Origin of the sequence: Chelativorans multitrophicus (assembly GCF_011317445.1) — a bacterium.
Classification (GTDB): Bacteria; Pseudomonadota; Alphaproteobacteria; order Rhizobiales; family Rhizobiaceae; genus Chelativorans; species Chelativorans multitrophicus.
In genome coordinates this window covers 1,404,397-1,519,739 of sequence record NZ_JAAAPL010000001.1, presented here as the reverse complement: position 1 = coordinate 1,519,739, position 115,343 = coordinate 1,404,397, and the positions used below count along the sequence as shown (strand labels likewise).

Sequence of the window (115,343 nt, the reverse complement as noted above, 5' to 3'; positions counted from 1 at the left end):
ACGGTGGGGCCCGCTTGGGCACGAGCCTCTTCCGTGGTGCCGAACGCAACCCAAGCCGCTAAAAACAAGAAACCGGTAAGGGAACTCCTGAGAAGACCAGGGGGATATCGGCGCACGGCCCCCGGCCGCCGTGTTGCCGCCCCACCTATGTTTTGGCGACGACTAAGAAAGCTGCTTGCGACAGCGGAGTGAAAGACCGGCTTCTGCATGGACGACTCCCTCGTATGTGAATCGTCCGTTGCGGTTTTCCGAGCGACAACCTCGGACCGCCCTGGCATGGCATGGGATCCCCCTCGATCCCGGACGCCGCATCAAATGCCAGGCAAACCCCCGCACCGGACAATTCCAGTCCGCGGAGTTAGGCACGTGATCTATGGTCTTGTATTTCGGGATATTGCTCTGAGTATTAGAATGCTGCTTATCAGGGTTTTATTTGCCAGCTTCCGGTCACGTCACGAGGATAATCACGCCGATCATGGGCTAGTCCTCGGATTTACGAGAAGCCGCCCCGATGCCTGGAGACGACTGCTCGCATGAGGTGAAGATATAATGTTGCTGCCGGCACAGTACGTGCAATTCTTGAGGCGGCAAAAGACCGATGAGGCTGCAGAGGTTGCGCCGCAGGCAACTCCACAGAAGCGGCCGAGTTTTGGTGTTCCAAGCGGTTTCAGTCTCAAGGCTCACCACGCGCTTCAAGACGCGTCTCGATCTCCAAGGAGTAGGCCCGTGGCCGCTCTCGCCAGCGTTCGGAGATCAGCTTTTTCATGAGGCGCATGCGCTCTTTTGCCAGCGCTAGATCGCTGCCCGCGTCGATATAGAAGAGCTGCAGCGCCGAGCGTTCCTCGGAAAGCACCTCGATTAGCTCGTCAATGCCGGCCACCCAGATGGACCGGAGATCTACCCTGCCGGGTTCGAACGCCTCGCCCGTGAGATCGAGCCGCACCACCCTGCCGATCGACGCCCCGAAATCGAGCTTTGTCATCTTGCCCGCCGTCAGCCGCACCACGCGCGGATTTTCCGTCGTCACGCGATAGCCCGAAGGCAGCGTGCGCGTATCGAGCTTCATGATGAAGTTCGACCCGATGCGCTGGTCCGGCAGGTCGGCGCAGGCGACATGGAAGCGGCCATGGGCGTCCGTCGTCACCAGCCACCCCTTCACCGTGGCGAGCCGCACGCCCGGCAGCCCCGGCTCGCCCTGATCCTGGTAGCCGTTGCCGTTCCGGTCATCGAACACCCTGCCGACGATGTCTCCGCAGTCGAACACCGGCTCGGCCAGGATCTCGACCGCTGCGCGTGCCTGATTGCTCATGTGGCCGGACCGGTCCTCGGCATGGGCTAGATTGACGTGCTCGCCCGGCCCGGCCGAGGAGAGCGCCAGCAGCCTGAGCCGGATCTGCACCTCGCCATTGCCGGGTACGGTGATACCGGTGAAGCGGATTTGCCGTCCGGCGATCTCCGGCGACACTTCCACCCCATCCACCGTTGCCGAATCCTCCACATAGCGGAAGCCCGGCGGCACAGTGTCGATCACGGTGATTCCGGATGCGGGGGAGCCGGCATCGTTGACGACTTGTATAATGAACGGGGCCTGTTCGCCGCGACGGACAGCGCGCACCAGCGCCTGCTTCACCACCGTAAGCGGTTTTGGCGCCGGCAGTGCCAGCGACCAGACGCTCTCCTTAGATTCAACCGGTGTGCCGGTAACACGCGTGCCGTTGGCGTAGCCCATTGCAATGGCCATGTTCCGCACGCCATCCTCGATTCCAGCGCCATTGTCGATGTCGGTCTGACTGAGTGTGTAGGTCGCTTGGAAAACCTGGCTTCGGCCGGGATTGAGCGTCAGCGGAGCGGGCGTGAAGGGCGAGAGGGCACCCGTCCCCTTCATGCCATTGAAGGTGGGCCCTTCATCCACGGGTGTGACCTCGGCCAGCGGCACATTGCCCGTGTTGGTCACCGTGAAAGTGTAGAGGATCTTGTCGCCCGCAATCGCCGCCGCATTGCCGTCGTGGTCGTATGCGCCCTTCTTGACCAATTCGAGCCCGGTCCTTTGCGCCGGGGTAGGCACGCAGTTGGGCGGCGTTGGCATCACGTCGCACTTCGGCTCCGGATCGCCCTCGTCATAGGCAACATTGCCAATCGACGTCACACCCTCCGGGAGTAGATCGGCAACCCGCACCTGATAAACCACGTTGACGGCGCCATTGGCCGGAATGATCAAGTCGCTCCACAGCAGGGGATCGCTTCCCGTGGGCTCCCGTGCTGCACCGTCGACGGTCGCCGAACCTGCCACATATGCCGTGTTGTCGTCGATGTTGTCGACAAGGTCATAGGGTGCTGCCTGGGAGTGCCCGTTCGTCAGCGTAATTGTATAGGTCAAGGTTTCGCCGGGCTCGGCAACGTCCGGCGCTACCCCGCTCTCGCCTGTCAGAGCCTTTGACGGTTCCGCCTTTCCGGCGGCGGGGGTCGTGACGCACGCATCCGGATTTGCGTCGCAATCGTCGGTCGCGGCATTGCGGATCTCCGTGACCCCGTCGGGAAGGGGATCGGCCACTTTCACCGAATAGACCGCAGTCAGAGTGCCGTTGGCAGGAACGACCAAATTGTCCCAGGTTAGAGGATCTGCGCCCACCGGCTCGCGTGGTGTCCCATCGATCGATGCGGAGCCGGTCACATAGATGGTTGCGTCGTCGATATCGTCTTTCAAATCATAGGGCGCGGGATTGCCGTCATTATTGGTCAGGATTACCGTGTAGGTCAGTGTTTCGCCCGGCTCGGCGGCATCGGGGATAATACCGTCCTCCCCGGTTAATGCTTTCGAAGGTACCGCCTTGCCTGCCGCCGGTATGGTGACGCAGGCATCGGGGTTTAGGGCGCAGTCGTCGGTTGCAGCGTTGCCGATGGTCGTCACCCCGTCCGGAAGAGGATCCGCGACCTTAACCGAATAAACGACCCTTGCCGTACTTCCGGCGGGGACAGGAAGATCGTCCCAAAGGAGCGGGTCCGGTCCGGTAGGCTCGTGCGCTATGCCGTTCACAGTCGCCGAACCCGCCACATATGTCGTGTTGTCGTCGATGTTGTCTTTGAGATCGTATGTTGCGGTGCTGGCCCCGTTATTGGTCAGGGTCAAGGTGTAGGTGAGTGTCTCGCCCGGCTCCGCGACACCGGAAATGATTCCGTCCTCGCCGGTCAGCGCCTTGACCGGGGCAAAGTCGTCGTTGGTGATTTCGCAGACGGCGCTCTGCCCGCTGCCGAGGTTCAGCGTGTTGCTGTCGACAGCCGTCCCGCCGTCGATCGAGCAACTGTAAAGCGTGGGAGCGTAGCCCGAAGGTCCGGTCTCGGAAAGCGTATAGGTGCCTGCGTCTATCGGCGCATTCGTCACCGCCGGATCACCCGATGCGCCGGAGATCGGAATCGGCCCGCTCGCCGAAAGGGTGAAATCCGCAACCGTCGCCGTGCCGCCATCATCATTCACGACGGTCTTTCGCAGTGTCAGGGTCGCGGACTGGTCGTTATTGGTGATGGTACAAACCGCATTCTGCCCGCTACCAAGCGTCAGATCGTTACCATCAACAGCCGCGCCGCCATCAATCGAGCAGCTGTAGAGCGAGGCCGCATAGCCCGCCGGCCCGGTCTCCGAAAGCGTGTAGCTGCCCGCATCCACAGGCGCGTTCGTCACCGCCGCATCGCCGGACGTGCCGGAGATCGGAGTGGGGCCATCGGCCAGAAGCGTGAAATCCGCAGCCGCCGCCGTTCCGCCATTGTCGTTTACGACGACTTTCTCCAGCGTCAGGATCGCCTGCTCATCGTCGTTGGTGATCGTGCAGACGGCGTTCTGACCGCTGTCCAATATCAGATTGGCGCCATCAACGGCCGCGCCGCCGTCGACCGAGCAACTGTAGAGTGCCCCATAGCCGGCTGGGCCGGTTTCCGACAACGTGTAGGCGCCGGCGTCCACTGGCGCATTCGTCACCGCCGGATCACCGGACGTGCCGGAGATCGGTGTCGGGCCGCTCGCCGAAAGCGTGAAGTCCGCAACCGTCGCCGTGCCACCGTTGTCGTTGACCACCGTTTTCTGCAGCGTCAGCGTCGCCTGCTCGTCATCATTGGTGATCGTGCAAACCGCGCTCTGCCCGCTGCCCAGGGTCAGGTTGTTGCCATCAACGGCCGCCCCGCCATCGACCGAGCAACTGTAAAGCGAGTCCGCATAGCCGGTCGGCCCGGTCTCCGACAGCGTATAGCTGCCCGCATCCACCGGTGCGTTCGTCACCGCCGCATCGCCGGACGTGCCGGAGATCGGAGTGGGGCCACTGGCCAAAAGCGTGAAGTCAGCAACCGCTGCCGTGCCGCCATTGTCGTTCACGACTGTTTTCTGCAATGTCAGCGTGGCCGGTTGGTCGTCATTGGTGATGGTGCAGACGGCGCTCTGACCGCTGTCCAATGTCAGATTGATGCCATCAACGGCCGCGCCGCCATCAATCGAGCAACTGTAGAGTGCCGCATAACCGGCTGGACCGGTTTCCGACAGCGTGTAGGCGCCGGCGTCCACCGGCGCATTTGTCACAGCCGGATCACCGGACGTGCCGGAGATCGGTGTCGGGCCGCTCGCCGAAAGCATGAAGTCCGCCACCACGGCCGTGCCGCCATCATCATTCACCACGGCTTTCTGCAGCGTCAGAGTCGCCTGCTCGTCATTATTGGTGATCGTGCAAACCGCGTTCTGCCCGCTTCCCAGGGTCAGGTTGTTGCCATCAACGGCCGCCCCGCCATCGATCGAGCAACTGTAAAGCGAGGCCGCATAGCCGGCGGGCCCGGACTCCGACAGCGTGTAGCTGCCCGCATCCACCAGTGCATTCGTCACCGCCGCATCGCCGGAGGTGCCGGAGATCGGAGTCGGGCCACTGGCCGAAAGCGTGAAGTCCGCAACCGCTGCCGTGCCGCCATTGTCGTTTACTACTGTTTTCTGCAACGTCAGCGTGGCCGGCTGGTCGTCATTGGTGATCGTGCAGACGGCGACGTCGCCCACCGCCAGGCTCAGTGTGTTCCCATCCACTGCGGCGGCACCATTCACGGAGCAGCTATAGGGCCCCACCGCCTGATAGCCGGAAGGCGCGCTCTCCGACAGGGTGTAGTCGCCCGCCAGGATAGTCGCATTCGTCACCGCCGGATCGCCGGATGTGCCTGAGATTGGTGTCGGGCCGCTGGCTGAAAGGGTGAAGTTCGCCTCCGTTGCCGTGCCGCCGTCATCGTTAATTACCGTTTTCTGCAGCGTCAGCCTTGTAGAGGTGTCGGTATCGGTGGCCGAATTGTTGTCCGGGTCGGGGTCCGGCACATCCGGGCCCGGATTTACCACTGTCGTCGTGTTGACGAGATCGCCTGTGTAATCCGCCGGCACATCGATCGTAAACGTAATGGTGACTGACGAGTTGGCCGGCAGGTTTACCGGGAAGTCCACGATGGCGCCGGATTGAGTGGCTGTGCTGCTGCATGAGGCACCGCCGGTCGGCGAGCCGCAGCTCCAACTCGCCTGGCTGATCCCGCTAGGCAGCGGGTCGTTGACCAGTGCGTTCTGAACACCGAAAGGACCCTTGTTGGAAACAACGATCATGTACTGCACTTGCTGGCCCGCCAGATATTCTTGGGCGGAGTCCGTCTTGGTGATCTGCGTGTCGGCGGGCAGAGTGACGGCCGTCGTAGGGCACTTGGCGCCGTCGCCACCGCCCGTCGGCGAGCTGGAGATCAGCACCGCTCGCCCCGTCGTGGTGTCGAACCGGTAAAATCCGCCGTTATTGTCGCGGCCGAAAACACCGTTGGTGGCGCTGATCATCGAGCCGAAGGCGCCGCCGGTGCCCGAGATCTGCGGCAGGAGAGTTATCGCGCCGCTGCTGGGGTCGACCGTATAGAGACGATCGTTGACGTGATCATGGGCGTAGATCAGGCCATTGTGCCAGGCCGAGTCTGCAGAAGCGATGGCGGTTGAAACGCCGTTAAGGGTGAGCGGAATGGCGGTGGCGCTGCGGTCTCCCACGGTGTCGCCGCCAAGGTCGATCCTGAACATCGTGTCCGAGCCAGCGCCGCCATTGTGCTTGACGTAGAGAAAGCCGTCTGCGCCGACCACGCCGGTCGCGAAGCTAGCTTGGAAATCGGTCGTATTTATCCCGCCGCCGACGACGCGCCCCATGTCCCGCACGGAGCCGTCGCTGCCGATTCGCAGGAGGCGGTGCGTGGTGCCGTCCCAGCGGGTGGCATAGATGTATCCGCTGAACGGGTCGAAGCCGGCCCCGTTGTAGCCGGGGGAATCGCCCGGGCCTACGGTATCGGAGAAATCGAACGGATTGGTGCTCGTGTCGACCCTGACAAGCTGCGTCGGGTTGGCGCCCATCGTAAGATATATGCTCGAGTCGCATGCGAAGGTGGGCTGGGCCTGCGCCTGCGCCTCGGAACCCCACCCGGACATAGCTAAAATGGCGAATGCTCCCGCCAATCCCCCGCCGAGATGACGCGTTGCAAAGTTCATCGACAGTAGCACCGCATGAATAGCCCCCCGGCCAATCGCAGCCGGTTTTCGCCATGCCGGCTGCGCTACCACCACGGTTTGAAGCGAGCCACGACCCAAACCGGGTAATCAGTTTTGTTGTAGGTGAGCACAATCCGGGAATGCGGTATTTCAGAATGCTGCTTTATTATCAGGAAAATGCGCGTTGTGCCGTTCCGGCCAATTGTAGTAGTAGCTTTCTAAGTTCCTGTTATCGCTTGATAAAACGAACCGTCAGCGGACTTAAATCTTCGATCCTGCAGTCTATTGCGGCCTCAGTCATATATAATACAGAAGCGGCCGGGGACGGTTGCGCGAAACGAAGCTCGCCAATTACTCCTGGCGCGACGTCTGCCGAAGCCTGCCATTTTTAACGGAAGGCTCCATGGACATCACTGACCTCCAAACGGCCTAGCCTATCGCGCTCGGCAACCAAAGGGCGATGGAAGGTATGGCGAGCAGCAGTGCCAGCCGCACCAGATCCGCGCAGACGAAAGGCCAGATCCCGCGATAGATGTCCTGCAGCCGGATCTCGCCGCCAAGCACCCCCCGCAGAACGAAAACATTCATCCCGATCGGTGGCGTGATCATTCCCGTCTCGATCATGCTGAGCGTCACGATGCCCCACCAGACGAGGTCGAGGCCGTACCCCTCGATTACGGGAATGACGATTGGCGCGGTAACTAGAAGGGCTGCAACGGAATCAAAGATCGCCCCAAGAATGAGGTAAACCGCGACGAAGGCCAGCAGCACCACGATCTGCGGGGTGGTCGCGGGATCTGCCCATGTGAGGACGACGCGGGCAAGCCCGGTTAGGTTTAGAAGAGCCGCGAACAGGCTGGCGCCAAGTATAACCATGTAGAGCTTGGCACTGGAGGTCATGGCATCCAAAAGCGAGGCGCTGAGAGCACCGAATGTAAACGACCCGCCGACAACCCAGAATATGAGCGCAAGGATGCACCCCACGGCTGCCGCTTCGCTCGAAGTGAAAAGGCCTCCGTAAAGACCGGCCAGGACAATGATGAAGAGCAGCGCGGGTGGCCAGGCCCCAAGAACATCGCGCAGGATCTCGCGCAGCGGTTTCTGTGCCATCTGTGGCGCTACGTCCGGGCGCAGCCGCACCATGACGGCGATGGTGGCGGCATAGAGCAAGATCGCCAGTAATCCCGGAAACAGCGCTGCCGCGAAGGCCCGCTCGATGGATTGCTCCGCCACCACGCAGTAGATGATGAGAATGACCGAAGGCGGGATCAGCGCGCCCAGAGTTCCCCCTGCCGCAATCGTACCGCAAGCAAAGCTTTGGCGGTAACCGTTCACCCTCATCTCGTCGAAGGCCACACGTCCGAGTGTCGCCGTCGTGGCCACGGATGACCCGCTGACTGCCCCAAACCCGCCGCAGCCGACGACTGTCGCGATGGCCAGGCCGCCGCGCACCGGACCGAATATCGCACGGGCTGCCGTGAAGATCCGCGCCGCCAGCCCGGCCCGGATGGCGAAACTGCCCATCATTAGGAACAGAGGGATCGCTATTAGTTCATTGCTCGACAACACGTCGCGGACTTCGTTCTGCAACACCCGTTCTGCTGCACGCGTGCTGAGCAGGGCCCAAACACCCGTAACGCCGACGATGCCCATTGAAATCCCGATGGGGACTTGCGCCATGGCAAGCGCATAGACCGCCCCGAAAAGAAGTCCGCCCTTGGCAACCGGGCCAAGCTGGTCCTGATAGACAAAGATCGCCACCAAAATCCCGATCGCAAGCAGGAGGAAGAATGGCACGATCAAGGCGCCTCGATCCCATGCCGGCAGTTTCTCCCGCACGGCGCCGAAATTCACGGCCATGGTGAGAAGAGCCGGGAAAAGTAGGAAAAGCGCGGCAAACCAGAATGGCCATGTGGGCCACCGGACCACCAGCGTCGTCTCCGCGCTGGCAAAGGCATGCATTGCCATGCGGAACAACGCCCACGTGGCGAGCCCGATGAAGATGGAGGTCACGGCTGCGGGGATCAGCCGCGAGAGAAAATCCCCGCGTTCCGCCAGGAGGTCCATTCCAATGTGATCGGATAGAAGTGTCGGGCGAACGAAGGAAGCCGCCATTGCCATCGCAGCAACAAGAGCTGAAATCTCGTATAGACCCGCCATTGGCAGATCAGCGCCAAGGCGAAGCACGACATCCGCGCAGACCACAACCGCCAGCCCGAGAAGAAGAAAACCCGCCCAAAGCGCGAACTGGTCGAGAACCACTGCTCGAATCGGGGACCAGAGGTTTATGTTGGCGCCACACGCCTGATTGGCGGTGTCCGTCACGGCTGAGCTCCGCCAGCCAGAAGTTCACGGAAACGGTCGATGACAGCCTGCCCGTTCGGCGTGCTTTCGATCCAGCTAGCTTCGACGGAAGCAAGCATTTCGCGCAGCCTTCCGATTTCTGCGTCATCGGGCACGATGATGGTATCGCCTCGCGCCTCGAGTTTCGCGCGGGTTTCAGCACTTCGAGCGGTCAACCCATTCCCCCACCGCTTGGCAAAAGCCAGTCCGGAAACGTCATTGATCCCGTTCTGGCAGTCTGGCGATAGGCCCGCCCACGTATCCGAATTCATGATCAAGTAGATCCCCGCGGCGCCGAGCGGGATGTCAATATGCGCGCTGACAAGGTCAATGATGCCCCAGCCCTCCAGAGCGTACCAATCGGTGGCCACCGCATCGACCGTCTTTCTGGCAAGGTTTTCGGCCACTGCCGGGATCGGAAGGCCAAGGGGTGTCGCGCCCAAGGCTGTCATCGTGTCCGAGGCCGTCGCGCCAGATACGCGGGTCCTCATCCCCTTTAAGCCATCAAGGTCAGATAGATCGCTGGCCGCATGGAAGCTGAACACTGCACTCGAAGCGACGCTCAGAACCTGAACGCCATCGAACCCGGACAGCATCCCTTCTTCCCAGAGATGCCACATCGCAGGAGACGCCTCAGCCGTGGTGCGGGCCAGAAGCGGCAATTCCAACACCGAGCCTTCTGGGAACCGGCCCGGACTGAAAGGCATGACACCCCAGGCAAAGTCGACCAGCCCGTCCTGAACTGATTCGAAGACGTCTTCAGGCCGCGCCGCGGACCCGGCCGAGAGAAGCTCGACCGAAATCTCTCCGTTGCACGCTTTCACGATGTCCTCAAACCACGGTTCAAGTATTCCTGTGTTGATGTATGCCGTCGGTCCGGCGATGCTGGCAAACCGTAGGCTTTTCTCGGCGGCTGCACTGGCCGTGACACCTGCAAACAAGGCCACGCCACCACAAATTCCCAAAACGTAACGATGCACGGCTCTCCTCCCTTGCCCGTTCAATTTGGCAAGGATTTAACGTTTCGAACCGCGCGCTGCCAGAAGCAAAACCAAGAACGTGCACTTAGTGCACATTCAATGATTGGATTGACCTGGCACGAATTCGCGGTCTACCCCCATCTCGATCAGACCATTTCGGATGCGATCCACCGCGTGAGAAAGGTGCGAGAGAAACCGGTTCTCCGCCTCCCTGAGAGACAGGCTCTTGATAAGAAAGACCACGCTCAGGCAGGCGAGCACCCGTCCGTCGACGATCACGGGTAACGCTATTCCCCCAAAGCGTTGTTGTCGGCTCCACCCGCCATAGTTCCATCCATAACCGACGGCAGCTGTCTCGCGGGCAGCGTGTTCCACTGCCTGACGGAGGGCATGTCGCGTTGCCCTGTCGGTAACGCCTCGTTGCAGGTGGCGAATCAAGGCCTCTCGTTGGTTCTCGGCGCAGAATCCCAGAAAGGCGCGCCCCGCTGAGGATTGCAGCATTGGGAGGCGCTGCCCCACCATCGCACGATGAAACGAAAAGGGGCTAAAACGACGGGTGGTTTCCCGGATCACCATCTGGTCAGCTTGGGGCGTCGTGAAATCGGAAGGCCAGACCACGCGCTCGACCAGTTCTCCCAGGGCAGGGCCCGCTATTTGAGTGATCCAGGCTTCGTCGGTGAAGCCCTCGCTTAGTTCCCGTACCGCCAAGGCAAGCGTATATCCCCGCCGGTCTTCAGCCGGTTGGACATATCCGGCGAAGTGCAGGGTCTCAAGAAGGCGTTTAACCGTGGTGCGATGCAGGCCGGTTCGATCGGCCAGCGTTGTCACGGTGGCGAAGCCTCCTTCCTCCTCATTCATCGCCCTGAGCAGCGACAATCCCCGCAATAGTCCTTCGACGTGTTTGTACCTCTCCATGCTTCAATCCCATTCACCTTCTGATGTGCACTTAGTGCACGTCTGAAAACCGACTTCTAGACTCCACCCGCCGATTTTCCAATGGTGTGTCCTCTACGCCAGAGGGAAGCCGAGGGAGGGCAAACTTGCCATCGACATCAGACAGCGAAATCCTAGTCGTGGGCGGCGGAATTGGTGGCCTTGCTACGGCACTGGCATGCGCCCGGTCAGGCCGCGAAGTACGCGTTGTTGAGCGTGCCAGCAAGTTCTCTGAAGTTGGCGCGGGGCTACAGCTTGCCCCCAACGGCGCCGAGGCGTTGCGCATTCTCGGGGTTCTCGACACCCTTGACGAAATGGCCGTCTTCCCCGCGCAGATGGCCATGCATGACATCAATTCCGGCACGGCGCTGTCGCGTATAGACCTGGGTAGCAATCTCTCAAAACGTTTTGGACATCGCTATCGGGTTATGCATCGATCCGATCTGCTCGACGCTTTGCTGTCGGCCGTTCGTGCTCTTCCGAATGTCGTGCTGGAAACCGGACAGCATGTGACCCAAGCGCGAATTGAAGCCGACGGAAGTACCGTGACCTGCGCCAACGGCAATTCATTCCACGGTCGGGTCTTAATAGCGGCGGACGGCGTCAATTCCGTCCTCAGGCGCCAGATCCATGGCCCCGATTCCGTGCGCTGTGAAGGGTATGTTGCCTATCGCGGAACGGTCCCTTTTGCTGAACTGCCCGAGCATTCAGGCGAGGATACGGTTGTGCTCTACACCGGGGATGGCAACCACCTGGTGCAGTACCCTGTGCGACGTGGTGAACTCTACAATCAGGTCGCGGTGTTCCGCAGTTCTCAGTACCGACCGGACCTTGACGACGCCAGCTGGGCTACGCCGGATGAGCTTGACGCGGCCTTCGCGAAGACCGTTCCATACGTCAGAGCATCAATTTCGCGGATCGACAGGCAGTTCCGCTGGCCTCTGAGGGATCGAGATCCAATTCGCAACTGGGTACGCGACAGTGCGGCGTTGATGGGCGATGCCGCCCACCCGATGTACCAGTACCTCGCGCAGGGAGCATGTCAGGCTCTGGAAGATGCCGTGACGCTCGGTGCTTGTCTGGGGGTGGAAGTTTCCGGCAAAGCGTTGGCCCGTTACGCCCGCCTTCGGCAGACCAGGACGGCCCAAGTCCAGCTGACCGCACGCAAATTCGGGGAATTCATTCACTTGGGTGGCATGGCCGCCAGCCTGCGCGACACAATCCTGCAATCACACGATCCTGCGGACTATTCGCAAATGGAGTGGCTTTGGGGCTGGCGAGGTTCGTTAGACGGAGCTGATCCAGATGCTGGAATTTGCACAGAAGAATTGATGGAGGAGACGCGATGAGCGACGCACTTTCGAAGACGCCGCAGAGTTACATCGATGCTGTTGAGGCACAGGCGCTTGCGCCACTCTGGGGTCGGCTTCGCGGGCTGGTTCCAACAGAACCCAAACCTCAGGCTGAAGCGCATTTATGGGATTTCGACGCCCTGAAACCTCACATCCTTGAAGCTGGCCGGCTGGTGACTGCCAAGGAGGCCGAGCGGCGGGTGCTGATCCTCGAAAACCCGGCACTAAAAGGAACGAGCCGGATAGCGGATTCTGTCTTTGCGGGTTTCCAGATCATCCTGCCGGGCGAGGTCGCGCCTTCGCACCGCCATAGCCAGGCCGCACTGCGCTTTGTCCTCGATGGCTCGGGCGCCTATACCGCCGTGGGCGGTGAGAGAACCACGATGGAGTTCGGTGACTTCATTGTGACTCCGCCGTGGCGCTGGCACGATCACGGCAATCCCTCTGACGCACCGATGATCTGGCTCGACGGGCTCGATATCCCGATGGTGCGGATGTTCAATGCGGGTTTCGAAGAGGACATGGAGACAGAGGCGCAGGAGATCGTCAAGGAGGAGGGCGACAGCCTCGCCCGTTACGGTTCAGGGCTGATGCCCGTGGATCAGAAATGGGAGCGGCTCTCTTCGCCAGTTTTCAACTATTCCTACGAAAAGAGTCGCGCGGCAGTCGAACAGGCCGCGAGAACCGGTAAGCCCGACCCCTGCCATGGCTGGCGGCTGCGCTATACCAATCCCGTCGATGGCGGATGGGCGATGCCAACACTCGCGACCTACCTGCGCAAACTGCCGGCGGGCTTCGTCTCAACCCCTTACCGTTCGACCGAAAGCACGGTCTTCGTTGTCACCGAGGGACGCGGGCACGTAGAGGTCGCGGGCAAGCGCATGGCCTTTAAGAAGAAGGATATCTTCGTCGTGCCCGCCTGGACCTCTTTCACGCTGGAGGCGGAGCCCGACACCTTCCTTTTCAACTACTCGGATCGTGCCGCGCAAGAAAAACTCGGCTTCTTCATGGAAGCGCGCGGCAACGAGGCACCGTCTTTCCCACCCTCGCATTGACGAGATCTGAGCCCCACCAGTCGGCAGGCTGGTGCTGGCTCCAAAGGATACAGATATGACCAACTATATCTTCACACCGCCTGAGCGGCCCAGCCTTCCCGTGCGTGGCCTTTCGGCGCGCTTCCCCGTCCGCCGCATCTTTTGTGTCGGACGGAACTACGCCGAACATGTGCGCGAGATGGGCCGCGACCCGGACCGCAACCCGCCATTCTTCTTCACCAAGCCATCCGATGCGCTGGTGCAAAACGGGAGCACGATTCCTTATCCTGCCGCGACAGGCAACTTGCAGCACGAAATCGCACTGGTCGCTGCCATCGGAACGGCAGGCGCCAACATCTCCGAGCAAGATGCCCTTTCTCATGTCATGGGCTACGCCGTGGGTAATGACCTGACCCGGCGAGATCTACAGACGCAGGCGCGCGACGATGGCCGTCCCTGGGACACCGGCAAGGCCTTTGACGCATCCGCTCCAATGACGGAGATCCTCCGCAGCGAAGAAATCGGCCACCCTCAAAGCGGGGAAATCTGGCTCGACGTCGACGGCGAGCGGAAGCAGGAGGGAGATTTGGCGCAATTGATCTGGAAGCTCGACGAGATCGTTGCCGCCTGCTCACGCCTCTGGCGACTGGAGCCGGGCGATCTCATTATGACGGGTACACCAGCCGGGATCGGGCCGGTCACTGCCGGGCAGACCATGACCGGCGGAATCGCAGGGTTCCCCGTCCTCACCACGACGATCGGGCCCGCGATATGAAACCCGTTCTCTACGACTTCTTCCGTTCGACCGCGGCTTGGCGGGTGCGGATCGCGTTCAATTTGAAGGGCGTAGCCTATGACCGCCACGGTGTTTGGATTCGCGGTGAGGAGCACAAGAGCGCGACCTACCGTGCCGCCAATCCGCAAGGCCTTGTTCCTGCTCTTGGCGTGGGGGAGACCATCCTTCCGCAATCCATCGCGATCATCGACTGGCTGGACGAGACGTATCCCACCCCGCCGCTGCTGCCCGCCGACCCGCTCGACCGGGCTCTGGTTCGCTCGGTTGCACTACTGGTCGCCTGCGATATCCACCCTTTGAACAACCGCCGGGTGCTGGAATATTTAAAGGGAGAGCTCGGCCTCGACGAAGCTGCCGTGAAGGCTTGGGAGAGGACCTGGGTCGCCGAGGGCTTCCGTGGGATCGAAGCGCAATGCGCCGGTGGCCAGGGGCCGTTCCTCTTCGGCGCCACGCCGACTATGGCCGACATATGCCTCGTCCCGCAAGTCGGCAACGCGGCTCGTGCGGGTGTCGATGTGAATAACTATCCGACACTCGCCCGCGCCCATGCGGCGATGACGGCCCTGCCGGAGGTGCAGGCTGCCCATCCGGACCGCCAGCCTGACGCAGCCAAAGCATGACCCGTATTTCCAACGCAGCGATCGTCACTAACATCGCCGCCGCGCTGCAGTACATCTCGGTCTTCCATCCGCCCGAGTACATCCGCCACCTTGCGGCTGCCCACGCACAAGAGGAGAGCTTGCCCGCCCGCGCCGCAATCGAGCAGATCCTGATCAGTTCGCGCATGGCCGCGCTCGGGCAACGTGCCATTTGTCAGGACACCGGCACTGTCAACGCGCATATGAAAGTGGGCATGGGGGTGCGGCTTGATGGTGATTCCAGCCTTCAGAACCTGCTCGACGAAGCGATCCGGCTAGCCTGGGCCGATGACCGCAACCCGCTGAGGGCCTCCATCGTCGCCGACCCGCTGTTCGCGCGCCGCAATACCCGCGACAACACCCCGGGCATGCTGACCGTGGAAATCGTGCCCGGAGACGGTATCGAAATTGCCCTCATGTCGAAGGGCGGCGGCTCGGAGAACAAGAGCCGCTTCACCACACTCAGGCCTTCAGACAGCGTCGAGGACTGGGTAATCGATCAGCTTCCCGGCTTGGGCGCCGGCTGGTGCCCTCCGGGCATGCTGGGCATCGGGGTCGGCGGCAGCGCCGACATGGCCATGCGGCTTGCCAAGGAGAGCCTTTACGATGCGCCCAACATGGCATGGTTACGACAGAAGGCGAACCACACCGAAGAGGAGGCCTTCCGCGTCCGCGTCTGTGACCGGGCCAACGCACTCGGCATTGGTGCCCAGGGGTTGGGTGGGCTGACCGCGGTGCTCGACGTAAAGCTACGGACCGCGCCAACGCATGCCTCTGCGCTGCCGGTCGCGCTGATCCCGCAATGCGTGGCAACGCGAATGGTCCGCTTCCGCATCTCGGCAACCGAGGGCTTCGATCTCTCGCCGCCCGATCCTGCGCTTTGGCCGGAGATCACCGCCCCCGCCGTTGACGGAGTCCAGCGGATCAATCTCGACACCTTGACCGAGTCCGCGAAGCAGAGTTGGAAAGCAGGCGACACCCTGCTTCTGTCGGGCCGCATCCTGACTGGCCGTGATGCAGCCCACAAGCGCCTCGACGAAATGCTGGATCGCGGCGATCCCCTGCCCGTCGATTTGCGCGGCCGCGCGATCTATTATGTCGGTCCGGTCGATCCCGCTCCGGGCGAGATCATCGGCCCGGCGGGACCCACCACTTCCACCCGAATGGACAAATTCACTCCCCGTCTTCTTGCCCAAACCGGTCTCGGACTGATGATTGGGAAGGCCGAGCGTGGACCAGACGTTATTGAAGCGATCGCTCGCCACAAGGCCCCGTACCTCATCGCCGTCGGCGGCGCAGCCGTTCTCATCTCCCGCGCGATCCGCAACGCCCGCGTCGTCGCCTTCGAGGACCTCGGCATGGAAGCCATCCACGAATTCGAAGTCCAGGACCTGCCCGTCATCGTCGCAGTCGACACCGCGGGTACATCGATACACGACACAGGACCCGCGCAGTGGCGTAGAACGTCAACCAGCCGGTCTTCTTAACCGATAAGTGTGCGAGAAGCTGTCGCCAGCTTTGTGTGCCCAAAGCTGCATGGCAGCGGTTGCGTTGAAAGCGGGCATGCTGATCCGTGCTACGCCGCCCAGCGCGCCGCCGCTGCCCGGATATGCTGAAAAGGAGGATGCCGCCCCAGGGCCGGCAAGCGTGGTCTGTGGGCAAGTAGTTTGAATCGCCTAGTATGTTTCCATGCCATCCTCCTTCTAAAAAACAAAAGGGGATGACATCCGTCTGATCATGCAGATTTCAACTAATTCGTGATTTTTACTGTAGTTTAGCCATAGAGCTACATGGCGTTGCATCGACTATAACAATGGCACGTCGTGCTCTTATAAATTTTTTGGGAGAAATGCTGCAAGGCAGGTCTGCCGCCAGTATGGCTACTGGTGGTTAGGTGGTGCCGCATGCCGGACTCGAACCAGCGACCCCATCATTACGAATGACGTGCTCTACCAACTGAGCTAATGCGGCCCGGGCCAACCGGCCATCGGTGCCCGGCTGATACAGGCATTGTGCCCGATAATCAAGAGCCCGATAAGAGCAGAGCCAAGTTCCGGACCCATGTGAGCTTTTCACTTTTCCAATGGCCTTGTGCCGCGCGTCCGTCCAGGGGGCACCTGGTGCATGATGATGGCATCTTGCGATTGTTCCTATCCTTCCAAACCGGGAGGCGATCGCGCCCGGCAGCCCCCGAACATGCATTATTTGCGCATAAAACAGGCGGATCACTAGAACCGGCATATCGCGCTGACGGGTTCCTGAAGTTCCGGATCTGCCGCACAGCATGGATCGAAGGAGGATTCATGAGAAAGCATTTAATGCTTCACACGGGCATCTTGGGCTTGTGCATCCTCCCGTTCATCGGAACTGCGCATGCTGCGGACCCTGTGACTTTTTCGGGCTTGTTTCTCGCGCAGAACGAACAGTTCCGTTTCTCTGTTGAGGCTGGCTACCTCACAGCCAGGGCGAACGAATACGTCTATGAGGAAGGCAGAACAGTAAGCAGGCTGATATGGGACATCAATGCCGCGGCAACCATAACTGCCCGCGCGGAAATGAACATGACACCGCGATGGCGGCTGTCGGGCTCCGCAACGGTCGGGATCGACCACAGCAATTTCATGGCCGATTATGACTGGTTGACGCCAAGTCCTGACTGGTCCCACCGTTCCGTCCATTGGGACACGCAGCTTGACCATTATGTGGCGCTGGACCTGGGGGCCAGCTATGCCGCCTGGCAGATCAATAGGACGACCCTGAACATTCTCGGCGGGCTGCGATATACTGATTTTCAGTTAAGCTCCTACGGCGGCTCCTTCGTTTATACGACCGAAGACGGTGAGTTTCGCGGGGATAGTTTGAGTTTTCCTGACGGCCAGGCCGTAATCACCTATCGCCAGCGGCTGCCGGCGCTCTATGGAGGGTTAGGCGCATCCCGCCAGATCGGCAGCGTGCATTTCGATGCAGGCATACTGGGCGGCGTGACCCTGTGGCCGCGCGATAAGGATCACCACTGGCTGCGGTCGCTCAAATTCAAGGACGAGTTCAAGCGAAGTCCTTATCTGGCCCTGCAGCTGCGGGCGAGCGTGCCTGTTTCCGACAAGGGCGAGGCATTCCTGTCGGCACGCTTCGAAAAATATTTCCGCATGGAAGGCAACACGCACATTTTGGACACGCGCACCGGCCAAAGCTCTCTCTTTCAAGATAGCGCAGGCGCTTCGCTGCAGGCGTTGAATATAGGCGTCGGCCTGCGCTTCAGGTTTTAGCGCGTTCCCTGCCGCGTGCTCTCTCCGACTTAGAGGTTATGGACTCCTGCAACTTGTGAGGTAAGCTCGGCGCTATTACGCGCCTTTGAGTGCCGGTCGCGAATTAGGAGGGAAGCCATGGCTGATATATCGATGGTGATCAATGGCCGCGAGGTGCGGGGCAGTGTGGAGGACAGGATGCTGCTCGTCCATTTCCTGCGGGAGAGCCAAGGCCTTACAGGCACTCATGTCGGCTGCGACACGTCGCAGTGCGGCGCCTGCGTCGTGCATGTGGATGGCAAGGCGGTAAAATCCTGCACCATGCTGGCCGCCCAGGCTTCCGGCTGCGAGGTTGTCACCATCGAGGGCCTTGCGAAAGACGGGCAGTTGCACCCGGTGCAGGCCGCTTTCAAGGAGCATCACGGGCTGCAGTGCGGCTTCTGCACGCCAGGCATGGTCATGAGCGCGGTCGATATGATTCGCCGTCATCCCGCAGGGCTCGATGAGAAGACCGTGCGGGCGGAACTGGAGGGCAATATCTGCCGCTGCACCGGCTATCACAACATTGTAAAGGCGATCATGGCCGCATCCGAAGAGATGAGCGGCAAGGCGCAAGCGGCGTAGGAAAGCGAGTAGCTAGGAGGGGATTTAGAATAGGGACTGCAAATGTGCTGAGGATGCAACTCTCCTGAGTGCCGGCGCAGGCGTGGCGATGCCATTCTTACGCGTTCCCTATTCGCTCATTTCGACGGAGGAGCAACATGGGCATCGAAGGCATCGGCGCGCGGGTCACGCGCAAGGAGGACCAGCGGTTCGTCACCGGTCTCGGCCGTTACGTGGACGACATGGTCGTCCCCGGCATGAAATATGCGGTTTTTGTGCGCAGCCCGCACGCACACGCGACGATAAAGGCAATCGATACGGCCTCGGCAAAAGCTATGCCCGGCGTGATTGGCGTGCTCACCGGGCCGGAGCTCAAGAGCGACGGGATCGGCAATATCATTTGCGGCTGGATGATCCACTCCAAGGATGGCAGTCCCATGAAGATGGGAGCCTGGTCGCCGCTCGCCACCGATAAAGTGCGCTATGTGGGCGATGCTGTCGCGATCGTCGTGGCCGAAACGCGAGGACAGGCCCGCGACGCGGCGGAGGCGGTAGCGGTCGATTATGACGAGCTTCCCGCCGTCACCGATGCGCAAAAGGCGCTGGAAGCAGGCGCGCCGCAAATCCATCCGGAAGCCCCGAACAATCTCATCTTCGATTGGGAGCTCGGCGATTCCGCGGATGCTGAGCGGGCGCTTGCGGGCGCGGCCCACGTCACCCGCATGCGGATCGTCAACAACCGCCTCATTCCTAACGCAATCGAGCCTCGCGCGGCTCTCGGGCATTATGACAAGGCGGAGGACCATTTCACGCTCTGGACAACGAGTCAGAACCCGCATTTGGCCCGCCTCGTCATGAGCGCCTTCTACAATGTCGCGCCGGAAAACAAGCTGCGCGTCATCGCGCCGGATGTGGGCGGCGGTTTCGGCTCCAAGATCTACATCTATCCGGAGGAGATCGTCTGCCTCTGGGCTTCGAAACGCACCGGCGTACCGGTGAAATGGGTGGCGGACCGCACGGAGAGCTTCCTCTGTGATGCCCATGGACGCGATCATGTTACGGAAGTCTCGATGGGCTTCGACGCGGACAACCGAATCGTGGGCCTGAAGGTCGACACCATTGCCAATCTCGGCGCCTATATGTCGCTCTTCTCCTCCTGCGTGCCTACCTATCTCTACGCCACCTTGCTTTCCGGCCAGTACGAAATCCCGCATATTCACTGCAACGTGCGCACCGTCTACACCAACACCGCACCTGTTGACGCCTATCGCGGCGCGGGACGGCCGGAGGCAACTTACCTTTTGGAGCGGGTGATGGAGACCGCCGCGCGCGAGCTTGGCGTCTCGCCGGCGGAATTGCGCCGCAAGAATTTCATCCGCGAATTCCCGCATCAAACGCCGGTGATCATGAATTATGACGCCGGGGATTATGAGGCGTCGCTCGAAGCTGCCATGCGAGCTGCCGATTATGCAGGCTTCCCCGCCCGCCGCGAGGAGGCGAAGCGGCGCGGCAAGCTGCGCGGCATCGGCATGAGCTGCTACATCGAGGCCTGCGGTCTTGCGCCCTCGCAGGCGGTGGGCAGCCTTGGCGCTGGCATCGGGCTTTGGGAATCGGCTGAGGTGCGCGTGAACGCCGCCGGCACGATCGAGGTGCTCACTGGCTCGCACAGCCACGGCCAGGGCCACGAGACCACCTTTGCCCAGGTGGTGGCGGACAGGCTGGGCGTGCCGCTTGATTCGGTGTCCGTCGTCCATGGCGATACCGACAAGGTGCAGATGGGCATGGGCACCTATGGCTCGCGCTCCGGGGCTGTTGGCATATCGGCCATCGTGAAGGCTCTGGACAAGGTGGAGGCAAAGGCGAAGAAGATCGCCGCCCACCTGCTCGAGGCGGACGAGGGCGACATCGTCATCGAGAACGGCGAGGTGAAGGTGGCCGGCACGGACCGCAGCCTGCCCTGGTTACAGGTGGCGCTCGCCGCCTATACGGCGCACAACCTGCCGGCTGGCATGGAGCCGGGCCTGAAGGAGACCTCCTTCTATGATCCGACCAATTTCACCTTCCCCGCGGGCTGCTATATCTGCGAGGTGGAGGTCGATCCCGAGACGGGCGTGACGGAGATCGTGCAGTTCGTTGCGGCGGACGATTTCGGCACCATCATCAATCCCCTTATCGTTGAGGGGCAGGTCCATGGCGGCATCACGCAGGGCGTGGGACAGGCACTGCTCGAAGGCTGCGTTTACGAACCGTCTTCCGGCCAGCTCGTCACGGCGTCCTATATGGACTACACCATGCCGCGTGCGAGTGACGTGCCCTCCTTCCTCGTTTCGACAACCGTCACGCCAAGCCCGAGCAATCCACTGGGCATCAAGGGCTGTGGAGAGGCGGGCGCTATCGGCTCCCCGCCTGCCGTGATCAATGCGATAACGGATGCCATCGGCAACAACGACCTGACCATGCCGGCCACGCCGCAAAGGGTGTGGACGGCGCTCCGGAAGCACTGACCGGCGCAAAGAGGAGAAGCCAATGTACCAAACCACTTACCATCGCCCCTCCTCGGTCACCGAGGCCGTAAAGATGCTGGGCGAGGCCGAGGACGGAAAGTTCCTCGCCGGCGGCCAGACCCTCATCCCCACCATGAAACAGCGGTTGGCTGCGCCTTCCGATGTCATCGATCTGAGGCACATCGCCGAAATGAAGGGCATCACAGTGAACGGCCGGGATGTACGTATCGGCGCCGGCACCACCCATGCGGAGGTGGCTGAACATACCGGCCTTGCCTCTGTCTGCCCTGCCATCTGTCATCTTGCCTCTCATATCGGCGACCCGCATGTGCGGCACATGGGGACGATTGGCGGGTCGATTGCCAACAACGACCCCGCCGCCGACTATCCGGCCGCAATGCTGGCCCTCAACGCCATGATCCACACCAGCAAGCGCGCCCTTGCTGCGGACGAGTTCTTCACCGGCCTCTTTGGCACGGCCCTGGACGAGGATGAGATCGTGACGGCGGTGTCGTTCACGGCGCCGGAGAAGGCGGGCTATGCCAAATTCCCGAACCCGGCCTCGCGCTATGCGCTTACCGGCGTTTTCGTGGCGAACCGTCCGGAAGGCGTGCGCGTTGCGGTAACGGGGGCGGGCGAGGACGGCGTCTTCCGCGCCACCGCCATGGAGGATGCGCTTTCCCGTTCTTTCGATCCTTCCGCCCTCGACGGCATCACGATATCCGCGGATGGGCTGATGTCCGACATCCACGCCTCAGCCGAGTATCGCGCCAACCTCATCGTCGTGATGGCGAAACGCGCCGTACAGGCGGCGAACGGCTGAGCCATTCTGAAACCGATTGAGAAAGGGACCTTCCCAGGCCCCTTTTGCTCGTCCGAAAATAGTGCCGACAGCGATGTTGGCAGTACCTGCCGCTGCAATTGACTGCGCTCGGCGGCAGGATATGGTGCACTTCCGAAAACGCCGGCCTCCGCCGGCATTCACCCGAACCGCTAAGGTAAAATCACATGCCCGTGTCGCTTTATGACGTCAGCATCCCGGTCTTCATCAAAACCTTCGGTCATTTTTCAAAATTCCTCGACAAGGGGCGGGCCTTTGCCGACGAGAAAGGCATTCCGCATTCGGAATTGCTCAATGCCAGGCTTTTTCCAGACATGGCGCCGCTAACCGCCCAGATTCAACGGGCGAGCGACACGGCAAAATTCGCCGCGGTCCGGGTCGCTCAGGTGGAGGCCGTTTCGATGCCGGATACCGAGGCGAGCTTTGATGAACTGCAGGCGCGCATCGCCAAGACCGTGGATTTCCTGAAGCAGGTGCCGGCACATTCAGTGGATGCGGGCGAGAACATCGAGGTAACGCTGAAGACGCCAAATGCTTCGATAACCTATACGGGGAAGGATTATGTGCTCAGCTTTGCGTTGCCCAACTTCTATTTCCACGTGACCACCGCCTACGGGATTCTTCGGCACAAGGGCGTGCCGCTGGGCAAGCTCGATTTCTTCGGGCGAGGCTAACTAGGAGTCTTTGGCGCCGCCTTCGGTTGTGGCTGCTAAAAAAGACCCGGCGCGAAGCGCCGGGCCAGGGCAGGGGAGGAGAAGGGGCTACTCCTTGGTATTTAGATTGGTGCCTAGCGTGTCCCGTATGAACAAGGTGCCGATAATGAGCGACATCGCGGCCACGGCGACCGGATACCAGAGGCCGAAGTAGATATCGCCCCGATAGGCACTCATGGCGAAAACCGTTGCCGGCAGCAGCCCGCCAAACCAGCCATTGCCGATGTGGTATGGCAATGACATGCCGGTGTAGCGGATGCGGGTCGGGAACATTTCCACCAGGATCGCGGCGATCGGGCCGTAGACCATGGTCACATAGACGACCAGTATGAACAGGATGCCGATGACCAGCGGCCAGTTCACCGCCTCCGGATTTGCCACCATTTTGAACGCACCTGCACCGGGAATGGTGTAAACGGCCACCTCATTGCCGGCTGCCGCGGCTTCCGCGGCCGTCAGCAACCCATCTTCCACCGCCTGCTCCGCCGGCACCGTAGCGCCCTGGCTGCCTCGGATGGCCGCTGCATCGAGGTTAAGCTCCGGATTGGCAGCAATGAAGGCGTCGAGCTTCGGCTCTGCTACCCTGGCGGGATCGCGAACCAACGGGTACCCTGCCTGTTGCAGCGCAAGGTTGACGGAATGTGCGAAGGCAGACTCCCTTGCCCGCGCGTCGGCGCCTGCCGCGACGGCGTCATAGGACTCGATGGTTGTTGCATTGCCGATCTGCACCGTTGCTGGTGTGCCCGCTGGCGCGGTCAGCGCCACGTCATACGGCACGGAAGTACGTGTCAGGAACGAAGTGGCGATGTCGCAGGAGGTCGTGAATTTCGCCGTGCCAGTCGGGTTGAACTGGAACTTGCAGTCGCCCGGAGCGGCGGTGACAGTAGCCCGCACCTGCGCCTGAGCTTGGGCAAGAGCGGGATTAGCGGCCCAGGTGAGCGCCTTGAACAGCGGAAAATAGGTGACGATGGCGAGCGCCAGCCCGGCCATGATGATCACCTTGCGGCCCACTTTGTCCGACAGCCAGCCGAAGAAAATGAAGAAGGGCGTGGCGAGCGCCAGCGAAAGGGCGATCATGATGTTGACGGACTGGGCGTCGACCTTGAGCACGTTCTGCAGGAAGAAGAGCGCGTAGAACTGGCCATTGTACCAAACCACTGCCTGGCCCGCCGTCAGGCCGAGCAGCGCCAGGAGCGCTATCTTGGCGTTCTTCCACTGGCCGAAGGCCTCCGACAGGGGCGCTTTGGAGCCTTTGCCTTCTTCCTTCATGCGCTGGAAAGTCGGCGATTCGTTGAGTGAGAGCCGGATCCAGACTGATATCGCGAGCAGGATGAAGGAGAGCAGGAAAGGTATGCGCCAGCCCCAGGCGGTGAAAGCTTCTCGACCCATGGAGGCTTGCACCAGCAGGATTATGATGAGCGAAAGAAAGAGGCCGAGTGTCGCCGTGGTCTGGATCCACGACGTGTAATAGCCGCGCCTGTTATCCGGCGCGTGCTCGGCGACATAGGTGGCTGCGCCGCCATATTCGCCGCCGAGAGCCAGGCCTTGCAGCATGCGTAGCGCAATAAGGATGATTGGCGCGGCAATGCCGATCGAGGCGGAGCCGGGCAGCAGGCCCACGAGAAAGGTTGAAAGACCCATGATCACAATAGTGATCAGGAACGTGTATTTTCGTCCCACGAGATCGCCGATGCGGCCGAAAACCAGGGCCCCGAAGGGCCGCACCAGGAAGCCCGCTGCAAAGGCCAGCAGCGCAAAGATGTTCCGCGTAGCCTCGGGATATTGGCTGAAGAAGGTAGCGCCGATGAAGACGGCGAGCGACCCATAGAGATAAAAATCATACCACTCGAATACCGTGCCGAGCGAGGAGGCGAAGATGACCTTCTTTTCCTCGCGCGTCATGCCGCGCTGGCCGGTATCGACCGTCGATGCAACTGTCATAGTGTCCTCCCAGGTATGAAAACGACGCGGGCATCTCCTCAGCGCGCACCGTTCACCTTAAGAAATGCCAGAATCGGAGCCGCAAATGCAGCGAGACTTTGGAACTATGACTTTGGTCTAAGGCGAGAATCCTAAACTTCGACGGTTGTCCTTTGCTTCGCACGCCGCGCAAGCCTGGCGCGGATTGCTTCGGGGTCGGCACGCGGCGTAGCGGCGAAGAGGGTCCTCGTATATTCGTGCTTCGGGTTGGAGAACACCTCATCCCTCCGGCCGTATTCGACTGCCTCGCCCAGATACATCACCATCACCTCGTCCGCTATATAGCGCACCACCGAGAGATCATGGCTGATGAACACGTAGGTAAGGCCAAATTCGTCCTGCAGGTCGGCGAGCAGGTTCAAAACCTGCGCCTGCACCGAAAGGTCGAGCGCGGAGACAGGCTCGTCGAGCACCAGAAGTCGCGGATTGAGCATCAGCGCGCGCGCGATCGCGATACGTTGGCGCTGGCCGCCTGAAAACATATGCGGATAACGGTTGAAATGCTCCGTCCCGAGCCCGACCTTCTTCAGCATGGTCATTGCCCGGTCGCGCCGCTCGGAAGCCGGGATCTTCGCGTTGATGATGAGCGGTTCCATTAAAACGTCGCCGATCTTCTGGCGGGGGTTGAGTGAGCCGTAGGGGTTCTGGAATACGATCTGCACCTTGCGGCGCAGCTCTGGGGTCAACCCCTTCCTGAGAATGTCCACCTCTTCGCCATCGATGAATATCTGGCCCGCGGTCGGCGCATCGATCATGGTTATCATGCGTGCGAGTGTGGACTTGCCGGAACCGCTTTCCCCTACGATGGCGAGCGTCTTGCCCTTCTCCAGCGTCAAATTCACGTTTTTGACCGCATGAACCGCATGGCTCTTGCGAAAGAGGCCGCCGCCGATCTGATAGTCACGCACGAGATTGCGCGTTTCGAGCACGACCTGGCTCATGAGGCAGCTCCCGTGTACGGCGCTTCTTCCAGCGCGAAATCGGAGACGGTCGGCAGGCGGTCTCCTACTGCATTCTCGGGCAGGGCGGAGAGCAGCGCCTTTGTGTAGGGATGGTTCGGCGCCTCGAACAGGGAAAGCACGTCGGCTTCCTCCATCTTCTTGCCTTTGTACTGCACGATCACCCGGTCGGCCGTCTCCGCCACAACGCCCATGTCGTGCGTGATCAGGATCATCGCCATGCCTGTCCTGGCCTGCAGATCCATCAGGAGATCCAGAATCTGCTTTTGGATCGTCACGTCGAGCGCCGTCGTTGGTTCGTCGGCAATCAACAGCTTCGGGTTGCAGGCGAGCGCCATTGCGATCATCACCCTCTGCGACTGGCCGCCGGACATCTGGTGCGGGAAGGAGTTCAGTCGCTCCTCCGGATCGGGAATGCCGACGGATTTTAGCAACTCGATTGTCCGCTTCTTCCGGTCCGCCCGGCCAAGGTCCGTGTGCGCCTTCAGCGTTTCCTCGATCTGGAAGCCGACGGTGAAGCACGGATTGAGGCTGGCGATCGGCTCCTGAAAGATCATGGCAATTTCGTTGCCGGCGATGCGCCTGCGCTCTCTGAAAGGGAGACTGAGGATATCGCGCCCCTGGAATGTCATGCGGTCCGCCTTCACCGTCGCCGTCCAGGGCAGGAGGCCCATAACGGCCAGCATTGAGACGGATTTGCCGGACCCGGACTCGCCGACGATGGCAAGCACCTCGCCCTCATCCACGGAAAGCGAGATGCCGTCCACCGCCCGCAGCTTGCCGGTTGCGGTTTCGAACTCGACGGAAAGGTTCTCGATCTCGAGCAGAGCCATGCTCACGACCTCTTCAGTTTCGGATCGAGGGCGTCGCGCAGGCCGTCGCCCATAAGATTGATGGCCAAAACCGTGATGAGAATGGCAAGGCCGGGGAAGGTCACTACCCACCAGGCGCGCAGGATGAATTCGCGCGCTTCCGCCAGCATCGTACCCCATTCGGGCGTAGGCGGCTGCGCGCCCATGCCCAGAAAGCCGAGCGCGGCGGCATCGAGGATGGCGTTGGAGAACGAGAGCGTCGCCTGCACGATTAACGGCGCCGTGCAGTTCGGCAGGATGGTCTTGAACATCAGCCGGATATTGCCCGCGCCCGCCACCTTCGCGGCGGTCACATAATCCCTGTTCTTTTCCGCCATCACGGCGGCGCGCGTAAGCCGCACGAAATGCGGTTGCAGCACCAGTGCGATAGCGATCATGGCGTTCATCAACCCCGGTCCCAGGACTGCCACCAGCACCAGGGCCAGCAACAGCGACGGGAAGGCCAGGATGATATCCATGAGCCGCATGATCACAGTGTCCACGGCCCCGCGGAAATAGCCGGCGATTACGCCCACCACGACGCCGACCACCACCGCCAGCGTGACCACCACCACACCGATGAAAAGCGAGAAGCGTGCGCCGTAGATCAGGCGTGAGAGGATGTCGCGGCCCACGGCATCCGTGCCAAGGATGTAGTCCCAGCTTCCACCCTCTTCCCACGCGGGCGGCACCAGGAAGGCGCCGCGCACCTGCGCGGTTGGATTATGAGGCGCGATTACCGGAGCCAGGATCGCCACCGCGACGATCAGCAGGAAAACCCACAAGCCCAGTACAGCGCCGCGGTTCTGGCGGAAATAGTACCAGAACTCGGCCAGCATGGCGCGGCGGCTCGCGTCCACCACTGGTCCGCCTTCGAGCCCGATGGCTGCATCGGCTTCTTTGAGATTCGTCGTAGCCATCAGTGCCTGATCCTCGGGTTGATGAGACCGTAGAGCACATCCACGATCAGGTTCACGACCATGATGATGCCGGCGATGAGCAGCAGCCCGCCCTGCACCACTGCGTAATCGCGCCGGAAGACGCTATCGACCATCCACTTGCCGATGCCCGGCCAGGAGAAAATCGTTTCGGTAAGTATAGCGCCCGCCATCAACACGCCCACCTGCAGGCCAATCGTGGTGACGACTGGTATCAGCGCATTGCGCAGCGCATGCAGTCCGATCACCCGCCTTGGCGGCAGGCCCTTTGCGCGCGCCGTGCGCACATAGTCCTCGCCCAGCACCTCCAGCATCGCCGAGCGCGTCTGCCGCGCGATGACGGCAAGCGGGATCGTGGCAAGCACGACCGTCGGCAGGATCAAATGCGAGAGGGCGGACTTGAAGGCTCCCGCCTGTCCCGAAAGCAGGCTGTCGATAAGCATGAAGCCGGTTACGGGCGGGAAGAAGTAGAGGAGCGAGATGCGGCCTGATACCGGAGTCCACTGCAGCACGCCGGAGAAGAGGATGATGAGCAGCAGGCCCCACCAAAAGATCGGCATGGAATAGCCGACGAGCGCAAAGCCCATAACCGACTGATCGAGCCAAGAGCCGCGCTTTACCGCCGCCAACACCCCGAACGGCACGCCGATGGCGACTGCGAGGATGATGGCGCAGATCGAAAGCTCGAGCGTGGCAGGGAAGAGCGCGAGAAAATCATCCATCACCGGCCGCTTGGTGACGATGGAACTGCCAAAATCGCCTTGGACGACACCGCCGATGTAATCGAGATATTGAATCCAGATCGGCCGGTCGAAGCCGAGTTCGCGGGTGAGCGCGGCATGGCGCTCCGGGGACATCACGCGCTCGCCGGACATCAGCATCACCGGATCGCCCGGCAGGACACGAATGAAAGCGAAGGCGATTATGGACACGCCGAGGAAAGTCGGGATGAGGACCGCGAGCCGCCGGATCAGAAACCGGAACATAATGCTTCAAATCTCCTGGTCAGAACCATAGGCCCGAAAAGGGCTGCTTCTCAGTCATAATCGAAAAGAAGCGCGCCGGTTTCCCGACGCGCCTCACATTTGCCTCGCAAAGCAATTTATTCGGCCAGGTCGACGCCTTCGAAGGCGAAATCGCCGAGCGGACTCTGCACGAAACCTTCAACCTCCTTGCGCATCGGCACGATCGACAGCGAGTGGTCGAGCGTCGCCCACGGTGCCTCGCGCTTGAAGACCACCTGAGCCTCTTCGTAGAGTCTGGTGCGTTCCGCCTGATCGGAAGCCTGCTTTGCCTGCATCACGAGGTTGTTGAACTCCTCGTTGCACCATTGTGCGCGGTTGTTTCCGCCCACGGCATCGCAGCCGAGCAGGGTGTGCAGGAAGTTGTCGGGATCGCCGTTGTCGCCCGTCCAGCCGAGGATCACCGCTCCGTCGCGGTCCTTCTCCTTCGAGCGGTCGAGATATTCGGCCCACTCATAGGAAACGATCTCGACATTCACGCCGACTTTCTGGAAGTCGGACTGGATAAGCTCGGCCGCCCGGCGCGCGTTCAGCATGTAGGGCCGGCTCACCGGCATCGCCCACACCTTCATGGAAAGATTGCTGACGCCCGCCTCTTCGAGCATCTTCTTGGCTGCTTCCGGATCGTAGGGATCGTCCTCGATGGAGTCGTTATAGGACCACATCGTCGGCGGAATTGGGTTCTTTGCAGGCGTCGCCATGCCCTGGAACACCGCATGGACGATCGCCTGCTTGTTGATCGCCATGTTCAACGCCTTGCGCACTTCCGGCTTATCGAAGGGCGCCTGTGTGGTGTTGTAGGCGAGATAGGCGATGTTCAGCCCCTCCTGCTCCATCACCTTCAGGTTGGAATCCGCCTTCATGTCCTCCACGTCGGCCGCGTTCGGATAGGGCATGAGGTGGCATTCGCCGGCTGTCAGTTTCTGATAGCGCACCGAAGCGTCCGGCGTGATTGCGAAAACCAGGTCGTCGATCTTCTGCTGGCCATTCCAATAGTCTTCATGCGCCCGGTATCGGATCACAGCATCTTGCTGGTAGGCGACAAACTCGTAGGGGCCGGTGCCAAGCGGCTGCTGGTTCAGCATCTGCATCTTGCCGTCGGCTTCGAGCTTGTCGGCGTATTCCTTGGACATGATCGAAGCGAAGGGCATCGCCACATTGGCGAGGAACGGCGCTTCCGGTTGCTTGAGCGTGAAGCGAACCGTCATGTCATCGATCTTCTCGATCGACTCGATAAGGTCCGGAAAGCCCATGCCGTTGAAATATTCCCAGGAGGCGCCAGTCACGTATTGATGCCAGGGGTTATCGCTTTTCCACTGACGCTCGTAGGAGAAGATCACGTCATCGGCATTGAGGTCGCGCGTAGGGGTGAAGAAATCTGTCGTCTGGAACTTCACTCCCGGCCGCAGCTTGAAGGTATATTGCAGGCCGTCGTCCGAAATTTCCCAGCTCTCGGCAAGCCCGGGCACGGTTTCAGTCGTGCCCGGCTTAAATTCAAGCAGCCGGTTATAGACGGTGTGAGCCGCGGCATCGAAAGTGGTACCAGCCGTGTAGAGACCTGGATCGAATCCTTCGGGCGAGCCCTCCGAACAGTAGACAAAGGTCTTCGCGCCGGCCATGCCGCTCAATGTCGTGGCGGCAAGAAGTACAGCAGCGAACGTCATTTTCGGTTTCATGCGGATTACCTCCCGAACTTTATTTGGAGCCATTTCCCACGCGGCCCCCTGAAGCAATATAAGCAAGATTTTTCCGGTAGGAAAACTCCCTCTAGAATAGCAGCCTACAAAATCATTCTGCGGCGTAAATTTTCGTCGCCAGCGAAATTAAGGTGGACATCCGCCGCTCCTCGCCGCCACACTCATTCGAGAGGAAGAAAACACTAGGTGCAGTCCATGGCCGATCGCTGGGTTGAGGAGATTCTTACCTTCTGGTTCGAAGAGGTCGGGCCGGAAGGCTGGTTCAAACCTACACCTGAACTTGACGAGACGGTGCGCAAGCGTTTCGGAGCGCTGCATAAGCGGCTCGCTGCAAATCCGCCTGAAGCAGCGGGCAAGAGCCAGCGAGCGGCGCTTGCCTCCATCATCCTTTTCGACCAGTTTCCCCGCAACATGTTTCGCGGCAGCGCTGCCGCGTTCGCCACGGATGATCTGGCGCTACGGATTGCCCGCGAAGCACTGGACAAGGGATTTGACGACGGTCTTACGCCTGCGGAGAGGCAATTTCTCTACATGCCGTTTATGCATTCCGAGATTTCCGCCGACCAAGAGCATTGCGTCATGCTTTTCAAGGCACTCGGCAACGAGGAAGCGCTGCGCTACGCGATCGAGCACCGGGACATCATCGAGCGCTTTGGACGGTTCCCCCATCGCAACCGCACGCTCGGCCGCGAAAGCACTGGGGAAGAACTGGCCTTTCTTGAAGCGCATAAGGGTTACGGCCAGTAAGGGGCCTTGCTCGAAGGGAACGCGGCACCATAATGTGAACGGGTATGGGAGCCAACTGCTTCGGTTCGGTTGCGGGTTCTGGGGAGGCATTTGAGGGAGGGTAGATTGGCAAAGATCGGCAATAGCCAAAAGGGCCGTGGTACTGAAGCTACAAGCGCCGCTGTGGAGTCACCCGTAAAAGCTGCCGCCAAAACGGCGCGAAAGGCGGGAGCATCTAAAGGTTCGAAGTCCGGAAAGGGGTCTTCTGAGAAAGTGCGCTCCAAGGAGCCAGCAGCCGCAGGGAAGGCTAAGTCGACACCCGCGAAAACGGACAAGGCCGAAAAGCCGGCCCGGAAGAAATCTCCCCCCGTCAAGGCCGCGTCCACTGACGAAACTCCCGCGAAGGTGAAACGGAGCAAGGCTACCGGCTCTAGAGGCTCAACCGCCAAAGACGGTGCTAAAAGGGAAGCCGCAGAGGCGGCGCCAGTAGTCCCAAAGAAATCGACGCCCAAGAAGCCAACAGGTAAAGCGGCTTCATCTGCACAGCCGGTAAGGGCAGCAACGGAAAAGAGCGCTCCCAAGCCCAAAACCACGCGTAAGGCTGAAGCAAAGACCGCTCCCGCTAAAGGGTCCGCTGCGAAGACACGGGCAACGAAAGCAAGGCCTGCTTCGGCAGGCGGTGAAGCCGCCAAACCGTGGCTGAAAAGCTATCCTGAGGGCATTCCCGCCGAGATCGGCCCGTTCCGACACAGTTCGCTTGCAGACATGCTGCTTGAGGCTTGCCGCAGCTTCGGCAACCGGGCCGCCTTCACCTCGATGGGCAAGACGATCAGCTTCGCCGATTTGGAGAAGGCTTCGCGCGACTTCGCTGCCTATCTGCAATCGAAAGGATTGAAGAAGGGCGCTCGCGTCGCCGTCATGATGCCCAACCTGCTGCAATATCCGGTGGTCATGATGGGCGTTCTGCGTGCCGGCTATGTGGTCGTCAACGTGAACCCGCTCTACACCGCCCGGGACCTTGAGCATCAGCTTAAGGATTCAGGCGCGGAAGCAATCGTGATCCTGGAAAATTTCGCCGGCACGTTGCAGGCTGCCATCGGCAAGACCGACGTGAAGCATGTGATCGTGACCGCCATGGGCGACATGCTCGGCCTCAAGGGGCATGTCGTGAACCTGGTCGTTCGCCGGGTGAAGAAGCTGGTGCCAAGCTGGGATATCCCGGGCCATGCATCTTTCCGGCAGGCAATGCGGGAGGGCGCCGCCGCCCGCTTCTCTCCGCCCGAGGTCTCGCTGGATGATATTGCCTTCCTGCAATATACGGGCGGCACGACCGGGGTGGCCAAGGGTGCAAAGCTTCTCCACCGCAACGTGCTCGCCAATGTGTTGCAGAGCGAGATCTGGCTACGGACTGCCTATCTCGACGGCCGAAAGCAGCCGGAACGGCCCGTGTTCATCTGCGTGCTGCCGCTTTACCACATCTATGCGATGACGGTGAACGCGATGACGGGTATCAAGCTCGGCGCGCAAAACATCCTGATCGCCAACCCGCGCGACATTCCAGCGCTGGTGAAAGAACTCGGCAGGCACGAGTTCAATGTCTTCGTGGGCCTCAACACCTTGTTCAACGCTCTGCTCAACAATCCGGATTTCCAGAAGCTGAATTTCAAGTATCTTGATTTCACGTTGGGCGGCGGTATGGCCGTGCAGCGCTCCGTGGCCGAACGTTGGAAAAAACTGACCGGTCACACGATTTCCGAAGGCTACGGCCTGTCGGAAACGTCACCGGTGGCGACGATCAACCGCCTCGACCGGAATGAATTCACCGGCACGATCGGCCTGCCTCTCCCGTCCACAGAGGTCAGAATTCGGGATGAAAGGGGGCGCGACCAAAAATTCGGCGAGGTGGGCGAGATCTGCATCCGCGGGCCTCAGGTGATGCCGGGCTATTGGAATCAGCCGGGGGAGACCGCCAAAGTTATGATGTCGGACGGCTTTCTCAAGACCGGCGACATGGGCATCATGGACGAGAGCGGCCATGTCACGATTGTTGACCGAAAGAAGGACATGATCCTGGTTTCAGGCTTCAACGTCTATCCGAACGAGATCGAGAGCGTTCTGGCCCACCATACGGGCGTGTTGGAAGTTGCGGCTGTCGGCGTGAAGGATGAGCATTCCGGCGAGGTTCCGAAGGTGTTCGTGGTGAAGAAAGACCCCGCCCTCACCGAGGAGGATATCCTCAACTATTGCCACGAGAACCTCACCGGCTACAAGCGGCCGAAATATGTGGAATTCCGCACCGAGCTACCCAAGACCAATGTAGGCAAGATTCTACGGCGGGAGTTGAGGTAGAAGAGCAGTAAGCCCCCTTCACTCGCGATCCAACCCTTAGCTTAGTTTCACTTTAAGCTAACATGTTGAACGGCTTTTTTCTGCCAAGGGGCCGGCTGACCTCCAGACTATGAATCACGTAATGCCGCGATCTGGGCGACGAGCCCCGCCGTCGAGGAATCACGCCCGGACGCATCCTTCTTTCCTTCCACGACGGGCAGAAGCTCGGTCGCAAGCTCCTTGCCCAGCTCCACGCCCCATTGATCGAAGGCATTGATGCGGAAGAGCGCCGCTTCGACGAACACCCTGTGCTCGTAGAGCGCGATCAGGCGGCCGAGTGTAAAGGGGTCGAGCTTCTCATAGATGATGGTGACAGAGGGCCGGTTGCCGGGGAAGACGCGGTGCGGGGCTAGCTTGTCTGCCTCCGCCTCGCTCATGCCTTTCGCCAGGAGCTGCGCCTTGGCCTCCTGCAGCGTCCGGCCCTTCATCAATGCTTCCGATTGCGCCAGGCAGTTGGCGATAAGCAGGTCGTGGTGATGCTTCAGTTCCGGCTCATGCCCCCTTGCGGCAATCATGAACTCCACGGGAATGATGTCCGTGCCTTGATGCAGGAGCTGGAAAAAGGCGTGCTGGCCGTTGGTGCCGGGCTCGCCCCAGACAAGCGGCCCAGTCGGAACAGTCACCGACTCACCCTCGAAGGTGACGCGTTTGCCGTTCGATTCCATATCGAGTTGCTGCAGATAGGCCGGCAGCCGCGCGAGCCGCTGATCGTATGGGATGACCGCGCGTGCCGGATAGCCGCAGATCACCCGATGCCAAAAGCCGATCAGGCCCAGCATCATCGGCAAGTTCTCGCGCGACGGCGCCTCGCGGAAATGCCGGTCCATCAGCTCCGCGCCGTCCAGGAACCGCCGGAAGTTTTCCGGCCCTATGGCGATCATGATGGGCAGGCCGATCGCCGACCAGAGCGAATAACGGCCGCCCACCCAATCCCAGAAGCCAAAGACGCGGCTCTCGTCGATGCCGAAGGCCGCCACCTTGTCGAGTGCGGTCGAAACGGCCGCAAAATGCGAGCCTACCGCATCCTGCCCCAGCTTCTCCGCGATCCACGAGCGCGCGGTGCCGGCATTCGTCATTGTCTCGATGGTCGTGAAGGTCTTCGACGCGATGATGAATAGCGTCGTATCCGGGTCGAGCGCTTTCAGGGTGTCGTGGATATGCGCCCCGTCCACATTGGAGACGTAATGGAGCCGCGGCCCGTCATGATAAGGGGCGAGCGCCAGCGTTGCCATGGCCGGCCCAAGATCGGACCCGCCGATGCCGATATTCACCACGTCGGTGAAGGACTTGCCGGTTGCAGCCTTGATCGTCCCGCTGCGGATGCCCTCGGAAAAAGTGCTCATCGCAGCAAGCACGGCCTCCACATCCGGCATCACGTCCTTGCCGTCGAGCATTACTGGCCGGGTTGAATCATTGCGAAGCGCCGTGTGCAGCACGGCCCGGTTCTCGGTGACGTTGATTCGCTTGGCCGAAAACATCTCCTCGCGCCGCTCGATCACGCCCGCCGCCTCCGCGATCTTGTCGAGCAATGCCAGCGTTTCGTCGCTCACCGCGCATTTGGAATAATCGAGAAGCATGTCGTCGAGCGCAGCCGAGCAGCGGGAGAAGCGGTCGGGGTCGGCACCAAATGCCTGCCGCAGATCGAAGTCCTCGGTCTCGCGACGATGTTGCCGCAGCGCGTCCAGGGCTCGGGCGTAGGCGCTCATGAACGTCGATCTCCTCTTCTGGGTGGAGCCGAAACTTAGGGGGCCGAACGGCAAAAGTGAAGCAGCCCTCTGGCTTAATCGCTTGGACCAGGGTTGCGGTGCAGCCGCCATCATCGTAGGCTCCCCATCGCCGGAGGACATGATGCCGACCAGAAACGATGCCGCTCTTTGGGCGGGCCTAATAAAGATTTCCAGTGATTCCACGCAGACATTGCAGGCGCAGATTCGCCAGGCGATCGTCTCGGCGATTCTCGACCGGCAAATTTCGCCCACCATGCCGTTGCCGTCCTGCCGCATTCTGGCCGACAAGCTGGGTGTGGCGCGCGGAACGGTGGTGCTCGCCTTCCAGCAGCTCGTTGATCAGGGTTTTCTCATCGCCCGGGAGCGGCGCGGCCATTTCGTCAATCCGGAAGTGCTCGCCGCTCCGCCACGTCCGCCGCGCAAGACCCGCACTACGGCAAAGATCGACTGGAAGGCGCGCCGCCAGGTAATGGCGAGCGAGCTCCCTGGTCCGCCGAAGAACGAGAACTGGATGCAGTCCTCCTATCCCTTCGTCTACGGGCAGTTCGATCCCACACTGTTCCCCACCGCCGAGTGGCGCGAGTGCAACCGCATGGCGCTCGCGGTGCTCGAGATCCGCAACTGGGCGGCCGACATGGTCGATAGGGATGACCCGCTGCTGATCGAGCAAATCCAGGCGCGGCTTCTGCCGCGCCGCGGTATCTTCGCGAATCCGGATGAGATCATCGTGACGCTTGGCGCGCAGCACGCGCTCTACATGCTTGCCACGCTGCTCATGGGCCGCGGCGCTCGTGTGGCGATGGAAAATCCCGGCTATCCGGACGCCCGCTCCATCTTCCGGTTGTCTGGTGCCGAGACGCTGTCGGTTCCCGTGGACAAAGACGGCATGGAGGTGGATGCGATCCCGGCGGACTCTAGTTTCGTTTTCGTTACCCCCAGCCACCATTGCCCGACCATGGTCCCGCTCAGCCGCGAGCGTCGGCAGGCGCTCCTGTCCGGCGCTGAGAAGAACGACTGGATCATCATTGAGGACGATTACGACAGCCAGCTCGCGGACGAGACGCCCCAAGCGGCGCTGAAAGGGCTCGACCATACCGGCCGTGTCATTTATCTCGGCTCCATGTCGAAGACGCTGGCGCCGGGTCTGCGGCTTGGCTATCTCGTCGGGCCGGCCGAACTGGTGGCTGAATTGAGGGCGCTTCGCCGCTTCATGCTGCGTCATCCGCCGGCCAACAATCAGCGGGCGGTGGCGCTTTTCCTCTCGCTCGGTCATCACGATTCGCTAATAAGGCGGCTCTCCGCCGCCTTCGAGGAGCGTCGCAGCAAGCTGGTCGAAGTGATCGGCCGTTTAATGCCCGAATGGGAAGCGGCGGATGTGCCCGGTGGCACGTCCATTTGGCTCCAGGGGCCTGAGGGGATCGACACGGGCGCGCTTTCACGCGCTGCCAGGGCGCGCGGCGTGATTATCGAACCGGGAGCCCGCTTCTTCGATGGGCCTGAGCGCCCTTCGCGCCATATGCGGCTTGGTATTTCATCCATCGCGGTTCAGCATATCGAGCCGGGCATCCGCGAGCTTGCCGCTGTCGTCTCCCGCCGCGCCATCGCGGCATAGAGGCGCCGCCAGCGGCAAGGCCCGTGCCTCTTAGGGTGTTCCGTGAAAGGGCCTAATTCAGCAATACGCTGTTGCCGGGAAAATCGAGCGAGAAGGCAGGGATGTCCACCTCCAGCATGTCGCCTCGTTCAGTCTGCATGGTGTATCGGCCAACCATGATCCCGGAGGAGGTGGTAAGGGGGCAGCCCGATGTATAGCGATAGGTGTCGCCCGGTTCGATTTCGGGTTGTTCGCCCACAACGCCTTCTCCGCGCACTTCCTGCACCCGGCCCATCCCGTCCGTGATATGCCAGTAACGCGAGAGCAGCTTCACCGCCTGCGGAGAATAATTGGCGATCGTTACCTGATAAGCCCAGACATATTTGCTTTCCTCCGGATCGGAGTGCTCCGGCAGGAAGAAGGGTTCGACACAAACCTCTATGCCTTGGGTGATCGCTCGATACATGGTCCGCTCTTTAAGGCCGTTATGCCGGCACGAAGGGAGCATGACGACATTGTTACGAGTGATATGTAACGCGCGGGGCTATAGATCAATGCAGATACGGGATCTGGGAGCGCGGCCTTGATTGACGGCTGGGGACGAAGAAAACTGGAGCTTCCGATATCGATGCTTGCGGAGCGGTTGGTCAAGGCTGGCATCTCGTCTGATACGGTCACTATCGCTGGTTTCCTCCTCGGACTTATGGCAGGTGCCGCCATCATTGCAGGCTGGTTCCTAGCGGCAATTATCTTGATCCTCTTGAGCCGCCTTGCGGACGGCCTGGACGGGGCCGTGGCGCGCCTCACCAACAGTTCCGATTTTGGCGGCTATCTTGATATCGTGCTCGACTTCGCCTTCTACGGAGTAATCCCGCTCGCTTTCGTGCTTCACAATCCGGTCGACAATGGCCTTGCCGGCGCCGTGCTGCTTTTTTCGTTCTACGTGAATGGCGCGAGTTTTCTGGCCTATGCCGTGATCGCGGAAAAGCGCCGTCTGGCGACGACGATTCGTGGAGAAAAGAGCTTCTTCTTCACGACGGGGCTGGCGGAAGCAGGCGAAACCTTGATCATATTCCTGCTCTTCTGCCTTTTCCCTGACTGGTTTGCGACGCTCGCCTATCTGTTTGCCGCGCTCACGCTCTACACCGCTATCTCGCGGATTGTTCTGGCGGCAGGAGTCTTCCGCTGAAGCTGCGGCATTGTAATGACTATCCCCTGAAATTCTGAGCTTTTCGCGGACCTGGAAATCCACCAAAATCCGCAGCGATGGCGCCGCTGAAGGCCGCCCGCCAAACTTCCTTTATGCCGCCTAAAGAATTTTAAATTTGCCGGTGGGCTGATCGCGTCCGAAAATCTCCGACGAACATGCAAGGCAAAAAAGCCAGCAAATTGGAGGAGATAACTTATGTCGAGGCTTCACGCTCTCACGATGTCCCGCCGTGCTTTCCTCGCCGCCGCAGGCGCCGGAATCGCAGCCGTCCAGTTGCCCGGTTCGGCTTCCGCCCAGGCCGATGCCGGTGTTTTGCGCTACGCTCTCTCCGCCTTTCCGCCAAGCCTTAGCCCTTGGCTCAACGCCGGGGCAGCGGCATCCACGGTTAAGACGCTGATCATGCGCGGCCTGCTGGGTTACGATACCGAAGGACAGCTGATCGGCGAGATCGCTGAAAGCTGGGCTGCGGTGGATCCGACCACCTATGATTTCAAGCTCCGCGCCAATGCCGTTTTCAGCAATGGCAAACCCGTGCGGGCTCAGGACGTCATCTGGACCGTCAATCAGATCAGCGCTCCCGAATCGACCGCTCACCTCAGGACAACGCTCAACCAGGTGGAGTCCATGGAGGCGCTTGACGACCACACCGTGCGGTTGATCTTGACCAAGCCCAATGCGGCATTGCCATTTGCCCTCGCCAGCCCGAACGCTGCCATTCTTGCCGAGGGCAGCACAGAGGATGCACCCATTGCCTGCGGCCCCTTCCGTCTGGCCCAGCAGGAGCGTGGTGTCTTCATCGAGGTCGAGCGCAATCCCGACTACTATAAGAACGGTTCGCCCCAGGTCGACAAAATCCGGCTCACGGCCTATGCCGATGAAAACCTTCGCATGGCTGCGCTGGAATCGGGCGATGTCGACATCATCGAGTATGTGCCCTGGTCTGCCTATTCCCGCTTCGACAATAACGACCGCATGAAACTGTCGGGTTCGCTCGGCCCCTTCCATGTGGTGCTTTTCAACACGAGCAAGCCGCCCTTCGACAATCCGCTGGTGCGCCAGGCGATCGGCTATGCCATCAACCGCGAGGACATCGTGGCAGCAGCCTTCGCCGGCCAAGGCGAACCGCTTTATGGCTTCCCCAATCCTCCTGGTTCGGCCTACCAGGCCTCCACGCCGGAAAACAGCTATACTTACGATCCGGAAAGGGCCAAAGCGCTGCTGGCCGAGGCTGGCTATGCCGATGGCTTCAACTGTACGCTTCTGGCAACCTCAACCTATGGCATGCTCCAGGACACGGCCGTGGTCGTTGCTGCCTATCTCCAGGCTATCGGCATCAATGCCGAACTCAAGCTCCCCGAATGGGCCAGTCGCATCACCGCCGGCAATGAAGGCCAGTATGACATTGCCATCCATGGCACGGTGGGCGAGTACAACGACCCGGACTCGCTCTACCCGCTGCTCCACTCCTCGGTGAAGACGTTCCAGAACTCTTTCGGCTTCGCCAGCGAGCGTATCGATACCCTGCTCGAAAAGGGACGAGGCGAACTGGATCCGGCCAAGCGCGAGGAGATCTACAAACAGCTGGCCCAGGCCTATTTCGAGGAGGTGCCGCAAGCGCCCCTGGTCTGGCGTGTTCAATCCTTCGGCCTTGCCCGCAATGTGGAAGGATTCCAATGCCTGCCAGGTTTCCTCGGGGTGACGAGCACCGCGATCCTGCTCGATCAGGCCAGGTTCGTCTGACAAATGTTGCACTCTGCGATCTCCCGGCTGGCGTCGGCCCTGAGCATGCTCTTTGTGGTCGCGACATTGGTCTTCGCCATCCAAGTCGTCATCCCCGGCGACCCCGCCGAACTCTTGTTGAGCTCCGCGGGAAGTACTCCAACGCCTGAGAACATCGCGGCCCTGCGCGTCGAAATGGGCCTCGATCGCCCCCTGTTGCAGCAATATGTCGAATTCCTCTGGGGCGCTGTTCGCCTCGATTTTGGAAACTCGCTCATCGACAATTCGTCGATCGGCCAAACCATTGCGACCAGGCTGCCCAGAACTCTGGAACTGATCGCCGTGGCCATGAGCATTGCCGTCGCCGTCGCAGTGCCGTTCGGCACGCATGCGGCATTGCGGGCAGGCGGACGCCTCGACACAGCCGGCTCGGGCGTGTCGGCGCTGTTCGCGGCCGTACCGGTTTTCGTCATCGGCACGCTGCTGATCCTGTTGTTTGCCCAAACGCTAAAGCTGACTCCAGCCGGCGGCTACGCCGACTTTGGCTCGGCGCCGATCCAGCATCTGTCCAATTTGGTCCTGCCCGCCATCACCGTGGCAATGAGCATTTTCCCAATCATCTTTCGTATGACGCGCTCATCGGTCCTCGACAGCCTTTCCAATGAATGGGTGAGAACCGCCCTGGCCAAGGGCCTGCCCCGCCGCGCCGTTGTTCGCCGTCATGTCCTGCGCAATGCGCTCGGACCGGTCGTCACCGTCATCGGCCTGCAACTCGGGATCCTGCTTGGTTCCACAGTGCTGGTCGAGTTCGTTTTCAACTGGCCCGGATTGAGTGGCTATCTCGTCACCGCGGTCGAACAGCGCGACTATCCCACCGTCCGTGCCATCATTCTCGTCGTGGCCGCTATCTTCATCTTCATCAACCTGCTCATCGAACTCCTGCAGATGAAGCTCGATCCCCGGGTGCAGCTATGACCATAACCTCAGCATCCGCTAACCCCAGCTCGGCTTTCCGCTTCCCGTTGCCGCGCATCCATCCGCGGCTACGTCTGCCGCTCGCTATCGTTGCCATCGTCCTGGTCGCTCCCTTTGCAGTGCCGCCTCTGCTTGGCATCGATCCCAATGCCATGTCGGTCTTGGAGCGGTTCGCAGGTCCGTCCCTTGCGCATCCCTTGGGCCTTGACGAATTTGGCCGCGACCGCCTGGCGCGCGTGCTCATCGGCGCCCAGGCGTCGCTGCGGGTCGCCGTCATTTCCGCGCTTATATCCTGCACCATTGGCAGCCTCATTGGTCTGTTTGGTGCGTATTTCCGTGGGCTTGCCGGATTCCTGTCAACAAAGACTGCCGATGTTGTCCTGTGCTTCCCGCCAATCCTTCTGGCGTTGCTGGTCGTCACACTCATGGGGCCAGGAACCACGACCCTGATCTGGGTGCTCTCGATCATCTATTTCCCCGCCTTTGCGCGGATCGTCTATCTCGAGGCATCCCGCGTCAGCCAGCTAGACTATGTCGTTGCCGCCAAAGCATTAGGGGCGCGGCCGCGCCGCGTGATGTTCCGCACGATGCTGCCCAACATTTCAGGGCCGATCATCGTGCAGCTCTCTCTCACAGCCGCCGCTGCGATCGTCACCGAAAGCGGCCTGTCCTATCTTGGCCTGGGGGTTGTTCCTCCCGATCCTTCATGGGGCCAGATGATCCGCGGCGCACGCGCCTATATGGAGCGCGACCCTCTGGGCATTATCATTCCCTGCGTCGCCATCTCGCTTACGATCTATAGCGTGAACCTGCTGACGGACCGACTACGGGACGTGCTCGATCCCAAGGGTTTGAGTGGCGGGATCCCGATCCTGTCGCCGCGACGCCCCAAGGTGCAGGCCGCGCCCCAATCCGCTACGCTCGAAGCCGATACCGTCCTGCGGATTGACCATCTCGATGTTGCCACCAACACGAATGGCACCCCGATCAAATTGATTGAGGACGTCAATCTGCGGGTCCGGCGTGGTCGCTGCACTGCTTTGGTGGGCGAGAGTGGCTCCGGCAAGTCACTGACCGCGTCGTCGGTCATGGGCCTGCTGCCACGTGGGGTTAATGTGACCGCGGGCGACATCATGCTGCGATCGCATAACGGTGAAACCATCCAGGTGACCACGCTTTCCGGCGAGGATCTGGAAGCCATCCGCGGCCGCGACGCCGCGATGATCTTTCAGGAGCCAATGACGGCGCTCAACCCCGTCTATCGGGTCGGGGATCAGCTTATCGAAGCTGCAAAGATACATCGTTCGGTCTCTTCCGCCCAGGCGCGCGAGGAGGGTATCGAGTTCCTCAAGCGGGTTGGGGTCAACGATCCGGTTCGCCGCTTCGACAGCTTTCCTCACATGCTCTCGGGCGGCCTCAGGCAGCGTGTCATGATCGCCATGGCGCTCTCGATGCAGCCGGGCCTGCTGCTGGCAGACGAGCCTACTACGGCTCTCGATGTAACGGTTCAGGCGGAAATAATCGACCTGCTCATCGCGCTCAAAAATTCGGCGGGGGCGCCGGGCATTCTGTTCATCAGTCACGATCTGGGCGTCGTCGCTCAGCTCGCCGATGAAATCGCCGTTATGTATGCCGGCCGTGTTGTCGAGCAGGGGCCTGCCGCCACAGTGCTGGGCAATGCACGCCATCCTTATACCAGGGCCCTGCTGCAGAGCATGCCAGCCGCGCATGAGGAGCTGCATGCCAGCCGCAGCGATACGCTGCCCTCCATCGGCGGAACGCCGCCCCTGCCTCACGAACGTCCGGCCGGCTGCGCCTTCCGCGACCGCTGCCCCCACGCCGTTTCGGTTTGCGCGGAAGTGCGGCCGGACCTGACCTCCGTCGATGGCCCCGACCATCTAGCGGCCTGCCACCTCACTAGGGGAAGCGCCGTATGATCGAGCAATACAATCTCCTTGAAGTCGAAAAACTCAGCCTTGGCTTCGGTGGCGGCAACGGCCTGCTCCGCAGCCAGCCGGCGATGATCTTGCGTGATGTCAGCTTCACCATCGGCCAGGGCGAAATCATTGGGCTGGTCGGGGAAAGCGGGTCTGGCAAGAGCACGATCGGTAAGGCCGTGCTCAAGCTGCTGAAGGCGCAGGAGGGCCGAATCCGCTTCGATGGGGTCGACATCAGCGATCTCAGCGAACACGACATGCGGCCGTTGCGTCGCGAGATGCAAATTGTTTTTCAGGACCCCTATTCAAGCCTCGATCCACGCCAGACCGTGCGCGGCATCCTCTCCGACGCGCTCGACATACATCGCTTGCATACCGGCACAGCGCGCGAACCCCGGCTGGTGGAACTGCTCGACATGGTCGGACTGCGCCGGGAATTCCTCGATCGCTATCCGCATGAATTTTCGGGCGGCCAGCGTCAACGCATTGGTATTGCCCGCGCCATGTCGGTAGAGCCGCGCCTGATCGTGGCGGACGAGCCCGTTTCCGCGCTCGACGTCTCAATCCAGGCCCAGGTCATCAATCTTATCGCCCGCCTGCGCGACCAGACCGGCGTGTCGGTGCTGTTCATCAGCCATGACCTGTCGGTCGTGCGGTTCATATCGGACCGCATCATCGTGCTCTACCTGGGTAAAATCATGGAAGTGGGACCTGCCGACCTGGTCCATCACGCACCGCTTCATCCCTATTCCAAGGCACTGGTCTCTGCCGAGCCGCGCCTTGACCAGAAATCCTCACGGATACGCCTGACGGGAGACATCCCTTCTCCCCTCAAGCCGCCGTCTGGTTGCGTCTTCCGCACGCGCTGTCCTTTCGCCCTCCCGGCTTGTGCCGAAGGCGTGCCGGAGCTGCGGGAAGTCGCCCCCGGACGAAGCAAAGCCTGCATCAGGGACGACATAGATATGGAAACCGCCGCATGAAAACCGAACTTGCCCAACTCACCAGCCAGGAAGGGCGCGAGCTCCTAACTGATGACGCCGTTATCCTCATTCCCATGGGATCGCTCGAGGATCAGGGTGTGCATGCCCCGATGGGTGACTATCTGGCCGCCAAGCTGATCGCGGACCGAATTGCCCAGGCCGCGACCGCTGCCGGCACGCCGACCTTTACTGCTCCGGTTATTCCGTTCGGCGCCGAAGACTATTTCGGTTTGACCCATGGCGGCATTGCCCTGCGCTCCAGCACACTGCGCGCCCTCTTGGACGACATGGTGGGCTCGCTTTACCGTCGAGGTCTTAAGCGCATCGTGCTGATCAATGGCCACGGGGGCAACGTGCCCGTCATCACCGAGCTGGCGCTCAAGTGGCGGCGCGACAAGGGCATGTTTATCACCTCGCTCTATCTATGGCAGATGGCTTACGGCATTCTGCGCAAGGAACTCGGCGATGCCGAAGCGGCGCGGGTCAGCGGCCACGGTGCCGACCCGCTGACCTCCGTGGGGCTCCATCTCTATCCCGAAATTCTCCGGATGGACCTTGCCAAAGGGCCTCCCACCAACCCCATGCTAAAGGGCCTCAAAATCCAGCAGTACGGCTATCTGGAATACGAAGGATCCCCCGTTCAAGCGCCTATAGAAGCTGCCGAATGCGGGCCGGATGGCATCTGGGGTGGCAACCCCAAATACAGCTCGCCCGAACGCGGCAAAATGCTGGTCGAGCGGCTCACGGCGCTCGGGGCCGGCTACATCCGAGACCACGTCAGTAAGAACTTCGCCGCGTGACCCGGCGCCAGACAGGAAGAGAGAAATGAAGAAAATTACCGTCGTCCAGATCAATACGCGCGACGACAAGGCCGCCAACCTTGCAAAGCTGGAATCCCTGGTCCGTGCCGCCCACGAGGCGGATCACTCCGACTATATCCTCACTCCAGAGCACAGCTTCTGCCTGACCGCCAATAAGGCCACGATGCATGCCGCGGCCGAAACCCTGGAAGACGGCGAGGGCTTGCGACGCATGGCCAGCCTGGCCCGCGAACTGGGCACCACCATCCACATCGGCAGCATCCTGACCACGCGGAACGGCCGCTATTATAACACATCGGTGGTGATCGGCCCGGATGGGAAGCAGCTTGCTACCTATGACAAGATACACCGCTATGATGTCGACCTTCCCAGCGGGCTTTCCTATCGCGAATCCGACACGAATGATGCCGGCAACGTTGCTGTGACTTACGACCATAACGGCACCAATGTAGGCCTGTCGGTATGCTACGATGTCCGCTTCGGGTCCCTTTACCTCGAACTCGCAGCGCGCGGCGCCCAGGTCATCACTATCCCCGCCGCCTTTACCTTCGAAACCGGCGCGGCCCACTGGGATACCTTGGTTCGCGCCCGCGCCATCGAAACCCAATGTTACGTCGCTGCGGCCGGGCAGGTCGGCAGCTTCCCCGCCTCGGGCGGCGACCGCGCCAGTTTCGGCAATTCACAGATTGTCGACCCCTGGGGCAAGGTGCTGGCCCGCTGTAGCGACGTGGAAGGCTGGGCCTCGGCGGCCATCGACCCGTCCTATCAAAATCGCGTGCGTCAGAATCTGCCGGTGGCTCGTCACCGGCGCGCGATCGCCTGAGCCAAAGCCTCCCTAGGCTGGCAGGAATGTGGCGTAGGTCGGGTGCTTCTCGCACCAGTCCTGCGCCACTTCCTCGGCAATGGCATAGATGTCGCGTGCCATCCTGCGACGCGGCGCGTTCATGTAGTAGCAGCGTATTTCCATCAGCGGCAGCGGAACGGACGTATTCAGCGGCCGCACGTCGCCCTCGGCAATGGCCCTGGTGAATGGCGTGAGAACGAGGGGCGCTACCCCAAAACCACGATAGACCATCTGCGCGGCGGTCGACAGGGCCGAAGCCGTATCCTCAAGATGATCCAGCGCTCTGACTTCGGCCACCGCCTCGAGTCGAGGCGCGGCCTGCGAGGCATCACGCGGATAAAAAATCAGCGGCAGGCGAGCTAGCGCCTGGGCGTCGAGCGGCTCGCTGTCATCGATTTCGAGCTTCGTACTGGCTACCCATCCCATGACCGCGCGCATGGCAAAACTCTGCGGTACAGGATCGCTGCTGACCGTTGCGGTGGCGAATACAAGGTCAACAGCCTGCTCGGCGACCAGATTGCGCATCGCCGCATTCCCGGTCACCCGAAACTCCACGTTGGGATAAGCCTTTCTCACCTGCCGGGCGAATTCTTGCCCCCAGCTATAGAGGATCGGCTCGATAATGCCGATGACGAAGGCGCCGCGCTCGCGCCTCACAAGAGACTTCTGCATTCGCTCGTAGAGCTGCATGAACTCGCTCGCAAATTCGGCGACCTCATGGCCTCTTTCCGTAAGCACGATGCCTGGCTGGTCGCGCTGCAGCAGAGGCGCGCTGAGTTCGGACTCAAGGCTGCCGACCCGAATCGATACAGCTGGCTGAGTGAGGTTTATCTGCTTGGCCACCTTTTGGTAACTGCCCAGCTTAGCCAGCCAATAGAATGCTTCCAGCTGCTTGAAGTTCAATACGGTCCTCCCAGATCTCAGTCCGCGGCCCTTGCTGTCGACAAGTGTGCGCTCGACGGCAAACCGGGTCGCGCAACTTTCGCCGGCACCCCCAGAATGTCGACACAGAGGATTCGCGCATTAGGTCAATCTAGCTCGTTGTCGGTACCCAGCCTAGAAGTAGGCTCCATTGAGGCGTCGTTCTTCCATTGCCGTATGCCTCGGTCGCAGCCAGCCGAGTAAGATCAGCTCGTTGAGGGCACCTGCCGACAATGTGTCTGGGTGCGGTCGAGCCGCTGCACCTTATTCTTGGATTCCGTTGAAGAAAAATGGTGCCAGGGGCGGAATCGAACCACCGACACGCGGATTTTCAATCTTAGGTCAATTACTTGGTTCTACTAACCTTTACGCCTATCCGACATTACTTTCATTCCATCAAAAAAGACGCGATGTTCAAACGTTCGCATCGTGCAGGAGTACGAAGGTTATAACGCCAACGATGGTGGCGGCACGATGAAGATGTGGGATGGCGTGATCACTCACCTGGCCGATATGACCGGCGTGACCGTCACCAACTCCATTGAGCTCACAAATGGGATAGCTGTAAGTGCCGGCTACATCGCCATGCTGTCGGCCGATTACCCCCACGTACAGAGCCTAGTTCTTGATTCCCGCTGAGCGCTCCTGCTGATGGAAACGACACGATACAACACACATTAATTTGCCCGCTCGAAGCGCTGCGTTGCTTAATTCTCTAGGCAACTCAGGGCATGCGTTGGCAATCGAAACGTCATCAATCAATGACGGGTCGAGGTATGATGTCCGGGGCATGGGCGACAACTGCCTCAAGCATGTCGAGCGGTCGGACGGGAATGAGAAGTTATATTTACAGCCTTCAAAAACGAAACTCTCCCTTCCAGAAGTAAATACAGCATCGTCAACAAATATTGCTTTGGCGAACGTCTATCTTTCCTTGATGCGTTTTGGGCTGCTCTTATAAGAATGTCTTTCCTCAGAAACGGCTGCCTCAGAAAACCGCCTCGAAGTTATAATTTTCTGGGATGAACTCGTGGCGGTCTTCTTGGTCCGATTTCCCTGCGCGCATCGCTTGGTAGAACACTATAACGGTGAGTTCTTCATCTAGATTCGACAAACGCGCTTTGCGGAGCGCTTCGCGCCCAGCGGCGATTGCTTTGGCGTTGGGTTGCACGTTTTAGCTCCTTCAGTTTGATTTTTCTGCGCGCTTCGAGTTTTCTGATTTCTGCCTCCAGAGGAGCAAGCATTTTCAATGCCATCTGGTGTCTGAATTCCACAAAATCTTCAATGTGCAGAAACTCCAATTTGTCTTTTGGGGAAGGAAAGGTCAGGCGCCTTGCCCCGAAAATGCTCGGATCAATGTCCATCGGCGCGATGCACTCTTCGGCGGATATGACAGGTAGCATATCTGGAAGCTGTTGAAGGCATTTCGCATCAGGTATGACAACGATCTTGCATTCAGCCGTCTGTCCAGGAACGATCACTTCGATATTGCCGGCATGGATGGCGCTACGAATGTCGCGATGGAAGTCTTTCCCGAAATTCTTGGCACGGGGAAGGTGTAGAAGCCCAATCCGACCCTCGCGGGATGCGTCATTCAAGTCTTCAAGGGTTCGCGAGAGAGACATGTCCGCCACAAGAAGGACGTCGATCTTGACTGGATCATCCCCTTTCTCCACGACGATCCTCGGCACTGGAAAAGATCTGCGGTCATGTCGGATTGCGAGATCATCGGTTTGTTTGCGCCAAAAGGCCGATGCTTCCTTGTATTCCCGGCGCGCGCCATAGTGGAGAGACGCTAGGCCGGCTGATCCAGCGTTGGTCAAGGACATCGGCCGCGACAGGATGAACGCAAGAGGTACGAACTTCCAAAGGATGCGCTCGTTGTGTCCGGTCATCATCATCACGCGGAAATACAGCTCTGAATCCGACGAAAAGCGGACTTCATCCCAGCCGCCGAGTTCCTTAACGATTTTTGATGGAAGCAGCAGGGAAGATGTATTTTCGGTGATGCAATAGCCGCTCCGGGGTTTTGCGGCTCCGACAAGATCAGCGGTGGCTCGCACCCCGTATGTCGAATTGAAGGTGTGTCCCTTAAGGATATCTCCCACCTGCGCCGCTATTCGCTGTGGGTGGGACCAATCGTCTGCATCATTTACGGTGACGTATTCACCACTCGATGCGGAGAGCCCTGTATTTCTGGCTTTGTAGACACCGCCGTTCACCGGCTGCCTGATGGGTATTACGCGCTCATCATTGGCAGCAATCGCCTGAACTATCGCCCATGTGTCGTCCGTACTGGCATCGTCCACAATGATGAGTTCGAGATTGCGCCAAGACTGCTCAAGGATGCCTCGTGCAGCCATCTCAATCGTCTCTTGGGCGTTAAACGACGGCATGATAACTGAGACTTTCAGGCCGTCTTCAATCGGAGAAACATCAGCAGTTACGTTGTCGATGGCTAGCGGTTCGCTGGCATTTCGCAATTTTAGGGGAGCAAACCCGGAGGCCAGCAATGGCTTGTTCAGCCAATGCAGGCGCCTTTCTGGCTCATCATAAAGTGATGATAGTCCGACGCAAAGTCGCGGGTCGTCCTCGTTGCCTACGTGGTCCAGGGCGAGAGATCTAGCCTCCTCGAAACTCCCAGCTCGGCGGAGGATGTCCATTTCATAGATGACAAACTGGAGTTGCTCAGCATTTGCGGGAGAAAGCTGTTTCGCAATTGAAAGATTTTCCAATGCAGCATCCAGGTCTCCATCTGCCGCAGCTTTGCGTGCCAAGCCCCATGCTGCCTGGTATCGCTCCTCTTTCGTGCCTGTTTGCTTCAGTTTTTCAAGCTCGGCAGCGGCATATTTCGAGTATCCACCCCACAACATTATGTCGAGCGTGGGGTGGACCTTGTAAATGGGCGCGGTCATTTGAGATCTCATCCCTCTAGCGAACGCAACTGTTTGGCATCATCCAAATCAAACTTCAATGCGGGTGAGCTGAGAGCGCAACCGACTGGTGGACTTCTCAGGAGCGCGTTGCTAGATCGATACTATGATAGCGAAGCGCCTGATTTTCTCATTCATAGTCCTGTCTATCGCCGTTTTAGGTGCCGCATATTCGGATTTCGGTATAAGCGAATACAAGCTGCAAACCAATGCAGAGTTGAGGGAGCTTGAGAGCAAGACATATTGTCGATCTTACAACGATAAGTTTGATCGAGGTCTTGTTACATGCCAAAATTTCAGGGGTATGGATAAGGATATATTCATATGGGGAGATAGCCATGCAAAGCATTTGGTTGCAGGCTTTTCGGAAGTCTTCCCTAATTACAATGTGTTTGTTCTTTACATGACAGGGTGCGTCCCCCAATCTGGATTCCAAGGTTACCTGCGAGATTATAAGGATGATCGGACGATCGAGTGCGTTCGACGTAACAAGAACGCTCTTCAGTTTTTCTTTGAGAGACAGCCTACAAATATAATTATTACAAGCGCAAAGCGCGATAAGCCTGAGCGAATGGCCTCAATCGCGAAGGATCTGGCAATCTTGCTAGGCCAACATGGACACAACGCCGTCGTTCTCGGCGACTTTATACGTCCTGGAGTAGCCTTGAATGGATGCCAAGATTGCGAGCCAGACAAAAGGCAGGTTCTGCAGGAACTCAGATACAACAAGAGGTTTCATAAGGAGTTCCCGGAAGCCGTTATGCCTGATCTGTTTCAATGTCCTGGCGGAGAATGCATTTTCTATGCGGGTGGCAAACCCATCCATAGAGACAACCACCATCTTAGCATATTCGGAGCGACAGAAATGGTGGGCCGTATGAAAGATCATATTCCGCTGAACTAACGGTCTCTCGCACTCATGAGCTGAGCGTGCGCCATCTTGTCTGTTACGAGGGCAGGCGAACCGGAGAATTCAAGTACGATCGTGCGACGGCCGACCTTTTAGGGTTGTTCAAGAGGCAAGACGGGTTGCGTTGAGGTTATTGATAATGCTGTCTCTGCGATTGAGCGCGGCCCACTTGTCGGGGAAACGCTCATAGACTTGGATGAGACGGTCAACGGGGGCCAAGACCTCGGTGCAGATATAGCTGAAATTGGGCTCTCGCCCGAACCAATCCAGCATTTTTGCTTCGTCAACCGGATCGTGGACATGCGATTTTGTTTTTCCCTTGGGCCACTTGTATGGAACGCTGACGACGACAACATTCCCGATCGAAAGCAGTTTCTGGGCAAATTCCCGAGCTGGCGGAACATGCTCTAGAACCTGCATGCAAGTGACAATGTCATAATGGCGGTCGGGTTCCCACGCTAAAAAGTCTCCGGTGAATGAATGGACGCCGGGCGCTTCGTAGGGGCGTTTCAAATCGACTGAAGCCCGATGTGGAATGAAATCAAACCAATCTACATAGGGGCATCCGGCTGAACCTACGTCGATAATCGAGCGCGCCTTTTTGCCGATCCGCTCTACGAGGACGCGGGCGACTTGGTAATAGAGTATATCCTTACGCTCTTCCCAATATTGGTTGCTTGCATTGTTCATAATCTCCCTCTCCCTGTGAGATTGCTTACGCCAGAGAATTTCTCGCTGCAATTCATATTGCCAGGAGGCCGCCTACCCCCACGAGCGGTCCTCTACCTAGCAGGCAACCATAAGTAAATACCCTCAACTGTTCAGTTGCGTTACCCAGGAGCGCCCATGTCTCTCTTTGGCTCCCCTGCTGGAGCACGATGTTGCAGCAAGCGGGACAGGAACGTCCGCAGCTTGCGCTCTAGCCATTTGGTTACAGCCACGCTGAGTAGTAGGACGGCAATGAGGACAAAAGCCAAAGCAAAGTATCGTGGAAGACCAGCGTCAAGCAAGACGCGGATCATTGCCGCGCCCACGACAGTATGGAGGAGATAGAGCGGATAAGTCGCAAGGCTGCCGGTTTTAATCTGCCTCGATATAGGGCCGAGATAGCGGGACAAGGCAGCATCAAATCGGACTGCGGCGATGAGGAGCAGCACGGAAATGAGCCAAACGGCAATTGATGCCTGCTCCCAAAGCTCTAGTCCGAGATCGCGCGTCGCTGTTGGGTAGATCACCACGCAGCCGCCGATCGAGCAGATTGTGACCGCTACGATTCTCCACCATGTGAATCTGCCGGCAATCGCATTCCAGATAACGACCCCAACCGAAAAGAACATACCGTGATGCAGCAGCAGAAGCTGAGCATCGCGGGAAGAAATCAGTCCTCTGAATGGGTTCGAGGGTCGGCCATGGTAGAGCGCAAACACTATCCAAATCAGCGATGTGATTGTTCCCACGCCGATCATGATGAGCTCCAATCGGCGCAGCTGGCCGATGGCCAAGAGCATGAAGACAAGGGTGTAGAAGGCGATCTCCACGCCCAACGTCCAATAGACGCCATCGATCCAGGGTCCATAGGGCCAAAGCGACGCGGAGCGTAGATATCGGTCAAGCAGGTCGGCTGGCTCTCGCCAACCAATCGCCAATGCAACGGCTAAGGTGATTGTCGCGCAGATCACCGCTCCGGGAAATAGGCGCAGAAAACGCCGATACAGGAAAGACAGGGCGGTGCTGGATCGCGCGGTAAAGGCTATCACGAAGCCGGAGAGCATGAAGAACACTTCAACGCCGACCCAACCGAAATGGGTGAGCTGCGCAACTTCCGGGAACTCTGCGCGTCGTTGAAGGATGCTGCCCGGCGTGGACCGCTCGTTTGCCCAAGACCAAAACCCGAGGTGGAAGGCAACTACCAATAGAGCGGCAAATATGCGGACCAGATCCGCTCCAATGTACCTTTCCTGGGACAACGCTCCGCTCCCGTTTCCCTTCGTTCCGGCCGGCCCGACCACGCAGGGAGGTCCGTTATGGCGGCTTCTAACTACCGTTCACGCCGGGAAAATGAAAGGCCGATTGCAGCCGATTCCGAGTGCGAGTTCACACTGCCCATCTAGCTACGAAGGAACCTGATGATGTTTGACGACGCGACCGTTCGCGCGGTCGAGCAGCCTTGCTCCGCGCATGAAAGTGGAAGCTGCCATGCTGCCGACCATTGCCGAGGTTGAGAGCAATGGGCAGGTGTTCGCGATGGTCGCACGGTTCGAAAGAGTCGTTGATCCTCTGGGAGGGGCGTTATTTCGATGAGCGGCTTACAAGCGCCTTACCGGGGCGGCTCCGGTCTCGCGGGCATCAGGCATGCTGCGCATGGGCTCGACGGGTGCCCGAGTTCGCGAGCTGCAGGCACTTCTCGTCCGTGCCGGTCACGCGCTGAAAGTGGATGGCGACTATGGGCCAAGCACCAAGAGCGCAGTACTGGCCTTCCAGCGCTTCGCAGGCCTCATTGCGGACGGCGTTGCAGGCCCCGAAACGATGCGCGCTCTCGCATCGTTCAAGGTGGCCCCTGATGAAAGACCGGGCGCTGTCGGCCCGCTCCAGACAGATCAGGCCAAGCAGGGGGGTACAGCGATCCTTGGGGGCGCCGCAATCGAAACGGCTCGGCAGCAAATCGAAAACGCTGCCGATCGATTGGCCCCTATTCCTGGCTTTGAATGGCTTTCTGGCGCGCTGACCGTTATTGCCGTGCTCCTCGTGCTTGGCGGCCTTGGATGGGCTGCTTACGGCTGGTGAGCAAACCGCCAAACCAACGAGGGCGACATTGCCCCGGTGAGGACGTGATGTTCGGGATCGGAATATGGATTCAAATCGGGATCGTCCTCGCCGTCATGTCAGGGCTCGCTTGGTCGCACTCGGCCGAATTCCGCGCCGGCCGCGCTGCCGAGCAGGGAGCAATTTCCCACCAGATCAGAAAGGAGAACGCCGATGCGGCTGAAGCATCTGAGGAATGGCGCGCTCGCTATCGTCTCTGCGTTGCTGGCGGCGGCCTGCACGACTTCGAAACCGGCGCCTGTGACCGCTGATGGCCTACGGCAGGTCGTTGGCACGTCCTTTTATTGGTGCGCAGGGGCGAACGCCGGAAGACCAGGAGAGGATTGACGAGACCTCCGGGGGCTTTGCGGAGCCTCGGTCTGGACGCCATCGGAATGCGCCAAGCACGGACGCGAGAGCCGACAGGAAGATTGAGAATTGACGGAAGGGAGGGATTATATGCAGGAACCAGCTCGAAAGATTGCCGAGAATGTTATCGTCCTGGCGCTGGCGCGGTCTCTCAATGCTGGCAATGCCAACGATTGGGCTTATCTTATGGCTCTATATCGGTTGGCAGGAAAACAAGCTCAGCGCGATCCGTATGCAGGTGACGATCGCGCAGAATTCCGCGACGTCCCTTCCGAGAAAGCTACCGATGTGAGCGGCCGGCTCATCGCTGTGGAGACGAAGCAGGTGCAGGATGCTGCGGCGGGTGCCCGGTTCCAGTCTGAAATGCTCGGGCGCATGGATCGCATGCAGGATGCGATTGTAAGCCTCTCGAACTCGGTATCGGCATTGACTGCGACGGTGCAGGCGCTTGCTGAAAACCAGCGAGAAGGTCGCGCCGAGTGTGGCTTGAAGACCTTGAAAATCAAGGAAACTGGCTTGCCACACGACAACATGAAATCAGAGAACGTAGCCGAGAGGGTGACGATTAAGATCTCGATATGTTCGGCAAATTTATGGTGCCCAGGGGCGGAATCGAACCACCGACACGCGGATTTTCAGTCCGCTGCTCTACCAACTGAGCTACCTGGGCTTGCCGTCCGCATCGATTGCGCGTCCGTCGCCATCTCGACGGGCTGACGCTTCGTCGAAAGCGCGTGGGTTATAGCATGTGAATCGACGCTGTCCAGCGCATCCCTTCTCAAACGAAGAGCTTTTTTTCGCGCGAATGCCAAAGCCTGAAACACTTGACTTAGATGCGCCGGAGGTAGTGCAATGGCAGGCTTCCCCTGGTTGATCGTGCCATGACATAGGTCTGTCGCGCGCTGAGCATCAGAACCCCCGCGGCAAGGAGCAAACAGCATGAAAGTTTCGAGCCCCGGCGTAACTTCTCCTTTCCTGTTCTCCGATAGACTGCCTTTTCCAATTCCGATCTTGATGGTGACGAAAATGCGTCGTGTTCTTTTTCTTTCCTTCGCCCTGTTTCTTTACCCTTTCGCTGCTTCGTCGGAGCCGCTTCAATGGTCCAGCGAAAGCCTGCCGGATCCGGTCCAGTCGATCCTCACCGGCTATGAGAAAATGTGCAGCGACATCGATGGCAAGCTCGAATCAGGCTTCGACCAGCCGATGATCATGACAGGCGATATAGACGGGGACGGGGTTCAGGATTTCATTCTCAACCCGCAGAACATGCAGTGCAGTGCTGGCGCCACCACCTTCTGCGGCAATGGCGGATGTTATATTTCGCTTGCGCTTTCCGGTCAGAATTACGCCGAACCCGTCACGATCATGGGTGGTGCGCCGGCCATTTCCCAGAGCGAAGAGGGAACCATGCTGAACGTTTGGGTCAGCAACGCCAACTGCAAAACCACGGAAGCTGCGAGTTCGTGCCTCGGCCGCTATTCGTGGGCGGATGGCAAGCTCACAACTACTTACGAAGCTCGGCAGTTTCAGGAGTAGTCCAGGTGCATTCCCTCCAGTTGGCGTGATTTGGCTCAACGCGGAATCACGGCTGCGGACGTGGCATTTTGCCCACGATTCCGGTAATGGACGCCCGCGTGGCGGGCGTCTATGATCCGCTGGCAACCTAGGACGGCAGCATGGACTATCAGCGGTTCTTCTCCGAGGCTATCGACCAACTTCACGCGGAGCGGCGCTACAGGGTTTTTGCGGATCTCGAGCGGATCGCAGGAGCCTTTCCGCGCGCCATCTGGCGCGCCGATGGAAAGGCACGTGAGATCACTGTCTGGTGCTCGAATGACTATCTGGGCATGGGCCAGCATCCGGATGTGATCGCCGCCATGCAGGAGGCTGTCGGCCGGATCGGCGTGGGCGCTGGCGGCACTCGCAATATTTCCGGCACAAACCACCCGCTGGTGGAACTCGAGGCGGAACTGGCCGACTTGCATGGGAAAGAAGCCGCCCTCGTTTTCACCTCCGGTTTCGTTTCCAACGAGGCTTCGATCTCGACCATCGCGCGCCTCCTGCCCAATTGCCTGGTCCTTTCAGACGAACTCAACCATGCCTCCATGATCGAAGGCGTGCGCCGTTCCGGGGCAGAGAAGAAGATTTTCCGCCACAACGACCTGGAGCATTTGGAAAGCCTGCTGAGGGCCGCAGAGCCCCGCCGGGCAAAGCTCATCGTGTTCGAGTCGGTATATTCGATGGATGGCGACATCGCGCCGATCGCGGAGATTGCCGACCTTGCCGACCGCTATAATGCGATGACCTATATCGATGAGGTGCATGCTGTCGGCATGTATGGTGCACATGGCGGCGGGATCACCGAGCGGGAAGGCCTCGCACACCGCATTGATGTGATCGAGGGCACGCTGGCAAAGGCGTTTGGCGTCATCGGCGGCTATATCGCAGGGTCGGCATCGCTCGTCGACGCAGTACGCTCCTACGCGCCCGGATTCATCTTTACGACTGCGCTGCCGCCTGCCATCGCAGCGGCTGCCACCGCATCGATCCGGCATCTGAAGAAATCGAACGCGGAGCGCGAGGCGCAGCAAAGGCAGGCGCGACGGACAACGGAGGTTTTGCGTGCGGCCGGCCTTCATGTCATGCCGTCCGAAACGCATATCGTGCCGGTCCTGGTCGGCGACCCCGAGCTTTGCAAGAAAGCGAGCGACCGGCTTTTGGAAAAACACAGCATCTACATTCAGCCGATCAACTATCCCACTGTTCCGCGCGGAACAGAGCGCCTGCGCATAACACCCACGCCCTTCCACTCGGACGACCTTGTCGAGAAGCTGAGGGACGCACTGCTTGAGACCTGGCAGGCTCTCGGCATCAGCTTCAACGAAGCGAATCCTACGTCGGCCGCGCGGACAGATCGCATCATCCCGCTGGTGGTCTCGAAATCAGGCGGATAGAACGGGATTGGTGAGGCGGATCAGGTGCCGCCTCACTGCCTGCCTTCTTTTCTCTCCATGGCGGCTGTGGCCGCCTTTCGCTTATCTTCTTGCCAGCAGATCCCGAATTTCCGTCAGGAGTTGGACATCCTGAGGCGGTGCCGCGGGCTCAGCCGGCTGCTCTGCTTGCCGCCTGCGCAGCCTGTTCACGGCCCTGACCATCAGGAAAATGATCCAGGCGAGGATGAGGAAGTTCAGAAGAACGGTGATGAAATTGCCGTAGGCCAGCACTGCCCCCTGCTCACGCGCCTGGGCAAGCGTATCCGCTGTCACACCGGAAGCGAGCGGGACAAAATAATTGGAGAAGTCGAACCCGCCGAAGACCGCGCCCACGATGGGCATGATGATGTCGTCGGTCAGAGAGCTGACGATGCCGCCAAATGCGCCGCCGATAATCACGCCCACGGCCAGGTCTATGACATTGCCTCGGGCTATGAACTCCCTGAATTCATTCAGCATTCCGTTTGCCATTTCAGTCCCCCTGGCACGGTTGAGAATCCGGGTGACCCACACCCAGCGCTTATCAGAATAGCAAATGTGAGCGAACAGGGAATCTTTGTTGTGCCTGCGCTCTGTACGGATGGTCGAAAGAAGCATTGCGCGCGCTGCTCCGCTATGCTTCGCTTGAAAAACGAGTGGAGGAAAGAGGGCGGCGGCCGTGCAGGGCTGGGTCATCGCGATCATCGCCATCGGCTACGTCACGTTTCTTTTCGTGATCGCGAGCCTGGGAGATCGGCGCGCAGCCGCAGGCAAGATGTCCGGCACCCGCCCGCTCATCTATGCCCTGAGCCTGGCGATCTACTGCACGTCCTGGACATTTTTCGGCTCGGTGGGGCTCGCGACGGAGCGGGCCTTCGAATTTCTGGCGATCTATATCGGGCCTGTCCTCGTCTTTATCTTTGCAAACCGGCTGCTCGGGCGCATCATCCGGCTTGCGAAAAGGGAAAAGATCACATCGGTCGCTGATTTTCTGGCGGCCCGTTACGGCAAGAGCTTCGCCATTGCCTCCGTGGCGGCGATCATCGCCACTTGCGGCACCATTCCCTACATTGCCTTGCAACTGAAGGCGATCTCAGCCTCGGTAAGCCTGATGGTGGAGCACTATGACGGGGCGCTGCCATCGATCGAGTTCTTCATCGGCGATATCTCGCTGCTGATCGCGATGCTGCTGGCGCTCTTTGCCGTACTCTTCGGTACTCGGCACGCGGACGCGACGGAACATCAGAATGGCCTCGTCCTCGCCGTGGCAATTGAATCGGTGGTCAAGCTCGCCGCCTTTCTCGCCGTCGGCATTGCCGTTACTTTCTTCCTGTTCGGAGGAGCAGGCGAACTCGCCAGGAAGGTGGCGGCGGAACCTAAGGTGGTCAACGCTTTCACGCATCCCACCTCGCTCGCAACATGGGTGGTGATGACGACGCTCAGTGCCTGCGCCATTATCATGTTGCCGCGACAGTTCTATGTAACCATTGTCGAGAACAAGGGGCCGGACGAGCTCAAGCGGGCGGCCTGGCTCTTCCCGCTCTATCTCGTGCTTATCAATCTCTTTGTCATACCGATCGCGTTCGCCGGAATTCACGCCGTAGGCGACCGTACGAATTCCGATCTCTACGTTTTGGCCGTACCGCTCCTTGCCGGGCACGACGCATTGGCGCTGCTGGCCTTTATCGGCGGGCTTTCGGCGGCGACAGCCATGGTCATCGTTGACAGCGTGGCACTGTCCATCATGATCTCCAACGACCTCATCATCCCACTTTTCGTGCGCCGGCTATTGCACCCGGAAGGCGGCGAGAAGGAAGACTGGTCGGCCGTTATCCTTAATATCCGCCGTGCTGCAATCTTTGTCATCCTCTTCGCGGCATTCCTTTATTATCGCGAGAGCACCAATAACGCGCGGCTTGCCGCAATTGGTCTTATTTCCTTTGCCGCCATCGCCCAGTTCGCGCCCGCATTTCTGGGCGGGCTGATTTGGCGGGGTGCGAACAGCCGCGGCGCTCTGCTCGGCATGAGCGCTGGCTTCATCATCTGGGCCTATACGCTTTTCTTCCCTTCGGTGGCGCCGGCTGGCACCGAGATTATCACGAACGGCCTCTTCGGCATTGAGGCGCTGCGGCCACAGGCCCTCTTCGGCACGGTGGCGGAGCCGCTCAACCACGGTGTGCTGTGGAGCCTCACTGTCAACACACTCTTCTTCGTGCTGGGCTCCCTCTCACGCGCCGCGAAACCGCTGGAGCGCATTCAGGCGGCCATCTTCGTGCCGCGCGAGGCCGCCCCGATGCCGAGCCTGCGCCGTTTCAGACCGGCTGTTACGGTCAACGATCTGAAGGACACGATCTCTCGTTATCTGGGCGTGGAGCGAACCGAGCGTTCCTTCCTCTCGTTCGAAGCCGAGCAGGGCAAACCGCTCAACGGAAACGATCAGGCGAGCGTGCCCGTCATCCGGTTTTCCGAGCAGCTTCTTACGAGCGCCGTCGGCTCATCCTCAGCTCGCCTTATACTGTCGCTTCTCTTCCAACGGATCGAAAGCTCTCCTCGCGATGCGATGAAGCTGCTCGACGACGCCTCGCTCGCGCTTCAGCATAACCGCGATCTGCTGCAGACGGCGCTCGATCAGATGGAAGAAGGAATCACCGTTTTCGATGAGGATTTTCGCCTCACCTGCTGGAACAGGCAGTTCCGCGCGCTTCTGGACCTGCCTGACGTAATGGGGCAGGTCGGTGTCTCCCTCGGTCAAATTGTGAACCATCTCATCGCCCGCGGGGAGCTTCCCCGGGATGCGGAAAAGACGGTGCTTGAGAGGCTTGCAGCCTTCGGCACGCCATGGGAACTGACATTGCAAAAGAGCGCGCGCATCCTTGAGATTCGCTCGAATGCCATGCCTGGCGGCGGCATGGTGGCCACCTACACCGACATTACTGCCCGCGTTGAAGCGGACATTGCATTGAAGCGCGCAAATGAAACGCTCGAACAACGCGTGGCACATCGCACGGCAGAGCTGATGCGCGTGAACGAGGAGCTTGCCCAGGCACAAAGGCTCGCCGAAGAGGCCAATCTCGGCAAAACGCGCTTTCTCGCGGCTGCGGGACACGACATCCTCCAGCCCCTTAATGCGGCGCGGCTTTATTGCACTCCGCTCAAGGAGAAAACGGACCGTCAGGATCTTCACGCTTTCGTGGAAAGCATCGAGTCCTCGCTCGATTCGGTGGAAACGATCCTCGGCGCCGTTCTGGACATCTCCCGGCTCGATACCGGTGCGCTGAAACCTTCGGAAAGCGTGTTTCGGCTCGATTCCCTGTTGAGCCAGATCGGTACAGACGTCCGCCCTCTTGCTGACGAAAAAGGGCTCCGGCTCACCATAGTGCCCAGCTCGATTGCCGTATGCACTGACCGCAGCCTTCTTCGCCGTCTGGTTCAGAATCTCGTCTCAAACGCCATCAAATATACGCGCCGCGGCCGCGTGCTCGTCGGCGTGCGCCGGCGCGGCGAACTGGTCGAATTAAAGGTGATCGACACCGGGATCGGCATCGCGGACGACAAACTGAATATCGTCTTCAGGGAATTCACACGGCTGGATGAGGGCATGCGCGGGGCTCAGGGGCTCGGGCTTGGCCTTTCCATCGTGGATCGTATCGCACGTGTTCTCAAGCTGGAGATCCGGCTTTCATCAAAGCCCGGAAAAGGTACTTCCTTCTCCGTGATTCTGCCTGCAAGCAGCGCACAACCCGACCTCCTGCCCGATCCGCTGCCATTGGCTGCCAGTCCGAATATTATGCTCGCGGGACTCGACGTGCTCTGCATCGACAATGACGAAAAAATTCTCGATGGCATGCGTGTCCTACTGCAAGGCTGGGGCTGTCAGGTACACACGTCCACGGGCGTTGCCAGCATAGGGGCGCTCCGCATGCCGGGCAATCGGCCGGATCTGATTCTGGCGGATTACCATCTGGATGTCGAAAACGGCCTCGCGGCAATCGGGCAGCTCAGGCACGCATGGGGAATGGAAATCCCCGCCATATTGATCACGGCCGACCGCACCGACAATGTGCGCGCCGCCGCCAAAGCAATGGGCATTCCGGTGCTCAACAAGCCCATCAAACCGGCCTCGCTCCGTGTGCTCCTGATGCGCTATCGCCAGGTGCTTGCAGCTGAATGATCGTATGCGATCGATCGATGCCTAAATGTTTTCGGAAAGAGTTCCCGCGCCGATACGTGAGAGGCAGATCACAGCCTGAGTGCGGCTATCGACCCGGAGCTTCTGCAGTATTGCGGAGACATGCGCCTTGATCGTCGCCTCCGAAACGTTCAAGGCGTAGGCGATCTGCTTGTTTAGAAGCCCTTCGGCCAGCATGGCCAAAACACGCGTTTGCTGGGGCGTGAGCGTGCGCAACCGGGCAATCAGTTCGGAAATCTCAGCATCGCCCTCCTCGCCGAGATCGATCCCGCCGGGAGTGTAAATGCCGCCGTCGAGCACTGTCTGCACCGCGCGGCGCAACTCTTCCATGCGAGCCGACTTCGAAATGAAGCCGGAGGCGCCGAGTTCTACCGCGCGGCGGATTGTCTGTGGGTCGTCATGCGCGGAGACAATAACGATGGGCACGGCCGGAGCCAGGCCGCGTAGCGCCACCAGGCCGGAAAGCCCGCTCGCACCGGGCATCGCAAGATCGAGCAGCACGAGATCGATGTCGAGATCGCCGTCAATAGCTGCTTTTGCGCTCTCGAAATCTTCCGCTTCCAGGATTTCACAATCGGCGCCGAAGCCGCTCAGGGCCTGCTGCAAAGCTCCCCGAAAAAGCGGATGATCGTCCGCAACGACGAAACGATAGTCCGGCAAACAGACCTCCCCGACCGGCTACTCTCTTCTTGTGTTCGCTTCGAGCCGACAGGGGGAAGATTATGCGGGGATCGGCGCGCTTTGCAAGGCTGGAGCCGTCTTGGCGATCCTCAGGTGCGTTCAGAGGGCGTTCCATCCTGATCGGGCGCCTGATCTGCTGGGGTCTTTTCCTGTTCCAATCCCCTCACGATGTCCACAAAACGGCGGAAGAACCGCTCCATCATATTGAGAGACTGTTCGAACTCCTGTTCGCCGGGGAGTCCGCCCGTCGTTTCTTCCTCAAGCGCCTTAACGCGCGCTTCCAAAGCTTCAATTCTCTGCTGCAATGTCTGCCCATCCGGCGCTTCCGCCGTGGCCTCGTTGGCAGCCGGCCGGCAAAGGAGTTCGCCGCCGCGCTCCTGGCAGAGCGTCATGGCGCCGGTCTGCGTGTCCATCCGGACATAACCGTTCTCGGTGCGCTCCAGGCGATACCGCTCCTCGCTCTGGGCCAATGCGGCGCTCTCAAAAAGCGGCAAAAGGCAAAGGCCTGCTATGGCTGCTGATGCTGTACGCATGATCGTTACTCCTCGGTCGGCATTCTAATAGCAGATGAATACGCCGCGATTGAGGTGCAAAAAGCGGTGCCGGAAAGAAAGGAGCACTTCCACCCCAGCCCTGCAGGCATTATAGCCCGGCTATGTCCCGATTAATTTACAAAATATGCCCAGCCAGTCTCTGGCGCGAAGCCGAGGAGCGCGGTTTTTTTATCGGCGCTCCAGTCGATCTGCAGGACGGCTTCATCCATTTCTCCACAGGAGCCCAGATCGAGGAAACGGCCGCCAAGCATTTCAGCGGAGAGCGAGACCTTCTCCTCATCGCCATTGAAGAGGAGAAACTCGGCCAAGAACTCAAATATGAGGTCTCGCGAGGAGGAGATCTTTTCCCGCATCTCTATGGCCGGCTTCCGCTAGCTGCCGTGCGCTGGGTCAAGCCCCTGCCGCTCGGCACCGGCGGCCGGCATGTTTTTCCGGTGCTGGACGCATGATGCATATTATCGACCGGCTGACGCGGCCCGTTCTCTTCGCATTCGATCCGGAGCGTGCGCATGAGCTTTCCATTGCCGCGCTTAAAACTGGCATCCCGTTTTGTAGTGGCGGGGTCCAGAATTCAAAGCTGGCGGTTTCCGTCGCGGGCCTGAACTTTCCAAATCCCATCGGCATGGCGGCAGGCTATGACAAGAACGCGGAAATACCGGATGCGCTGCTCAATCTCGGCTTTGGCTTCGCCGAATGCGGCACGGTTACACCGAAGCCCCAGGAGGGAAATCCGCGGCCACGCATTTTCCGGCTGACGCGTGATCGTGCCGTCATCAATCGGCTCGGCTTCAACAATGAAGGTCATGCGCAAGCGCTGGCCCGGCTTTCATTACGCAAGGGAAAAAGCGGGATCGTCGGTGTCAATATTGGCGCCAACCGCGACAGTTCCGATCGGATGGCAGACTATGAGGAGGGGGTGCGGACCTTCGCAGCCGTTGCCTCATATCTGACGATCAATATTTCTTCACCCAACACCACCGGCCTCCGGGGGCTGCAGGATCGGGAAAATCTCTCCGAATTGCTTCAGCGTGTCATGCGGGTGCGCAACGAGCAGGCTGCGCTGATCAAGCGAAAAGTACCGGTTTTCCTGAAAATCGCACCGGATCTTTCCGAAGAAGCCTTGGCGGATATTGCCCAGGAGGTGCTTGAAAAGGGTTTGGACGGCCTCATCGTTTCCAACACCACCCTTTCGCGCGAAGGGGTCAGTGCGCCCGCGGCAAGCGAGACCGGCGGCCTTTCCGGGGAACCGCTTTTCGAACGTTCAACTATCGTGCTCGCCAAAATGCGCAGGTTGGTCGGACCCGCCCTCCCCATCATCGGGGTGGGCGGCGTCCATTCCGCCGAAACGGCGCTTGAAAAAATGCGGGCGGGCGCTGACCTGGTTCAGCTCTACACCGGTATGGTTTTTGCCGGACCGGGACTTCCTGCTCGGATTGTAAGCAGGCTAGCAGCTTATGCCGAGGCCAACGGGTTGAATTCCATCGCTGAGATCAGGGACAGCAACATCAAGCCTTGGGCGGACCGGCCGCTCGCGTGAGCCCGTCAGGCGAACCTCTGGCGCTTGCGGCAGGATATTGGTTGAACAATGTCAATCAACTCGCCCGGCGGCATCGCCGGCCGTGTGATCAGCGCCTGAGGCTCAAGAGCCGCAAAATCAGAAACACCGGCACCACGATCACCGCACCGAGTACGATATAGCCGAAGAAATCGGCAATAGCGGCAAAGCCCATGTTCCAGAGCCGCAGGACCGTATCGCGCAATGCATGAAGAACGTCCCAGGGCGTCCAGTCGAAGACGCTCATGAGGAAGCCCACGATAAGGGACACCACCAGGAGCTTGATGAGGACGCGTAACGGGCTGTCACCCAGAAACCTTGCCACTGCCGACACGATCCGAACTCCGTAAAAGTTATACTTCCACGGACATATGAGTTCGGCACGGCCAGCGCAACCTCGTGATGCCATGCCAACCGTCATTTGGGTGATGGCGATCGCCTTTGATGTGAACGACGGAAAGGCTGGTTGATTCCCCATACGCGGGCAAACCTTCAATGCTTTGGTTTCATGCAGCCGAATCATCTCATGCGGCTTGTGTACATACAAAAGCGTAATCTGCTCACATATCCGATATCCATAGCGCGTACATTAGCGGTTACGCCAGCGGATGTTATCTTGATCGAGGCGAAGGGCAGGCTTGCGCCTGCGAAAATCCTCTTTGAGGAAAGGTGTTGTATACGATTTACGTGTACCAATAAGGCACGGGGGCGTAGCGTTGGTTATTGGCGTATCAGCCCGTACATCACAAAGGTGGCACCTGGAGCTTCGAAACGGTCAATGGCTTTCAAGCGCTCCGATCTGAGTCAGGGCGGTAAGTAAACGGTCAAAGAGTCATTACTCGTCATGCGGAGAAGCGTACTCGCATGTCCTGCCGCGACTGATCATCCGAACAGGTCATTACTAAGAAAGGGAAAACTTGATGAAACTGTTAGTAGCAACCGCGGCGGCCTGTGTAATCTCCAGTTCCGCCTTTGCGGCTGACATTCTCTATGACGCACCACCAGCTCCTCCAGCACCTCCTCCTCCGCCAGCGCCGTTTAACTGGACGGGTCCCTATGTCGGCGTGTATGGCGGAATCGCAGCCGGCGATATCAAGCACAATCTAAACGTGCTCGGCAACGTGCCTTTCACTGGTCTTCTGACGGAACGTTCCCGGGCAGGTGGGGCTATTGGTGGTATTCAGGTAGGCTATGACTGGCAGGTGAACAACTGGGTTCTCGGCGCAGTCGCGGACATTGCCGCCACTAATTACGAGGTGAAAAACTCATATTATGTTCTTGGAACGCGAATCGCGAAAGATTCGTCAAAGCTGTCCTATCTTGGTACGGTGCGCGCTCGTGCTGGTTATGCCTGGGATCGCACGCTCGTATACGGTCATGGTGGATTTGCCTATGGTAAAACCAAACAGACGAGCGATTTTATTGGAACCGACACATTGAAGCAGAGCCAGACCAGGACCGGATGGACGATCGGGGCGGGGGTTGAATACGCTGTCACGGATCGCATCTCCCTCGGTTCGGAATATTCCTATGTCGATTTCGGCAAGAAGGATATTTATAAGGACGCCAACATTTCCATAAATGAGGATGTGGCCCTCCATTCCGTCAAAGCATTTCTAAACGTGCGCTTCTGATCTCCATTGGACGGAGCAGTCGGGCCGCACGTCCCACATGTGACTGCTCCGTCTTTCCTCAGCGGGCGGAGTGCGCTTGTCGCGCCTGAAGAAGTATGGAGAAGCGGCGATCACTTTGGAACCAGGCTGGAGCGGGCGATGGGGATCGAACCCACGACATCAAGCTTGGGAAGCTTGCGTTCTACCACTGAACTACACCCGCGCGCCCCTGTAGATTGCCTTTCATCCTCGACCTGTCAAGCGGTGGCGCAACGGATTGTGTGGATGCGGCGCGGGTCTTGCCTTCGCGCTCCTCGCCGAAGCTGAGGCATTTGTCAGCGGAAGTGCTTAGAGAGTTTCAAGGCCTGACCCTGGTAATTGGATTTGAGATCCGCGCCATAAAGCGCGCGCGGCAAATCGCCCATCCGTTCGTAGACCAGTCGGCCGACGATCTGCCCATGCTCCAGGATGAAGGGCACTTCGTGGCTGCGCACTTCAAGGACAGCGCGGCTGCCCGTGCCGCCCGAAGCCGAATGGCCGAAGCCAGGATCGAAGAAGCCGGCATAGTGGACGCGGAATTCGCCAACCAGCGGGTCGAACGGAGTCATCTCCGCGGCATAGCCGGGGGGTACGTGGACGGCCTCGCGGGAGACGAGGATATAGAACTCGTCCGGATCGAGGATGAGATCCTTGGAGCCGTAATTGTAGAGTGGTTCCCAGAAGTCGTGGATTTCGTGTGCCGCCTTGCGGTCCACGTCGATCAGACTCGTGTGATGCTTGGCGCGGTAGCCGACGAGACCGTCCGGCCCGCCTTCCAGATCGATGGACAGCGCGATGCCTCCGCCGGAGATGTTGGGGCTCTCCGCTGCCACGAGCGTTTCCCTCTCGTGCAGATCGGCAAGATCGCTTTCGGTGAGAAGGGCGTTGCCGCGGCGGAAGCGGATCTGCGACAGGCGCGAGCCGGGGCGGACGACGATCGGGAAGGTGCGTGGGCTCACTTCCAGATAGAGCGGACCGGAATAGCCGGCAGCGATCTTGTCGAATTCCTGGCCGTGGTCCGTCATCACGCGGGTGAAGATGTCGAGCCGGCCCGTGGAGCTCTTGGGGTTTGCCGAGGCGGAAACATCGGCGGGAAGGACGAGCCCTTCCATGAGCGGAACGATGTAGACGCAGCCGGTTTCGAGAACCGCGCCTTCGCCCAAGGGAATCTCGTGCAGCTTTAGCCGCTCCAGCTTCTCCTCCACCCGGGAGCCGGGCCCGGGAAGAAAGCTTGCGCGCACGCGGTAAGCGACATCGCCCAGGCGCAGGTCAAGGCTTGCGGGCTGGATCTGGTCCGAGTCGAGCGGGCGCGGCGCGGCCAGAGCGCCGGCTTCAAAGAGCGCCGCGATTTCCTTGTCCGGCAGGATACCTGTGCTTGCCAATCTTTTCCCCTTGAGAAAGCTTATGGGAGCTTTACTGTGCGCCGCGATTGACGCAAGCGAAAGCCGGGTCTAAAGGGACTTTATCCCCGTGGTGATTTGGCCGGTCGGCTTGCAGCCACGTTAAAGAAGTCGCTAAAAAGGCCGTGCTCGAAGCTCGAACCGGCTTTCCTGCGGCCGGTTTTTTGTTGAGCGGAGCGATGACAAAAAGATTCAACGACGACTGGAAGCCTCAAACCCGCCTTGTTCATGGCGGCACACTGCGCTCCTCCTTTGGCGAAACCTCCGAAGCCCTCTATCTTACCCAGGGTTTTGTCTATGAGACCGCCGAGGCGGCCGAAGCGCGCTTCAAGGGTGAGGATCCGGGTTTCATCTACTCGCGCTATGCCAATCCCACGGTGGACATGTTCGAGAGCCGCATGGGCGCGCTCGAAGAGGCCGAGGATGCACGCGCTACCGCCTCCGGGATGGCCGCCGTGGCAGCGGCCCTCCTGTGTTCGGTCAAGGCCGGCGACCATGTGGTGGCAGCGCGCGCGCTTTTCGGCTCCTGCCGCTGGATCGTGGAAACGCTGATGCCGCGCTACGGCATCGAGACGACGCTCGTCGACGGTACGAGGATGGAGGCGTGGGAGGAGGCGGTGCGCAAGAACACAAAGCTGTTCTTCCTGGAAAGCCCGACCAACCCGACGCTCGAAATTTGCGATATTGCCAGTATCGCCAAGCTTGCCGACAGCATCGGCGCGCGGCTGGTGGTGGATAACGTCTTTGCCACGCCGCTCCTGCAGAAGCCGTTGGAACTGGGCGCGCATGTGGTGGTCTATTCCGCAACGAAGCATATCGATGGCCAGGGGCGCTGTCTCGGCGGCGTCGTGCTTTCCGACAAGGAATGGATCGACGAGAACCTGCACGACTACTTCCGGCATACCGGCCCCAGCCTTTCGCCCTTCAACGCATGGACGCTGCTCAAGGGTCTGGAGACGCTACCCATGCGCGTGCGCCAGCAGATGGAAAGCGCGGCGCACGTTGCGGATTACCTGGCCGATCATCCGAAGGTCGAGCGCGTGATCTATCCCGGCCGGCCCGATCATCCGCAGGCCGATCTCGTAAAGCGTCAGATGAAGGGCGGCTCCACGCTCGTCTGCCTTGACATCAAGGGCGGCAAGCAGGGTGCTTTCGCATTTTCAAACGCCCTTGAGATCATCCGCATTTCCAACAATCTCGGCGACGCCAAGAGCCTGATCACGCACCCGGCCACCACAACGCACAAGAACCTCTCGGAGGAAGCGCGGCTCGAAGCCGGGATCCAGCAGGGAACACTGCGCCTGTCGCTCGGCCTGGAAGATACGGAAGACCTCTTGAAGGATATCGAGCAGGCGCTGGCGACCGTGTAAATGCGCAACCGCGTCGGTGCACCGTCCGTGAACAGATCGCCCGAAAGGCATCGGGCGCGGATGTGGTTCTCCCTGGCGCCGGCGGTCGTTTCAGTGCTGCTCTCGGGGTGGGCAATCGCCAGCGAGGCGGACTGTCTTCACCTTGAGCCAAACGAGACGCACCAGTTTCAACTGACCGCCTCGGATGCGGCAAGTGATGAGGTGGTGTGGATGGTCGATGGCGTTGCGGGAGGAGCGCCCGAAATTGGAACAATAACCGGTCAGGGCCTCTACACCGCGCCGGCTAACATGGACAAGGCCGTCGATGTTCGCGTCACGGCAGCGTTGAAAGGGGATGCAGCGCTGCTGGTGACGCGCGCAGTCTGCAACGCGGTCTACACCCGGCCGGGAAGAACCCTGCACGTTGCCCCCGGCGGCTCCGACCTGAATGCGGGCACGGCCGCATCCCCCTGGGGCACCATTCAGCATGCAGTCGATCAGGCGCAGCCGGGCGACACGATCCTCGTCCATGGCGGCGTCTATAACGAAACCGTACAGATCACGCGCTCCGGTTCCGCGGAAGGCGGCTTCATCACTTTGATGGAAGCGCCGGGCGAGACCGCGGTGATCGATGGCGCCGGCCTAGTCCAGCAGCCCTATGGAACGCGCGGCTTGATAACACTTTCCGGTGCCAGCTATGTCCGTGTCAAGGATTTCGAGCTTCGCAACTACAAATCGGAAAGCGAGTTCATCGTGGTTGGTGTGCTCGTGCGAGGTTCAGGTGAGCGCATCGAGATACGCGACAATGTCATTCACGAGATCGAGGCCAACAATCCTCCCTCGCGCGGCAATGCCAACGCGCTGGGCATAGCGGTTTACGGCGAGGAGACCTCGCCGATCCGCAATGTGATCATAGACGGGAACGAGCTTTTTCACCTCAAAACCGGCAGGAGTGAAGCGCTCACGGTCGGCGGCAATGTGGAAGGCTGGCAGATCACCAACAATCTTGTCCGCGACAATGATTTCATCGGAATAGATGCGATCGGATATTACATCGACGGCACCGAGCGGGATCGGGCTCGCCAGGGATGGATCGCCGGAAACACCGTGCGTAACCTTTCCAGCGCCGGTAATCAGGCCCTGACCTTCCAGGCGGCAGCCGTCGGTATTTATGTGGATGGCGGGCGCGACATCACCATCGAGCGAAACACAGTCGAAGCAAATGACGGCGGCATCTGGTTGTTGAGCGAACGTCCCGGCAAGAACACCAGTAATGTCGTTGCTCGAAACAATCTGGTGCGTTTCAACCGCGATGCCGGCATTCTGGTGGGCGGCTATGACGAAAGCCAGTCCGGCGGAGCGGAGGACGTAACGATCATCAACAACACCCTATTGGAAAACAACGGCCGCGATGTTCCGGGCATTCATTCAGGCGAGTTCCAGATCGGCCATAACGCGCATGGTATTCGCTTCCTGAACAATATCCTCTACGCGGGCGAGAAGGGTTACGTGATCACAAAATTCTCTCCAGCCGATTCAAGCTCAATCGCGATAGGGCACAATCTCTATTTCACCTCCGCGGGTGGCGAGCATACGCGCTGGTTCTGGATCGACCGCAACTTTTATAACGACGGCAGGCCCGGCGGCGATTTTGAAGCATTTAGATCCGCCAGCGGCGACGTCGGCAGCGCCGTCGAAGACCCCGACTTCCGGGACCTTGCGATGCAGGATTTGCGCCCCGGTTCGAATTCGCCGGCAATCGACAGCGGTTCGGATTTGGGACCTGCCGCTACGGGCCTATGGGATAATGTCATGGGCACTCGGGTGATGGGCTCAGCCATCGACCGAGGTGCGTTCGAAATGGCCGACTGAGTAGACGGGTACCTCCCGGTCTCTCGACACTGGGTCTGCCGCCTATAGCACTGAAGCTTTCTACAGCGGTGCTTGCAATGCCGGGCAACATCTGCCGTGTTTCGTCGGAAAACGGCGCATCATTCGAAAAAGCGATTACTTCATAGCATCAAAAACGGGTGATCTGCCGCACCGGCAAAGGAGCGACAGATGAACCTCTTGGACAATGGCCTTTTCTCTTCTTCGCAGGAGGGTGCGGGCTTCGACGCGTTCATTCTCGATCGCGGCGGAGGCAATAGGCAAGCGCTTGTCCGCTATCTTCAAGCACGCCGACAGATGTTTTTGCACGACAGCTCAAAAACAGTTCTGCGGAACGAGAATCCCGCCCATCTCCTGCGCGCTGTGGAAGTGATCGGCGACGCCTTGGAACTGCTCGATCGGTTCAAGCATGTGGATTTCCGGCGGGTGCTGCAAACGACCGGCAGGGAAGAACGCTGAGCATAAACATCTTTGGAGCTCGGTAGGCTAGCGGCAGTCTATCCGATGAAATATTTCCGGCCAGAGGGGAGGGCTTGCCAGAGAGGCGAAATGATCGTTGCGAAATTATCGAGAGCCGGCTGTGAGGATCGATTTTTCTCCCTCGATCCAGGCGAATACCGCCTCGGCTCTGATTTCAACTGTGAAATAGCGTTGATTCACTCAGAGATCGCCCCGGAGCATCTGATGCTCAAGGTGGGGGAGGGCAGCGCTTCGGTTCTATTGAAACCCGGATCGGCGGCCACGTTTTTCAACCACGCAGCACAACGCAATTTACCGCTAAGTCAGGAGGAATGGACGCCCTGGCGTCCGGGCGATCGACTGGTCATCGCGGATATCTTCCTTGAACTCGATGGCGTGAAGGCGGAGGAACCTGACCGGGGGGAGTCTGCAGGCAAGCCGGTCAAAAGGCGCGTTTCACGCAAAATCGCCCTGGCCGCAGCGGCCCTTGCTGTTTTAGCAGGAATCGGGAATTCGCTGTTTACGCGTGAGCTTGAAGGCTCCACCATGGCCCGCGCTGATCAAGAACAAGCGGGCCGAACGGATCCTGCGCCGGTCGCGGGGCAGGCATGTCCGGATGATGCGGCGCTCGCCAGGATACTGCAATTTCCGGGGGCCAGGATAGAGCGGCTGGGCTGCAGCGGCGGAAACTGTAGCGCCACGCTCCGGGCGAGCGATGCGGCGGTTCGCGAGCGTGTGCAAGCCAAGCTGACGGACACCCGAACGCCGCTCGCGGTCGACATCTTCGTCGACAGCGAAATCGCTGAGGCCGCCAAGCTGATAATTGCAAGTCTGGGCGTCGAGGCACGTGTACTCGGCAACAAGGATGGCGTTATCACGCTATCGGCAATCTGCGACCGGGAGCTGCGCAAGAGGCTTGCCGGAATCCTGAAGGCGGACGTGCCGGGCATCGCCGAAGTGCGTTTTCAGCCCGCCTCGCCAGCCGATCTCGATACCATGGCTAAGCGCGTCGTGGCGCTGTGGCCCGGTGCCTACCCCTATGTGGTGACCGACGACGGGACCGTTGTTCGCCCCGGTGAGCAGTTGGGGCAGAACAGCAGGCTGGTCGAGGTCACCGGGCAACACCTTCTCGTAGAGATCGACGGGCAGCGGCAAAAGGTTGTTGTGAAATGAGAACACCGGAAGCGGAGTTTTCGAGCGATGACATCTTTATTCTTGGCAACCTCGCCTCATTGGCGACGCGCCTCGGCCTCGGCAGGCACGCGAGATCTCTCTGGAGGCTGGTCCAGGACGTTCGCCCCGAAAACGCCGCAGGCTTCCTGATCGAAGCCATGTATCTCTTTACCACCGGGAACGTAGCGGCCGGCATCAAACTCCTTGAGGAAGCGGGTGCTCTTCAAGCCGCAGTAAACCGTGATGAGGCGCTCGCCTTCCATCTTTATCTCCTGCAGCAGGATGGTCAGCTCGAGCGCGCTTATGTGCTGGGCACTTCGTATCTTCAGGAGGGCCTGCTTCGAACAGAAGCGGCCCTGGAAACCGTGCAGATCGTCGTTGACGAATGTGCCGCCGCATTGGGGTTCGGTGAACCTCGGCAGCTGTCGAGCGGCAAGGGAGACCTCCAGTGAGTACGTCCTTTACATTGAGCGCACCGCCGCCAGCCGAACCTTGTCCGACCGGCATCAGCGGCTTGCAAGACCGTTTGGTCGAGTGCCTGCATCAGCAGGAAAGCACGATTGTCGGCGATATCGAAAATGCGTTGGAGCTTTCCGGCCCGCTGATGAGCCTGCCCAAGCCTCTTCAGGAACAGTTCCGCCGCTGGGCAGAGCAGCCGCAATATCAGACGCCTGAAATGAGAAGAGTACTGGAAGCCGCCAAGAATAAGATCATCCAGATCCACAATGACAATCGCGAATACATCAGCAACAAGGTGGCGTACAACGCCGACAAAATCCGGCTCGAATTGTCCATAAAGGCGATCGGCAAAGTGATAAGCGGCGTGCAGCAGCTGCTGTCGAGTCAGTGATGCACTCCCTAGCCTTTCCTCCGCTGGATTGCTCTCGTCCCCGCCTGAGCCGGCTTGGCGCGGTGCTCCTCGCTTTTGCGCTCTGCGCCTTTTTATCCGCCTGCAAGGTGCCCCTCTATTCCGGGTTGAGCGAGCAGGAAGCCAACGACATGCTCGGAAAGCTTCTGGAGTACGATATCGATGCCACAAAGCAGGCGGACAAGGATAATTACATCACGCTGCTTGTGGACGAGGCGCAGTTTGGCCAGGCCGTGGACCTTCTTAAAAGTTTCGGCCTGCCGCGACCTCAATTCGAGACGATCGGCAAAGTGTTTACCGGCGACGGGCTTGTGACAAGCCCGGTAAAGGAGTGGGCACGCCTGAACTTCGCGCTATCGCAGGAATTGTCGAAGATGGTGTCTTCCATCCCCGGCGTGGTTTTGGCGGAAGTGCAAATAGCCAACCCGCGCAAAACCACACCTTTCGATGAAGTGCCGCCGCCCAGCGCCTCCGTCCTTGCAATCGTAAACAGGAGTGCCGTGACCGCTGAGCTCGTTCCGCGGATAAGGCAGCTTGTCGCCCACAGCATCGAAAACGTTCAGTACGAAAAGGTTGGCGTGGTCGTGTTGCCTGTAGATCCACCTCCCCCGCCCACCATCGAATTTGTATCCCTGGGCGGGGTGGCCATCCGCAAGGGCGGTGAGGAGCGTGCCGTCCTTTTGGCCGGCGGAATAGCGGTTTTCAGCCTGGTTCTTGGCGCGGCGGCAGCACTAAGCGTTGGAACCTACTTGCGCTCGCGCCGGAAGGAGCGCGTCGGATGAAGCCTGCTTGCCCCTTCGATGCGGCGCCATTGGAGTACATACTGCCGGATAAGCTGCCCGCGGCGCTTGGCCTGCAAAATGCCGGTATAGCTGCCAGCCTGGCATCCTGCCGTTTTCTGAGGACCGCTGTTAGCCGCCGGATCCTCTCCGCCTTGCCCCCACTTCCTGAAGAGCTGCCGCAAGCAAGAGTGCTACTCTTTGCCGAGCTGACGGTGAAAAGCCCGGAGCAATTATCGGAATTGTGCCGGGTCATGACGATAACAATGAATCACAAATCCATTCTAACCACCACCAGCGGCGCGGTGCTTAGGGAGATCGCTTCCTGGTGCGGTGACCAGGCATTGCTTTTGAGTTTGGATAAGACGCGCTTTCCCATCTTCGCCAGTCTTCAGGTTCTCGATACGGCCTCATGCGAATTGCTGGCGCTCTATGAGCAGAAGGTGAGGGGGCTTTTATTTGGTGTTTTGCCGCACGCCCATCGGCGGCGTTTGGAATTGCGACTGAGGCAAAGCGACCTTTGCGAGCCGGTCGCGTTCGCTCCGGACGATCCGGATGAGGCATTCTTCCTGCGCTACCTCGCCCTGGCCTTGGAGTACTGCGATGCCAAAGGTTGAAAAATTGGCATTTTTCGATGCAGGCGCCCTTCCGCCTGACGGCGTTCTCAAGGCGGAAGATCTCGCCCGTCTGAGGAAGACCGAGGAGATCGAAATTGCGGCCAGACGCAAGGCCGCCCAATATTTGCGCCGCGCCCGCCAGGGCAGTGGGCACATTCGCAGGAAAGCGCGTGAAGCCGGCTATGCCGAGGCGCTTTTCAGCTTTTCCGAAGCGATCCGGCGACTGGACGAAGAGCGTGGTCGGCTTCAAGCCGATCAGGAATCTCGTCTCCGTCATTGCCTGCAGCAGATAGTTGGACGCATGCCGAAGGAGGAGTGGCTGTCGCACGTGCTGCATGAAGTCTTGGGTGAACTTCAAGGTCGTCCGGAAATCGTCATCATGGTGCATCCGGATCATCTGGATGCGATCACGACAGCCATTGCTGCCGTAAGAAGACGCGGCGAGCATGTCGTGCCGATCAGGCCCGAGCCCAACCCCCGCATGTGCGAGCATGATTGCCTCGTTTATGCCGGTCCTGACGTTATCGATTTAAGCCTCACCGTCGTGGTGGAGGAGATGATCGCGGCGCTTCATATCGCGGGGGCCGTCGTTAGAACCGGCGGTGAAAACTGATGACGCGGGAACCCGAATTGAAGCGGCCGTTCAGGCGCCGCGGGCGGGTCAGTAAGGCCGTGGGGCCTGTGGTGCGGGCGGCGGGCAATTTCTGCGTGGGGGAAATCTGCGCGGTTTCGCGCAGCAATGGCGATCCAATCCTGGCTGAGGTGGTCGGCTTCGATCAGGGGGAAGCCATCCTGACTCCATACGGAGGCACGGCCGGCATATCGCACAACTCCACGATTGAGCCGCTGATGAGTACATTTGAAGTGCCGGTTGGCGAGGAACTGACGGGACGGGTGATCGATGCGATGGGCAAGCCGATAGATGCCGGCCCGAGCGTGACATCATGCGCGTTCTATCCCGGCCATCGGACGGCTCCCAATCCGATGCTGCGACCGACTATCGACCGCCCCTTCATTCTTGGAGTGAGGGTTTTGGATGGTGCCCTGACATGTGGCGAGGGGCAGCGCATGGGCATTTTTGCCGCCGCCGGCGGGGGAAAATCGACGCTGGTTTCCCTAATGGTGCGTTTCGCCGAATACGACCGCTGCGTAATTGCGCTGATTGGCGAGCGTGGTCGCGAAGTGCGCGAATTCCTCGAACATCAGCTGGGGCCGACAGGTCTTGCCAAATCCATTGTCGTGGTGGCCACATCGGATCGCCCTGCGATCGAGCAGGTGAAGGCGGCCTACACGGCCACGGCACTCGCTGAATTCCACCGCGACAGAGGCGAGCGGGTGCTGCTGATCATGGACAGCTTAACCCGTTTTGCCCGCGCGCAACGGCAGATAGGCCTGGCGGCAGGGGAGCCTCCGACCCGGCGCGGCTTTCCTCCGTCCGTCTTCGAGCTGCTTCCGGGTCTTGTTGAGCGCGCGGGCCTCAGCGGCGATGGCTCGATCACCGCTTTCTACACGGTTTTGGTGGAAGGCGACGATATGAACGAGCCCGTTGCCGATGAGGTGCGCTCGCTTCTCGACGGCCATATCGTCCTTTCGCGGAAATTGGCAGAAGCGGGTCACTATCCTCCGGTCGATGTCATTACCAGCACCAGCCGTATCCTGAGCCGCATCGTTTCTCCGGACCATCTGGAAGCCGTTCACAAGGCGCGCGGGCTCATGTCGAAACTCCAGGAAATAGAGCTGCTGCTAAAGATCGGCGAGTATTCGAAGGGTGCCGATGCACTGGCCGATGAGGCCCTGGCCCGCAGGACGGCGCTGGATGCGTTTCTGCGCCAGGGCGTAAACGAGTTTTCAAGCTTCGAGGAAACCGTTATTGCTCTGAAGCGGGCAGTTGGCCATGCTTGATTTTTCGCGGATCGTCGCGCTCCGCCAGCTCCGGCTTGACCGCATGCTCAAAGCAGAAAACGCGGAACAGGCCGCCGCTTCGGAGGCGCTGTCGTCTTTGGACGCGGCCGAGAAGGCGATAGAAAACTATCTCGAGGAGACACGGACACTCGAGATCGATCTTCTGACCACGCTTCTCAACAGAAAGGTTTCCGTAAACGACCTTTTGGCCGTCGAGGAGACACTGAAAAGGACGAAGGAGAAGGCCCGGGAGCTCGCCGATCGGCGTGCCGAATGCCAGGACCAGCTTGCCAAGGCAAAAGAACGTGCCCGCATCGCAGGCCGCAATCGCCTCGCAAGCGCCCTCAAGCTCAACAAAGGCAGACATCTGCACGATCATCTGCGCCTGAGGAAGATAAACGAAGCGAACTTGCACGAGGAAGCGGCCCTCGAAGAATTCTGCGATCAACTGTCAGCGAGAGCTAGGGCCTGAAGATGCTCGAATTTCCCGCTCTGCCCGCCATCTCGCCGGAAATTGCGGCGCTTCTTAACCGCTTGGTGGGGTCGAGATGGATCGTGCCGCCACGCGGGGAGGCCCACGGGAGAGCGCCTGCGCTGAACGTCTATTTCACGCACCCGCCCATGGATGAGGGAACGCGCGTCGAACTGGAAGTCACGGCGGATTTCGGCACCATACGGCTTCGTCCCGAGCCTGCGCTGGTCGATTTCCTGAGCGATTTTCTTCTTCCGGGCTGGCGCGATGAAGCAGACGATAGCTTGCCCACGGAATGGCGCGCGGTGATCGTGCTGGAAGCCTTTTTGCCGGCCATGGCTTTTGAAAGGGTGGTTAAGGTCGATACGCGGCTAGGCGCGGCAAGCCCCCGCGTGGCTGGGCCGTTGCTCGAAACGCTTCACGCCGTCGTGGCGGTAGGGTCCCATCAATTCCACATGTCGCTCGCATTCTCCGGATTCGAAGATGGCAGGGTGACGGAGATCTTGCGGCTCTGCTCCCATGGCCCGATCGGCGATTTCGATCCGGGTTTTTGCTGCCGGCTCCACCTTCCCGGCCGTACAGTAACATCGGCCGTCTATAGCACGCTCAAAGCGGGCGATGCGCTGCTTGCAGGTGCAATCGAAGGGGGACGGCTGCCTGTGGCGATAGAGGTGCCTGATATCGCCCGGTTCACTGCAAAACTGGATATTTCAACAGGCGCAGCAGAGATTTTTGAAAGTGCGGAAAGCATTATAATGAACGAAATTGATAGTGACTGGTCCGAATTTGGCGCCGGCGCGATTTACGACGAACCACCATTGGCAGATCCGATTGAGGATCTGCCCGTGCGCTTGGATTTCCTGTTTTCGACCCAACGGATTACGCTTGAGGAATTGCGGGCATTAGGTCCGGGAGCGACGCTTCGCTTGAACGTCGACCTTACTCGACCAGTGACCATTCTTGCCAATGGCGCACCAGCCGGCCGGGGCTATCTCGTGCAGATCGGCGATCATATGGGCGTGCAGCTTAGTCATTGGGCAGGCACGAAGCACAATGACGGCGGTTGAGAACTTCCCGGCTATTCTGCCGACCATCATCGCTGTAATGGCGCTGAGCTTCATTCCGTTTATCGTGGTAATGGGCACGGCGTTCACAAAGATATCCATCGTGTTGATGCTGTTGCGCAATGCAATCGGCGTGCAACAGGCCCCTTCGGGGCTGGTGATCAACTCCATCGCCTTGACGCTGACGGTGTTCGTGATGGTCCCGGTCGGGAATGCCATCATCACCCAGGTGCAGCAGCAGCAATTGGGCTTTACTGGCTGGGAAAATGTCTCCCAGCTGTATTCTGTCGTTTCTGAGGCGTTTACCGGTTACCTAAAGCAGTTTTCCTCTCCGCGTGAACTCCAGTTTTTCATGGATGCGGCCAGGAAGATGTGGCCTGAAACACTGCATGGGCAAATTACAACCGACAACGTTTTCATCCTTTTACCCGCACATGTGACATCGGAACTTACAAGGGCTTTTCAGATCGCCTTTCTCATTTTCCTGCCCTTTGTTGTGGTCGATATGGTGGTTTCCAATATCTTGCTGGCCATGGGGGCGATGATGGTGCCGCCCATGCTGGTGTCTCTGCCCATCAAGATACTGTTGTTTGTCGCCGCCGACGGCTGGGCTCTTCTGCTCCACAATCTCGTATTGAGCTACGCGCGATGATGCGTCCTCTCATCTGGGAGAACCACAGGAGGATGCACATTGTCGCCAGATGACGTGATGATGATGGCGCGCAACGCCATTGTCCTGGTCTTTTATCTGTCCATGCCGCTGATCATCGCCGCCACGGTGGTTGGACTGATGGTGGCGATTGTCCAGACGCTGATCCAGCTCCAGGAGCAAACGGTTGCCTTCGCGGCGAAACTGACTGCCGTGGTGCTGATCCTGTCCTTTTCCATCGGAGGAATGTCATCCCATTTGCTGAGTCTTTTCGAGCAGGTGATGAACGAGATCTTGAGGATCTGACAGTGAAGGAGGCGCTCTCATTCATTGCTCCTGATAACCGCGAATTGCTGGATCTCCTCCTTGCATTCTTGCTGTCGATGACGAGGCTCAGCGGTTTTTTTGCCATCTCGCCTTTCTTTTCCCGTAAGAGCATGCCGCGCATCGTCCGCTTCGGCACGATGGCGGCGATGAGCTTTCCGATCGTATCCAGCCTGGCTGCCGAGGTTGGCACGGAAATCGCCAGGCAAGGCGGGGCGCTCCCCTCTTATCCGGTTCTGATCGTGAAGGAACTGGCGTTGGGGCTCTTTCTAGGCACGCTCGTCTGGTTGCCGATCCGCGGCTTGGAACTGGCGGGCGTAATCCTCGACACGCAGCGCGGAAGCACGCAGGCGGAGGATTACGATGTGGTCTTCTCCGCTCAAACGACACCGACGGCGATCTTCCTCTCACAGCTTTTCGCAGGCTTCTTTTTCGCCGCGGGTGGCTTCCTGATGGTCATGACGATATTTTATCAGAGCATCGCGATATGGCCGCCGATGGATCTGCTTCCCGCCTTCACGCGGGAGACGCTTCTCCTCTTCGTCCGCTTTGCCGGCATGGTTTACTTCACCGCATTGGTGCTGGTGCTGCCGATCTCCGGCTTTATGTTGCTGAGCGACATCTGCATCGCTTTTCTGGCCCGCTCGGCACCCAGCCTCAACGCTCTGACACTGGGCATGCCCGTTAAATCAGCGGTCCTTCTGGTCATGCTGATTTTCTACATTGCCCTCCTTTATCCCAAGCTCTGGGAGACAGTGGCCGGTTCTTTGGTACTGATGCAGCAGGTTCTCGGATTATGAGCGGCGAAAAGACGGAAGCCCCGACGCCGCGCAGGCTCGAGGAGCGGCGCAGGGAAGGGCAGGTCCCCCAACGAAAAAATATTATCGAAGCTGCCCTGCTGACATTCGTTGTCGTGCTCTTGATCTGGCTCTTCCGCCCACTCTCGGAAGCATTGCTAAACCTCTCCGCAGCAGTCTTCTCCAGCATCAGCCACGATTTAGAAGCAGCAACGGCAACGAGCCTCGTCGCGGCTATGCCGGTGGTTCACTGGATGCTGGCAATTTGCGGTGCAAGCGCCTTGTTCACATTGCTGCTAAGTTGCGTGCTCAATAAATTTATGTTTGCACCGAAGGCATTGGCTCCAAAATTCGAACGCTTCAATCCCGTCGGCCAGATCAAGAGCATTTTTTCGAAGGCGACCCTATACAGCTTCATGCGGATGATTGTGCTGTTCACGGCCGTATCTGCGATCTTTATATATCTATACGTAGCCAACATGGATAACTCTCTGCAGGCTAGTCACTGCGGAGAAGCGTGCCTCTATGATCTGTTCACGTCACGAATCGGAATGCTCGTCGCTGCAGTATTAGGGGTTCTGATCGTGCTGGCGCTGATTGATTATAAAATACAAGACCGAATGTTTATCTCTCAGAACAAGATGACGAAGGAGGAAGTGAAGAGGGAGTACAAGGACCAGGAGGGTGATCGGGAAATAAAGGCCGGACGTAAATCGATCGCCTTGAATGATGCTGCGGCCCCCCTGCTTTCCGAATCCACTCACGTGGTGCACAGTGACCAGGTGCTTGCGGCGGTTATATTTTATCCGGGGGCCGGATACCCTCCCTATCTCGTTTTCAAGGCAATGGGGGCGAGCGTGCCGGGATTGTGCAGGAAGTTTCTCGCCATGAACATTCCGACGTTTAATGTTCCGGGGGCGGCGTTGGAATTCTACCGGATGTCGGCACCTGGGCAGTATCTGCCGGCCAGGTCCATACGCAGCATGGAGAAGATATTGGGCAGGACTGCGGGCGGTTAACAGCCGGTGCGTGCGATCAGCAGTCAGATTTTGTGTGGATATCCTTCGAGTAAACCAGAACGCGGTTCACATGCGCGCGCACTTGTGACGGAACTGAGATATTCGCTCTCCAAACATTCAGTTAGCAGCTCGTCGATGTCGTTGCTAGCGTAGTGTTGTGGCTGATCGTAAGCGAGTCTAACCGGCTGTTCAGGCAGTTGGATTTGGGCCGGCCTGCGCGTGGGAGCATGTTGCGTCCGTCCTGGCACTGGAGCCATGTTTCGTTTGGGTGCATCGCTTCTCGCGCCGTACAACAGGGGATTGGAATGATAGCGGCGAGATCTATTGAGCGCCTGCTCTTCAGATGCATGATGTTTGCTGGTTTCCTATTTTTGACAGGCTGCTCAGGCCCCAACACGAACGGGACAAGTGTTCTTTCGCAAATCTCGGTCGGCGAGACTATGCTGGGCTACGGCGACTTTGAGAAGGCCTATGCCCTATTGGATGCAATCGCCGCGGACAACCCTCATTCGAGCGTCGCCGCTTTGGGCCTGGCGGATGCCTATTTCCGTCAGAAGGCATATTTAAAGGCGGCAATCCATTACCGCAAAGCGGCCGATCTTGGGGCGCGAATGGAGAGTCTGCTGGGGCTCGCCCGAGTTGAATTGGCGCGGAACAATCCGCAAGGAGCAAAGGTCTTTCTGCAGGAAATCCTTCGCGTGTCGCCCAACAGTTTGGAGGCGCTGAACGCAATGGGCATAGCTCACGATCTGGAGGGCCACCATGATCTGGCGCAACAGTTTTATAGGGCTGCCCTGGCTTACGCTCCTTCTGACGAGAAGGCCCTCAACAACTGTGCGCTGTCGCTGGCTCTTTCTGGGCGGGCTTGGGAAGCTTATTCGCCAATGGCGGAATTATTCCGCTCGAACCAGGACAACACCACCATCCGCCAGAACTTGGCTTTGGTTCAGTATCTGGCGGGCGATCGCCATAGAGCGATGGACACAGCACTTCTCGACCTGACGGAAAGCCAGGCAAAGGCAAATTTCGCGCAGATATCCAAGCTGCCGCCGGTGCACTGAGCCATTCGAATGCGTTCTCATCTGTTTTTTTGATTTTCAGATAACGACCGATTTCCCGTTCCTGTGAGTTCGCTGCCAATATTTATCGAGCAGATTGTTTATGAACGTAACAGCAGACATTCTTTTGATGCTGGCTGCTTTTAGCTTAAAGGCCCAGTTCATTGCCAAGGCGGTCATCTATGGCCGTGCCGGGCTGGCGCTTTTTCCGGAAGATCAGCGTTTCCGTGAGGTTCTGGCCTATGCATTGTTTCTTGCCGGCGAGTTGGAGGACGCAGCTGCCGTGGCCGGTGAAGCACGCCGCGATACCCGCAATTTTGCCTATGTGAGAGCGCGTCTTGCCATGCTGAGCGGCCATTCCGGAGCGGAAGGGCAAAGTGCAATCAGGGCCTATCTGGGAAAGATGGATAGTTGATGAGTACACAAGTCAATAAGCTCGACACGGAAGCCGGTGGGCGGTTTACACGTGTTTCCGAAGTGCGCCCTGCGGCGGTAAAGCCGCAGGAGAAGGTTTCCTGGTCCATCGACGAGCCCTCCAGCAGCTATGCGGCCATGCTGGGGGAGGCTTATGACGGCGATTCAGCCGAGGCGATGGCCGTTACGGCCGGTCCGCGGCGAACCGGAGAGGTGAGGGAACAATCGCACTTGGCCGCAGCCTTGGAAACGCCGCGTAAGGCTTCGCAAAAAGTCGCGCCGGTCGATCATGACAGAAACTCAGCGCAGTTTCTGGAGCGGTTGCATGGCCGCGAGGGAGCATATCCAGTAGCCGATGGAGAGCCGGTGTCGCAGGCGCCCGCGGCCAGGCAACTGCATGACCGGCTCGTACTGTTCTCCAGTAAAATGGAGGTCTCCGAAATCGCCACTCATGTGGCCCTGCGGCCTTTTATGCGGCTGATGCAGATATTGTCGCAACAGAACTGGAAGCGCCCGAACCATTTTAGGCTAGGTACGGGCGCCTAGTAGGCTGGAAATGAGAAGTTGACCGATTTGATGTCGCAGATGAACTGCTCGACCTTAGCGCATAAATCCGAGCACCGGCTTCGGTTATCGGAAGCCATGATGTCTAGACTCAATGATCTGCAGCATCCTCCGTGCGTTCTGATAGACGCACGGCACTGTAGCGCGCGCGCATTTTTGTACACTTTCCGGTCGGGGGCGCTCGTCTTTTTTACAAGACTGCTTTCATTGCTGGCGTTGTTGCTTTGCACCTGGGCGCAAGCAAGCCCGGCATATGGCCAACGGCTTATCATCGAGATCGGAAAAGGCCTGCAATTGAGCGGGACTGAAAACGCGGAAAGTCTGTTCGTCGCGGATCCGACGATCGCTGATATCAAAGAATCCCCCGGCGAAGCCCATTTCATCTACGGCAAGAGCGCAGGCGAGACCACGGTAACGGGCGTCGATCTTGGCGGAAGAACATTGTTTCAGTACGACATGGTTGTGATCTACAATCTCGATGAGATGCAGCGCATGCTCTCGCAACGCTTTCCCGCGGCGCGGATTACGATCCGTTCCGCCAGAGGCAGCGTTTACGCCACGGGCACCGTCCCAGACCAACAGACATACGATGCAGCGATAGAGAGCCTGGAGAAGAGCATTCCCGAGAGCGTGCTGATCAACGAGATTGCGGTGGCCGAAAGCCCAATCATAAGGCTCGACATAAAATTCATGGAGGTCTCCCGTGATCGGCTGGAGACCTATGGCGTGAACTGGTCGGCATTGTCTCCCAGCAATCACTACAGGACCGGCGACATCCGTGGACGCGGACATGATGTAAATAAATTCATGAAGTTGCTGCTGGACAACGGCGTGGCGACCATTCTTTCGGACACGACATTGACGACTATCGGCAGAAAAAAAGCGTCGTTCATGGCCGGTGAAGAGATCGCGATTCCCACGCATTCCGTTAACAACGGTGCAGCCTCATTTGGCGTCGACTACAAGTTTGTGGGTTTCAATATTGGTTTCACACCTCAACTGCTGCCCGGCGGTAAGGTCAGTCTGGCCATCGAGGCGGAAATTTCCGAGCCACGGCAAACCGTTCAGTTCTCCAGCGGCCCCGTCCCCTACGTTGCTGCGCGGAAGCTGAATACGAATGTGGACCTGCACAGCGGAGAAAGTTTTATCCTGGCTGGACTGTCGCGGATGGACACCACCGGCGCACACGACCAGCCGCGCCGCAACTGGGGCGTCGTGGGCGAGGTTCTGCGTTCCTTAGCGGGGCATGGAAGCGTCAGCGCTCACAACCGGGACATTGCAGTGGTGGTCACGCCCTATTTCGGTGCATCGGACAAGCCCAGTGCTGCCGATATAACCGGTCTCCAGCGAAGCAATATCGAATTTATACTGTCCAACAAGAGTAAACCCTTTTCCTCGGCTCGCATCTATGGCCCCGCGGGCTTCCTTTACTAAAAGTTGTGCCGCAATTCGGGCGGCTTAGAAAAATGAAGTACCTTTTGTCATTGCTTGCTTTTTTGCTTTTAGGCCTGGCCCAAGCGTCCTTGCTGCCTGCGCAGGCAGCGCTCGGAGGCCCGCCTGGTTTGCCCAATGCCGATACGGTTTATGACTATGTCTGCATGGACCAGGAGGTTGGCGAGGCGATCCGGTTTTTCGCGCTCAATCTTGGCATAGCGGCCGATATAGCGCCGGGGATCAAGGGGCGGACGGGCGCGAATACGCCGCCGGGTCTGTCCCCTCAGGCCTATCTCGATCATCTGGCGGCCGAATATCGTTTCGTATGGTATTTCGATGGCACCATACTGCACGTCGCACCATCGAGCAGCGTTCAGACAGAGGTCTTTTCGTTGCAGAAAAACAATGGCGCTCGTATCATCTCAGCGCTTTCACGAATTGGTCTTTATCAGCCGAAGTTCAAGCACGGATTCGATTTAAAGGGCAAGATCCTCATCGTTTCCGGGCCTCCAGCCTATGTCTCGGATGTGAAGAAGACGGTAGAGGCTCTGGAGAGCGCGGACCGGACTCACATTGCCGTTTTGCGGGGCTCGGTTGAGACGCCGGTTCTGCATTCCAAGGCCGATATGCCCGCCGAAGGCCAGTTCAGCCCGGGGTTGTCGAAAATACCCTGACAGACCCCATTAGGAAACGAATGAATCTCATAAAGCCCTTGGCCGCAATAGCGCGGCAGAAGGACGTCTTTCTCGTCCTCGTATTCGCGCTCGTCCTATTGATGGTCATTCTGCCGTTGCCGCCCGCAGCGATGGACCTGATGATCACGCTGAATGTCAGTGCGTCCATCATCATTCTCTTGATGTCGCTGCAGATGCACAATCCGGTTCAGTTCTCCACCTTTCCGGCGCTGCTTCTGGTGACGACGCTGTTTCGGCTTTCGATTTCCATCTCCACCACAAGGCTTATTCTGCTTGAGGGGGATGCTAGCCGCATTGTTGAGACCTTCGGCCAGGTGGCGATGGGGGGCAATCTGGCCGTCGGGCTGGTGACGTTCCTCATCATCACGGTGGTGCAGTTTCTGGTCATCACAAAAGGCGCCGATCGCGTCGCCGAAGTGGGCGCGCGTTTCACGCTGGACGGCATGCCGGGCAAGCAGATGAGCATCGATGCGGATGTCCGGGCCGGCAATATGGACCAGCTCGATGCAAGGCATGCGCGACAGAACCTGGAGCGCGAAGCCAAGCTTTTCGGCGCCATGGACGGAGCAATGAAATTCGTCAAGGGAGATGCGATAGCCGGCCTTGTCATCACTGTCATAAACCTTGTGGGAGGCGTGGCCATAGGCATGGCCCAGCGGGGGGTGGGTTTCGGCGAGGCTTTGAGCCTCTACGCGCTCCTGACGGTCGGCGACGGGTTGGTGGCGCAAATCCCCGCGCTTCTGATCTCCGTTGCCGCGGGCAATATGGTTACGCGCGTAACCAACCCCAACGGCATGGATCTGGGCGCGGAGATCGCTCAGCAGTTCGTCGCCAACCGCCGCACGATCGTCATGGCCGGCATCATCATCGCCCTGTTTGGTTTGGTCCCCGGCTTTCCAACATGGATTTTCGTTTCTGTTGGTTCAGCAATGACGGGGGGGGTAATTTGGACGATACGCCGGCAACACCGGGACGTGCTGAGCGCGCAGACGGATTGGTCCCTTCGCCTGGATCTGCTTCAACGGCAGTGTGCCGAAATTGCCATGCGAACCGGAGCGAAAGAAGCGGTAAGGCTCATTCTTCCAAAGGAGATATATAAGCTGGATGTCACTGCGTTCTTTTCCGCTTTCGAAGCCGTCAGGATAAGCATCGCACAGGAATATGGAATACCGACCGGCTATTGGCTGTTTGAAGTGGACGAGGGATCGCCGCACTCATACCAGATATATGTAAACCAGGAGCTCGCCGATTGCGGAATCTTCAGGGCCGATAGCCTGTTCGTAAAGGCGCATACTTCCTATCTCGATGCCCTCGGAATCCCGTGGCTAAGCGGCTTTGGCCGCAGGGAGGGGGCGCTTGTCCCCACCGATCAGGAGCAAAGGCTAGCTGAAGAGAACATCGTCTATTGGCGCCCGATGGAGCAACTGCTGATGCACCTGAAGCGGGTAGCAGTTGAACGGCTCGACGTTATGGCCAGCCTGCAGAACATAACAGCCATCCTGAATGAAGTGCAAACGAACAATCCGGCGCTCGTTGGCGATCTGCGGGAAGCGGCATCGAACAATCAAATCGCCGGCGTTATACGGAACCTGTTGCGCGAGCGCATCCCCGTCACCAGCCGGGTGCGCATTCTCGAGGGTATTCTGAAATGGTCGCAGAAGCGGCCGGACCCCGGCTATCTGGCCCAGAAGGTGCGTATCGAAATCGCTGATTTCATTACGAAGCGGTTTGCCGCCGATGGCTTCCTGCCGGTGGTGGTGGTTTCGCCGACTGTTGAATCTCTCATGCGCGAGGGAATGCGAAACACCGAGGAGGGCAATTTTCTCATTCTGGAGCCTTCAATCTCAGCCTATATCGCCAAACAGGCCAAACAGATCTGTGGGGAAGAATTCCGGCGCGGTCACGATCCGGTCCTGATCATGCAGCAGGATGTCCGCCTGGCGATGCATAACATCCTTTATGAGCACGGCATACACCTGCCGGTACTGGCTTATCAGGAGATCACGCCTGAAACGGTGATTTATCCGGTCGGCTTCCTGTTGGCCGAACCTGGCGAAGACGCAGGGGAACTGTAGGCCTGTCACTCAGTGCCAGTCAGCATATCAGAAAATTTGAAGAGGATATTTACTAAATCGGAAGTATATCTTGAAAGTTGATGAAATCGAAAGTTTAATAAGGAGGCATTTTCAGGTTTAGATTTATCACTACTCGATGGTCTGAGAGCGGTCCGGATGTCCCTCGCTAGGGCGGAATTGAATGTCCGAAGATGACGCCTTTAGACGCTGATAGGGGCGGCGGTTGTGTTCCTAGGCCAAGGATATTCATTCGCGTGCATTGGCCATGTTTCGGTTTTGGCCAAGCATATTCGCATTAAAACCAATTGATTATGGAGAACATTATGGGTCCTGTTGCTTTGTTTGGTGGTGGTGGAGTGGTCAGGCATATCGTTGGCGCGGTTGCCGATGCAGTCGGGGGCATGTCCAGGGGCGCTTTGGGTGCGGCAAACAAGGCGTCTGGTGCATGGTCGGGAGGCTGTAATGCGGCTTCTGGTGTCGCAGACAGCAATCGTCTTCAGCAGACGATGAAGATGTTGCAGGATGACCAGGAAAACCAGATCATTCGGCATATGCAGGTTAGCCATGACCAAGCCATGTTTAACAATGCCATGGAGCACGCGCAGCAGCAGACTGCCCAGCAGATGCAGCATAACCGCGCGCTGACCAACAACGCCAAGGAGATCTTTACGACGGCGCAGGAAGATGCGCAGAGCTGGTTGAAGAGCTCGACGCAGAAACTTTCTCAAACGGCGGCGGCGTAACAACCGATCGTTCTTCCGTGCCGCGGGTTCGTCCCGTGGCACGGATTTACTGCGAGTACAGTGAGAGAAAATATGGAAGGAATTCAGACGATTGCCGATGGGGCGGCATTGCAAAGCACTCCGACACAGGAAGTAATTCGAGTGCTTGTCCAGCAAGCGATGGCGCAGTTTCGCGCAAATATGATTGCAACAGCTTCGAACAGCCACACTCTGACAAAAGAACTGGTAGACGAACAGATCAGAACAATCACGTTCTCGGCTGATCGCGCAATCGCAAACGCACAATCGGAGCGCCTTCTGAGCAAGCTGGCAGACAAGTTCAACTTGATCGCGTCAATGCAACGCAATATTGGCTGACTTATCCTCCCGTCAGTGTTTCCCAATCAGTCTTCTTTCTTCAAAATCGCTTGCCGCCCATAATCGAATGTGGCTAGCCCTTAGTGGCCAATCTATCCGCGCCCGGAAAACGCGTCGCTCGTTCTGCAACGCAAGGATTATGCTAAAGCCGTCGCCGCTTTTCAGCGTCAGTTGCGCATACCCTGCGAAGCTGGCTTAGGCCAGCAAGAGGCACTTGCAGCAGATGGTCCCCTGCCTTGACCGGCAAGGGGCGATCGAATGAATCATCGACGCATTCGCCTCTCCCGCCTACATGCGATCACGCGCCCAACGATGGATCGGTGGACGCGCGATATCCAGAGCAAGGGACTGGCGGTGCTCGCTAGCAAACTGTTGCCCGCCTAAGCAATTTGCGATGCATTGCCACTGCGGTCTTCTGCAGCGGTGCGGTCCTCTGTCCCGCTTGGCTTGTTAGTTTGCAAGAGAGACGCCAGTCGCCTGTCGATCGCGTCCGATAGCTTCTCGAATCCTTTTTGCGCAGGGCCTTCAATGATTTCCGCTGCTCCAACGACGATACCCCTCAGTGGAAGAGATACGGCTTTCGCAATGCCATCTCCCGCCACACGATTGGCTCCCAGCCGTTCCACCCCTTCCTTCACGCCCGCTCTGGCCGCCGCATACATGCTGAATCCCCCGACCAAGGTCGCACCGGCTAACAATTTCGATGGCGAAAGGAAGTTTTTGACATTGCTCCCCAAATGACGGACGGCGTCATACGGAAGCACCAACACGCTGCAAAGTGCGTTCGCGACTGGTTCACGAGTGGGAGATGCCTTCAAATCATCGTATACCTGCTCCCAATCCTGCCGGCCAAATAGCCACAACGGGCCATAGCGGCCAGCCCAGTATTCGATGCCATAGCGGCACGCGTCCTTTACTGCCCCAGCCGGCAAGCGAAGCACATTGTTGAGCGTATTCTCCGCGATAGCCGTAGCTGCACGCGAACCTGCGGCATCAACCGCGGTTGCTACCGGAAGCACAACCAAGGCTCTCACGAGTGAAATCTGGGACGTCACAAACTGGTTTAGCGCCTGCCGGCACATAGTGGGCTGCAGCTTCTCCTGCGCCTGCGCTGCGGGGCCGGTCAGCTTCTCCACTTTCGGTGCCAGGTAATAGCGGTCGCCGGCATCGGAGGGGACCAGGCGCAAGGACAGCGCATAACACCCTATCGTATCAGCTGCGTGCTCGAATGCGGCAGTCTGCGCCCCGACTGTCGCCGCTTCGTCGACCGGATTATTGAACCTCCCCGCAGAGGCAAAGAAGCGGGGTACAAAGTCCGCGCTCAGCCCTGCCGCCATGCTGGGGATATTTTTGATCGCACCACCGGCGGCCGCCGCGATAAGGTCCCGCCGCAATGCTTTTTTTGAAAGTGCGATGATGTCTTCGAGCTTCTCGCCCTTTTCGGCCAGGCGATCGCCGACACTGTCGAAATGGGTGGAAAGCCCTTCATGGATGTCCTCGGGCAAATCCGCTCGTATGAGTGATCTCAAATGAGACGCGATCGTCTCCCGCTCCGGAATATCGAGGGCGATATCCGCGCGCGGCATGTCGATCTCCGTCGAGGATGCCGCCCTGGGCGCGACCGTCGATGTATCCCCTTCGATGTGGATGAAGACCGAATCCTGCCGATACTCTACGGACACTGCGGTGGCACGGCGGGGAAGAGCTGTTTCCCCCGTTGAAAGTGCGATCGAGCTGCCCTGCGGGCGCTGCACAGGGTTTTGCCTGCCTCCATTCTCGCTATCCATGGTCCTGTTGTTGAAGGTGGGCGGCGGTGCGCGGTGTGGAGTGGGAGGAGTATCGCCTATGTGAAAAGTCGTGGTGCCGTCGGGAAGATAAGTTACACTCAGCGATGCGCTATTAACCGATGGGAACATAGTCAATTCCTTGAAATAAGTGGTGTCAGGCGACGAACAGATCTCGTCTCATGCTCTATTGCGCTGGAGCTCCTGGAGAGCTGCGCTTTTGACAGCATGCGCAATCACGCCGGAGTAGACGTGGTCGGAATAGGCCAGCCCTCTTGAGCCGCGCAAAAGTCCTTTATCCCTGTTCCTCTCGCTCTGAACGAAGCGCAGGATTTCGCCGACAGCTGCGTCGCCGCCGGCATATTCAGCCGGATCGAAGCGATCGAACTTGTAAATCCTGTCGATGGCGACGCGAATTGTGTTTCTGGCATCCTCACTTGCGCAAAAACGGCTGATCAGACCTTTCAGGAAGGTTTTCTCATCGGCATCGGACAAGGTATTTCCGCCAAGCTGGCGTGTTGCTTGTGTCATGGCGGATCGCTTGGCGAGGGGGCGTAGGAGCGCTCGGTAATCCGCATCATAGGTTTCGGCGATCTTCTGCTGAAGCAGTAACCGCGCGGCTTGCCGACGCGTATTGTCGTGATGGCTCACACCTGCCAGCTCGCCGGCTAGCGCCTTGTAATCCGCCGTGAATTCAGCAAAGGGACGATCACCCCTGGCTGTATCCAGAGCAAAGGAGCCAAGAAGCAAAGCGAGCAGCGGAAATGTGGCCGGACTGCGGGCCGAATCTCCTCCCTGGACCGCATTCCTGATATTGAGTGCAAAGAAGCCTGCCTGCGCCCCGATTTCGTGCACGAAATCAAGAGCCGTGTGCAATCCGAGGTCGATCAGCCCTTCATCGCGTGCAAGGCAGGTAAAAGGGTGGGTTTCTGGTGTAAAGCGCGTCTGCTTGAGATGGGCCCACTCGCGGCCGTCTTGTATGATCTCGGGCAGGTTCGCCATCATCAGCGCGTTACCTGCTGCTGCCGCGATGGCAGACGCACGGTCCAAACCAATGGCGGCGGTGGTCGGATTGACCGCCATGGCCGCAATGGCGCAGATCGAAAGAGCTGGAAGAACGGCATCTTGATAGCGCCCCTCGCGAACAGCTCCCACGATGACCGGCAGGTTCTTTCCGATAGTCGGCATGAGCATCAATGTGGCCGTCAGCGCCGCTGCCGCGATATTGGATCTGTTCAGCGCTGTATTCGATCCGATCACGTCGAAGAAATAGGTGTTGATGGCACCAATAGCATCGTCGATCGCCAGGTCGCGGCCGCCGAGCACCGAGCAATAGTTTCTGGCGAGCGTCTTCACCCAGTCCTTCAGGCCGTCGCCGGTTTCCTTCGTTTGCGCATGCTCGACCAGCAGCGCGTTGACGACCGGCAAAAGCGTCTTGGCAATTTCCATTTGCGCGGGGGTGTTTTCCGCCAACATCAATGCGTGGGAAATTTGCGTAAGATCTCGGATCGACGGCGCACGTTGGGCCTCCGCGGCCTCGATATCGGGATAGCGCGTAATGGCAAGGCGGTCTCCGCACAGTTCCATTTGGAGGCCGATCTTCCGAAGGAACATATTGACCATGGGCTCAGACAGGCCAGCGGCATGGGAATGACTGCCGCGTGCAACCGCATCCCTGATCTGAGGGAGATTCTCCTGGCTTTCTGATCGTCCAGCCCGGAGGGCCCTGGCGGCGGGCCGAGGAGGCAAGCTGCTGGATCGACGTAGCATCTGTCCCGGTACGACCGATTGAAGCCGTGCGCTTGGCGAATGAGAAAGGATCTGCAGGGGGATAGCCGTACTTGCTGGTTCCATGGATGACTCGAAGTTGGTTTATTGTGCAACCGTCGAGCGGTAACGCCGTGCGCGCAGATAGCGGCATGGAAAAATGGAATACCGTGAATGGAAAGCCGAAGGCGGCACCCAGGGGATGCCGCCCTCTTCATGTCAGACCGGCGAGGTGTTCCAGCTAACCTATCCGATCAGATGGACACGACGCAGGTGCGCGAAACCACCGCGTAGGAGATGACCTCCATCTCGTCCGAGATCAACTGCGCCAACTCATCCTTTTGCTCATCCGGTAGCTCCGAAGCGAGTACAAATTCTCTGAGTGTTTCGAAGGCTTGGGCAAGATCAGAATTGTTCTTGAATCGCTTGGTTGCCTTGAACGCTTCTTCATAGGAAAAGGAAAAAACGTCGGGTATAAGGCTCATATAACGCGGAAACTTTCCGAACTCGTCGTCGATGAGGTTGGGCCCGCTGCTCAAGGCGTGCATTCCCGGTCCCCTCTTATATGTAAAAACGGTTGTCGAAGACGTTTTCGATATCGCGTCCGAGGATTTTCCCTCTCATGCGGTTTCCATGCGAAATCGAGATACCAAGCGGTATGAAAATCTTGGAGTATGCAAACGAGCAGCAGCAAAAGCGGATATCGTTGTCATCAATCTCCATGAGATTCTTCGGAACGATGGCCGGCACTCCTGCTTTGCGGCAGAAGTTCTTCAGGAGTGTGCTGCAATTCACCTCGGTGAAAGCATTTGCGTTGTTCTGGGCCGCTTTGAGGTTGCCGTAGGCGCGCTCCAGGGCCAAAGGACATATGTCGGAATAGATAAGGGTATCCGCCGGCACATCCTCCCACGTGATTTCCCGCAGATCTGTATTGAAATGACGATTGGTCTCGGGGACGATAAAGACCATTTCCACGTTTCCGATTGTAAAATACTCGCTGTTCTTGGGACGGATATCGCCGTCGATCAGCGCCATGCAATCTTCGCGGTTCTCTATCGCCGTGATGATTTCCCGCCAGCCAGCGCAATGGATGCAAAGCTGGGTGTCGGCCCGATGCGGAATCAGGTTTCGGAGCCATAGCGCCGATACCGAAGCGACATACGGGCTTTGAATGAGGATCTTCTGCACGCGGCGTTGCAGCTTGCTCGAGCAGATGCTCTCCAATGCGCGCTCGTAAACGGCAAGCGTGCGGACGAAGGTGTCGTAGACCTCCTTGCCCCGGGCATTGAGGATGGCGCGCCGTGTCTTGCCTGAACGCTCGAAGAGCGGTTCTCCCACGGTTTCCTCGATTTCATCGATAATGTTGACTGCAGCCGGCTGTGAGATATGAGCGCGCCGAGCACCGTCGGTAAAGCTGCCTTCGTCCACAGCGCAGGTGAAAACCCACATTTTTCTTATGCTGATATTTCGCATACAAAACCCATAAAAAGAAAATACAAAAAACTATGCTTTTCGTGACACCGGCCCGTAAAATCCTCATAAACAAGGCGGAATGACGTTATCGCCTCCGAGGTCACCAAAGGAAAACGCTATACACATTATGTTTACCAATTTCAACGCTGTGGGCCGGGGCCGGGTAGGCGGGTGTTTAGAGCCTCGCGCCGACAAAATGGGCAATCTGTGCGCCCGCCTCATAGTAGGACTCGCGCAATGGACGAAACCGCTGCTCCCGCGGGTCGGTCAATGGCAGCGGCAGGTCCTTCTCGCCGATCCCGCCCGTGATCAGGCGGGCGAGATATTGCCCAAAGACGGTGCCCGGCGCGATGCCCCGGCCATTATAGCCGCTGAACCCTATTACATTTCGGTCCAGGCGATGGAATCGGGGCGTGGCATCGACGGTCATGCCGATTTTGCCGTACCAGGCGCTTTCGAAGGTGATTTCGTCCAGGAACGGGAAGAGCTTGCGCAGCGAGCGCTTTGCCCAGGCGGCATGAACGGCCGCTCCCGTCCCGCGCAATGCACCGACGCTGCCGAAGATCAGCCGGCCCTGCAGGTCCCGGCGCAGCGAACTCAGGATCTCCTTCGTATCCCAGATTCCCTCCCGTCCGGGCAGGATTCGCTGAAGGGCTCCTTCGGGAAGCGGCGGCGTGGCAAAATTGAAATAGGGCAGGTGAATGAGCTCGGCACGTATCTCCGGCCAGGGGGCCGTCGTGTAGGCATTGGTTGCCACAATGATCCAGTCGGCCCGCACGCTTCCGTGGTGCGTGCGTAGCCGCCAGCCGCTGGTCTCGCGCTCGGCGCCGGCCACGGGAGACTGGGTAAAGACCTTCGCGCCCGCCTGGATCGCCGCTCGGGCGAGACCCCGGACATAGGCGAGCGGCTGGATCGTTCCCGCGCGCTCGTCAAGCAGCGATCCCATATAGGCGCTGGTTCCTACGCGGGCTGCGGTCTCATCGCTCCCCAGGAGCCGCACCGGGGCGCCCCGAGCTTGCCATTGGCGCGCTCGGTCTTCCAGCTCCCGCAGGCCTCTGCGGTCCGCCGCGCAGTGCAGGGTTCCGGCCTGTTCAGCTTCACAATCGATGTCATGATTGCGGATGAGATCAAAAACCACACGCGGCCCGTCGCTCAGGGCATTTAGCAGCCTCTCCCCATAGTCTCTGCCCAGGATGGCAGGAACCTCGTCCGGCATGATCCATAGGCCAGCATTGACGAGGCCGACATTGCGGCCGGAGCCGCCGAAGCCGATCTCGGCGCCTTCGAGCACCACTACCGAAACACCTGCTCGTGCAAGATGCAGGGCGGCGGAAAGTCCGGTGAAGCCCGCTCCGACCACTGCCACGTCGGCGCGTTTTTCGCCCGAAAGATGTTCGGTCAGCGGCGCGGGTGGTGCCGTCTTCTCCCACAGCCCATGCGAGAGGGGATCTATTGTGGTCAAGCGAGCCCCTTCTTCTCCATCATAGCATCGGGGCTCGGCAATCGCCCGCGGAAGGTCTTGTAAAGCTCCTCGGGATCCGCTGAACCGCCTGCGGAATAGATGTAGCGGCGCAGCTTTTCGGCAGTGCCCTGATCGAAAGGATCGCCGGCTTCCTCGAAGGCGCGGAAGGCGTCCGCGTCCAGCACCTCCGACCAGAGATAGGAATAGTAGCCCGCCGAATAGCCTTCGCCCGAGAACACATGGAGAAAATGCGGCGTGGCATGCCGCATGGGAACTGCCGCGGGCTTCGCAAGCTTCTCAAGCACCTCGGCTTCAAAGGCGAGAGGGTCTTCGGGAGCATCGGGGCGTGCGTGATAGGCCATGTCGACCAGTGCGGAGGCCGTGAATTCAACCGTGGCGAAACCGGCGTTGAAATTGCGCGCCGCGCGCATTTTCTCCAGCAGCTCCGCCGGTATGGATTCGCCGGTCTCGACATGGCGCGCGTGCTTCGAGAGCACTTGGGGCGTGCTGAACCAGTGTTCAAAGAGCTGCGATGGAAGCTCGACGAAATCCCGCGCAACCGAGGTGCCGGCGATCGAGGGCCAGGTGACGTCGGAGAGGAGGCCGTGCAGCGCATGGCCGAACTCGTGGAAGAGCGTGCGCGCGTCGTCGACCGAAAGAAGCGCCGGCTTGCCTTTTGGCGGCTTGGCGAAATTCATGATGTTATAGATGATGGGGCTCTCGCCGTGGCCTAGCTTGTAACCAGACTGCAACCCGCTCATCCACGCGCCGGAGCGCTTTGATGGCCGGTTGAAGTAATCGGCCAGGAACACGCCGCGCTCGCTGCCGTCCCGATTTTTGACTGTGAAGACACGAACATCCTCATGCCAGGCCGGAACGCTCTTCTGTTCCTCGAAGGTGAGGCCAAACAGGCGGTGAGCCACGTCGAAGGCAGCCGCGATGACATTTTCCAGCGCCAGATAGGGTTCAAGCGCGCCCTCGTCGAAGGTAAAGCGTTCAGCCCTGAGCTTCTCGGCATAGTAGCGCCAGTCCCACGCGGCGATTGGGTGATTGTAGCCTTCGGCGGCGGCGAGGCGCTGTAGCTCCTTCTCGTCGGCCGCGGCTTTTTCCCGCGCCTTTTCCCAAACAGGCTCGAGCAGCGTCATCACGGCGTCGGGCGTCTTCGCCATGGTGTCGTCGAGCTTGTAGGCGGCATAGTTCTCATAGCCGAGAAGGCGTGCCTTCTCGGCGCGCAGCTTCAATGTCTTCTGAACGATCCCGGCATTGTTTGCCTCTCCGTCATTGGCGCCCCGACGAGTGAAGGCTTCCAGCACCGCTTCGCGCAGGTCGCGGCGCGAAGAGAAAGAAAGGAAGGGTTCCGCAATCGAGCGGGAGAGCGTGACGGCGTAGCGTCCGGGCTGTCCACGCGATTGCGCCGCCTCGGCCATTGCGCTCCTAAGCGAGGACGGCAGACCCGCCAGATCGGTCTCTTCCAGGAAGAGCGCCCACTTGCTTTCGTCGGCGAGCACATTCTGGCCGAACCGCGCTCCGAGCTCTGCCAGTTCCTCATTGATCTTCGCTAGCCGTGCCTTGCCCTCGGCATCAAGCTTGGCGCCACCACGCACGAAATGCTTCCAGGTCTTTTCCAGAACGCGCGCGGTCTCCTTGTCCAGCCCGAGGGTGGTTCGCGCGCCATAGAGCGTGTCGATGCGCCTGAAGAGCGCCTCGTTCATAAAGAGACGCGAATAATGCCGGGCCATGCGCGGCGAGATTTCGCGTTCCAGCTTCTGGATAACCTCATTGGTATGAGCACCCGCCCGGCACCAGAAGATGGCCGACACGCGCGACAGCGGGTCGCCGGAAAGCTCAAGCGCGGCAAGCGTGTTCTCGACAGTCGGCGCCTCGCCGCTATCCGCAATGGCCGCGATCTCCGCTTCATGCGCGGCAAAGGCAGATTCGAAAACCGGCGCGAAAGCGGATTCCTCGATGCCATCAAATTCCGGGAGCCCCAACGGGCCGTTCCAGGCAGTGAGCGGATGTGTGGAAAGATCGATGGAAGCCATGGAACCTCGCGGGCAGGAAGATCTCTATTCCGATGTAAGCCCGGCCGCCTCGGCGCGCAACCACTCCTCCTCAGGGGCGCGCGCGCTCTCCTCGTCACCGCTGGTACTGCGCGGCTTCGTCCCTTGGCCAGGCATATTCGAGAGGCGCTTTCGGTAAATTTCCAACGCTGCGGACTGAAATTGTTTTCATTCGATTGACTTAATCATTCGATTAATTTAAGTTCGGAAAGATCATTCATAGAGGTGTTGACCCATGTCCGATGGAAAGCGCGCCGCACAGACGCAGGAAAAGCCGGCCAGACCAGCGGGTCCGCGCGAAAGGCTGCTCGAAGCTGCAGTCCACGTCTTCGGCCGCTATGGCTTCGACGGCGCGTCGACGCGGATGCTCGCCGACGCGGCCGGCGTGAACCTTCAGGCTATTCCCTATTATTTCGGCGGCAAGGAAGGGCTCTACATCGCCGTTGCCGAGCATATCGGCACTCTCATCTCCGCCCATATCGCCGGGCTGCGCGAGACGGTGCGCGGGCGCCTGGAAGAAGCGGATCGGGAAGGCCCCCCGATCCAGAAAACAGAAGCGCAGGCGCTTCTTACGAGCATCCTGCAAACCATGGCGGCGCTCTTCGTCAGCGACGAATCCGAGCCCTGGGCACGCTTCCTCATTCGCGAGCAAATGGAGCCCACGGAAGCGTTCCAGCGTGTCTATGGCGGTGTCATGAGGCCCATGCTCGAAGTGGCCGGCCGGCTTGTCGCCATTCTGCTTGACGAAGATCCCGCCGCGAACAACGTCAAGCTGCGGACCTTCGGACTGCTCGGCGGCGTGATGGCCTTCCGTGTGGCGCGTGCCGCCGTCCTGGCCCAGCTTGGGTGGGCAGGATTCGGCGAGGTGGAAACCAGGCAAGTGCAGCGCCTGGCCGCCGATCTCGTGGCCTCACTTAATAAGGAGTCGCGCCATGACGCGTAAGCTGCCTCGCATTATCGCCCTTCTGGTGATTGTCGCGGGCGGCGCCGCAGCGGCTTGGTGGTACGACCTGCCTGCCCGTTTCGGCTGGACACATGCGGAGGAACCCGGGCTCACCCTCTACGGCAACGTCGATATCCGTCAGGTGCAACTCGGCTTCCGTGTTGGCGGCCGTGTCTCGGAAATGCTGGTAGACGAGGGCGACCGCGTTGAGACTGGGCAATTGTTGGCTCGTCTCGATGACCGGACCTATGCGGATGCCGTGCGCGCCGCCGAAGCGCAGGTTGCAAGCCAGCAGGCCAATCTCGCCAAGCTTGAGGCCGGCCCGCGGCAGGCAGAGATCGCGCAGGCGCGGGCGACGCTCGCCGAGCAGACCTACAATCTGACCAATGCCGAGCAGGCTCTGGAGCGGGCGCGCCAGCTCAGGCCCGGTGGCGCCATCTCGCAGGCGGCGCTCGACCAGGCTCAGTCGGCCCGGGACATGGCATCGGCACGCGTGGACGCCGCGCAGGAAGCACTCCGCCTTCTCGAAGAAGGCACGCGCAAGGAAGATATCGCGGCGGCGAAGGCAAGCCTGCAGGCGGCTGAAGCCAATCTCGCCTCTGCCAAGACCTCGCTCGGTGATACCGAGCTTCGCGCGTCCGCCGCCGGCGTGATCCTGTCGCGGGTGCGCGAGCCCGGTGCAATCCTCTCGCCGGGAGATGCCGCCTATGTCCTCTCGCTCGACCGCCCGGTCTGGGTCAGGACCTATGTCGAGGAGCCGGATCTCGGCCGCATTCATCCCGGCTTGGCCGTCGAGGTCGTCACCGATAGCGCGCCGGAAAGACCCTATCGCGGTCAGATCGGCTTTATCTCACCTGTGGCGGAGTTCACGCCGAAATCGGTCGAGACGCCAGAGCTTCGGACCGATCTCGTCTACCGCCTGCGCGTAATCGTGGAGGAGCCCGATCTCGGTCTGCGTCAGGGCATGCCCGTGACCGTGCGCCTGCTTGAACACGCCGGCACCATGACCTCGGCAACCGATTGAGGATAAGCCCATGGGCGAGGAATTCGTCCGCCTTTCCGATGTTACCAAGCGGTTCGGGAGCGCACCCCCCGCTCTCGACGCGGTGTCCGGCTCGATCCGCGGCGGTGAGATCACCGGCCTGATCGGGCCGGACGGCGCCGGCAAGACGACACTCATCCGGCTCATGACCGGCCTGATCCTGCCGGACAGCGGCGTGATCGAGGTGCTGGGCTTCGATACGCAGAAAAATCCCGCGGGCATCCAGGCTTCGATCGGCTACATGCCGCAACGCTTCGGCCTCTATGAGGATCTTTCCGTGCAGGAGAATCTCGATCTCTATGCCGACCTGCGCGGCCTGCCGCTGGCGGAACGCCCAGCCGTCTTCGACGAGCTGTTGACCTTCACCGACCTTAAGCGCTTCACCGGCCGCCTTGCCGGCAAGCTTTCCGGCGGCATGAAGCAGAAGCTCGGCCTCGCCTGCGCGCTCCTCAAAAAACCCCGCCTCCTGCTTCTCGACGAGCCGGGCGTCGGTGTCGACCCGATCTCGCGCCGTGACCTCTGGACCATGGTCGAGGACCTGACCAGGGAGGGCATCGGCGTGCTCTGGTCCACAGCCTATCTTGACGAAGCCGAAGCCTGCGACCGCGTTCTCCTCCTCAATGAAGGAAAACTCCTCTTCACCGGCACGCCTTCCGGCCTCACTGGTCGGGTGGACGGCCGCGTTTTCAAGCTTGGGGGCATCGAGGGCCGGCGGCGGCCGATCCTCACCAAAGTGCTTGACCAGAAAGGCGTCGTGGACGGCGTGATCCAGGGCGAGGCGATCCGGCTGGTGCTCGACGCGCCGGAGCCACAGGGGTGGAAGGCTACGGACGTCGCCGGGCGGGCCGCTGCGCTGAGCCCCGCCGCGCCGCGCTTTGAGGATGCCTTCGTGGATATGCTCGGCGGGGGACCGGGCGGAGAGTCCAAGCTCGCCGATGCCGCCATTCCCCGTGACCAGAACGAAGGCCGCGCCGTGATCGAGGCGCGCGGCCTCACCAAGCGCTTCGGCGACTTCACGGCGGCGAGCGACATCACCTTCTCAATCCCGCGCGGGCAGATTTTCGGCCTCCTCGGCCCCAATGGCGCGGGGAAATCGACCACGTTCAAAATGCTCTGCGGGCTTTTGAAGCCCACCGAGGGCGAGGGCCGCGTCGCCGGCTTCGACCTGCGCCACGACACGGCGGAAGCACGCAACCGGCTCGGCTATATGGCGCAGAAATTCTCGCTCTATGGCGACCTCAGCGTCGCCCAGAACCTCGCCTTCTTCGCCGGCGTCTATGGCCTCAGCGGCGCGCGCAAGCGCGAGCGCATTACGCTTATGACCGACATCTTCGATTTCAGATCCATCCTCGGCATGTCCGCAAAAGACTTGCCGCTGGGTTTGAAGCAGCGGCTCGCGCTCGCCTGTGCCGTGCTGCATGAGCCCGAAGCCCTTTTCCTCGATGAGCCGACCTCCGGTGTCGATCCCATAACCCGGCGCGAGTTTTGGACCCACATCAACGGCCTGGTCGAGAAGGGCGTCACTGTCCTCGTCACCACCCACTTCATGGACGAGGCGGAATATTGCGATCGTATTTCGCTCATCTATCGCGGCCGCTCCATCGCGCTCGGCTCCCCGGACGAATTGAAGGCGAGCGTCGCGGGCAAGGACATCCCCGACCCGACGATGGAGGACGCCTTCATCGCGCTGGTGCAGAACTCCGATCTGGCGGAGACCGCATGAGCACGGAAGCGCCACCAACCGGGCGGGCGCGCCGCTTCGCCGCCCTCGTGCGCAAGGAGAGCCTGCAGGTGATCCGCGATCCGAGTAGTATCCTGATCGCATTCGTGCTGCCGCTCATCCTCCTCGTCATCTTCGGCTATGGCGTTTCGCTCGATGCCACCCGCACGCGCATCGGCCTGGTGATCGAGGATGCCACTCCCATCGCCCAGGATCTCGCCGCCAGCTTCCAGGCCTCGCGCTATTTCGAGGTGGCGGTGGGGCGCGACCGGCGCGACTTCGAGGAAGACCTGATCCTTGGCCGCGTGCGCGGTATCGTCGTGATCCCGGCGAGTTTCGCCGATGTGGGCGCCGCTGGGGGCTCACCGCAAATCCAGGTGAATGTCGACGGATCTGACCCGAACACGGCCAATTTCGTGCAGAACTATGCGCAGGGCGTGGTGGGCACATGGATGGCGCAGCGCGCGGCGGAAATGGCCATGCGGCCGCCGCCGATCTCGGTCGAGCAGCGCTTCTGGTTCAACCCGGAGCTTGCCAGCCGCAATTTCCTCGTGCCCGGCTCCATCGCGATCGTCATGACGCTGGTCGGCACGCTTCTTACCTCCCTCGTCGTCGCCCGTGAATGGGAGCGGGGCACTATGGAGGCGATGATGGCGACACCCGTCGCGGCGGCAGAACTGCTGGCGGGGAAGATCTTACCCTATTTCATTCTCGGCCTTGTCTCCATGTCGCTCTGCGTGCTGATCGCCGTCTTCGTCTTCGGAGTGCCGTTCCGCGGTTCGGTGCTGGCGCTCTATGCGCTTTCGGCAAGCTTCCTCATGCCAGCGCTCGGGCAGGGCCTTCTCATCTCGGCCGCGACCAAGAACCAGTTCCTCGCCTCGCAGCTCGCGCTGCTCTCCGCCTTCCTGCCCGCCTTCCTGCTCTCGGGCTTCCTGTTCGAGATCAGTTCAATGCCGTGGATCATCCGCATGATCACCACCATCGTGCCCGCGCGCTACCTGATCCCAAGCCTTCAGAGCGTATTCGTCGCAGGCGACATCTGGCCCATGTTCTTGCGTTCGATTGCTGTGATGCTCACCATCGGCGCGGTGCTTTTCATTCTCGCCGCCCGCAGCACCCGCAAGAGGATCGCGTGACATGTGGTGGACGCGGCTCAAAGCACTCATCATCAAGGAATTGCTGGCGATCCTGCGCGATCCGCGCGGGCGGCTGATCCTCATCGGCCCGCCGATACTGCAACTCGTCATCTTCTCCTACGCCGCGACGCTCGAAGTGAAGAATATCGACGTACTCGTGCTCAACCAGGATTCCGGCGCCTGGAGCCAGGAACTCGTCAACCGCATCGCCGGCGCGCCCACTTTCCGCAGTATCGAGAGGGTTGGAAGCCCGGACGCGCTGCGCGCCCGCATCGACGCGCAGCAGGCGATCGCAGCCATCCATATCGGCCCGACCTTCTCGCGCGATATTGCCGCCGGCCGGCCTGCCGACCTGCAGATCATCCTGGACGGGCGGCGCTCCAACGCCGCCCAGATCGTCGCGGGCTATCTCAACCAGATCGTAAACCAGCTTTCCGCCGAAATAGGCGCCGGAGCGCGCGGCGCCGGACAGGCCGTCACCGTGGTGCCACGCAACTGGTTCAACCAGAATCTCATCTTCCAATGGTTCATGGTGCCCAATCTGGTCGCCGCCATCGCGCTTCTCATAGGCCTGGTGGTCACCGCGCTTTCCATTGCGCGCGAGCGCGAGCTCGGCACTTTCGACCAGCTCATGGTCTCGCCGCTCAGGACGCATGAGATCCTGATCGGCAAGGTGATTCCGCCCATGATCATCGGCACCTTCCACATGACGATCTACATCCTGGCGGCTGTGTTCATCTTCGGCGTGCCGCTTCGGGGCTCGCTCCTTATGCTCTATGGCAGCAGCATCTTTTACCTGCTCTCGGTGGTGGGCGTCGGCCTCTTCATCTCCGCCCTTTCGATGACGCAGCAGCAGGCGATCCTCGGCGCCTTCCTCTTCATGGTGCCGGCAATGCTCCTCTCCGGCTTCGCCACGCCGATTGAGAACATGCCGGACTGGCTGCAGCCAATCACCTATGCCAGTCCGCTGCGCTATTTCCTCGTCATCGTGCGGGGCGTGTTCTTGAAGGACTTGCCTTTCAACGAAGCGATGAACAACACGATCCCGCTCGCCATCATCGCCTTTCTCACGCTCGCGGCTGCGGCATGGCTCTTCCGACGCAGAATGGAGTGAAGATGAAATCACTCCGGCAGTGAGATTCCGTAGATCTCCGCGAGTTGCCCAATCATGAGATCGGCCGCGATCACGCCACCCGCCGTGTTCCAGATGGCATCATCCACCGCCATCGCCTTTCCGGCCTTCACCACTTCCAGGTTCTGCCAAAGCGGCTCCTTGGTCCACTCTGCGGCCAGGGTCTCGGCACTGCCGTCGCCGGTCTCGTAGACGAAGTAGAACAGGCGGTCGCCCTCCATTTCCGGAATGCGCTCCTTCGTCACCTCGTCGGCGAATGTATCCTTGTCCTGGTTGGCGGGCCGCGCGAAACCGATTTCGGATAGGATAAGGCCGGGGAAGGTGTCCTTGTAGTAGATGCGTGTACGGCCGGGCATGAAGCGCACGAGCGAGATCTTCTCCTGCTTGCGGTGGCCGAGCGCCTCGCTCAACGCCGCCACGCGGGAATTGTAGCGGTCGAGCACGGCTTTACCCTCCGTCTCCTTGCCTACGGCTTTGGTATAGAGCGCGAAATTGATCTTCCAGTCACCGCGCAGCCGCTCCGCGAACACCGTGGGCGCGATGGCCGAAAGCTGCTCATAGATCTTCTCCTGGCGCGTTTTGTTGCCGATGATGAGATCGGGCTGGAGCGCGGCAATGAGTTCGAGATTAACGGCCGATTCCTCGCCGACGACTTCGACGCCTTCCATCCGATCGGCGATATGCGCATACCACGGATCGCCCAGCCAGGAGCGGACAGCGCCGACGGGCTTGATGTCCACCGCCAGCAGAGCCTCGGTTCCCTCATTGGTGAGCACCACCACGCGCTGCGGATGATCCGGAACCTCGGTCGTGCCCATCGAATGCGTGATCTCCGCGGCTTGAAGGGCAGCCGAAGCAGCAAAAAGGAGCGGCAGGGCCAGGAGGGAGGAGAGCAGCCGGCGACGGTTCATGGGGCACCTAACTTGACAAGCATGGTCAGAATTTGGGAGAGCAAGAGCAGAAGCAAACTTGACTGTCAACATCACCTTTGAGCAGATCCGCCCACATTGTTTTGACCGCAGCCGAAAGCCGGCTGCCGCTGATCTATGCGGGTCTGGCGCTTTTGCTGGCCTTTGCGGTGCTTGGCAGCCTGATGCTGGGCTACACAATCTACATGCCCGGTGAGCTTTGGAATGCCCTCGCGAGCTCCGGAACGAGCGAAGCGGATACGGTGATCCGTGAATACCGCCTGCCGCGCGCGATGATGGCGCCTTTGGTCGGGGCGGCGCTCGGCGTGGCGGGGGTCATGGTACAGACACTTTCGCGCAACCGCATTGCCTCGCCGGATACGCTGGGGCTCAACGCCGGCGCTTCGCTGGCTGTCGTGGCCGCGAGCGTAGGACTTGGCATCTCCTCGCTCGCAGTGCTTTCGCTCGTTGCGGCGGCGGGCGCCTTTTTAACGAGCATTCTCGTCTTTGCCTTGGCCGCCACGGCTGGCGGGCTGTCGCCGCTGCGCATCGTGCTGGTGGGGGTGACATTCGCGGCGCTCATGAACGCCATGGTCGAGGTGATCCTGACCGTCAACGAGGCCGAACTGCAGCAACTGCTGTTCTGGCTTTCCGGCGCTTTTGTCGACCGGCCATTGAGCCTAGTGGCGCGCAACATTCCATTGTTGGCGTTGGGAGGTGTAATGGCGGCTATGCTTGCCCGTCCGCTCGACGCATTGCAGACGGACGATGCCACCGCCCAAAGCCTTGGCGCGCCGATTCGCGTGATCCGTATCGCCAGCTTCGTTGCCGTCGCGCTCCTTACTGGGGCTTCCGTGGCCATGGCCGGCCCTGTCGGCTTTGTCGGCCTCGTCGTGCCGCATGCAGCCCGCGCGCTGGTCGGTGCCCGACATGGTGAAAAGCTGGTGGCCGCGGCGCTGATCGGCGCGGTCTATACGACTGCGGCCGATATTCTGGCCCGCTTCGTGATCTATCCCACTGAAGCGCCGGTAGGCGCGATTACGGCCGTTGTGGGCGCCGGCCTTCTTCTCGTTCTCCTGCGCCGGCGGGCCGCATGATGGGCGAGGCGGCGAAGCTTTCCCGCAGCGGGCCCGCGCTTGGCGGCATCGCACGCGATCGTGCGCGGGCGGTCACGGTCCTCTTGATCCTCCTCATCGTTACACTTCTGGTGGTGCTTGCCAGCACGGCCTTCGGCTCCACCTGGGTGCCGCTGGAAAAAATCGTCGCGGTTCTTACCGGAGGCGGGGAGCGCACGGAACGGCTGATCGTTCTGCAACTGCGGCTGCCGCGCGTGCTGCTTGCCGCGCTCGCTGGCGGCGCTATGGCAGTGGCCGGCTTCCTGCTTCAGAAGGTGACGCGCAACGACCTTGCCTCGCCAAGCGTGCTTGGGGTGGTTGATGGAGCCGCCCTCGGCGTCGTCATCTTCCTTGCTCTGCTCTCCGATGAGAGCAATGCGCTGATAGTCAGCATCGCCTGGCAGCCCCTCGCGGCGGTGCTCGGGGCCTGTGCGGCCGTGGCGCTGGTTTTCGCCTTGAGCGGGCGGCAAGCCTCCTCGGCGGTGCGGCTCCTGCTCTTCGGCATCGCTGCCGCCGCGGCGGCCAAGTCCGTCATCATGGTACTGCTGCTGACGGGGCCGATCTATCGCACGACGCAGGCGACCCGCTGGATCGCCGGCGCCGTCAACGAAACCAATTGGGGCGAGGTGCAGATGACCGCGGAGCTTCTCCTGCCGGTGCTCCTTCTGGCGCTTCTCGCCGCGAGACGTCTGCCGCCGAGCGATTTGGACGACGTTTCCGCCCAGTCGGTGGGGCTCAACCTTCCCGTCTTTCGCCTGGCGGTCTTCGCGCTCGCCGCTGCGCTAACCTCCGTCTCGGTGGCCTTTGCGGGCGGGGTGAGCTTTATCGGTCTTCTTGCACCGCATATTGCGCGGCTTCTGATAGGCCGTTCTGCCGTCGCGGGGATGCTTGCGAGCGCTCTTTGCGGCGCGGTGATCCTGATGGGGGCGGACCTCGTCGTGCGGGTGCTCTTTGCCCCAACCGAAGTTCCGGCAGGCGCCATCACGGCGGTGATCGGCGCTCCCTATTTCCTCTATCTTCTTTTGCGGAAGGACCGCCTCAATGGATAAGGCGCTCAGCGGATTAAAGGTCGACACGCTTTCGGTAGCCTATGGCGCGCATCTCGCCGTCGATGCCATTTCGCTTACCATCCCGAAGGGCAAGATCACGGTCCTCGCGGGGCCGAACGGCTGCGGGAAGTCGACGCTGCTGCGCGCGATTCGCAGGCTTCATGCGGCCAAGACGGGGCGGGTGCTCTTGGGTGAAACCGATATCGGAAAGATGAGGGAGAAGGAGATCGCGCGCGAGATCGGGCTTCTGGCGCAATCGCCTTCCGCGCCGGAGGACATGCGGGTGGAGGAGCTGGTGCGGCTCGGCCGATATCCGCATCAGGCAATGCTTCAGCCCTGGAGCAAGGATGATGCCGCTGCGGTGGAAGATGCCATGTTCGGCACCGGTGTCGGGCATTTGCGGGACCGGCGGCTGGGCTCGCTTTCTGGCGGGCAGCTTCAGCGTGCCTGGATCGCAATGGTGCTGGCGCAGCAGACCGACATCGTCTGCCTCGACGAGCCGGTGAATCATCTCGACATGGCGCACCAGATCGACTGCCTCGATCTCGTCAGCCGGTTGAACCGGGAGCATGGGCGAACGGTGGTGCTTGTGCTGCATGATCTAAACCTCGCCGCCCGCTATGCCGATCTTCTCGTTTTCATGAAGGATGGCGGAATTGTCAGTGCCGGCTCTCCCCACCAATTGATGACGGAGGAACAGATCGCTTCCGTTTTCGGCATCCAGTGTCGTGTGATTGAAGACCCTGTGCACGACCGCCCGCTCTGCATCCCCATGCGGAACTCCTCGCCTCGGTTCGAAGTGCAGGGCTGAGTAGCCAACTGAACCTGGATATCGACCTGACCCGATATACCGATGCCTGTGGCGCGCGAATATCCAGCTCGCCGGGCGAGGCTTGCCGCGATCGCTTCGGCGCATCTCCCTGATTCGGATTTTCAGGCGGGCAAGCCACTCGAGGGATTTAGGGGGCCATCGTAGGGCCTGACCGTCGGTTGCACTGGAATTCGGCTAGTTTCAAAGCAACTCCGCAGGGGATTCTGTGCACACCGTGCATTCAAGGAGCGGCTTATTTGTCTATGACCCGTAATGCCGGTGTAGCAATATGCTGTCGTTGCGCGTCATCTGGTGTTTACAGCGGAAAATGTGCGCGGATACCTCGATGATATTTTATTGAAGGTGGCTGAGGACGCTCGGCATCTGCATCGAGTTCGTGAGCGGCGAGGAGGCGAGTGCGTCCACCGCTGGCGCAGTAATGCTGCAAGTTCATGCACATGTGGTGCTCTATTCTGCGCGGTCCATCCGGTCTTCGATAGTACCCCGTCAGTGACGTCTTAGGTCAGTGTAACAGCGGCCGCCCTGTAGAGATTATCCACGCCGAAACTGTCTATCGCCGGACCTTTTCTCGCGGCGCTGCCGATGGTGTTCCCCTACATGCCGGGGACGCGGTGGATGGAACCCTATCGGCGATGGTTCAAGCGTTTTGATGTCCGGTTTTGAACCCCAACAGGGCTGCGGGTGGCCGACAGTTAGCCGTGCGATTTGCCTTTCCGGGCGCTAGGGCCTGATTTGAGGACTTTATGAAAACCACTGCATATTTGAAGCTAAGCGGATCGTTGATCGCCCTTACTGCTGCGGCAGTTTCACAAGCCCATGCTCAAGCGACCGGGTGGACGGGGGGCAGTTCCTACAACCAGGACATTACTGGAGCAGCGGTCACGGGCGATAACCTTTGGCATAATGCCTTGAACTGGTCCAATGGGTTACCGAACGCCGCGACCGATGTCAGCATCGGTCTGGCGACTATGCAGCTCTATTATAGGCGTTACGAATGCCAAGGTCCGGGTGGGGTCGGCGATGTCGATTGGTGCGTAGATGTTATCCAGGGACCGAGGCCTACCTCGTGGGACATCGTTCTGCTTAGCGGTACGGTGGGCAATGCGCAGAACCTTTACATCGGTTTATCCGGAGGCCGGGGCTTCCAGGGCAGTTCGGCAGGTCCGGGACATCTCATCAATCAGAGCGGCCTGGTCGTCGGCCTGAACATGACCGTGGGGGAGACCGGTACCGGTAGATATGACGCCATCGGCACCACCGCTGTCGGCGGCAACCTGGTGATCGGTGGCCAGGGGATCGGCACCTTCAACAACGATAACCTGTTGAACGTGGGGGGGCATCTGACGGTTGGCGGGTATGCTCAAGGCACCGTTACCAATACCAGCACGATAACGGTCGGCGGCAACATCACTGTGGGCCAGGACGCCCAAGGTACTCTCACCAACAGTGGGAACATCAGTGCTGGCGGAAATCTTACCGTCGGCGGTAATGATCAGGGTATTCTCACCAACACGAACGCCACGATAACGATCGGCGGCGACATTACCGTGGGCCAGGACGCCCAGGGTACGTTCACCACCAACGGGAACGTCAGCGCGGGAGGAAACTTTACGGTTGGTGGTAATGGGCAGGGTACTTTCACCAACACGAATGCCACGATAACGGTCGGCGGCGACATTACCGTGGGCCAGGACGCCCGGGGCACGTTCACCACCAACGGGAACGTCAGTGCGGGAGGGAACCTTACAGTTGGCGGTAGTGGCCAGGGTACTTTCACCAATACGAATGCAACGATATCGATCGGCGGCGACATTACCGTGGGCCAGGACGCCGAGGGCACGTTCACCACCAACGGGAACGTCAATGCCGGAGGGAACCTCACGGTTGGTGGTAATGGCCAGGGTACTTTCACCAATACGAATGCCACGATATCGATCGGCGGCGACATCAGTGTGGGCCAAGATGGCCAAGGTACCCTCACCAATACCGGCGGCACCGTTACGTCGGGCGGCGATATCACCATCGGCGTGCATGGCCAGGGGACGGCGACAAACACCGGGACGATGTCGTCGGTTGGAAACTTCATCGTCGGCTTCGAGGCGGAAGGCAATTTCACCAATACCAACACGGTTTCGGTGGGAGGCAACTTTACGGTTGGCGAATCCGGCCAGGGCACGGTCGACAACAACGGCGCTGCCACGATCACCGTCACCGGGAACACTGCCATCGGCGAGAATGCGGCGGGCATCGGAATCCTCAACCTGAACGACACCAGCCGCCTCACGACAGGGGGCTCGATGGCGGTGGGCGAACACGGAACCGGCACGCTTAACATTGCAACCGGGGCAAGGGCGGAGACCACCGGCAGGATCACGCTCGGCACCAGCGTTTCCGGCGTTGGCACGGTCATCAACAATGGCACCATGATCAATCATGAGCAAATGGTGGTGGGTGACATGGGACGGGGCCGGCTGCACACCGCTGCCGGCGCCACCACCACGACCACGGGCGATGTCACCGTCGGCGAGTCCGCGACGGGCATGGGCTTTGTGTCCGTCAGGGGGAGGATGGACAATGGGGGGCGGCTCGATATCGGCGACCACGGCGACGGTTACATGGTCGTCCACGACGGGGGCCGTGTCACAAATCGGGAAAGCGTGGTCGGCAGAGAGGGCGGCGGAAACGGCTATGTGCTTGTCTCCGACGCGACCAGCATTTGGGACAACGCCTATTCTCTGACGCTGGGCTCGGAAAGCGAGTCGATCGGCGTTCTCACGATCAACAATGACGGCGAGGTGCAAATCAGGCAGGGATACGGAACCCTGACCATAGCCGAGATGGAAGGTTCGACCGGTATTCTGAACATCGGCGGCCTTTATCCGCCTACCGGCCTTAGCTTCCCGATCGACACGCAGGTGGCAACATATGTTGCGGCCGCCCCACTGGGCCAGAATGTCAACAGCACTGCGCCGCTTGCGGCCGGCACACTCGACGCGGCCTTCGTGCAGTTCGGAAAGGGCGCGGGCAGCGTCAATTTCAATCATACCGAGACCGAGGCGAATGACTATCGCTTCAAGGCCGGCTTCATCGGCAACGGCCAGATCAATCACTATGGAAACTTCACCGTTCTCGACGGAGATTCCTCCCTCTTCACCGGCAACGCCCATGTCTTGGGCGGCATTATGGTGGTCAACAATGTCTTCGGCGGGCATGTCACGGTAGACCCGGCGGCAATTTTGCGCATTGGCCACCGCAATGGTGTGACCGGTGAGGTTCTGAACGACATCGTCAACAACGGCATCGTCCAGTTCTACCGCGCTGACACCTCCAGATATTCCGGCGTCATCAGCGGTGTCGGCGCCGTCGAACAGAATGGAACCGGCACGACGATCCTCACGGGCGAGAACACCTATACCGGCCAGACAAGGATCAATGCCGGCACGCTGCAGCTTGGTGACGGCGGCAAATCCGGTTCGATCGACCATACCTCCGGTGTTGTTGTGAACGCCAATGGAACGCTCGCCTTCAACCGGTCGGATATCAAGGTCTTTGACCGCACGATAACCGGGACCGGCACCATTGCGCAGATCGGCACCGGGCTTACGCGTCTGACGGCCGACAATTCGGGATTCACCGGCCAGACACGCATCGACGCCGGCACGCTATCGGTAAATGGGCGGCTCGGCGGCACGGTGGAGGTGAACGACACGGGCACGCTGGAGGGGCTGGGACAGGTCGGGACAACCACAGTTCACGAAGGCGGCACCATTGCGCCCGGCAATTCCACCGATCCCAATATGCAAAGGGTCGGCAGGCTCACCATCGAAGGCAATTTCACGCAGGAGGCGGGCTCGTTCCACGATACGGATGTGCTTTCGACGGGCCAATCCGACCTCTTGTACGTGACAGGCACCGCGGCGATCTCGAACGACTCCTATCTGAAGGTGTCCAAGATCGACCCGGCCCGCTACGAGCTGGAGCGGCGTTATACGGTGCTGACGGCTGAGGGCGGCGTCACCGGCGATTACATCCTCATCGGCGATACCTTCGTCTCCACCTTCTATCGGTTGGAGGACCATTACGATGCGAATAATGTCTACCTCGACGTAGCTCAGTACCGCCTGTTTCCGGAGGCGGGCAAAACGCCGAACCAGATCGCCGCCGCAACGGGCGCGCAGGATTTGAAGGCGGAGCGAGATATCAACGGATATCCGACAAATCCGCTGTTCAGGGCAATCGCCTATCTGCCGACCGACAAAAAGGCGCGCTATGCATTTGACCAGATCTCGGGAGAGATTTACGCATCGCTTCAAGGCGCGATGCTGGACGACAGCCATATGGTCCGCGACGTGATGGGAGATCGTATCCGCTCCGCCTTCGGCGATATGGGCGAAAAGATCGTCGGCTATACCCCGGGCATCGACATCAAGGACCCAACGCCGCAGCCGGTCTACGGCAACGATCAGGAAGGACCGGTCATTTGGGGGAGGGGCTTCGGTAACTGGGGCGAGATCGAAGGCGACGGCAACGCAGCAGAACTCAAGCGCGACGGCCGCGGTCTCTTCCTCGGCGCGGATATGCCGTTCCGGGATATGTTCCGTGTCGGTCTGCTCGCCGGATATGACCGGACCGACTATAAAGTGCCCGATCGCAACTCGAGCGCGGCAAGCAGCAATTACCATCTCGGTCTCTATGGGGGTGCGGAATGGTGGAGGCTCGCCCTTCAGCTCGGTGCGAGCTTTACTTGGCACAAGACCGAAGTCGCGCGTGAGATTGTGTTTCCGGGCTTCGCCGAAACCGCCTCTTCAGAGTTCGACGGAGGGACCGCGCAGCTTTATGCCGATCTCGGCTACAGGTTCCGCCCTGCCGGCCTGCCTTCCTTGCAACTCCAGCCATTCCTTGGTCTTGCCTACGCGAACAACAAGCAAGGCGGCTATGACGAGGCTGGCGGCTACGCCGCTTTGCACGGCGGTGCGGATCAAAGCCTGGGCACAGGCTATGGAACGCTTGGTCTGCGCGCGGCGCAGGATTTCGATCTTCTGGATATCCAGTGGACCGTTCACGGCTCGGCCGCTTGGCGGCGTGCCTTCAGCGATGCCGCACCAACCGCCACGCACCACTTCAACGGCAGCAGAGACTTCACGGTCTTTGGCACGCCGCAACCAATCGACACAGGTCTCTTCAAGCTGGGCGTCGACGCCAATCTAAGCGAACATTGGGCTATGGGCTTTTCCTATGCTGGCGAGTACAGCAGCAAGGTCGAGTTCCACAACCTTCGCGGTGATCTGAATTACAAATGGTAAGACCATAGAAGAACAAGAAATGCGAAAAGTGCCGTTCCCCGGCTAGGCTGGGGAACGGTTTGTTTTGGGGGCAGACTTTCAATCAGTTCAGTTTCTTGCGGCGGCCTCCAGCCCGGCTATGTCCAGCTTGACCATTTTCAGCATGGCTTCAGCCACCCGCTTCCTCTTTTCAGGATCAGGATTCTTCATCAGCTGGCCGAGCTGCTTCGGCACGATTTGCCAGCACAAGCCCCAGCGATCCCTCACCCAGCCGCATTGCTCGATGGTTCCTCCTTCGGCGAAGGCGTTCCAGAGATGGTCGATCTCCGCCTGGGTGTCGCATTCAACCATAATGGAGAAACTGTGGTTGAACGGGTCGAGCGGGCCAGCTTCGATCGCCATATAACTCTGGTCACTGAGCGTGAATTCCGCGATTTTGACGCTTCCGGCGGGGCCGCTTGGGCTGTCGGCGGGAAGGGCTGTGACCGAGTTCACCGACGAGCCGGGAATAAGCGTCGTATAGAGGCGCAGTGCTGCCTCCATGTCCTTTTCGAACCAGAGATGCTGAATAACATTCATGGGGCGTCCTTTCCTCTTGCTTGATTTCACGAAGTCAGCCGAGCGCAGCGCTCGACCCAAGGACGATACAAGATGGCGGATGCCGACTCCGGCGGCCTGCGATTGCCTAAAGTCGCGCGTGGCGATGCAAAGGACGTCTATTTTGAGCCACGCATCGTGCTTCTTTCGAAAATCGTTCTGGTCTGCAGCCGATGCGCCGGGGGAGCGCTTTTTTAACGGGCGGTGACTATTGTCTCCCTGGCAAAAAGGCGGGTTTGCATAGGGGGACCTCCGGGTGCTGTACAGAATGTCCGACAGGACTAGTGCTGAGCGCGCCGCGCCGCGGAAGGCACCGGCTTTCCTGAAGATGCCGCGCGGCGTTGTGATTGTCGGTGGAGCGCACGGAACGCTGGCTCTCGCGCGCAGCCTTGGCCGCCTCAACATTCCCGTATGGCTCGTCACGAACGACAACCCGCTGCCCGGCTGGTCGCGCTATGTGCACCGTATGCTTTCCTGGCCGGGAGCCAACGATCCCGGTGCTGTTGCATTCCTGCTGGAAATGGCGTTGAGGCATGGGTTGAGTGGCTTCCTGCTCGTGCCGGCGGCCGATGCGGATGTCCGCCTCGTCTCTCAGTCGGTGGACGCGCTTTCAGCTGCGTATCGGGTCATCCTTCCGGATTGGGAGCGGCTGAAATGGGTCTGCGAGAAGCCGCTTCTCTACCGCCGCGCTGCCGAGCTCGGAGTGGATTTTCCACCCACTTACGGGTTTTCCTCCCTTGAGGAAGCTTCCCAGGCCGATATCCGCTTTCCCGTGGTGCTCAAGCCGAATATGGGCGGGGGACACGACGAGTTCTCCCGCGCCAAGGTCATCCGCGCGGACGACAGGGAATTGTTCCTCACCGCCTACCGAACGGCGGCGGAGCAGATCGGCTTCGAGAATGTGGTGGTCCAGGAGCTGATCCCCGGAGGTGGTGAAAGCCAGTTCTCCTACGCGGCCCTCTGGAACGAGGGCAGGCCGGTCGCTGAATTCGCCGCACGGCGCCTTAGGCAGTTTCCGGTGGATTTCGGATATACGAGCACCTTCGTAAAGGTAGTGGAGGAGCCGCGTGTGATCGAAGCCGCGCGGCGCATCCTGAGTTCGATCGGCCATTGCGGGCTGGTCGAGGTGGAATTCAAATACGACGCGCGAGACGATAGGATGAGAGTGCTCGACGTTAACCCGCGGCCATGGTCCTGGTTCGGACTGACAGCCGCCGCGGGCGCGGATTTTGGCGCCATGCTCTGGAGCATGGGAATAGGCGAAGAGCCTGTGCCGGCCCGTGCACGGCCAAATGTTTCGTGGATGTACCTGCTGCGGGATCTGGTGACGGGCATAAAGCTGGTCTCGATGGGCCGGCTTTCCGCGGCCGAGTATCTTCGCTCCTTCTCCAGCGTTCGGACATGGGCAACATTTTCGCTACACGATCCCGTGCCGGCCTTGATCGATGTGCCGCTGACGGCGTGGCGCGTCATCACCCGGCGTATCCTGAAGATCCGTTGACGGGAGCCAATTCGCCTATGCCCGACCTTCCAGGGCAGCAAGCCCTGAAATACCTCATTATTCGAGCTGTGCTGAATGCCATCGCCTTTTCCGGGGCGCAGCGGCTATGGCCTTCGGCCGGTGGCAGGGGCGTTGTCTTCACGCTCCATCATGTCCGGCCGGCCAGCGGGCAGAGCTACGATCCGAACGCGCTTCTGTCGGTGACGCCGGATTTCCTCGATCTAGCAATCCAAGCGTCGATTGAGGCTGGCCTTGTGCCAGTTGCCGTGGATGACCTGCCGAAGCTTCTTTCTGATCCCGCGGACAGACGGCGCTTCGTAAGCTTCACGCTCGATGACGGCTACCGGAACAACGCCGAACATGCCGCGCCGGTGTTCCGCAGGCACGGCGTTCCCTACACGATCTTCATCACCAAGGGGTTTGTGGAGCGCACTCGCTCACTATGGTGGGAAACGGCCGCGGCGCTGACCGCGCAAGAGGAGCGCATCACCTTCGATTTCGGCCAGGGTACCGAGGAACTCGACCTTAAGACGGATCTACGGAAGCACGAAGCCTTTACGCGCTTCTCGGCATTCGTCGCCGGCGCGGATGAGGATGAGGCGGTGCGCCGGATCGACGATCTCGCGCGGCAACGCGGGATCGACCCGCTTGCCATTACCGCCGGCCTGACCATGGATGCAGAAGAGTTGCGCGACCTCGCTCGGGACCCGCTGGCTCGCTTTGGAGCGCACACGCTGACCCATGTGAATTTGCGCCGTGTGAGCCAGAAGAGGCTTGAAGAGGAGATCATCCGCTCGGCTGAGGCCGTCGAAGGCTATGTGGGACGATATCCGAACGCCTTTGCTTACCCGTACGGATTTGCCGCGGCGGTGGGCGACCGTGAGGTCGAGGCTACGGCAAAAGCAGGTTTTGCCGTCGCGGTGACGACACAGCCGGGCGTTCTGGGGCCGGATGTTCTGCGCCGGCCCACCGCCGTCGACCGCGTTTCCCTGAACGGCTTTTTCCAGAAGAAGCGCTATGTGGAGGCGCTTCTGTCCGGTCTTGCCTTCAAGCTGATTTGAGGCGGGTCTCCATCAAAAGCCCTTCCGCTTCCAGCACAGGATAGGCAATCGTGGCGAGCAGCGAATTGATCTGCTTCAGGTCACGGATTGTGTCGAGATGGATAGAGCTTGTCTCGACGCTTTGCTCCGAGCCCATGCGCAGGCGCTCGAAATGATGGTGGCTGAGTGTCTTCTCGATCTCCCGCATTCGATCTTTCTCGGCTACGAGGCGGCGGGCGGTCTCCGGATCACCTGTCACCAGGAGATTGAAGGCGAGTCGCGCGTTCGATAGCACGGCGGCGTGGAAGTTTGAGAGCTCAAGCCAGCCTTCGGGCGTGAATTCCACCTTGCGCTCCATCTTGCGCCTGGCATGTGCAAGCAGGTTGCGCACGATGATGTCCCCCACTTGCTCCAGTTTCACGCAGGCGCCGAGGAGATCCTGGCAGCGGCGCGTGTCTTCCGCGGACATGTCCTCTCGGCTGATCCGGGCCAGGTAAAGCTTGATCGCCGCATGGCGGCGGTCGAGCGTATCGTCAAGATCGGCGAGAGCTGTGATCGCCTGCTTGTCCGTGTCTTCATAAAGCGCGAGCGCGCGGCTGAGCATGAATTCGACCGTTTCGCACATGCGCACCGCCTCGCGCGTGACATTGGCGAGCGCCTGCTGGGGATTGTCGAGCGCGGTTTCATCGAGGGCACTGACTTCGCTCAATAGCGCGTCCTGCTTCTCCTCGGGCGTAAGGCCGGGAGAGAGGGAAACCAGTGCTTCCGTGGCCTTGAGCACCAGGCCAGATAACGGAATGCCGGCAATCAGAATCAACAAGTTGAAGGCGATGTGCGCATGCACGATCTGGTCTGCCGCGCTGTTGCCCAAAACCTCGGCAGACGGTTTGAAGAACAGGAAGGTGGCAAGCGCGACCACCGAGCCTGCGCCGCGCATGAGCAGATTGGCAAGCGGAACCACGCGAGCCTCAGGCGGCGAGGCGCGCGTCAGCATCGGCGCGATGAATGAACTGCCGAGATTTACCCCCAGCACCATCGCAATGCCGAGTTCCGCCGAGAGGATGCCGTTTGCGGCGAAGGTGGCAAGCAGGAGCACGGCGGCGATGCTGGAGTGAAAGAGATAAGTGACGATTCCCGCAAGCAGGAAAGCGGCGATCGGATCGCTGGAAAGATAGCCGACGATCAGCGGAGCGATTCGGCTTTCGCGCAGCGGCTGTGAAGCCTCACCCATCATCTCCAGGGAAAGCACGAGAAGACCAATGCCGATGAGAATGCGGCCAGCCTGCCGCCACGCCCGCCGCTCCGTGGCCATGAAGATCATCGTGCCGGCAACGAGGCAGATGGGGACGAGCAATCTAAGATCGAAGCTCAGGATCTTGACGACCAGGGCGGAGCCAACCTCGGCGCCACGCACGGCAAGAATGCCAGAGAGCCCGGTCACGATACCGGAACCAGCAAACGAGCCCACGAGCAGGGTGACAGCGGTGGAGCTTTGCAACGCCACCGCAAGGGCAAGTCCCGTGGCTGTGGCAAGCAGGGGATTGCCGAGCGTGCTGCGCAGCCGTCGCTTCAGCACATCCCCATAGGCCCGCTCCACGCCGGTGCGCACCATGTGCGTTGCCCAAAGCAGCAGAGCGACGGCGCCTGCCATATGCAGAAAGAAGACGGATCCGCTCATTTGCCACGTTCCCGGCTGCTGGAAGCCCACATCCTGGCAGAAATGATTTGCCGTCTCTTAAACGCCGATCGGCAAGGAAGGCTCCGCAGCTTGCGCGGCTCGTGCGCTTCTAGCGAAAGCCACCCTGCATCCGGCGCTGCGGCGCAGCCTCCCCCGAAAGAGAGGCTACAGGATGTCAAACATGCACGGGCGTAGGAAGTGTCTCATCCAGAGCGGAAGCCAGGTCGAGGATGCGCTGCAGCCCGGCGGCATGTCGGAAGCTCGGCTCGGTGGGCATCTTCAGCCGCACTGCGTTGACGAAGCGCTCGTAATTCGTCGCCA

The 115,343-nt window shown here is 59.8% G+C and carries 96 protein-coding genes, 3 tRNA genes and 1 riboswitch (1 of these 100 running past the window's edge); of the genes, 65 read left to right on the top strand and 34 right to left on the bottom strand.

Features of this window, described 5'->3' with window-relative positions:
• Positions 1–673: 673 nt before the first annotated feature.
• The 4 genes from GNP00_RS07420 to GNP00_RS07405 form a co-directional block, all read right to left on the bottom strand.
• Positions 674–6,514 (bottom strand): DUF6923 family protein, encoded by a 5,841-nt coding sequence (locus GNP00_RS07420; protein WP_011579396.1) that lies wholly within the window; start codon positions 6,512–6,514, stop codon positions 674–676.
• A gap of 429 nt (positions 6,515–6,943) precedes the next feature.
• Positions 6,944–8,839 carry a TRAP transporter large permease subunit gene (locus GNP00_RS07415; protein ID WP_049764580.1) on the bottom strand — a complete coding sequence of 632 codons (1,896 nt, stop codon included), beginning with the start codon at positions 8,837–8,839 and terminating at the stop codon, positions 6,944–6,946.
• On the bottom strand, positions 8,836–9,837 hold the full coding sequence (locus tag GNP00_RS07410; protein ID WP_011579398.1) for a TRAP transporter substrate-binding protein DctP: 1,002 nt from the start codon (positions 9,835–9,837) through the stop codon (positions 8,836–8,838). Before GNP00_RS07410 ends, GNP00_RS07415 begins: the two co-directional genes overlap by 4 nt.
• A 96-nt stretch (positions 9,838–9,933) precedes the next feature.
• Positions 9,934–10,752 carry a DNA-binding transcriptional regulator gene (locus GNP00_RS07405; protein WP_011579399.1) on the bottom strand — a complete coding sequence of 273 codons (819 nt, stop codon included), beginning with the start codon at positions 10,750–10,752 and terminating at the stop codon, positions 9,934–9,936.
• Positions 10,753–10,838: 86 nt separating this feature from the next.
• Between GNP00_RS07405 and GNP00_RS07400 the strand changes: the two genes are divergently transcribed.
• From GNP00_RS07400 to GNP00_RS07380, 5 genes are read left to right on the top strand one after another with little or no spacing between them, the layout of a single operon-like run.
• Entirely contained in the window at positions 10,839–12,119 is a 1,281-nt protein-coding gene (locus tag GNP00_RS07400; RefSeq protein ID WP_343034344.1) for an FAD-dependent monooxygenase, read from the top strand.
• Positions 12,116–13,177, top strand: coding sequence for a gentisate 1,2-dioxygenase (gene gtdA / locus GNP00_RS07395; RefSeq protein WP_011579401.1), 1,062 nt, complete (start codon positions 12,116–12,118; stop codon positions 13,175–13,177). Before GNP00_RS07400 ends, gtdA begins: the two co-directional genes overlap by 4 nt.
• Positions 13,178–13,232: 55 nt before the next feature.
• Positions 13,233–13,931 (top strand): fumarylacetoacetate hydrolase family protein, encoded by a 699-nt coding sequence (locus GNP00_RS07390; RefSeq protein WP_166015814.1) that lies wholly within the window; start codon positions 13,233–13,235, stop codon positions 13,929–13,931.
• Entirely contained in the window at positions 13,928–14,572 is a 645-nt protein-coding gene (maiA, locus tag GNP00_RS07385) for a maleylacetoacetate isomerase (protein WP_011579403.1), read from the top strand. Before GNP00_RS07390 ends, maiA begins: the two co-directional genes overlap by 4 nt.
• Complete coding sequence (locus GNP00_RS07380; protein ID WP_011579404.1) at positions 14,569–16,077, top strand: fumarate hydratase; 1,509 nt, start codon at positions 14,569–14,571, stop codon at positions 16,075–16,077. The genes maiA and GNP00_RS07380 overlap by 4 nt, the downstream gene beginning before the upstream one ends.
• 408 nt (positions 16,078–16,485) lie before the next feature.
• On the opposite strand, the gene GNP00_RS07375 is transcribed toward GNP00_RS07380, so the two are convergent.
• A tRNA-Thr gene (locus tag GNP00_RS07375) sits at positions 16,486–16,561 on the bottom strand.
• A gap of 332 nt (positions 16,562–16,893) precedes the next feature.
• On the opposite strand from GNP00_RS07375, the gene GNP00_RS07370 reads away from it, so the two are divergent.
• The 5 genes from GNP00_RS07370 (at position 16,894) to GNP00_RS07350 (ending at position 22,457) form a co-directional block, all read left to right on the top strand.
• Complete coding sequence (locus GNP00_RS07370) at positions 16,894–17,856, top strand: omptin family outer membrane protease (protein WP_011579405.1); 963 nt, start codon at positions 16,894–16,896, stop codon at positions 17,854–17,856.
• Between the two features lie 117 nt (positions 17,857–17,973).
• Positions 17,974–18,459 (top strand): (2Fe-2S)-binding protein, encoded by a 486-nt coding sequence (locus GNP00_RS07365; RefSeq protein ID WP_011579406.1) that lies wholly within the window; start codon positions 17,974–17,976, stop codon positions 18,457–18,459.
• 137 nt (positions 18,460–18,596) lie between these two features.
• Positions 18,597–20,942 carry a xanthine dehydrogenase family protein molybdopterin-binding subunit gene (locus tag GNP00_RS07360; RefSeq protein ID WP_011579407.1) on the top strand — a complete coding sequence of 782 codons (2,346 nt, stop codon included), beginning with the start codon at positions 18,597–18,599 and terminating at the stop codon, positions 20,940–20,942.
• A 22-nt stretch (positions 20,943–20,964) separates the two neighbouring features.
• The gene (locus GNP00_RS07355; RefSeq protein WP_011579408.1) at positions 20,965–21,765 is read left to right on the top strand and encodes an FAD binding domain-containing protein; all 801 of its coding nucleotides are present in this window, start codon (positions 20,965–20,967) and stop codon (positions 21,763–21,765) included.
• A 185-nt stretch (positions 21,766–21,950) separates the two neighbouring features.
• Positions 21,951–22,457, top strand: coding sequence for a DUF1993 domain-containing protein (locus tag GNP00_RS07350; protein WP_011579409.1), 507 nt, complete (start codon positions 21,951–21,953; stop codon positions 22,455–22,457).
• Between the two features lie 87 nt (positions 22,458–22,544).
• Here the strand turns inward: GNP00_RS07350 and GNP00_RS07345 are convergent, their stop codons facing one another.
• The 6 genes from GNP00_RS07345 to GNP00_RS07320 form a co-directional block, all read right to left on the bottom strand.
• On the bottom strand, positions 22,545–24,437 hold the full coding sequence (locus GNP00_RS07345; RefSeq protein ID WP_011579410.1) for an MFS transporter: 1,893 nt from the start codon (positions 24,435–24,437) through the stop codon (positions 22,545–22,547).
• A 131-nt stretch (positions 24,438–24,568) separates the two neighbouring features.
• Positions 24,569–25,417 (bottom strand): ABC transporter ATP-binding protein, encoded by an 849-nt coding sequence (locus GNP00_RS07340; RefSeq protein ID WP_011579411.1) that lies wholly within the window; start codon positions 25,415–25,417, stop codon positions 24,569–24,571.
• Positions 25,414–26,268 (bottom strand): ABC transporter ATP-binding protein, encoded by an 855-nt coding sequence (locus GNP00_RS07335; RefSeq protein WP_011579412.1) that lies wholly within the window; start codon positions 26,266–26,268, stop codon positions 25,414–25,416. Before GNP00_RS07335 ends, GNP00_RS07340 begins: the two co-directional genes overlap by 4 nt.
• Before the next feature lie 2 nt (positions 26,269–26,270).
• A complete protein-coding gene (locus GNP00_RS07330; RefSeq protein WP_049764907.1) occupies positions 26,271–27,125 on the bottom strand; it encodes an ABC transporter permease subunit in 855 nt (284 codons plus the stop codon).
• A gap of 80 nt (positions 27,126–27,205) precedes the next feature.
• On the bottom strand, positions 27,206–28,210 hold the full coding sequence (locus tag GNP00_RS07325; RefSeq protein WP_011579414.1) for an ABC transporter permease subunit: 1,005 nt from the start codon (positions 28,208–28,210) through the stop codon (positions 27,206–27,208).
• A 116-nt stretch (positions 28,211–28,326) separates the two neighbouring features.
• Complete coding sequence (locus GNP00_RS07320) at positions 28,327–29,922, bottom strand: ABC transporter substrate-binding protein (protein ID WP_041544329.1); 1,596 nt, start codon at positions 29,920–29,922, stop codon at positions 28,327–28,329.
• Positions 29,923–30,138: 216 nt separating this feature from the next.
• Between GNP00_RS07320 and GNP00_RS07315 the strand changes: the two genes are divergently transcribed.
• Positions 30,139–30,690 carry a DUF924 family protein gene (locus GNP00_RS07315; RefSeq protein ID WP_011579416.1) on the top strand — a complete coding sequence of 184 codons (552 nt, stop codon included), beginning with the start codon at positions 30,139–30,141 and terminating at the stop codon, positions 30,688–30,690.
• 384 nt (positions 30,691–31,074) lie between these two features.
• Positions 31,075–33,018: a long-chain-fatty-acid--CoA ligase gene (locus GNP00_RS07310; RefSeq protein ID WP_011579417.1), complete on the top strand. Its 1,944-nt coding sequence runs from the start codon at positions 31,075–31,077 to the stop codon at positions 33,016–33,018.
• 107 nt (positions 33,019–33,125) lie between these two features.
• On the opposite strand, the gene pgi is transcribed toward GNP00_RS07310, so the two are convergent.
• Positions 33,126–34,763 (bottom strand): glucose-6-phosphate isomerase, encoded by a 1,638-nt coding sequence (pgi, locus tag GNP00_RS07305; RefSeq protein ID WP_011579418.1) that lies wholly within the window; start codon positions 34,761–34,763, stop codon positions 33,126–33,128.
• A 142-nt stretch (positions 34,764–34,905) separates the two neighbouring features.
• Here pgi and pdxR point away from each other — a divergent pair, with 142 nt between their 5' ends.
• Entirely contained in the window at positions 34,906–36,396 is a 1,491-nt protein-coding gene (gene pdxR, locus GNP00_RS07300; RefSeq protein ID WP_011579419.1) for a MocR-like pyridoxine biosynthesis transcription factor PdxR, read from the top strand.
• Positions 36,397–36,448: 52 nt separating this feature from the next.
• Here pdxR and apaG read toward each other — a convergent pair whose 3' ends face one another.
• Positions 36,449–36,841, bottom strand: a complete 393-nt coding sequence (gene apaG, locus GNP00_RS07295; protein WP_041544339.1) for a Co2+/Mg2+ efflux protein ApaG — start codon at positions 36,839–36,841, stop codon at positions 36,449–36,451.
• A 117-nt stretch (positions 36,842–36,958) separates the two neighbouring features.
• On the opposite strand from apaG, the gene GNP00_RS07290 reads away from it, so the two are divergent.
• From GNP00_RS07290 to GNP00_RS07260, 7 genes are all read left to right on the top strand, one after another.
• Complete coding sequence (locus GNP00_RS07290; protein WP_041544340.1) at positions 36,959–37,564, top strand: CDP-alcohol phosphatidyltransferase family protein; 606 nt, start codon at positions 36,959–36,961, stop codon at positions 37,562–37,564.
• A gap of 216 nt (positions 37,565–37,780) precedes the next feature.
• Positions 37,781–39,325: an ABC transporter substrate-binding protein gene (locus GNP00_RS07285; RefSeq protein ID WP_011579422.1), complete on the top strand. Its 1,545-nt coding sequence runs from the start codon at positions 37,781–37,783 to the stop codon at positions 39,323–39,325.
• Between the two features lie 3 nt (positions 39,326–39,328).
• Positions 39,329–40,279, top strand: coding sequence for an ABC transporter permease (locus tag GNP00_RS07280; protein ID WP_011579423.1), 951 nt, complete (start codon positions 39,329–39,331; stop codon positions 40,277–40,279).
• Positions 40,276–42,216, top strand: coding sequence for a dipeptide/oligopeptide/nickel ABC transporter permease/ATP-binding protein (locus GNP00_RS07275; RefSeq protein WP_011579424.1), 1,941 nt, complete (start codon positions 40,276–40,278; stop codon positions 42,214–42,216). Before GNP00_RS07280 ends, GNP00_RS07275 begins: the two co-directional genes overlap by 4 nt.
• Positions 42,213–43,196, top strand: a complete 984-nt coding sequence (locus GNP00_RS07270; RefSeq protein ID WP_011579425.1) for an ABC transporter ATP-binding protein — start codon at positions 42,213–42,215, stop codon at positions 43,194–43,196. The genes GNP00_RS07275 and GNP00_RS07270 overlap by 4 nt, the downstream gene beginning before the upstream one ends.
• Entirely contained in the window at positions 43,193–43,996 is an 804-nt protein-coding gene (locus tag GNP00_RS07265; protein ID WP_011579426.1) for a creatininase family protein, read from the top strand. Before GNP00_RS07270 ends, GNP00_RS07265 begins: the two co-directional genes overlap by 4 nt.
• 25 nt (positions 43,997–44,021) lie before the next feature.
• Positions 44,022–44,840: a carbon-nitrogen hydrolase family protein gene (locus GNP00_RS07260; protein WP_011579427.1), complete on the top strand. Its 819-nt coding sequence runs from the start codon at positions 44,022–44,024 to the stop codon at positions 44,838–44,840.
• 12 nt (positions 44,841–44,852) lie between these two features.
• On the opposite strand, the gene GNP00_RS07255 is transcribed toward GNP00_RS07260, so the two are convergent.
• Positions 44,853–45,764: a LysR family transcriptional regulator gene (locus GNP00_RS07255; RefSeq protein ID WP_011579428.1), complete on the bottom strand. Its 912-nt coding sequence runs from the start codon at positions 45,762–45,764 to the stop codon at positions 44,853–44,855.
• A gap of 447 nt (positions 45,765–46,211) precedes the next feature.
• On the opposite strand from GNP00_RS07255, the gene GNP00_RS07250 reads away from it, so the two are divergent.
• Complete coding sequence (locus GNP00_RS07250) at positions 46,212–46,421, top strand: hypothetical protein (protein ID WP_041544342.1); 210 nt, start codon at positions 46,212–46,214, stop codon at positions 46,419–46,421.
• Positions 46,422–46,879: 458 nt separating this feature from the next.
• Here the strand turns inward: GNP00_RS07250 and GNP00_RS07245 are convergent, their stop codons facing one another.
• Positions 46,880–48,697, bottom strand: coding sequence for a glycosyltransferase family 2 protein (locus GNP00_RS07245; RefSeq protein WP_011579429.1), 1,818 nt, complete (start codon positions 48,695–48,697; stop codon positions 46,880–46,882).
• A 124-nt stretch (positions 48,698–48,821) separates the two neighbouring features.
• Between GNP00_RS07245 and GNP00_RS07240 the strand changes: the two genes are divergently transcribed.
• Positions 48,822–49,619, top strand: a complete 798-nt coding sequence (locus GNP00_RS07240) for an SGNH hydrolase domain-containing protein (protein ID WP_041544343.1) — start codon at positions 48,822–48,824, stop codon at positions 49,617–49,619.
• A gap of 108 nt (positions 49,620–49,727) precedes the next feature.
• On the opposite strand, the gene GNP00_RS07235 is transcribed toward GNP00_RS07240, so the two are convergent.
• Together GNP00_RS07235 and GNP00_RS07230 are read right to left on the bottom strand one after the other, a co-directional pair.
• Positions 49,728–50,315, bottom strand: coding sequence for a class I SAM-dependent methyltransferase (locus tag GNP00_RS07235; RefSeq protein ID WP_011579431.1), 588 nt, complete (start codon positions 50,313–50,315; stop codon positions 49,728–49,730).
• A 140-nt stretch (positions 50,316–50,455) separates the two neighbouring features.
• Positions 50,456–51,634, bottom strand: a complete 1,179-nt coding sequence (locus GNP00_RS07230) for an acyltransferase family protein (protein WP_083764400.1) — start codon at positions 51,632–51,634, stop codon at positions 50,456–50,458.
• A 343-nt stretch (positions 51,635–51,977) separates the two neighbouring features.
• Here GNP00_RS07230 and GNP00_RS07225 point away from each other — a divergent pair, with 343 nt between their 5' ends.
• Positions 51,978–52,409 carry a peptidoglycan-binding domain-containing protein gene (locus tag GNP00_RS07225; RefSeq protein ID WP_011579433.1) on the top strand — a complete coding sequence of 144 codons (432 nt, stop codon included), beginning with the start codon at positions 51,978–51,980 and terminating at the stop codon, positions 52,407–52,409.
• A gap of 47 nt (positions 52,410–52,456) precedes the next feature.
• Positions 52,457–52,699 (top strand): hypothetical protein, encoded by a 243-nt coding sequence (locus GNP00_RS07220; RefSeq protein WP_041544344.1) that lies wholly within the window; start codon positions 52,457–52,459, stop codon positions 52,697–52,699.
• A gap of 691 nt (positions 52,700–53,390) precedes the next feature.
• Here the strand turns inward: GNP00_RS07220 and GNP00_RS07215 are convergent.
• Positions 53,391–53,466, bottom strand: a tRNA-Phe gene (locus tag GNP00_RS07215).
• Positions 53,467–53,822: 356 nt separating this feature from the next.
• Here GNP00_RS07215 and GNP00_RS07210 point away from each other — a divergent pair.
• Both GNP00_RS07210 and hemA read left to right on the top strand, forming a co-directional pair.
• A complete protein-coding gene (locus GNP00_RS07210; RefSeq protein ID WP_157037990.1) occupies positions 53,823–54,332 on the top strand; it encodes an FG-GAP repeat protein in 510 nt (169 codons plus the stop codon).
• Between the two features lie 140 nt (positions 54,333–54,472).
• A complete protein-coding gene (gene hemA, locus GNP00_RS07205) occupies positions 54,473–55,750 on the top strand; it encodes a 5-aminolevulinate synthase (protein WP_011579436.1) in 1,278 nt (425 codons plus the stop codon).
• Between the two features lie 81 nt (positions 55,751–55,831).
• Here the strand turns inward: hemA and mscL are convergent, their stop codons facing one another.
• On the bottom strand, positions 55,832–56,248 hold the full coding sequence (gene mscL, locus GNP00_RS07200) for a large conductance mechanosensitive channel protein MscL (RefSeq protein WP_041544959.1): 417 nt from the start codon (positions 56,246–56,248) through the stop codon (positions 55,832–55,834).
• A 199-nt stretch (positions 56,249–56,447) separates the two neighbouring features.
• Here mscL and GNP00_RS07195 point away from each other — a divergent pair, with 199 nt between their 5' ends.
• A complete protein-coding gene (locus GNP00_RS07195) occupies positions 56,448–59,939 on the top strand; it encodes a PAS-domain containing protein (protein ID WP_166015812.1) in 3,492 nt (1,163 codons plus the stop codon).
• Between the two features lie 21 nt (positions 59,940–59,960).
• Here the strand turns inward: GNP00_RS07195 and GNP00_RS07190 are convergent, their stop codons facing one another.
• Positions 59,961–60,617: a response regulator transcription factor gene (locus GNP00_RS07190; RefSeq protein ID WP_011579439.1), complete on the bottom strand. Its 657-nt coding sequence runs from the start codon at positions 60,615–60,617 to the stop codon at positions 59,961–59,963.
• 110 nt (positions 60,618–60,727) lie between these two features.
• Complete coding sequence (locus tag GNP00_RS07185) at positions 60,728–61,171, bottom strand: hypothetical protein (RefSeq protein ID WP_011579440.1); 444 nt, start codon at positions 61,169–61,171, stop codon at positions 60,728–60,730.
• Positions 61,172–61,293: 122 nt separating this feature from the next.
• Between GNP00_RS07185 and GNP00_RS07180 the strand changes: the two genes are divergently transcribed.
• Together GNP00_RS07180 and GNP00_RS07175 are read left to right on the top strand one after the other, a co-directional pair.
• Positions 61,294–61,641 carry a DUF952 domain-containing protein gene (locus GNP00_RS07180; protein ID WP_011579441.1) on the top strand — a complete coding sequence of 116 codons (348 nt, stop codon included), beginning with the start codon at positions 61,294–61,296 and terminating at the stop codon, positions 61,639–61,641.
• Positions 61,641–62,729 (top strand): quinone-dependent dihydroorotate dehydrogenase, encoded by a 1,089-nt coding sequence (locus tag GNP00_RS07175; protein WP_041544961.1) that lies wholly within the window; start codon positions 61,641–61,643, stop codon positions 62,727–62,729. The genes GNP00_RS07180 and GNP00_RS07175 overlap by 1 nt, the downstream gene beginning before the upstream one ends.
• A gap of 88 nt (positions 62,730–62,817) precedes the next feature.
• Here GNP00_RS07175 and GNP00_RS07170 read toward each other — a convergent pair whose 3' ends face one another.
• Positions 62,818–63,084: a DUF6460 domain-containing protein gene (locus tag GNP00_RS07170; protein ID WP_166016013.1), complete on the bottom strand. Its 267-nt coding sequence runs from the start codon at positions 63,082–63,084 to the stop codon at positions 62,818–62,820.
• Positions 63,085–63,667: 583 nt separating this feature from the next.
• Between GNP00_RS07170 and GNP00_RS07165 the strand changes: the two genes are divergently transcribed.
• Positions 63,668–64,381: an outer membrane protein gene (locus tag GNP00_RS07165; RefSeq protein WP_011579444.1), complete on the top strand. Its 714-nt coding sequence runs from the start codon at positions 63,668–63,670 to the stop codon at positions 64,379–64,381.
• Between the two features lie 127 nt (positions 64,382–64,508).
• On the opposite strand, the gene GNP00_RS07160 is transcribed toward GNP00_RS07165, so the two are convergent.
• Both GNP00_RS07160 and GNP00_RS07155 read right to left on the bottom strand, forming a co-directional pair.
• A tRNA-Gly gene (locus GNP00_RS07160) sits at positions 64,509–64,583 on the bottom strand.
• Between the two features lie 112 nt (positions 64,584–64,695).
• Positions 64,696–65,781, bottom strand: a complete 1,086-nt coding sequence (locus GNP00_RS07155) for a 2'-deoxycytidine 5'-triphosphate deaminase (RefSeq protein ID WP_011579445.1) — start codon at positions 65,779–65,781, stop codon at positions 64,696–64,698.
• A 78-nt stretch (positions 65,782–65,859) separates the two neighbouring features.
• Positions 65,860–65,938: riboswitch (SAM riboswitch) on the top strand.
• A 40-nt stretch (positions 65,939–65,978) separates the two neighbouring features.
• On the opposite strand from GNP00_RS07155, the gene GNP00_RS07150 reads away from it, so the two are divergent.
• The 24 genes from GNP00_RS07150 to GNP00_RS07035 all read left to right on the top strand — a co-directional run bounded on the left by GNP00_RS07150 (position 65,979) and on the right by GNP00_RS07035 (position 86,501).
• A complete protein-coding gene (locus tag GNP00_RS07150; RefSeq protein WP_166015810.1) occupies positions 65,979–67,169 on the top strand; it encodes an O-succinylhomoserine sulfhydrylase in 1,191 nt (396 codons plus the stop codon).
• A gap of 27 nt (positions 67,170–67,196) precedes the next feature.
• Positions 67,197–69,020 carry a right-handed parallel beta-helix repeat-containing protein gene (locus GNP00_RS07145; protein WP_166015808.1) on the top strand — a complete coding sequence of 608 codons (1,824 nt, stop codon included), beginning with the start codon at positions 67,197–67,199 and terminating at the stop codon, positions 69,018–69,020.
• A 189-nt stretch (positions 69,021–69,209) separates the two neighbouring features.
• Positions 69,210–69,497, top strand: coding sequence for a hypothetical protein (locus GNP00_RS07140; RefSeq protein ID WP_166015806.1), 288 nt, complete (start codon positions 69,210–69,212; stop codon positions 69,495–69,497).
• Positions 69,498–69,722: 225 nt separating this feature from the next.
• Positions 69,723–70,670, top strand: a complete 948-nt coding sequence (locus GNP00_RS07135; RefSeq protein WP_157037991.1) for a hypothetical protein — start codon at positions 69,723–69,725, stop codon at positions 70,668–70,670.
• Entirely contained in the window at positions 70,667–71,122 is a 456-nt protein-coding gene (locus tag GNP00_RS07130) for a hypothetical protein (RefSeq protein ID WP_011579450.1), read from the top strand. Before GNP00_RS07135 ends, GNP00_RS07130 begins: the two co-directional genes overlap by 4 nt.
• A gap of 14 nt (positions 71,123–71,136) precedes the next feature.
• Positions 71,137–71,520, top strand: coding sequence for a hypothetical protein (locus GNP00_RS07125; protein WP_166015804.1), 384 nt, complete (start codon positions 71,137–71,139; stop codon positions 71,518–71,520).
• Positions 71,520–72,320 carry a type III secretion system inner membrane ring lipoprotein SctJ gene (gene sctJ, locus GNP00_RS07120; RefSeq protein ID WP_011579452.1) on the top strand — a complete coding sequence of 267 codons (801 nt, stop codon included), beginning with the start codon at positions 71,520–71,522 and terminating at the stop codon, positions 72,318–72,320. Before GNP00_RS07125 ends, sctJ begins: the two co-directional genes overlap by 1 nt.
• A 29-nt stretch (positions 72,321–72,349) precedes the next feature.
• A complete protein-coding gene (locus tag GNP00_RS07115; RefSeq protein WP_166015802.1) occupies positions 72,350–72,934 on the top strand; it encodes a hypothetical protein in 585 nt (194 codons plus the stop codon).
• Complete coding sequence (locus tag GNP00_RS07110) at positions 72,921–73,547, top strand: HrpE/YscL family type III secretion apparatus protein (protein WP_041544349.1); 627 nt, start codon at positions 72,921–72,923, stop codon at positions 73,545–73,547. The genes GNP00_RS07115 and GNP00_RS07110 overlap by 14 nt, the downstream gene beginning before the upstream one ends.
• Positions 73,547–74,836 carry a FliI/YscN family ATPase gene (locus GNP00_RS07105; protein ID WP_011579455.1) on the top strand — a complete coding sequence of 430 codons (1,290 nt, stop codon included), beginning with the start codon at positions 73,547–73,549 and terminating at the stop codon, positions 74,834–74,836. The genes GNP00_RS07110 and GNP00_RS07105 overlap by 1 nt, the downstream gene beginning before the upstream one ends.
• Entirely contained in the window at positions 74,829–75,308 is a 480-nt protein-coding gene (locus GNP00_RS07100) for a hypothetical protein (protein ID WP_011579456.1), read from the top strand. The genes GNP00_RS07105 and GNP00_RS07100 overlap by 8 nt, the downstream gene beginning before the upstream one ends.
• A gap of 2 nt (positions 75,309–75,310) precedes the next feature.
• The gene (locus tag GNP00_RS07095; RefSeq protein WP_011579457.1) at positions 75,311–76,375 is read left to right on the top strand and encodes a FliM/FliN family flagellar motor switch protein; all 1,065 of its coding nucleotides are present in this window, start codon (positions 75,311–75,313) and stop codon (positions 76,373–76,375) included.
• Positions 76,362–77,024, top strand: coding sequence for a type III secretion system export apparatus subunit SctR (sctR, locus tag GNP00_RS07090; protein WP_011579458.1), 663 nt, complete (start codon positions 76,362–76,364; stop codon positions 77,022–77,024). The genes GNP00_RS07095 and sctR overlap by 14 nt, the downstream gene beginning before the upstream one ends.
• A gap of 39 nt (positions 77,025–77,063) precedes the next feature.
• Positions 77,064–77,327, top strand: coding sequence for an EscS/YscS/HrcS family type III secretion system export apparatus protein (locus GNP00_RS07085; protein ID WP_198139707.1), 264 nt, complete (start codon positions 77,064–77,066; stop codon positions 77,325–77,327).
• A gap of 2 nt (positions 77,328–77,329) precedes the next feature.
• Positions 77,330–78,145, top strand: coding sequence for a flagellar biosynthetic protein FliR (locus GNP00_RS07080; protein ID WP_011579460.1), 816 nt, complete (start codon positions 77,330–77,332; stop codon positions 78,143–78,145).
• Entirely contained in the window at positions 78,142–79,161 is a 1,020-nt protein-coding gene (locus GNP00_RS07075) for an EscU/YscU/HrcU family type III secretion system export apparatus switch protein (protein ID WP_011579461.1), read from the top strand. The genes GNP00_RS07080 and GNP00_RS07075 overlap by 4 nt, the downstream gene beginning before the upstream one ends.
• Before the next feature lie 440 nt (positions 79,162–79,601).
• Positions 79,602–80,222, top strand: coding sequence for a tetratricopeptide repeat protein (locus GNP00_RS07070; RefSeq protein WP_041544351.1), 621 nt, complete (start codon positions 79,602–79,604; stop codon positions 80,220–80,222).
• 100 nt (positions 80,223–80,322) lie between these two features.
• Positions 80,323–80,634 carry a hypothetical protein gene (locus GNP00_RS07065; RefSeq protein WP_011579463.1) on the top strand — a complete coding sequence of 104 codons (312 nt, stop codon included), beginning with the start codon at positions 80,323–80,325 and terminating at the stop codon, positions 80,632–80,634.
• A complete protein-coding gene (locus tag GNP00_RS07060; protein ID WP_041544352.1) occupies positions 80,634–81,179 on the top strand; it encodes a hypothetical protein in 546 nt (181 codons plus the stop codon). Before GNP00_RS07065 ends, GNP00_RS07060 begins: the two co-directional genes overlap by 1 nt.
• A gap of 18 nt (positions 81,180–81,197) precedes the next feature.
• Positions 81,198–82,631 carry a pilus assembly protein N-terminal domain-containing protein gene (locus GNP00_RS07055; protein WP_157037994.1) on the top strand — a complete coding sequence of 478 codons (1,434 nt, stop codon included), beginning with the start codon at positions 81,198–81,200 and terminating at the stop codon, positions 82,629–82,631.
• A gap of 128 nt (positions 82,632–82,759) precedes the next feature.
• Positions 82,760–83,305 (top strand): NolW-like protein, encoded by a 546-nt coding sequence (locus GNP00_RS07050; RefSeq protein WP_011579466.1) that lies wholly within the window; start codon positions 82,760–82,762, stop codon positions 83,303–83,305.
• 20 nt (positions 83,306–83,325) lie between these two features.
• Positions 83,326–85,401 (top strand): flagellar biosynthesis protein FlhA, encoded by a 2,076-nt coding sequence (locus GNP00_RS07045; RefSeq protein ID WP_166015800.1) that lies wholly within the window; start codon positions 83,326–83,328, stop codon positions 85,399–85,401.
• Between the two features lie 323 nt (positions 85,402–85,724).
• A complete protein-coding gene (locus GNP00_RS07040) occupies positions 85,725–86,144 on the top strand; it encodes a hypothetical protein (protein WP_041544355.1) in 420 nt (139 codons plus the stop codon).
• 72 nt (positions 86,145–86,216) lie between these two features.
• Positions 86,217–86,501 (top strand): hypothetical protein, encoded by a 285-nt coding sequence (locus GNP00_RS07035; RefSeq protein WP_041544357.1) that lies wholly within the window; start codon positions 86,217–86,219, stop codon positions 86,499–86,501.
• Between the two features lie 380 nt (positions 86,502–86,881).
• Here the strand turns inward: GNP00_RS07035 and GNP00_RS07030 are convergent, their stop codons facing one another.
• The 6 genes from GNP00_RS07030 to GNP00_RS07005 form a co-directional block, all read right to left on the bottom strand.
• Positions 86,882–88,087 (bottom strand): hypothetical protein, encoded by a 1,206-nt coding sequence (locus GNP00_RS07030; RefSeq protein WP_157037995.1) that lies wholly within the window; start codon positions 88,085–88,087, stop codon positions 86,882–86,884.
• Positions 88,088–88,465: 378 nt separating this feature from the next.
• Positions 88,466–89,872 carry a hypothetical protein gene (locus tag GNP00_RS07025; RefSeq protein ID WP_157037996.1) on the bottom strand — a complete coding sequence of 469 codons (1,407 nt, stop codon included), beginning with the start codon at positions 89,870–89,872 and terminating at the stop codon, positions 88,466–88,468.
• A gap of 434 nt (positions 89,873–90,306) precedes the next feature.
• Positions 90,307–90,600 carry a hypothetical protein gene (locus tag GNP00_RS07020; protein WP_011579472.1) on the bottom strand — a complete coding sequence of 98 codons (294 nt, stop codon included), beginning with the start codon at positions 90,598–90,600 and terminating at the stop codon, positions 90,307–90,309.
• A 13-nt stretch (positions 90,601–90,613) separates the two neighbouring features.
• A complete protein-coding gene (locus tag GNP00_RS07015) occupies positions 90,614–91,501 on the bottom strand; it encodes a LysR family transcriptional regulator (protein WP_041544361.1) in 888 nt (295 codons plus the stop codon).
• A 199-nt stretch (positions 91,502–91,700) separates the two neighbouring features.
• The gene (locus tag GNP00_RS07010) at positions 91,701–92,987 is read right to left on the bottom strand and encodes an NAD(P)/FAD-dependent oxidoreductase (RefSeq protein WP_011579474.1); all 1,287 of its coding nucleotides are present in this window, start codon (positions 92,985–92,987) and stop codon (positions 91,701–91,703) included.
• Entirely contained in the window at positions 92,984–95,029 is a 2,046-nt protein-coding gene (locus GNP00_RS07005; protein WP_011579475.1) for a M3 family metallopeptidase, read from the bottom strand. Before GNP00_RS07005 ends, GNP00_RS07010 begins: the two co-directional genes overlap by 4 nt.
• A 253-nt stretch (positions 95,030–95,282) precedes the next feature.
• Between GNP00_RS07005 and GNP00_RS07000 the strand changes: the two genes are divergently transcribed.
• From GNP00_RS07000 to GNP00_RS06980, 5 genes are read left to right on the top strand one after another with little or no spacing between them, the layout of a single operon-like run.
• Complete coding sequence (locus tag GNP00_RS07000) at positions 95,283–95,990, top strand: CerR family C-terminal domain-containing protein (protein ID WP_011579476.1); 708 nt, start codon at positions 95,283–95,285, stop codon at positions 95,988–95,990.
• The gene (gene hlyD, locus GNP00_RS06995; protein ID WP_011579477.1) at positions 95,980–97,014 is read left to right on the top strand and encodes a secretion protein HlyD; all 1,035 of its coding nucleotides are present in this window, start codon (positions 95,980–95,982) and stop codon (positions 97,012–97,014) included. Before GNP00_RS07000 ends, hlyD begins: the two co-directional genes overlap by 11 nt.
• Before the next feature lie 10 nt (positions 97,015–97,024).
• Positions 97,025–98,755: an ATP-binding cassette domain-containing protein gene (locus tag GNP00_RS06990; protein ID WP_011579478.1), complete on the top strand. Its 1,731-nt coding sequence runs from the start codon at positions 97,025–97,027 to the stop codon at positions 98,753–98,755.
• Positions 98,752–99,888 (top strand): ABC transporter permease, encoded by a 1,137-nt coding sequence (locus GNP00_RS06985; RefSeq protein ID WP_011579479.1) that lies wholly within the window; start codon positions 98,752–98,754, stop codon positions 99,886–99,888. Before GNP00_RS06990 ends, GNP00_RS06985 begins: the two co-directional genes overlap by 4 nt.
• A gap of 1 nt (position 99,889) precedes the next feature.
• Positions 99,890–101,002 (top strand): ABC transporter permease, encoded by a 1,113-nt coding sequence (locus tag GNP00_RS06980; RefSeq protein ID WP_166015798.1) that lies wholly within the window; start codon positions 99,890–99,892, stop codon positions 101,000–101,002.
• An 8-nt stretch (positions 101,003–101,010) separates the two neighbouring features.
• Here GNP00_RS06980 and GNP00_RS06975 read toward each other — a convergent pair whose 3' ends face one another.
• A complete protein-coding gene (locus tag GNP00_RS06975) occupies positions 101,011–101,931 on the bottom strand; it encodes an ABC transporter substrate-binding protein (protein ID WP_011579481.1) in 921 nt (306 codons plus the stop codon).
• Between the two features lie 101 nt (positions 101,932–102,032).
• Here GNP00_RS06975 and GNP00_RS06970 point away from each other — a divergent pair, with 101 nt between their 5' ends.
• The 4 genes from GNP00_RS06970 to GNP00_RS06955 all read left to right on the top strand — a co-directional run bounded on the left by GNP00_RS06970 (position 102,033) and on the right by GNP00_RS06955 (position 110,227).
• On the top strand, positions 102,033–103,025 hold the full coding sequence (locus tag GNP00_RS06970; RefSeq protein ID WP_246259424.1) for a FecCD family ABC transporter permease: 993 nt from the start codon (positions 102,033–102,035) through the stop codon (positions 103,023–103,025).
• Positions 103,022–104,092 (top strand): FecCD family ABC transporter permease, encoded by a 1,071-nt coding sequence (locus GNP00_RS06965; RefSeq protein ID WP_011579483.1) that lies wholly within the window; start codon positions 103,022–103,024, stop codon positions 104,090–104,092. The genes GNP00_RS06970 and GNP00_RS06965 overlap by 4 nt, the downstream gene beginning before the upstream one ends.
• A complete protein-coding gene (locus tag GNP00_RS06960) occupies positions 104,085–104,903 on the top strand; it encodes an ABC transporter ATP-binding protein (RefSeq protein ID WP_011579484.1) in 819 nt (272 codons plus the stop codon). Before GNP00_RS06965 ends, GNP00_RS06960 begins: the two co-directional genes overlap by 8 nt.
• Positions 104,904–105,667: 764 nt before the next feature.
• The gene (locus GNP00_RS06955) at positions 105,668–110,227 is read left to right on the top strand and encodes an autotransporter domain-containing protein (RefSeq protein ID WP_166015796.1); all 4,560 of its coding nucleotides are present in this window, start codon (positions 105,668–105,670) and stop codon (positions 110,225–110,227) included.
• An 87-nt stretch (positions 110,228–110,314) separates the two neighbouring features.
• Here GNP00_RS06955 and GNP00_RS06950 read toward each other — a convergent pair whose 3' ends face one another.
• On the bottom strand, positions 110,315–110,785 hold the full coding sequence (locus GNP00_RS06950; RefSeq protein ID WP_011579486.1) for a VOC family protein: 471 nt from the start codon (positions 110,783–110,785) through the stop codon (positions 110,315–110,317).
• A gap of 286 nt (positions 110,786–111,071) precedes the next feature.
• On the opposite strand from GNP00_RS06950, the gene GNP00_RS06945 reads away from it, so the two are divergent.
• Both GNP00_RS06945 and GNP00_RS06940 read left to right on the top strand, forming a co-directional pair.
• Positions 111,072–112,304 (top strand): carboxylate--amine ligase, encoded by a 1,233-nt coding sequence (locus tag GNP00_RS06945; RefSeq protein WP_011579487.1) that lies wholly within the window; start codon positions 111,072–111,074, stop codon positions 112,302–112,304.
• Between the two features lie 17 nt (positions 112,305–112,321).
• Complete coding sequence (locus GNP00_RS06940) at positions 112,322–113,365, top strand: polysaccharide deacetylase family protein (RefSeq protein ID WP_011579488.1); 1,044 nt, start codon at positions 112,322–112,324, stop codon at positions 113,363–113,365.
• Here the strand turns inward: GNP00_RS06940 and GNP00_RS06935 are convergent.
• Together GNP00_RS06935 and GNP00_RS06930 are read right to left on the bottom strand one after the other, a co-directional pair.
• The gene (locus tag GNP00_RS06935; RefSeq protein WP_011579489.1) at positions 113,352–115,022 is read right to left on the bottom strand and encodes a Na/Pi cotransporter family protein; all 1,671 of its coding nucleotides are present in this window, start codon (positions 115,020–115,022) and stop codon (positions 113,352–113,354) included. The two genes, GNP00_RS06940 and GNP00_RS06935, sit on opposite strands and share 14 nt — an antisense overlap.
• Positions 115,023–115,197: 175 nt before the next feature.
• Positions 115,198–115,343 carry the final stretch of a Gfo/Idh/MocA family protein gene (locus GNP00_RS06930; protein WP_011579490.1) on the bottom strand. 901 nt of this gene lie beyond the right edge of the window, so only the last 146 of its 1,047 coding nucleotides appear in the window; its start codon lies off the right edge, out of view; the stop codon is at positions 115,198–115,200.

Bases quoted from the DNA above. Each gene is read 5' to 3' on its own strand.
- GNP00_RS07035 (WP_041544357.1), top strand. From the start codon at position 86,217: ATGGAAGGAATTCAGACGATTGCCGATGGGGCGGCATTGCAAAGCACT.
- GNP00_RS07030 (WP_157037995.1), bottom strand. From the start codon at position 88,087: ATGCCGCGCGCGGATATCGCCCTCGATATTCCGGAGCGGGAGACGATC.
- GNP00_RS07065 (WP_011579463.1), top strand. From the start codon at position 80,323: ATGAACGTAACAGCAGACATTCTTTTGATGCTGGCTGCTTTTAGCTTA.
- GNP00_RS07020 (WP_011579472.1), bottom strand. From the start codon at position 90,600: ATGCACGCCTTGAGCAGCGGGCCCAACCTCATCGACGACGAGTTCGGA.
- sctJ (WP_011579452.1), top strand. From the start codon at position 71,520: ATGCACTCCCTAGCCTTTCCTCCGCTGGATTGCTCTCGTCCCCGCCTG.
- sctR (WP_011579458.1), top strand. From the start codon at position 76,362: ATGACGGCGGTTGAGAACTTCCCGGCTATTCTGCCGACCATCATCGCT.
- GNP00_RS07180 (WP_011579441.1), top strand. From the start codon at position 61,294: ATGTCCCGATTAATTTACAAAATATGCCCAGCCAGTCTCTGGCGCGAA.
- GNP00_RS06950 (WP_011579486.1), bottom strand. From the start codon at position 110,785: ATGAATGTTATTCAGCATCTCTGGTTCGAAAAGGACATGGAGGCAGCA.
- GNP00_RS07275 (WP_011579424.1), top strand. From the start codon at position 40,276: ATGACCATAACCTCAGCATCCGCTAACCCCAGCTCGGCTTTCCGCTTC.
- GNP00_RS07100 (WP_011579456.1), top strand. From the start codon at position 74,829: ATGCTTGATTTTTCGCGGATCGTCGCGCTCCGCCAGCTCCGGCTTGAC.
- GNP00_RS06935 (WP_011579489.1), bottom strand. From the start codon at position 115,022: ATGAGCGGATCCGTCTTCTTTCTGCATATGGCAGGCGCCGTCGCTCTG.
- GNP00_RS07270 (WP_011579425.1), top strand. From the start codon at position 42,213: ATGATCGAGCAATACAATCTCCTTGAAGTCGAAAAACTCAGCCTTGGC.
- maiA (WP_011579403.1), top strand. From the start codon at position 13,928: ATGAAACCCGTTCTCTACGACTTCTTCCGTTCGACCGCGGCTTGGCGG.
- hlyD (WP_011579477.1), top strand. From the start codon at position 95,980: ATGACGCGTAAGCTGCCTCGCATTATCGCCCTTCTGGTGATTGTCGCG.
- apaG (WP_041544339.1), bottom strand. From the start codon at position 36,841: ATGTATCGAGCGATCACCCAAGGCATAGAGGTTTGTGTCGAACCCTTC.
- GNP00_RS07045 (WP_166015800.1), top strand. From the start codon at position 83,326: ATGAATCTCATAAAGCCCTTGGCCGCAATAGCGCGGCAGAAGGACGTC.
- GNP00_RS07325 (WP_011579414.1), bottom strand. From the start codon at position 28,210: ATGTTCCGGTTTCTGATCCGGCGGCTCGCGGTCCTCATCCCGACTTTC.
- GNP00_RS07150 (WP_166015810.1), top strand. From the start codon at position 65,979: ATGACAAAAAGATTCAACGACGACTGGAAGCCTCAAACCCGCCTTGTT.
- GNP00_RS07095 (WP_011579457.1), top strand. From the start codon at position 75,311: ATGCTCGAATTTCCCGCTCTGCCCGCCATCTCGCCGGAAATTGCGGCG.
- GNP00_RS06960 (WP_011579484.1), top strand. From the start codon at position 104,085: ATGGATAAGGCGCTCAGCGGATTAAAGGTCGACACGCTTTCGGTAGCC.
- GNP00_RS07025 (WP_157037996.1), bottom strand. From the start codon at position 89,872: ATGGAACTGTGCGGAGACCGCCTTGCCATTACGCGCTATCCCGATATC.
- GNP00_RS06940 (WP_011579488.1), top strand. From the start codon at position 112,322: ATGCCCGACCTTCCAGGGCAGCAAGCCCTGAAATACCTCATTATTCGA.
- GNP00_RS06975 (WP_011579481.1), bottom strand. From the start codon at position 101,931: ATGAACCGTCGCCGGCTGCTCTCCTCCCTCCTGGCCCTGCCGCTCCTT.
- GNP00_RS07355 (WP_011579408.1), top strand. From the start codon at position 20,965: ATGTACCAAACCACTTACCATCGCCCCTCCTCGGTCACCGAGGCCGTA.
- GNP00_RS07165 (WP_011579444.1), top strand. From the start codon at position 63,668: ATGAAACTGTTAGTAGCAACCGCGGCGGCCTGTGTAATCTCCAGTTCC.
- GNP00_RS06990 (WP_011579478.1), top strand. From the start codon at position 97,025: ATGGGCGAGGAATTCGTCCGCCTTTCCGATGTTACCAAGCGGTTCGGG.
- GNP00_RS07005 (WP_011579475.1), bottom strand. From the start codon at position 95,029: ATGGCTTCCATCGATCTTTCCACACATCCGCTCACTGCCTGGAACGGC.
- GNP00_RS07315 (WP_011579416.1), top strand. From the start codon at position 30,139: ATGGCCGATCGCTGGGTTGAGGAGATTCTTACCTTCTGGTTCGAAGAG.
- GNP00_RS07360 (WP_011579407.1), top strand. From the start codon at position 18,597: ATGGGCATCGAAGGCATCGGCGCGCGGGTCACGCGCAAGGAGGACCAG.
- gtdA (WP_011579401.1), top strand. From the start codon at position 12,116: ATGAGCGACGCACTTTCGAAGACGCCGCAGAGTTACATCGATGCTGTT.
- GNP00_RS07015 (WP_041544361.1), bottom strand. From the start codon at position 91,501: ATGTGGGTTTTCACCTGCGCTGTGGACGAAGGCAGCTTTACCGACGGT.
- GNP00_RS07175 (WP_041544961.1), top strand. From the start codon at position 61,641: ATGCATATTATCGACCGGCTGACGCGGCCCGTTCTCTTCGCATTCGAT.
- GNP00_RS06945 (WP_011579487.1), top strand. From the start codon at position 111,072: ATGTCCGACAGGACTAGTGCTGAGCGCGCCGCGCCGCGGAAGGCACCG.
- GNP00_RS07320 (WP_041544329.1), bottom strand. From the start codon at position 29,922: ATGAAACCGAAAATGACGTTCGCTGCTGTACTTCTTGCCGCCACGACA.
- GNP00_RS07390 (WP_166015814.1), top strand. From the start codon at position 13,233: ATGACCAACTATATCTTCACACCGCCTGAGCGGCCCAGCCTTCCCGTG.
- GNP00_RS07000 (WP_011579476.1), top strand. From the start codon at position 95,283: ATGTCCGATGGAAAGCGCGCCGCACAGACGCAGGAAAAGCCGGCCAGA.
- GNP00_RS07260 (WP_011579427.1), top strand. From the start codon at position 44,022: ATGAAGAAAATTACCGTCGTCCAGATCAATACGCGCGACGACAAGGCC.
- GNP00_RS07240 (WP_041544343.1), top strand. From the start codon at position 48,822: ATGATAGCGAAGCGCCTGATTTTCTCATTCATAGTCCTGTCTATCGCC.
- GNP00_RS07235 (WP_011579431.1), bottom strand. From the start codon at position 50,315: ATGAACAATGCAAGCAACCAATATTGGGAAGAGCGTAAGGATATACTC.
- GNP00_RS07135 (WP_157037991.1), top strand. From the start codon at position 69,723: ATGCTCAAGGTGGGGGAGGGCAGCGCTTCGGTTCTATTGAAACCCGGA.
- GNP00_RS07245 (WP_011579429.1), bottom strand. From the start codon at position 48,697: ATGACCGCGCCCATTTACAAGGTCCACCCCACGCTCGACATAATGTTG.
- GNP00_RS07225 (WP_011579433.1), top strand. From the start codon at position 51,978: ATGCTGCGCATGGGCTCGACGGGTGCCCGAGTTCGCGAGCTGCAGGCA.
- GNP00_RS07210 (WP_157037990.1), top strand. From the start codon at position 53,823: ATGCGTCGTGTTCTTTTTCTTTCCTTCGCCCTGTTTCTTTACCCTTTC.
- GNP00_RS07380 (WP_011579404.1), top strand. From the start codon at position 14,569: ATGACCCGTATTTCCAACGCAGCGATCGTCACTAACATCGCCGCCGCG.
- GNP00_RS07070 (WP_041544351.1), top strand. From the start codon at position 79,602: ATGCTGGGCTACGGCGACTTTGAGAAGGCCTATGCCCTATTGGATGCA.
- GNP00_RS07265 (WP_011579426.1), top strand. From the start codon at position 43,193: ATGAAAACCGAACTTGCCCAACTCACCAGCCAGGAAGGGCGCGAGCTC.
- GNP00_RS07220 (WP_041544344.1), top strand. From the start codon at position 52,457: ATGTTCGGGATCGGAATATGGATTCAAATCGGGATCGTCCTCGCCGTC.
- GNP00_RS07420 (WP_011579396.1), bottom strand. From the start codon at position 6,514: ATGAACTTTGCAACGCGTCATCTCGGCGGGGGATTGGCGGGAGCATTC.
- GNP00_RS06980 (WP_166015798.1), top strand. From the start codon at position 99,890: ATGTGGTGGACGCGGCTCAAAGCACTCATCATCAAGGAATTGCTGGCG.
- hemA (WP_011579436.1), top strand. From the start codon at position 54,473: ATGGACTATCAGCGGTTCTTCTCCGAGGCTATCGACCAACTTCACGCG.
- GNP00_RS06955 (WP_166015796.1), top strand. From the start codon at position 105,668: ATGAAAACCACTGCATATTTGAAGCTAAGCGGATCGTTGATCGCCCTT.
- GNP00_RS06985 (WP_011579479.1), top strand. From the start codon at position 98,752: ATGAGCACGGAAGCGCCACCAACCGGGCGGGCGCGCCGCTTCGCCGCC.
- GNP00_RS07330 (WP_049764907.1), bottom strand. From the start codon at position 27,125: ATGCTGGCCGAGTTCTGGTACTATTTCCGCCAGAACCGCGGCGCTGTA.
- GNP00_RS07285 (WP_011579422.1), top strand. From the start codon at position 37,781: ATGTCGAGGCTTCACGCTCTCACGATGTCCCGCCGTGCTTTCCTCGCC.
- GNP00_RS07370 (WP_011579405.1), top strand. From the start codon at position 16,894: ATGAGAAAGCATTTAATGCTTCACACGGGCATCTTGGGCTTGTGCATC.
- GNP00_RS07130 (WP_011579450.1), top strand. From the start codon at position 70,667: ATGAGAACACCGGAAGCGGAGTTTTCGAGCGATGACATCTTTATTCTT.
- pdxR (WP_011579419.1), top strand. From the start codon at position 34,906: ATGCCGACCAGAAACGATGCCGCTCTTTGGGCGGGCCTAATAAAGATT.
- GNP00_RS07105 (WP_011579455.1), top strand. From the start codon at position 73,547: ATGACGCGGGAACCCGAATTGAAGCGGCCGTTCAGGCGCCGCGGGCGG.
- GNP00_RS07185 (WP_011579440.1), bottom strand. From the start codon at position 61,171: ATGCGTACAGCATCAGCAGCCATAGCAGGCCTTTGCCTTTTGCCGCTT.
- GNP00_RS07365 (WP_011579406.1), top strand. From the start codon at position 17,974: ATGGCTGATATATCGATGGTGATCAATGGCCGCGAGGTGCGGGGCAGT.
- GNP00_RS07280 (WP_011579423.1), top strand. From the start codon at position 39,329: ATGTTGCACTCTGCGATCTCCCGGCTGGCGTCGGCCCTGAGCATGCTC.
- GNP00_RS06965 (WP_011579483.1), top strand. From the start codon at position 103,022: ATGATGGGCGAGGCGGCGAAGCTTTCCCGCAGCGGGCCCGCGCTTGGC.
- pgi (WP_011579418.1), bottom strand. From the start codon at position 34,763: ATGAGCGCCTACGCCCGAGCCCTGGACGCGCTGCGGCAACATCGTCGC.
- GNP00_RS07405 (WP_011579399.1), bottom strand. From the start codon at position 10,752: ATGGAGAGGTACAAACACGTCGAAGGACTATTGCGGGGATTGTCGCTG.
- GNP00_RS07140 (WP_166015806.1), top strand. From the start codon at position 69,210: ATGAACCTCTTGGACAATGGCCTTTTCTCTTCTTCGCAGGAGGGTGCG.
- GNP00_RS07340 (WP_011579411.1), bottom strand. From the start codon at position 25,417: ATGAGCCAGGTCGTGCTCGAAACGCGCAATCTCGTGCGTGACTATCAG.
- GNP00_RS07075 (WP_011579461.1), top strand. From the start codon at position 78,142: ATGAGCGGCGAAAAGACGGAAGCCCCGACGCCGCGCAGGCTCGAGGAG.
- GNP00_RS07345 (WP_011579410.1), bottom strand. From the start codon at position 24,437: ATGACAGTTGCATCGACGGTCGATACCGGCCAGCGCGGCATGACGCGC.
- GNP00_RS07060 (WP_041544352.1), top strand. From the start codon at position 80,634: ATGAGTACACAAGTCAATAAGCTCGACACGGAAGCCGGTGGGCGGTTT.
- GNP00_RS07110 (WP_041544349.1), top strand. From the start codon at position 72,921: ATGCCAAAGGTTGAAAAATTGGCATTTTTCGATGCAGGCGCCCTTCCG.
- mscL (WP_041544959.1), bottom strand. From the start codon at position 56,248: ATGCTGAATGAATTCAGGGAGTTCATAGCCCGAGGCAATGTCATAGAC.
- GNP00_RS07335 (WP_011579412.1), bottom strand. From the start codon at position 26,268: ATGGCTCTGCTCGAGATCGAGAACCTTTCCGTCGAGTTCGAAACCGCA.
- GNP00_RS07350 (WP_011579409.1), top strand. From the start codon at position 21,951: ATGCCCGTGTCGCTTTATGACGTCAGCATCCCGGTCTTCATCAAAACC.
- GNP00_RS07040 (WP_041544355.1), top strand. From the start codon at position 85,725: ATGGGTCCTGTTGCTTTGTTTGGTGGTGGTGGAGTGGTCAGGCATATC.